General features: G+C 69.0%; 102 protein-coding genes and 1 pseudogene (2 of these 103 cut by a window edge). 49 read left to right on the top strand and 54 right to left on the bottom strand.

Translation table 11 applies throughout. The annotated features are described in order from the left end of the window. On the bottom strand, positions 1-701 hold the start of the coding sequence (locus ACZ7OI_RS23995; protein ID WP_470266404.1) for a thioredoxin domain-containing protein. 1,291 nt of this gene lie to the left of the window's left edge; 701 of the gene's 1,992 nt are visible here — the first part of the coding sequence; its start codon is at positions 699-701; its stop codon lies beyond the left edge, outside the window. Between the two features lie 96 nt (positions 702-797). Between ACZ7OI_RS23995 and ACZ7OI_RS24000 the strand changes: the two genes are divergently transcribed. From ACZ7OI_RS24000 to ACZ7OI_RS24025, 6 genes are all read left to right on the top strand, one after another. Continuing rightward, on the top strand, positions 798-1,718 hold the full coding sequence (locus tag ACZ7OI_RS24000; RefSeq protein ID WP_470266405.1) for a phosphotransferase family protein: 921 nt from the start codon (positions 798-800) through the stop codon (positions 1,716-1,718). Between the two features lie 86 nt (positions 1,719-1,804). Next, positions 1,805-3,352, top strand: coding sequence for a hypothetical protein (locus tag ACZ7OI_RS24005; protein ID WP_470266406.1), 1,548 nt, complete (start codon positions 1,805-1,807; stop codon positions 3,350-3,352). A 230-nt stretch (positions 3,353-3,582) separates the two neighbouring features. Then, positions 3,583-3,984, top strand: a complete 402-nt coding sequence (locus tag ACZ7OI_RS24010) for a PE domain-containing protein (RefSeq protein WP_470266407.1) — start codon at positions 3,583-3,585, stop codon at positions 3,982-3,984. Beyond that, entirely contained in the window at positions 3,981-4,595 is a 615-nt protein-coding gene (locus tag ACZ7OI_RS24015; RefSeq protein ID WP_470266408.1) for a DUF3558 domain-containing protein, read from the top strand. The genes ACZ7OI_RS24010 and ACZ7OI_RS24015 overlap by 4 nt, the downstream gene beginning before the upstream one ends. Continuing rightward, positions 4,595-5,791, top strand: coding sequence for a PPE domain-containing protein (locus ACZ7OI_RS24020; RefSeq protein WP_470266409.1), 1,197 nt, complete (start codon positions 4,595-4,597; stop codon positions 5,789-5,791). Before ACZ7OI_RS24015 ends, ACZ7OI_RS24020 begins: the two co-directional genes overlap by 1 nt. Before the next feature lie 21 nt (positions 5,792-5,812). After that, entirely contained in the window at positions 5,813-6,532 is a 720-nt protein-coding gene (locus ACZ7OI_RS24025) for an ESX secretion-associated protein EspG (RefSeq protein ID WP_470266410.1), read from the top strand. Positions 6,533-6,552: 20 nt separating this feature from the next. Here the strand turns inward: ACZ7OI_RS24025 and ACZ7OI_RS24030 are convergent, their stop codons facing one another. Together ACZ7OI_RS24030 and mca are read right to left on the bottom strand one after the other, a co-directional pair. Further along, positions 6,553-6,882 carry a hypothetical protein gene (locus tag ACZ7OI_RS24030; protein WP_470266411.1) on the bottom strand — a complete coding sequence of 110 codons (330 nt, stop codon included), beginning with the start codon at positions 6,880-6,882 and terminating at the stop codon, positions 6,553-6,555. Further along, positions 6,879-7,793, bottom strand: coding sequence for a mycothiol conjugate amidase Mca (gene mca / locus ACZ7OI_RS24035; protein WP_470266412.1), 915 nt, complete (start codon positions 7,791-7,793; stop codon positions 6,879-6,881). The genes ACZ7OI_RS24030 and mca overlap by 4 nt, the downstream gene beginning before the upstream one ends. Positions 7,794-7,988: 195 nt before the next feature. Between mca and ACZ7OI_RS24040 the strand changes: the two genes are divergently transcribed. The 3 genes from ACZ7OI_RS24040 to ACZ7OI_RS24050 all read left to right on the top strand — a co-directional run bounded on the left by ACZ7OI_RS24040 (position 7,989) and on the right by ACZ7OI_RS24050 (position 10,020). Next, positions 7,989-8,429, top strand: coding sequence for a DUF4307 domain-containing protein (locus tag ACZ7OI_RS24040; RefSeq protein WP_470266413.1), 441 nt, complete (start codon positions 7,989-7,991; stop codon positions 8,427-8,429). A 188-nt stretch (positions 8,430-8,617) separates the two neighbouring features. After that, complete coding sequence (gene greA, locus ACZ7OI_RS24045) at positions 8,618-9,118, top strand: transcription elongation factor GreA (RefSeq protein WP_470266414.1); 501 nt, start codon at positions 8,618-8,620, stop codon at positions 9,116-9,118. A 98-nt stretch (positions 9,119-9,216) separates the two neighbouring features. Then, positions 9,217-10,020 (top strand): MBL fold metallo-hydrolase, encoded by an 804-nt coding sequence (locus ACZ7OI_RS24050; RefSeq protein ID WP_470266415.1) that lies wholly within the window; start codon positions 9,217-9,219, stop codon positions 10,018-10,020. Here ACZ7OI_RS24050 and ACZ7OI_RS24055 read toward each other — a convergent pair. Further along, positions 10,004-10,474 carry an Lrp/AsnC family transcriptional regulator gene (locus ACZ7OI_RS24055; RefSeq protein ID WP_009083170.1) on the bottom strand — a complete coding sequence of 157 codons (471 nt, stop codon included), beginning with the start codon at positions 10,472-10,474 and terminating at the stop codon, positions 10,004-10,006. The genes ACZ7OI_RS24050 and ACZ7OI_RS24055 overlap by 17 nt on opposite strands. A gap of 121 nt (positions 10,475-10,595) precedes the next feature. Here ACZ7OI_RS24055 and hppD point away from each other — a divergent pair, with 121 nt between their 5' ends. The 6 genes from hppD (at position 10,596) to ACZ7OI_RS24085 (ending at position 19,964) form a co-directional block, all read left to right on the top strand. Further along, positions 10,596-11,795 carry a 4-hydroxyphenylpyruvate dioxygenase gene (gene hppD, locus ACZ7OI_RS24060; protein ID WP_037816724.1) on the top strand — a complete coding sequence of 400 codons (1,200 nt, stop codon included), beginning with the start codon at positions 10,596-10,598 and terminating at the stop codon, positions 11,793-11,795. 199 nt (positions 11,796-11,994) lie between these two features. Continuing rightward, positions 11,995-12,549, top strand: a complete 555-nt coding sequence (locus ACZ7OI_RS24065; protein WP_470266416.1) for a YbaB/EbfC family nucleoid-associated protein — start codon at positions 11,995-11,997, stop codon at positions 12,547-12,549. Positions 12,550-12,579: 30 nt separating this feature from the next. After that, positions 12,580-12,885, top strand: a complete 306-nt coding sequence (locus tag ACZ7OI_RS24070) for a type VII secretion target (RefSeq protein ID WP_116206174.1) — start codon at positions 12,580-12,582, stop codon at positions 12,883-12,885. Next, positions 12,885-17,210, top strand: coding sequence for a hypothetical protein (locus tag ACZ7OI_RS24075; protein ID WP_470266417.1), 4,326 nt, complete (start codon positions 12,885-12,887; stop codon positions 17,208-17,210). Before ACZ7OI_RS24070 ends, ACZ7OI_RS24075 begins: the two co-directional genes overlap by 1 nt. Positions 17,211-17,215: 5 nt before the next feature. Further along, positions 17,216-18,067: an immunity 49 family protein gene (locus tag ACZ7OI_RS24080; protein WP_470266418.1), complete on the top strand. Its 852-nt coding sequence runs from the start codon at positions 17,216-17,218 to the stop codon at positions 18,065-18,067. A 49-nt stretch (positions 18,068-18,116) separates the two neighbouring features. Then, positions 18,117-19,964, top strand: a complete 1,848-nt coding sequence (locus tag ACZ7OI_RS24085; RefSeq protein ID WP_470266419.1) for a hypothetical protein — start codon at positions 18,117-18,119, stop codon at positions 19,962-19,964. A gap of 4 nt (positions 19,965-19,968) precedes the next feature. Here the strand turns inward: ACZ7OI_RS24085 and ilvA are convergent, their stop codons facing one another. Further along, positions 19,969-21,174 carry a threonine ammonia-lyase gene (ilvA, locus tag ACZ7OI_RS24090; protein ID WP_470266420.1) on the bottom strand — a complete coding sequence of 402 codons (1,206 nt, stop codon included), beginning with the start codon at positions 21,172-21,174 and terminating at the stop codon, positions 19,969-19,971. 95 nt (positions 21,175-21,269) lie between these two features. On the opposite strand from ilvA, the gene ACZ7OI_RS24095 reads away from it, so the two are divergent. Next, positions 21,270-21,545 (top strand): hypothetical protein, encoded by a 276-nt coding sequence (locus ACZ7OI_RS24095; protein ID WP_470266421.1) that lies wholly within the window; start codon positions 21,270-21,272, stop codon positions 21,543-21,545. Between the two features lie 783 nt (positions 21,546-22,328). Here the strand turns inward: ACZ7OI_RS24095 and ACZ7OI_RS24100 are convergent. The 6 genes from ACZ7OI_RS24100 to ACZ7OI_RS24125 form a co-directional block, all read right to left on the bottom strand. Then, positions 22,329-23,486, bottom strand: coding sequence for a cystathionine gamma-synthase (locus ACZ7OI_RS24100; protein WP_470266422.1), 1,158 nt, complete (start codon positions 23,484-23,486; stop codon positions 22,329-22,331). Positions 23,487-23,588: 102 nt separating this feature from the next. Next, positions 23,589-24,257 (bottom strand): hypothetical protein, encoded by a 669-nt coding sequence (locus tag ACZ7OI_RS24105; RefSeq protein WP_470266423.1) that lies wholly within the window; start codon positions 24,255-24,257, stop codon positions 23,589-23,591. A gap of 85 nt (positions 24,258-24,342) precedes the next feature. Next, on the bottom strand, positions 24,343-24,888 hold the full coding sequence (locus tag ACZ7OI_RS24110; RefSeq protein WP_470266424.1) for a hypothetical protein: 546 nt from the start codon (positions 24,886-24,888) through the stop codon (positions 24,343-24,345). Positions 24,889-25,115: 227 nt separating this feature from the next. Further along, on the bottom strand, positions 25,116-26,438 hold the full coding sequence (locus ACZ7OI_RS24115) for a hypothetical protein (protein ID WP_470266676.1): 1,323 nt from the start codon (positions 26,436-26,438) through the stop codon (positions 25,116-25,118). A 235-nt stretch (positions 26,439-26,673) separates the two neighbouring features. Then, the gene (locus ACZ7OI_RS24120; protein WP_470266425.1) at positions 26,674-28,044 is read right to left on the bottom strand and encodes a cystathionine beta-synthase; all 1,371 of its coding nucleotides are present in this window, start codon (positions 28,042-28,044) and stop codon (positions 26,674-26,676) included. 33 nt (positions 28,045-28,077) lie between these two features. After that, entirely contained in the window at positions 28,078-28,980 is a 903-nt protein-coding gene (locus ACZ7OI_RS24125) for a pentapeptide repeat-containing protein (protein WP_470266426.1), read from the bottom strand. A gap of 120 nt (positions 28,981-29,100) precedes the next feature. On the opposite strand from ACZ7OI_RS24125, the gene ACZ7OI_RS24130 reads away from it, so the two are divergent. Then, a complete protein-coding gene (locus ACZ7OI_RS24130) occupies positions 29,101-30,321 on the top strand; it encodes an acetyl-CoA C-acetyltransferase (protein ID WP_470266427.1) in 1,221 nt (406 codons plus the stop codon). 59 nt (positions 30,322-30,380) lie between these two features. Here the strand turns inward: ACZ7OI_RS24130 and ACZ7OI_RS24135 are convergent, their stop codons facing one another. Further along, on the bottom strand, positions 30,381-30,854 hold the full coding sequence (locus ACZ7OI_RS24135) for a MarR family winged helix-turn-helix transcriptional regulator (protein ID WP_470266428.1): 474 nt from the start codon (positions 30,852-30,854) through the stop codon (positions 30,381-30,383). A gap of 51 nt (positions 30,855-30,905) precedes the next feature. On the opposite strand from ACZ7OI_RS24135, the gene ACZ7OI_RS24140 reads away from it, so the two are divergent. Then, on the top strand, positions 30,906-32,279 hold the full coding sequence (locus ACZ7OI_RS24140) for an MFS transporter (protein ID WP_470266429.1): 1,374 nt from the start codon (positions 30,906-30,908) through the stop codon (positions 32,277-32,279). A 53-nt stretch (positions 32,280-32,332) separates the two neighbouring features. Here ACZ7OI_RS24140 and ACZ7OI_RS24145 read toward each other — a convergent pair whose 3' ends face one another. The 4 genes from ACZ7OI_RS24145 to ACZ7OI_RS24160 form a co-directional block, all read right to left on the bottom strand. Further along, positions 32,333-33,865, bottom strand: a complete 1,533-nt coding sequence (locus tag ACZ7OI_RS24145) for a DHA2 family efflux MFS transporter permease subunit (protein WP_470266430.1) — start codon at positions 33,863-33,865, stop codon at positions 32,333-32,335. Positions 33,866-34,050: 185 nt separating this feature from the next. Further along, entirely contained in the window at positions 34,051-35,328 is a 1,278-nt protein-coding gene (locus ACZ7OI_RS24150) for a YeeE/YedE family protein (protein WP_470266431.1), read from the bottom strand. Between the two features lie 149 nt (positions 35,329-35,477). After that, complete coding sequence (locus ACZ7OI_RS24155) at positions 35,478-36,095, bottom strand: LppU/SCO3897 family protein (RefSeq protein WP_470266432.1); 618 nt, start codon at positions 36,093-36,095, stop codon at positions 35,478-35,480. A gap of 146 nt (positions 36,096-36,241) precedes the next feature. Continuing rightward, a complete protein-coding gene (locus ACZ7OI_RS24160) occupies positions 36,242-37,102 on the bottom strand; it encodes a Bax inhibitor-1/YccA family protein (RefSeq protein ID WP_067575829.1) in 861 nt (286 codons plus the stop codon). Between the two features lie 320 nt (positions 37,103-37,422). On the opposite strand from ACZ7OI_RS24160, the gene ACZ7OI_RS24165 reads away from it, so the two are divergent. From ACZ7OI_RS24165 to ACZ7OI_RS24180, 4 genes are all read left to right on the top strand, one after another. After that, positions 37,423-38,922, top strand: coding sequence for a SpaA isopeptide-forming pilin-related protein (locus ACZ7OI_RS24165; protein ID WP_470266433.1), 1,500 nt, complete (start codon positions 37,423-37,425; stop codon positions 38,920-38,922). Between the two features lie 18 nt (positions 38,923-38,940). Further along, on the top strand, positions 38,941-39,651 hold the full coding sequence (locus ACZ7OI_RS24170) for a class F sortase (RefSeq protein WP_470266434.1): 711 nt from the start codon (positions 38,941-38,943) through the stop codon (positions 39,649-39,651). 239 nt (positions 39,652-39,890) lie between these two features. Beyond that, positions 39,891-41,882 carry an SDR family oxidoreductase gene (locus tag ACZ7OI_RS24175; RefSeq protein ID WP_470266435.1) on the top strand — a complete coding sequence of 664 codons (1,992 nt, stop codon included), beginning with the start codon at positions 39,891-39,893 and terminating at the stop codon, positions 41,880-41,882. Positions 41,883-42,002: 120 nt separating this feature from the next. Further along, complete coding sequence (locus tag ACZ7OI_RS24180; RefSeq protein WP_470266436.1) at positions 42,003-43,172, top strand: cell division protein DivIVA; 1,170 nt, start codon at positions 42,003-42,005, stop codon at positions 43,170-43,172. Positions 43,173-43,456: 284 nt separating this feature from the next. On the opposite strand, the gene ACZ7OI_RS24185 is transcribed toward ACZ7OI_RS24180, so the two are convergent. The 4 genes from ACZ7OI_RS24185 to ACZ7OI_RS24200 form a co-directional block, all read right to left on the bottom strand. Next, positions 43,457-44,779 (bottom strand): amidase, encoded by a 1,323-nt coding sequence (locus ACZ7OI_RS24185; RefSeq protein WP_470266437.1) that lies wholly within the window; start codon positions 44,777-44,779, stop codon positions 43,457-43,459. Positions 44,780-44,789: 10 nt separating this feature from the next. Continuing rightward, positions 44,790-45,425 (bottom strand): response regulator transcription factor, encoded by a 636-nt coding sequence (locus tag ACZ7OI_RS24190; RefSeq protein ID WP_344279883.1) that lies wholly within the window; start codon positions 45,423-45,425, stop codon positions 44,790-44,792. Between the two features lie 102 nt (positions 45,426-45,527). Then, entirely contained in the window at positions 45,528-45,791 is a 264-nt protein-coding gene (locus tag ACZ7OI_RS24195) for a hypothetical protein (protein ID WP_470266438.1), read from the bottom strand. Next, the gene (locus ACZ7OI_RS24200) at positions 45,788-46,081 is read right to left on the bottom strand and encodes a WXG100 family type VII secretion target (RefSeq protein ID WP_470266439.1); all 294 of its coding nucleotides are present in this window, start codon (positions 46,079-46,081) and stop codon (positions 45,788-45,790) included. Before ACZ7OI_RS24200 ends, ACZ7OI_RS24195 begins: the two co-directional genes overlap by 4 nt. A 319-nt stretch (positions 46,082-46,400) precedes the next feature. On the opposite strand from ACZ7OI_RS24200, the gene ACZ7OI_RS24205 reads away from it, so the two are divergent. The 3 genes from ACZ7OI_RS24205 (at position 46,401) to ACZ7OI_RS24215 (ending at position 54,470) form a co-directional block, all read left to right on the top strand. Continuing rightward, positions 46,401-49,640, top strand: coding sequence for a BTAD domain-containing putative transcriptional regulator (locus ACZ7OI_RS24205; RefSeq protein ID WP_470266440.1), 3,240 nt, complete (start codon positions 46,401-46,403; stop codon positions 49,638-49,640). A 63-nt stretch (positions 49,641-49,703) separates the two neighbouring features. Further along, positions 49,704-53,324: a BTAD domain-containing putative transcriptional regulator gene (locus tag ACZ7OI_RS24210; RefSeq protein ID WP_470266441.1), complete on the top strand. Its 3,621-nt coding sequence runs from the start codon at positions 49,704-49,706 to the stop codon at positions 53,322-53,324. Between the two features lie 69 nt (positions 53,325-53,393). Next, positions 53,394-54,470: an alpha/beta hydrolase family protein gene (locus ACZ7OI_RS24215; RefSeq protein WP_470266442.1), complete on the top strand. Its 1,077-nt coding sequence runs from the start codon at positions 53,394-53,396 to the stop codon at positions 54,468-54,470. 1 nt (position 54,471) lies between these two features. Here ACZ7OI_RS24215 and ACZ7OI_RS24220 read toward each other — a convergent pair whose 3' ends face one another. From ACZ7OI_RS24220 to ACZ7OI_RS24235, 4 genes are read right to left on the bottom strand one after another with little or no spacing between them, the layout of a single operon-like run. After that, positions 54,472-55,299: a carbohydrate ABC transporter permease gene (locus ACZ7OI_RS24220; RefSeq protein WP_470266443.1), complete on the bottom strand. Its 828-nt coding sequence runs from the start codon at positions 55,297-55,299 to the stop codon at positions 54,472-54,474. Further along, the gene (locus ACZ7OI_RS24225; RefSeq protein WP_470266444.1) at positions 55,296-56,180 is read right to left on the bottom strand and encodes a carbohydrate ABC transporter permease; all 885 of its coding nucleotides are present in this window, start codon (positions 56,178-56,180) and stop codon (positions 55,296-55,298) included. The genes ACZ7OI_RS24220 and ACZ7OI_RS24225 overlap by 4 nt, the downstream gene beginning before the upstream one ends. 5 nt (positions 56,181-56,185) lie before the next feature. Then, positions 56,186-57,451, bottom strand: coding sequence for an ABC transporter substrate-binding protein (locus ACZ7OI_RS24230; RefSeq protein ID WP_470266445.1), 1,266 nt, complete (start codon positions 57,449-57,451; stop codon positions 56,186-56,188). A 14-nt stretch (positions 57,452-57,465) separates the two neighbouring features. After that, positions 57,466-58,059, bottom strand: coding sequence for a helix-turn-helix transcriptional regulator (locus ACZ7OI_RS24235; protein ID WP_470266446.1), 594 nt, complete (start codon positions 58,057-58,059; stop codon positions 57,466-57,468). 401 nt (positions 58,060-58,460) lie between these two features. On the opposite strand from ACZ7OI_RS24235, the gene ACZ7OI_RS24240 reads away from it, so the two are divergent. Together ACZ7OI_RS24240 and ACZ7OI_RS24245 are read left to right on the top strand one after the other, a co-directional pair. After that, positions 58,461-59,432: a glycoside hydrolase family 3 N-terminal domain-containing protein gene (locus tag ACZ7OI_RS24240; protein ID WP_470266447.1), complete on the top strand. Its 972-nt coding sequence runs from the start codon at positions 58,461-58,463 to the stop codon at positions 59,430-59,432. Positions 59,433-59,462: 30 nt separating this feature from the next. Next, positions 59,463-59,972, top strand: a complete 510-nt coding sequence (locus tag ACZ7OI_RS24245; protein WP_470266448.1) for an HAD domain-containing protein — start codon at positions 59,463-59,465, stop codon at positions 59,970-59,972. 1 nt (position 59,973) lies between these two features. On the opposite strand, the gene ACZ7OI_RS24250 is transcribed toward ACZ7OI_RS24245, so the two are convergent. Further along, positions 59,974-61,392, bottom strand: a complete 1,419-nt coding sequence (locus ACZ7OI_RS24250; protein ID WP_470266449.1) for a tetratricopeptide repeat protein — start codon at positions 61,390-61,392, stop codon at positions 59,974-59,976. Positions 61,393-61,491: 99 nt separating this feature from the next. Between ACZ7OI_RS24250 and ACZ7OI_RS24255 the strand changes: the two genes are divergently transcribed. Next, the gene (locus tag ACZ7OI_RS24255; protein ID WP_470266450.1) at positions 61,492-62,415 is read left to right on the top strand and encodes a CE1 family esterase; all 924 of its coding nucleotides are present in this window, start codon (positions 61,492-61,494) and stop codon (positions 62,413-62,415) included. A 201-nt stretch (positions 62,416-62,616) separates the two neighbouring features. On the opposite strand, the gene ACZ7OI_RS24260 is transcribed toward ACZ7OI_RS24255, so the two are convergent. After that, positions 62,617-63,777, bottom strand: coding sequence for an FAD-dependent oxidoreductase (locus ACZ7OI_RS24260; RefSeq protein ID WP_470266451.1), 1,161 nt, complete (start codon positions 63,775-63,777; stop codon positions 62,617-62,619). A 209-nt stretch (positions 63,778-63,986) separates the two neighbouring features. On the opposite strand from ACZ7OI_RS24260, the gene ACZ7OI_RS24265 reads away from it, so the two are divergent. Continuing rightward, entirely contained in the window at positions 63,987-65,351 is a 1,365-nt protein-coding gene (locus ACZ7OI_RS24265; protein ID WP_470266452.1) for a purine-cytosine permease family protein, read from the top strand. Positions 65,352-65,511: 160 nt separating this feature from the next. Here ACZ7OI_RS24265 and ACZ7OI_RS24270 read toward each other — a convergent pair whose 3' ends face one another. Next, a complete protein-coding gene (locus ACZ7OI_RS24270) occupies positions 65,512-65,922 on the bottom strand; it encodes a hypothetical protein (RefSeq protein WP_470266453.1) in 411 nt (136 codons plus the stop codon). Between the two features lie 187 nt (positions 65,923-66,109). Beyond that, on the bottom strand, positions 66,110-67,138 hold the full coding sequence (locus ACZ7OI_RS24275; RefSeq protein ID WP_470266677.1) for a LacI family DNA-binding transcriptional regulator: 1,029 nt from the start codon (positions 67,136-67,138) through the stop codon (positions 66,110-66,112). A gap of 130 nt (positions 67,139-67,268) precedes the next feature. Between ACZ7OI_RS24275 and ACZ7OI_RS24280 the strand changes: the two genes are divergently transcribed. The 5 genes from ACZ7OI_RS24280 (at position 67,269) to ACZ7OI_RS24300 (ending at position 72,187) form a co-directional block, all read left to right on the top strand. After that, positions 67,269-68,594 carry an ABC transporter substrate-binding protein gene (locus tag ACZ7OI_RS24280; protein ID WP_470266454.1) on the top strand — a complete coding sequence of 442 codons (1,326 nt, stop codon included), beginning with the start codon at positions 67,269-67,271 and terminating at the stop codon, positions 68,592-68,594. A gap of 2 nt (positions 68,595-68,596) precedes the next feature. Further along, positions 68,597-69,577, top strand: a complete 981-nt coding sequence (locus ACZ7OI_RS24285; protein ID WP_470266455.1) for a carbohydrate ABC transporter permease — start codon at positions 68,597-68,599, stop codon at positions 69,575-69,577. Beyond that, positions 69,574-70,428, top strand: a complete 855-nt coding sequence (locus ACZ7OI_RS24290) for a carbohydrate ABC transporter permease (RefSeq protein WP_470266456.1) — start codon at positions 69,574-69,576, stop codon at positions 70,426-70,428. Before ACZ7OI_RS24285 ends, ACZ7OI_RS24290 begins: the two co-directional genes overlap by 4 nt. A gap of 2 nt (positions 70,429-70,430) precedes the next feature. Then, positions 70,431-71,807: a GH1 family beta-glucosidase gene (locus ACZ7OI_RS24295; RefSeq protein WP_470266457.1), complete on the top strand. Its 1,377-nt coding sequence runs from the start codon at positions 70,431-70,433 to the stop codon at positions 71,805-71,807. 146 nt (positions 71,808-71,953) lie between these two features. Then, positions 71,954-72,187, top strand: a complete 234-nt coding sequence (locus ACZ7OI_RS24300) for a hypothetical protein (RefSeq protein WP_470266458.1) — start codon at positions 71,954-71,956, stop codon at positions 72,185-72,187. Between the two features lie 403 nt (positions 72,188-72,590). Here ACZ7OI_RS24300 and ACZ7OI_RS24305 read toward each other — a convergent pair whose 3' ends face one another. Next, positions 72,591-72,818, bottom strand: coding sequence for a hypothetical protein (locus tag ACZ7OI_RS24305; RefSeq protein ID WP_116202123.1), 228 nt, complete (start codon positions 72,816-72,818; stop codon positions 72,591-72,593). 268 nt (positions 72,819-73,086) lie between these two features. Beyond that, on the bottom strand, positions 73,087-73,935 hold the full coding sequence (locus ACZ7OI_RS24310) for an ion transporter (RefSeq protein WP_470266459.1): 849 nt from the start codon (positions 73,933-73,935) through the stop codon (positions 73,087-73,089). A 504-nt stretch (positions 73,936-74,439) separates the two neighbouring features. Between ACZ7OI_RS24310 and ACZ7OI_RS24315 the strand changes: the two genes are divergently transcribed. Beyond that, positions 74,440-75,321, top strand: coding sequence for an IS5 family transposase (locus ACZ7OI_RS24315; protein WP_470266460.1), 882 nt, complete (start codon positions 74,440-74,442; stop codon positions 75,319-75,321). Between the two features lie 184 nt (positions 75,322-75,505). Then, positions 75,506-76,711 (top strand): glycosyl hydrolase family 8, encoded by a 1,206-nt coding sequence (locus ACZ7OI_RS24320; RefSeq protein ID WP_470266461.1) that lies wholly within the window; start codon positions 75,506-75,508, stop codon positions 76,709-76,711. Between the two features lie 20 nt (positions 76,712-76,731). Here the strand turns inward: ACZ7OI_RS24320 and ACZ7OI_RS24325 are convergent, their stop codons facing one another. The 4 genes from ACZ7OI_RS24325 to ACZ7OI_RS24340 form a co-directional block, all read right to left on the bottom strand. After that, on the bottom strand, positions 76,732-77,268 hold the full coding sequence (locus ACZ7OI_RS24325) for a M15 family metallopeptidase (protein WP_470266462.1): 537 nt from the start codon (positions 77,266-77,268) through the stop codon (positions 76,732-76,734). Positions 77,269-77,350: 82 nt separating this feature from the next. Further along, positions 77,351-78,148, bottom strand: coding sequence for a family 1 encapsulin nanocompartment shell protein (locus ACZ7OI_RS24330; protein WP_344279959.1), 798 nt, complete (start codon positions 78,146-78,148; stop codon positions 77,351-77,353). Then, a complete protein-coding gene (locus ACZ7OI_RS24335; protein ID WP_470266463.1) occupies positions 78,145-79,176 on the bottom strand; it encodes a Dyp-type peroxidase in 1,032 nt (343 codons plus the stop codon). The genes ACZ7OI_RS24330 and ACZ7OI_RS24335 overlap by 4 nt, the downstream gene beginning before the upstream one ends. 95 nt (positions 79,177-79,271) lie before the next feature. Then, on the bottom strand, positions 79,272-79,886 hold the full coding sequence (locus ACZ7OI_RS24340) for a TetR/AcrR family transcriptional regulator (RefSeq protein WP_470266464.1): 615 nt from the start codon (positions 79,884-79,886) through the stop codon (positions 79,272-79,274). Positions 79,887-80,009: 123 nt separating this feature from the next. Here ACZ7OI_RS24340 and ACZ7OI_RS24345 point away from each other — a divergent pair, with 123 nt between their 5' ends. The 3 genes from ACZ7OI_RS24345 to ACZ7OI_RS24355 are packed head-to-tail and all read left to right on the top strand — an operon-like array spanning position 80,010 to position 83,533. Next, entirely contained in the window at positions 80,010-80,813 is an 804-nt protein-coding gene (locus tag ACZ7OI_RS24345; protein WP_470266465.1) for an SDR family NAD(P)-dependent oxidoreductase, read from the top strand. Between the two features lie 43 nt (positions 80,814-80,856). Beyond that, positions 80,857-81,978 (top strand): DUF5938 domain-containing protein, encoded by a 1,122-nt coding sequence (locus ACZ7OI_RS24350; RefSeq protein WP_449672896.1) that lies wholly within the window; start codon positions 80,857-80,859, stop codon positions 81,976-81,978. 16 nt (positions 81,979-81,994) lie between these two features. Next, positions 81,995-83,533, top strand: a complete 1,539-nt coding sequence (locus ACZ7OI_RS24355) for an acyl-CoA synthetase (RefSeq protein ID WP_470266466.1) — start codon at positions 81,995-81,997, stop codon at positions 83,531-83,533. Here the strand turns inward: ACZ7OI_RS24355 and ACZ7OI_RS24360 are convergent. The 4 genes from ACZ7OI_RS24360 to ACZ7OI_RS24375 are packed head-to-tail and all read right to left on the bottom strand — an operon-like array spanning position 83,530 to position 85,807. Then, a complete protein-coding gene (locus ACZ7OI_RS24360) occupies positions 83,530-84,267 on the bottom strand; it encodes an SDR family oxidoreductase (protein ID WP_470266467.1) in 738 nt (245 codons plus the stop codon). The two genes, ACZ7OI_RS24355 and ACZ7OI_RS24360, sit on opposite strands and share 4 nt — an antisense overlap. 9 nt (positions 84,268-84,276) lie before the next feature. After that, positions 84,277-84,642 (bottom strand): DUF1707 SHOCT-like domain-containing protein, encoded by a 366-nt coding sequence (locus ACZ7OI_RS24365; RefSeq protein ID WP_470266468.1) that lies wholly within the window; start codon positions 84,640-84,642, stop codon positions 84,277-84,279. Continuing rightward, positions 84,639-85,208, bottom strand: a complete 570-nt coding sequence (locus tag ACZ7OI_RS24370; protein WP_470266469.1) for a phosphatase PAP2 family protein — start codon at positions 85,206-85,208, stop codon at positions 84,639-84,641. Before ACZ7OI_RS24370 ends, ACZ7OI_RS24365 begins: the two co-directional genes overlap by 4 nt. Next, positions 85,205-85,807 (bottom strand): DedA family protein, encoded by a 603-nt coding sequence (locus tag ACZ7OI_RS24375; protein WP_470266470.1) that lies wholly within the window; start codon positions 85,805-85,807, stop codon positions 85,205-85,207. The genes ACZ7OI_RS24370 and ACZ7OI_RS24375 overlap by 4 nt, the downstream gene beginning before the upstream one ends. A gap of 90 nt (positions 85,808-85,897) precedes the next feature. Between ACZ7OI_RS24375 and ACZ7OI_RS24380 the strand changes: the two genes are divergently transcribed. Beyond that, on the top strand, positions 85,898-86,275 hold the full coding sequence (locus ACZ7OI_RS24380; protein WP_470266471.1) for a BlaI/MecI/CopY family transcriptional regulator: 378 nt from the start codon (positions 85,898-85,900) through the stop codon (positions 86,273-86,275). 2 nt (positions 86,276-86,277) lie between these two features. After that, positions 86,278-87,276: a M56 family metallopeptidase gene (locus ACZ7OI_RS24385; RefSeq protein WP_470266472.1), complete on the top strand. Its 999-nt coding sequence runs from the start codon at positions 86,278-86,280 to the stop codon at positions 87,274-87,276. Positions 87,277-87,480: 204 nt separating this feature from the next. Here ACZ7OI_RS24385 and ACZ7OI_RS24390 read toward each other — a convergent pair. Then, positions 87,481-87,795, bottom strand: a pseudogene (locus ACZ7OI_RS24390) (polysaccharide deacetylase family protein); the annotation flags it as partial. Between ACZ7OI_RS24390 and ACZ7OI_RS24395 the strand changes: the two are divergent. Further along, positions 87,728-87,889, top strand: a complete 162-nt coding sequence (locus ACZ7OI_RS24395) for a hypothetical protein (RefSeq protein WP_470266688.1) — start codon at positions 87,728-87,730, stop codon at positions 87,887-87,889. The pseudogene ACZ7OI_RS24390 and the gene ACZ7OI_RS24395 overlap by 68 nt on opposite strands. On the opposite strand, the gene ACZ7OI_RS24400 is transcribed toward ACZ7OI_RS24395, so the two are convergent. Then, a complete protein-coding gene (locus tag ACZ7OI_RS24400) occupies positions 87,873-88,883 on the bottom strand; it encodes a glycosyltransferase (protein WP_470266473.1) in 1,011 nt (336 codons plus the stop codon). The two genes, ACZ7OI_RS24395 and ACZ7OI_RS24400, sit on opposite strands and share 17 nt — an antisense overlap. A 209-nt stretch (positions 88,884-89,092) precedes the next feature. Between ACZ7OI_RS24400 and ACZ7OI_RS24405 the strand changes: the two genes are divergently transcribed. Beyond that, the gene (locus tag ACZ7OI_RS24405; protein ID WP_470266474.1) at positions 89,093-90,568 is read left to right on the top strand and encodes an LCP family protein; all 1,476 of its coding nucleotides are present in this window, start codon (positions 89,093-89,095) and stop codon (positions 90,566-90,568) included. Between the two features lie 707 nt (positions 90,569-91,275). On the opposite strand, the gene ACZ7OI_RS24410 is transcribed toward ACZ7OI_RS24405, so the two are convergent. Further along, positions 91,276-92,409, bottom strand: a complete 1,134-nt coding sequence (locus tag ACZ7OI_RS24410) for a thioester domain-containing protein (RefSeq protein ID WP_470266475.1) — start codon at positions 92,407-92,409, stop codon at positions 91,276-91,278. Positions 92,410-92,703: 294 nt separating this feature from the next. Between ACZ7OI_RS24410 and ACZ7OI_RS24415 the strand changes: the two genes are divergently transcribed. Further along, complete coding sequence (locus tag ACZ7OI_RS24415) at positions 92,704-93,315, top strand: phosphotransferase (protein ID WP_470266476.1); 612 nt, start codon at positions 92,704-92,706, stop codon at positions 93,313-93,315. A 210-nt stretch (positions 93,316-93,525) separates the two neighbouring features. Here the strand turns inward: ACZ7OI_RS24415 and ACZ7OI_RS24420 are convergent, their stop codons facing one another. After that, the gene (locus ACZ7OI_RS24420) at positions 93,526-94,419 is read right to left on the bottom strand and encodes a 2-hydroxyacid dehydrogenase (protein WP_470266477.1); all 894 of its coding nucleotides are present in this window, start codon (positions 94,417-94,419) and stop codon (positions 93,526-93,528) included. Further along, complete coding sequence (locus ACZ7OI_RS24425; RefSeq protein WP_470266478.1) at positions 94,416-95,693, bottom strand: MFS transporter; 1,278 nt, start codon at positions 95,691-95,693, stop codon at positions 94,416-94,418. Before ACZ7OI_RS24425 ends, ACZ7OI_RS24420 begins: the two co-directional genes overlap by 4 nt. 120 nt (positions 95,694-95,813) lie before the next feature. On the opposite strand from ACZ7OI_RS24425, the gene ACZ7OI_RS24430 reads away from it, so the two are divergent. Beyond that, positions 95,814-96,554 carry an IclR family transcriptional regulator gene (locus ACZ7OI_RS24430; protein ID WP_470266479.1) on the top strand — a complete coding sequence of 247 codons (741 nt, stop codon included), beginning with the start codon at positions 95,814-95,816 and terminating at the stop codon, positions 96,552-96,554. A 4-nt stretch (positions 96,555-96,558) separates the two neighbouring features. Here the strand turns inward: ACZ7OI_RS24430 and ACZ7OI_RS24435 are convergent, their stop codons facing one another. Beyond that, positions 96,559-97,428, bottom strand: a complete 870-nt coding sequence (locus tag ACZ7OI_RS24435) for a S1 family peptidase (RefSeq protein ID WP_470266480.1) — start codon at positions 97,426-97,428, stop codon at positions 96,559-96,561. A 793-nt stretch (positions 97,429-98,221) separates the two neighbouring features. Then, complete coding sequence (locus ACZ7OI_RS24440) at positions 98,222-98,845, bottom strand: TetR/AcrR family transcriptional regulator (protein ID WP_470266481.1); 624 nt, start codon at positions 98,843-98,845, stop codon at positions 98,222-98,224. A 96-nt stretch (positions 98,846-98,941) separates the two neighbouring features. Here ACZ7OI_RS24440 and ACZ7OI_RS24445 point away from each other — a divergent pair, with 96 nt between their 5' ends. Continuing rightward, complete coding sequence (locus ACZ7OI_RS24445; RefSeq protein ID WP_470266482.1) at positions 98,942-99,466, top strand: ester cyclase; 525 nt, start codon at positions 98,942-98,944, stop codon at positions 99,464-99,466. A 5-nt stretch (positions 99,467-99,471) separates the two neighbouring features. Here ACZ7OI_RS24445 and ACZ7OI_RS24450 read toward each other — a convergent pair whose 3' ends face one another. From ACZ7OI_RS24450 to ACZ7OI_RS24460, 3 genes are read right to left on the bottom strand one after another with little or no spacing between them, the layout of a single operon-like run. Beyond that, positions 99,472-101,031, bottom strand: coding sequence for an amidase (locus tag ACZ7OI_RS24450; RefSeq protein ID WP_470266483.1), 1,560 nt, complete (start codon positions 101,029-101,031; stop codon positions 99,472-99,474). Positions 101,032-101,044: 13 nt separating this feature from the next. After that, positions 101,045-103,615 (bottom strand): ABC transporter permease, encoded by a 2,571-nt coding sequence (locus tag ACZ7OI_RS24455; protein WP_470266678.1) that lies wholly within the window; start codon positions 103,613-103,615, stop codon positions 101,045-101,047. Between the two features lie 5 nt (positions 103,616-103,620). Continuing rightward, a complete protein-coding gene (locus ACZ7OI_RS24460; protein ID WP_470266484.1) occupies positions 103,621-104,361 on the bottom strand; it encodes an ABC transporter ATP-binding protein in 741 nt (246 codons plus the stop codon). Between the two features lie 149 nt (positions 104,362-104,510). Here ACZ7OI_RS24460 and ACZ7OI_RS24465 point away from each other — a divergent pair, with 149 nt between their 5' ends. From ACZ7OI_RS24465 to ACZ7OI_RS24475, 3 genes are all read left to right on the top strand, one after another. Further along, positions 104,511-105,710, top strand: coding sequence for a sensor histidine kinase (locus ACZ7OI_RS24465; RefSeq protein ID WP_470266485.1), 1,200 nt, complete (start codon positions 104,511-104,513; stop codon positions 105,708-105,710). Beyond that, complete coding sequence (locus tag ACZ7OI_RS24470; protein WP_470266486.1) at positions 105,698-106,339, top strand: response regulator; 642 nt, start codon at positions 105,698-105,700, stop codon at positions 106,337-106,339. The genes ACZ7OI_RS24465 and ACZ7OI_RS24470 overlap by 13 nt, the downstream gene beginning before the upstream one ends. 71 nt (positions 106,340-106,410) lie before the next feature. After that, complete coding sequence (locus tag ACZ7OI_RS24475; RefSeq protein WP_470266487.1) at positions 106,411-106,611, top strand: hypothetical protein; 201 nt, start codon at positions 106,411-106,413, stop codon at positions 106,609-106,611. Position 106,612: 1 nt separating this feature from the next. Here ACZ7OI_RS24475 and ACZ7OI_RS24480 read toward each other — a convergent pair whose 3' ends face one another. The 6 genes from ACZ7OI_RS24480 to ACZ7OI_RS24505 form a co-directional block, all read right to left on the bottom strand. Next, the gene (locus tag ACZ7OI_RS24480; protein WP_470266488.1) at positions 106,613-107,755 is read right to left on the bottom strand and encodes a 4-hydroxybenzoate 3-monooxygenase; all 1,143 of its coding nucleotides are present in this window, start codon (positions 107,753-107,755) and stop codon (positions 106,613-106,615) included. Positions 107,756-107,829: 74 nt separating this feature from the next. After that, positions 107,830-108,603 (bottom strand): AraC family transcriptional regulator, encoded by a 774-nt coding sequence (locus ACZ7OI_RS24485; protein ID WP_470266489.1) that lies wholly within the window; start codon positions 108,601-108,603, stop codon positions 107,830-107,832. Positions 108,604-108,663: 60 nt separating this feature from the next. After that, positions 108,664-111,972, bottom strand: coding sequence for a serine hydrolase (locus tag ACZ7OI_RS24490; protein ID WP_470266490.1), 3,309 nt, complete (start codon positions 111,970-111,972; stop codon positions 108,664-108,666). Next, positions 111,969-112,940: an ABC transporter ATP-binding protein gene (locus ACZ7OI_RS24495; protein WP_470266491.1), complete on the bottom strand. Its 972-nt coding sequence runs from the start codon at positions 112,938-112,940 to the stop codon at positions 111,969-111,971. Before ACZ7OI_RS24495 ends, ACZ7OI_RS24490 begins: the two co-directional genes overlap by 4 nt. 118 nt (positions 112,941-113,058) lie before the next feature. Beyond that, the gene (locus ACZ7OI_RS24500; protein WP_470266492.1) at positions 113,059-114,966 is read right to left on the bottom strand and encodes a dipeptide/oligopeptide/nickel ABC transporter permease/ATP-binding protein; all 1,908 of its coding nucleotides are present in this window, start codon (positions 114,964-114,966) and stop codon (positions 113,059-113,061) included. A 1-nt stretch (position 114,967) separates the two neighbouring features. Continuing rightward, positions 114,968-115,343 carry the end of an ABC transporter permease gene (locus ACZ7OI_RS24505; RefSeq protein WP_470266493.1) on the bottom strand. 605 nt of this gene lie beyond the right edge of the window, so the window shows 376 of its 981 coding nt (coding positions 606-981); the start codon falls outside the window, past its right edge; it ends in the stop codon at positions 114,968-114,970.

Genomic DNA, 115,343 nt, shown 5'->3' on the forward strand with positions numbered 1-115,343 from the left:
TCCGCCGCTGACTCGGCGAGTTCGCGAGCCTGCGCCGAGCCCGTGCGCTCGTGGTGGCGCACCAGGAACTCCAGCACCATCGACGGCGGAAACTTCGGCGCGCCACCGAAACCGCCGTGCGCCGAGTCTGCCTCCTGCGCAAGTTTCGTCACCGCCTGGGCCAAAGCGTCGGCGTCGACAGCCGATTCCTTCAGCGGACCGCTCTGCTCGGCGAGATGCCCGACGATCTGTTTCGCGCCCTCGCGCAGGTCGTCCGGCCGTTCCTCCCACGCCTCGGCGACCGCCACCAGCAGCTGCGTGAACGACGGAATCCCCGGCCGCGGCGCGGGCGGATAGTAAGTGCCGCAATGGAATGGCTCGCCCTCGGGTGTGAGGAAACAGGTCATCGGCCAGCCGCCCTGACCGGTCATGGCCTGTGTGGCGGCCATGTAGACGGCGTCGATGTCCGGCCGCTCCTCGCGGTCGACCTTGATGTTGACGAAATGCGCGTTCATCAGGGTCGCGGTGCCCTCGTGCTCGAAGGACTCGTGCGCCATGACGTGACACCAATGGCAGGCGGCGTACCCGACGGACAGCAGAATCGGCACCCCGCGACGACGCGCCTCGGCCAGCGCTTCCGGGCCCCACTCCCACCACTCGACCGGGTTCCCGGCGTGTTGCAGGAGATACGGGGACGTCGCGTCGGCGAGGCGGTTCGACATGGTGCCGAGTGTGCCTCATCCCGGTCGGGAGCACTCGCGGCGGGCGGGCCTGAATTGACTGGAAGAAAGGTCGCCGTGGTGCCTAAGTTGATCTTCATGCCGACGGAAGACACGACTGCGATCAAGCAGGTCCTGGAGAGGGAGTACCCGAAGAGCCACGTCAGGTCGGTTCGTTTCCTCGACAAGGGCTATACGAGCAAGCAGTGGGTGGCCGACACCGAAGACGGCCAGCTGCTGGTGAAGGTGCCGCAGCGCGATCGGGATCCCGCGCATCTGCGGCGGCTGGTCGCCAGCGCGCGGACGGCGGCCGAGTGCGGGATTCCCGTTGTGCGCTACCGGAATCTGGTTCCGCACGAGCCCGCGTTAGGCGGCCCCGTGCTCATCCAGGAGTACCAAGAGGGCGACGCGGCCAGCGACGTATGGGAGCTCCTGTCCGAGAGGGAGCGCAAGGTCCTGCTCGAAGACCTCGGCGAGGTCACCGGGCGGCTGCACGCCATCGCCGGACCGCATTTCGGCGACGTGCTGGGCGGAAGCCAGGCGGCGTCGCTGCGGGAATCGGTCGAGGCCGAGGTCGAAGCACTGCTTCCCGGCGCAGCGGGCGGACAGGCCGGTCCAGCCGGCGTCCTCCGGTCCGCGTTCGCCGGCGCCGTGGCACAGCTCGACGAGTCCGCGAGCGTGCCCGCGCTCACGCACGGCGACCTCTGGCTCCCGAACATCCTGGTGCGCGACGGGCGGATCACCTGCGTCCTCGACCTCGAACACGCTGCGTACGCGGACCGGTTCCGCGACTTCGGCAAGCTGGACGAGCACATCTTCGCCGGGTTCTCGGAAGGCCGGGCCGCCTTCCTTCAGTCGTATGCCGCCACGTTCCCGCTGCCGGACGACTGGGAGCGACGGGTGGAGCTCGCGCACGCGCTGCACGCACTGAACATGCACGTCTACTTCCGGCGCTGGACCCCGCAGTTCGCGCCGGAGTACGCACGGCAGCTCCGGGACTGGCTCGCGCGCATCGGGTGATCCCGCGCCGATCCGCTGAGCGGACGCTGAGAAATCCGACCTCTGGTCTTGGTTTCCCGACGGGAAGATCGCTACAGTCCGCCTCCATGAGGCGATCCCTTGGCGCTGTCTCCCGGAAGTCCGTTGTCGCGATTGTTTTCATCGGATGTCTTGGTTTGTCGGGTTGCAGCGTCCATGCGGCATCCGCGGCACCGAACTGGATCACCTTCACCAACGGCCGCCTCGCCTACGGCACCGACGCGCAGGGCAACCGGATCCCGGATTTCTCCCGCGTCGGCTACCGCAATGGCGACGCTCCGCCACCCGAACTGCCGGTCGCGGCGACCGTCGGGCCGCAGCCGTCCGGCGACGACACCCCGCGTATTCAGCAGGCCATCAACCAGGTCGCGAACAGCGGCAAGCCCGGCGCGGTCCAACTGGCGGCCGGCGATTACCGGCTCGAAGGCACGCTGCAGATCAGCGCCAGCAACGTCGAACTGCGCGGCGCGGGCAGCGGAGCGAACGGGACCAAGCTGGTGGCAGCAGGAAAACTGCACACGCTGGTCACGATCGCCGGCACCGGTTCGCGCGCCTCGGCCGGTTCAGCAATCCCGGTCACCAGCAGCTACGTCCCGGTCGGCGCGGATCAGCTTGACGTAAGCGATGCCTCGTCCCTGCACGTCGGCGACCACGTCGTCGTGCAGCGTCCACAGGAACAGTCGTGGATTCACGCGATCGGCATGGACAAGATCCCGCCGCGGCCGGACGGAACTCCGAGCAAGCAGTGGACACCGAACGCCGGGCTGCAATTCGACCGGACGATCACCGCCGTCAACGGCAAAACCGTCAAGTTCGACGTCCCGCTGACCAACGCGCTGGAAAGCCAGTACACCCACGCCACAGTCACCCGCTATGCGTATCCCGGCCGCATCAGCGGTTCCGGCCTCGCGCACCTGTCCGCGGACGGAGCCGAGTTCGAGCAGGATCCCGCCTGGCACCACGACGGTTTCTTCAAATCCCAGCTGGTATCCGTGGATACCGCACAGGACAGCTGGGTCGACGACGTGGTCGCGGATCATTTCGGTTCCGCCTTCGGGATCGGGCAGAACGCGATCCGGGTCAGCCTGCTGCGCACGTCGTCTCTCGACGAGTCCGTTCCGCAGGACATCCACGACCAGCCCGCCGCCTACACGATCAGCGGCCAGGAAACCCTGGTGCGGCAATGCGTCGTCACCGGCAGCAACGTACACGCTTGGGTCACGCAGGCCAGGGTGCCCGGCCCCAACGTGGTCAGCCGGTGCACCGCGACCAACACCGGTTCCCGGATCCTCGACGCCGGCCCGCATCAGCGCTGGGCGAGCGGCACTCTCTACGACGACCTCACGATGAGCCCGCCGTCAGGACATCTCCAACTGTCGGACCGGCAGTGGATGGGCAGCGGCCAGGGCTGGGCGGGCGCGAATTCGGTGCTGTGGAACTGCGGCGTCGGCTCGTATCTCGTGGAAAACCCGCCGACCGCGCACAACTGGGCGCTCGGGTGCACCGGAACGCAGAGCAAACCGCAGCCGGGCCACCGGAGCGGCGAGATCGGGTCGCCGGGCAAGCATCTGCCGCCGGAAAGCCTTTACGACGAGCAACTGGCGGAACGGCACTGACGGACCTCCCCTGCTGTCTGCCGCTTAAGACGTTCGAGTGAAGCTTCCTGTTGACGGCGGGACAGTCGCCCTGCTCAAGTCCACAAATCGTGAACTCGGCTGCGAGTTGCAGTTCGCATTTGCAGACAGGCTTAATCGCGGCGACTACAGTAACTATCCGGTGTCACAGGGTAACCACAGGTCTGGGCCCGGCGGACCCGGAACGATCTACGCAAGGGGAGGCGTACATCGTGGCCGACAGTCAGCAGTCCAATCTGCCTCCGGTCCGGAGGTATGGCGGCGAGTCGTTCGAGACGATGGCGGTCGCTCCGTTGCTGGGCGACGGGTACGCGTACGACAAAAAGACGCTTCGAGGGCTCGAGGAAATCTACCAGAATCTCGCCGAGAAATACCGGTTGGACCAGCTCTACGCGCGCGTTGTCGAGCAAACTCAGCCACCGGCGAGAGATTTTTCCAGCACCGACAACGCGGATATTTTCCAAAGATCCGGAAAAGCTCTGCAGGCCTCGCTGCGACAGTGTGAGCAGTACTGCCGGGAGCAGGCGGAGAAATACCACAAAGCGCTCGGCAAATACACGGCCGCCGAGGACGCGCACTCGGCCGAACTCGGAAAATCCGGGGGAAGTCTGTGAGACGCGCCCTCGCACTCGCGACAATCGCCCTGTGCGCCGCCGGCTGCACAAGCACTGCCCCTGGCCAGCCCATCCCGGCTGCGCGCACCAGCAATTCGCCGGCACCGAGCAGCGCCACGGCCGAGGAGGTTCCCGACCCTGGCGTGCCGAAGGTGCCGAACCCTCTCGACATCACCCGGTTCAAGCAGAACCCCTGTGAAACCCTGACCTCAGCACAGATCTCGGACCTCCTCGGCGACCGCGCGCGGGTCCACCCAGACCCGCACGGCCCGGTCGGACCGGCCTGCGGCTGGTTCGCCCAGGCCACCGTGGCGGTCCTGTACCCCAACATCAACAAACTGGGCCTGACGTCGGTCTATCGCGCGAAGGGCCACGCCTACCCGTTCTTTCTTCCCCTCGCGCCGATCGACGGGTATCCCGTCGTCGCCTACGGGGAAGACGATCCGCGGGCGAGCCGCGGCGAATGCGACGTCGCGATGGGGACCAGCGACCGCGAAACCGTAGTCGTGTCGATCACCCAGTCGGCCGCGCACAAAGGAGAAAAGGATCCGTGCGAATCCGCCCGTGACGTAGAGGAAAAAGTACTCGGCAATCTGCGAGGAGGACGCTGATGGCCGGTCGATCGTTGACCCCCGCGGAGATCTACCACCTCATCACCGAAGGACAGGGGCCCGAATCGCTGGGGAGCACCCAGCAAGCCGCCAAAGACCTCAGCGAGCGACTGCTGGATCGCGCCGACGAGATCGCCAGTCTCGCGGAGAAAGTACGTGCTGGCTGGCAGGGCGTTTCCGCGGAGGAAGCCGCGAATTCGGCCGCTCCTTTGCTTGCCGCCTCGGTAGACCACAGCGCGAACCTGGTGTTCGCGCAGAACGCGGCGGACGGGCAAATGTCCGCCTTCCAGGCCATCAAGAACACGGTGAGACCGGTCGGCGACCGGCCGGAAATCACCGCGCAGGACGTCTACGACTCGCTCAACGGGAGGCCTGGCTACTTCGGCAAACTCGGCCAGTGGCAGGCCGACGCCCAGCACAACGTCGACGCCTACACCGGCTATCACTCGACGACCGGGACGAATTCCGATCGGATTCCGGCGCGCTACGCGGAGTTGAGCGACACCGGCGCGTCCGTCGATCTTGCCAGCACCAGCGCGCCGCGGAAGCCGGTCGCGGGTCCCGGCGGACCGAGCGGCAAGCCGCCCGACAGCCACCGTCCTGGCGTCGCCAAGCCGCCTTCTGGTGCTGAAGGACCGATACCGGAGCCGATCGGCTCGGTTCCGAAACCGCGTGAGCCGATGCCCGCGACCGGCCGCGACCACCCAGCGCATCACCCTGGCAGCGGCGAGCCTGGCCCGGCGAAAAGCGGGCCGCAGGCGATCCCTTCCGAAGTGGCCAAGCCGCCGGATTCGACTCACCTCAGTTCGTACCGCCCCGGCTCACCCGCATTGCCGCCCGGTTATCAATTCGGTCCCTCGGGTCAGCCGGTCAACCCTCTCGGCACCAGCGGATTCGATCCCGGACCAGGGATCGGCGGACCCGGCGGCAGCACGAACGGCGGTCTCGGCGCGGGAAACCGAGCCGGCGTCCGCACACCCGGCGAATCGGCGGCGACGCGCGGCGGCGCGGCCGGAAACCCAGGCGCGGCAGGGAAATCCGGCGGCATGCTCGGCAGCGGAATACCCGGCAAAAGCAGAGAAGAAGACAAGGAGAAAACCGCTCCGCCCTATCTCCGCGAAACCGACCCGCACGTATTCGGAACCAGCGACCTCAAACCGACGCCTCCAGTGATCGGGGACCGGCCGGCCCGCTAGGCCGTCGGGGAGGAATCAGCGGTGCGCGCGACCGAGCTGTCCCTCGACGCCCTCCTCGGCGCGCTCCGGGAAGCCGGGTTCGACGAGCCGCATCCGGTGTTCTCGGGCCGTCTCCGGTTCACGCCGGAGGAGCAACGGCTCGACGAGGCCGTCCGCAACGAGCTGGCTTGGCTGGGCTTGCTGGAACACGGCCGGTTCGCCGACGAGTTCGAGGACGTGCTGTACGCGCTGGGCCGCGCCGACACCGAGTACGTCGCCCATGTCGAGAACCAGGACATCCGCTACGGCGTGCTGGTCGCGGTACGGGGCCGTACCGGGGTGAAGGCGTTGTGCTCCGGCGACCGGGTGCGGCTGAAGGTGCTCGACGGAACCCGCACCCCCGCCGGTGCGCTGGTCGCGAGCCTGCCGCGGTACCGGCCGGCCCAGCTGAACGCGTTCTCCCTGCCCCAGGAGGACTTCCAAGCGGACCTCACTGACGACCGCAGCCCGGCCGCCCGGACGGTGGACGCTCTGTTCCAGCAGACCTGGTTCGGCGTCGGCGAGATGACCGTCGCGGTGCGCGAACCGGCCCGTCCAGGGCGTGCGGAAGCCGGGCCGCTGAGCTACCTCGACCTCACCGACGGGCGCGTCGCGTTCGAGGTGTCCGGGCCCGAGGAAAACCGGTACATCACGGTGCTGCCCGGCGAGGACAGCCTGCTCGCGGACAAGATCGCCGCCCTCCGCGACGGGCTGGCCGGCTAGCCCAGGCCCGTCGCGGGAGGTCAGTCGCTCTTCTTGGCCGCCGCCGCGTCCGGCTTCTTCTCGGCCGTCTCCGGCTCCCCTTCGGCCGTCTCAGCCTCAGCCGTCTCGGTCTCCGAAGCGGCCTCTTCCTGGTCGAACGTCTGCGGCACCTTCTTCAGGTGCTTGCTCATCGACCGGACCAGGAAGACGACCGCGATCAGGAACAGGATCAGCACCAGCAGGCCGACCGGCGAGGACTTGCCGAAGTCCTCGCCCTGGCCGCCGTTGTCCCCGCTGTCCGGCTGCTGGGCCAGTACCAGCGCCGACGCGGTGAGCGGGACGACCGCGACGGCCGGCACACCGAAACTCATGGGCTCACCTTCTCCTTGATGCCTGCGAACAGATCGTCCTCCGGCAGCGTGCTGTCCACCAGGGAGCGGTTCAGCTCGTACTCCTCAGTGGGCCACACCTCGCGCTGGATCTCCAGCGGAACGGCGAACCAGCGGCTGGTCGGGTCGATCTGCGTGGCGTGCGCCTTCAGCGCCTCGTCGCGCACCTCGAAGTATTCCCCGCACTCGATCCGGGTCGTCACCCGCTCCATGATGTCGGCGCGGTTCGGGTCCCAGGACTTGAGCCACTCCTCGTAGGGCGACTCCAGCCCGGCCTCCTTGAGCGCGGTGTCGAACGCCACCATCCTGGCCTTGGAGAACCCGTGCATGTAGTACAGCTTGAGCGGCTGCCACGGCTCGCCCGCCTCCGGGAACCGCTCCGGGTCGCCCGCCGCGTCGAAGGCCGCCATCGACACCTCGTGCGTGCGGATGTGGTCCGGGTGCGGGTAGCCGCCGTTCTCGTCGTACGTCGTGACGACGTGCGGGCGGAACTCGCGGATCACGCGCACCAGGGCCTCGGTCGACTCCTCCAGCGGGATCACCGCGAACGAGCCCTCCGGCACCGGCGGCAGCGGGTCTCCCTCGGGCAGCCCGGAGTCGATGAAGCCCAGCCAGCGGTGGCTCACGCCGAGGATCTTCGCCGCGCGCGCCATCTCCTCGCGGCGGATCTCGGTCATGTTCGCCAGCACGTCCGGCCGGTCCATCGCCGGATTGAGAATGCTGCCCGCTTCGCCGCCGGTACAGGTCACGACCATGACCTCGTGCCCGTCGGCGACGTATTTGGCCATGGTGGCGGCGCCCTTGCTCGACTCGTCGTCGGGATGGGCGTGCACCGCCATCAGGCGCAGTCGCTGCTTGCGGTCTTCTGTTGTCAGCTCGTCGGCTCCCACCATGGTCCGAACGGCCCTTTCCTGTCCTGTTATTCCGTGACACCTGGTTGCGCCGCGGTAAACCGCCCCGGCTCCGCGCCGCCGGTACGGGTCGCGGATACTCGACCAGGGTGGTGCCCCGGACCGGCCGCACCGCCTATTGTCCCCAGGGGTACGACAAGTTTGACCGGAGGCCCGGATTTGCAGAGCGGGGAGACCGTGACCGCCGAGGGCGACGCCGTACCGGCGCGGCCCGCGGACCGGTACGGCACCGCGGGCAAGGGCAAGCCGTCGAAGCGCTGGCGGAGGTGGCTTTTCGTGGCCGTCGCGCTGGTCGTGAGCGGCGCGATCGGCTGGATCTACTACCTCAACCTCGGCAAGACCCCGATCGACGCGGAGCGCGTCGGCTTCGAGGAGCGGCCCGGGGACGCGATGCAGGTCACCATCAACGTCACTCGGGACGACGACAGCAAGCCCGGCGTGTGCGTTGTCCGGGTGCGCGACAAGTCCGGCGCGGAAAGCGGCCGCCGGGAGGTGCTGGTTCCCGCCGGGGCTGGCCACAGCAGGGTGAACACAGTGGTGAAGAGCATCGGAGCCCCGGTGACCGCCGACGTGTTCGGCTGCTCGTATTCCATACCACGCTATCTGTCAACCCCGTAGCGGCCAACGGAGTGAAATGCGCGGCGAGCGTCCGCGCGGCGTGAAATGGACCGGCGTCGACCTGTCCTGCCGTGATACGCTCGTACACCAGCACGGCCCCCGACGGGCCGTGTTTTTCCTTTATCTCAGCCGCGTGCGTTACGCGGTGGCCGGCTTGTACACCCAAGCCTGGCAGGCCCTACGAGGAGATGGTGACCGTGAGCGACACCAAGGTGACCTGGCTGACCCAGGATGCCTACGACAGGCTCAAGCACGAGCTCGACGAAATGATCGAGAATCGTCCGGTCATCGCCGCCCGCATCAACGACAGCCGCGAAGAGGGCGACCTCAAGGAGAACGGCGGCTACCACGCGGCCCGCGAAGAGCAGGGCCAGGCCGAAGCCCGGATCCGGCACCTCCAGGAGTTGCTGCGCAACGCGAAGGTCGGCGAGGCTCCGGACGACGACGGCACGGCCGGTCCCGGCAAGGTGCTCACCGTCAAGTACGACGGGGACGACGAGGAGGAGAAGTTCCTGCTCGCCACCCGTGAGGAGGGCGCGGAGGGCGAGCTCGACGTGTACTCCCCCGAATCGCCGCTCGGCAAGGCGCTGCTCGGCGCCAAGGAGGGCGAGTCCCGCGAGTACGAGCTGCCGAACGGCAAGACCATGAAGGTCACCCTGGTCAAGGCGGTGCCCTACAGCGAGTCCTGACTCGTCTTCCGCCGAACGCGCGCCCGCCCGGATTCCCGTGGCCCGGCGCGCGTTCGGCGGTCTAGCGTGTCTTTCAGCAAAACCACTGGAGGACACCGATGAGCACCCGACCGCTCTGCCGGACTTGCGGGACGCAGTACGCCGCCCCGCGCGCGGACTGCCCGATCTGCGAGGACGAGCGCCAATACGTCCCGCCGGGCGGGCAGCAGTGGACTGACCTGGCCGCGCTCCGCGCGGACGACGGCCTCAAACCGCGGGTCGAGGAGCAGGGTCCGGGCCTCATCGGCGTCGGTTCGGATCCGCGGTTCGCGATCGGCCAGCGCGCGCTGCTGGTCCGCGCGGCGAGCGGCAACTTCCTCTGGGACTGCTCCGCATACCTCGACGACGAGCTGATCGGCAAGATCACCGAACTCGGCGGCATCACCGGCATCGCGATCAGCCATCCGCACTACTACACGACGATGGTCGAATGGGCGCACGCCTTCGACGTCCCGGTCTACCTGCACGAGAACGACCAGCAATGGATCGGCCGTCCGGATCCGTCGATCCAGCTGTGGACCGGCACGACGCTCGACGTCTCGCCGGATCTGCAGCTGATCAACCTCGGCGTGCACTTCCCCGGCGGCACCGTCATGCACTGGCCGGACGGCGAGGAAGGCCGCGGCGCGCTGCTGACCGGCGACATCGTGCAGGTCATCCCGGACCGTACGCACGTCGCTTTCATGTACAGCTACCCGAACCTCATCCCGGAGCGGCCGAGCGTCGTACGGCACGCCGCGGAACTGTTGGAGCCGTACGCCTTCGACGCGCTCTACGGCGCGTGGTGGGACGCCATCGTGCGTACAGACGCCCATAACGTCGTACAGCGCTCCGCGAAGCGCTATCTCACGTACGTGTCCTAGCCGTTCGTTCGAGCAACGGCCGCACTCGCGGCGGCACTGGTGTCGACAACGCGATCGAAGTCGACGTACGCAAAACATCCGGCACGCCAACCACTTCGTCGATGACGCGTTGCAGATCGTCGTTGTCGCGCGCGACAAGGCGCACGAAGAGGTCGCCTTGTCCGGTGGTGGCGTGCACTTCGCACACTTCGTCGATCGCAGCCAGTGCCTCCGCGACACCGGCGCGTTTGCCCTGCGCGATTTCCAGCACGGCGAACGCGGTGAGGCTGTATCCCATCGCGGCCAGATCGAGTTCGGGCGGGAAGCCGCCGAGGATGCCGCGTTCGGTCAGGCGGTCCAGCCGGGCCTGCACGGTGCCGCGCGCGACGCCGAGCCGGCGCGCGCATTCGAGCACGCCGAGGCGGGGCGAGTCGGTGAGCAACAGCAGCAGCCGCGCGTCGAGCGAGTCAAGCACCGGTTTTCTCCCTGCGCAGGTTGTCCAAGATGACCGAGCTTCTCCAGGATATGCTGAACACATTGTCCAGCCGAAACGGAAACCGTTGCGCAGCTTGCCAGGCGCAACTCATGCTCAACACATGACCTCCACGATGGATCCGCACGGCGCACTCGACGACGTCAGCTACGACCAGCTCCGCCAGCTCGTCGGACTGGTGGACCACGACGCCTCGACCGACCCGTTCCCGGTCAAGGCTCTCGACGCGGTGGTGTTCATCGCGGGCAACGCGACCCAGACCGCGTGGTTCTACCAAGTGGCGTTCGGCATGCAGCTGGTCGCGTATTCCGGCCCCGAAACGGGACAGCTCGACCACAAGGCCTTCGTGCTCAAGTCCGGTTCCGGACGCTTCGTGATCACCGGCGGCGTGAAGCCGGACTCCCCGCTGCTCGACCACCACCGCCGCCACGGCGACGGCGTGATCGACCTCGCACTGGAGACCACCGACGTCGACAAGTGCATCGAGCACGCCCGCAAGGAGGGCGCGACGATCCTCGAGGAGCCGCACGACGTCTCCGACGAGCACGGCACGATCCGCCGCGCGGCCATCGCGACCTACGGCGAGACCCGGCACACGCTCATCGACCGGTCCCGCTACAACGGCGTCTACCTCCCCGGCTACGAGCCGCGCGAGGGCACCGTCAAGCGGCCCGAGGGCGCGCCGAAGCGGCTGTTCCAGGCGGTCGACCACTGCGTCGGCAACGTCGAACTCGGCAAGATGGACTACTGGGTCGACTGGTACCACCGCGTCATGGGCTTCGTGAACATGGCGGAGTTCGTCGGCGACGACATCGCCACCGACTACTCGGCGCTGATGAGCAAGGTGGTGTCGAACGGCAACCACCGGGTCAAGTTCCCGCTCAACGAGCCGGCGATCGCGAAGAAGAAGTCGCAGATCGACGAGTACCTCGAGTTCTACGAGGGCGCGGGCTGCCAGCACATCGCGTTGGCCACCAACGACATCATCGCCACCATCACCGCGATGCGCGAAGCGGGCGTCGAGTTCCTCGACACCCCGGACTCCTACTACGACGACCCCGAGCTGCGCGCCCGGATCGGCAAGGTGCGCGTGCCGATCGAGACGCTGAAGGAGCACCGGATCCTGGTCGACCGCGACGAGGACGGCTACCTGCTGCAGGTCTTCACCAAGCCGATCGGCGACCGGCCGACCGTGTTCTACGAGCTCATCGAGCGGCACGGTTCGCTCGGCTTCGGCAAGGGCAACTTCAAGGCCCTGTTCGAGGCCATCGAACGGGAGCAGGAGCGCCGCGGCAACCTCTGATCCGCTCCCCCCCTTCCCCCGGCCCGTCCGCGAGTTTCGCGGACGGGCCGGTTTTTATTACGGCGCGCTACCAGAAGTTCGCGTACAGTAGTCATCAATACCTGGGGAACAGCGCCGCGCGGACAATTCGGACCCGCGCGGAACCGACGGGGTCGCGCGTCCGTCATTCTGGAGAAGTCACCGTGGAGAAGGGGGCCCGATGCCCGACAGCATCGACGCCAGCGAGCAGATGGTCGAGGGCTGGACGAAGCAGCTCCAGCAAACCGCTGCCCGCTATCAGGCGATGGCCGAGCGCATGCAGGGCCAAACCGTCACCGAGCGGTCGAAGGACGGTTCGGTCGAAGTCACCGTGGATGCCAAGGGGCTGCTGAAGAACCTGGTGCTCGCGGACTCCGCGGCAGGCAAGAAGATGGCCGACGTGTCCGCCGAGGTGATGCGGCTCGTGCAGCGCGCGCAGGCCCGGATTCCCGAACTGCTGCAGCAGGCCGCGGCCGAAACCGTCGGCGGCGACCAGACCACGGAAACGCTGGTGGCCGACGCGCAGAAGACGTTCCCCGCGCCGCCGGCCGAGGAAGAGGGCCAGCCCGAACCCGACCGGGTGCGCCGGTTCCTGCCCGAAGACGCAGAAGAAACGGGTGCCGCCGCGCCGCCGCAACCGCCGCGCCCGGCAGCCCCGCCACCGCCTCAGCAGCAACGCCGCCGCCGGAGCTCGTCGGACGATGACGACGACTTCGGCGGATCGATCCTGTCCTGACTCCAAGCCGTTCCAGGGGGAAGAAAAACGATGGCACCCAGGGGTTATGAGATCGGCGGCGATCTCGAGGCGCACGCCCGTCAGCTGGACGGGATCGCGGACGGGCTGAAGCAGGCTGTCGACGCCGCGAACCAGGTCAGCATGCCCACCGACGCGTACGGCATTCTCTGCCAGCCGTTCCGGATGATGCTCGACCCGGTCGAGAACTACGGGATCAACGCGCTGGAGAACACCGTCACGGCGATGGACGCGCAGGCGCAGAAGGTGCGCGACGCGGCGAAGGCGTACGACAGCTACGAAGGCGAAGCCGCCGGTTCGATGAAGGCGAGCGACTGATGCCCGACGCCAATCCGCTGGTCGCGCAGTCCAAAAAGGACGGCGACGGGCCGGGGCCCTTCACCGAGGGCAACGGCGACTACGGCTACGCCACCGGCATCAACATCGCCGAATCGGCGACGGACGCGTTCAAGGGAATCGCGGACGGAGACTGGGTTTCCGGCGGCCTCGGCGTCGCGAGCCTCGCCGGCGAGATCGCGGGCGCGGCGATCGACCCGTTCGGCTACCTGATGTCGTCGGTGGCGTCGTTCCTGATGGAACACGTGCAGCCGCTGAAGGACATGCTGGACTCGGTCGCGGGCAACCCGCCGGTGATCCAGTCCTATGCCGACACCTGGGGCAACGTCGCGAAGTCGTTGCAGGAACGGCAGAAAGACCTCGAGAACGCCGTCAAGACCGGCACCGCGGAGTGGAAGGGCGACGGCGCGGACGCCTACCGGAAGTCCGCGGCGGAGGCGGCCGACGCGATCGGCGGCGCGGCGACGGTCGCGAGCGCGATCGGCACCGTCACGATGATCATGGGCCAGGTCGTCGCCTTCGTGCGCGGCCTGGTGCGCCAGCTCATCGCGGACCTGGTGGGCAAGCTGATCTCCTGGGTCATGGAGGAGGTGTTCTCGCTCGGGTTCGGGACGCCGCTGGTGGTCGCGCAGGCCGTCACGGCGATCTCCAAATGGGGCGAGAAGATCAGCGAACTGCTGACGAAGCTGTGCGAGACGATGCGCCGCGTTTCGCCGCTGCTCGGCAAGCTCGCCGAGGTGTTCACGAAGATCATCAAGGTGCTGGGCAAGCTGGCCGGCAAGGTCACCGGCCTCGACGTGATCAGCACGAAGAACATCAAGGCGGGCGGCTTCTTCCACCGCGGCGGCTCCGGCGGGGGCGGTGCGGGCGGCTCCGGCGGCAGTCATCACAGCGGATCCGGCGAAGGCGACGCGGACACCGGCTCGCCTTCCGGGTCGCGCCGCTCCAACGGGTCGGACAGTGCTGACGGCGGCGACGGTCCGAACAGCAGCCACAACAGTTCGGACGGTTCCGACGCGCCCGGCGACCACTCGGGCGATTCCGGCAGCCACAACGGATCCGACAGTCCGAGCAGCGACAGCCCGAACAGCGACAGTCCGTCTTCGCCGGGCGGTTCGCATTCCTCGTCGCCGGACGGCACCGGACCGTCCACAATCGACACTGCGACGTCGTCGTCCCGGCGTGGTTCCGACAGCCCCGGCGGGAGCCACACCGACTCCAGTCCGTCGACGTTCGCCGGTGATTCGAGCCCGACGTCCCGCGGCGGCGGAGAGAGTCCCGCGGACAGTTCCTACTCGCCGCAAAGCTCTTCGCACAGCGATGCGCCGTCCTCGGTCAGCGCTCCGCCGAGTACTCCGCATTCCGGCGGGGCTCCGCACTCCGGCGGGTCGGCGTCGTCGGGCGGCGGCACGCACTCCGGCGGCGGCGAGCCGAGCCCGCATCACTCGAGCAGCAGCGACTCGACGTCGGCGAGCGGGTACGCCCCGCCTCGTGCGGACGCTCCCGCTCCGCAATCCGCTCCCCCGCAACACATCCGGTCGAATGACGGGGGCGGTTCTTCGCCGAACCAGAGTCCGGCGGGCGGCGGAATTCCGCAGCAGGGCGGTGGCGGCAGTCCGACCAGCGCCCCGGCCGGCGGCGGCAGTCCGGCTCCTCGGCCCAGCGGAGGCGGCTGGACCGGGACGCCGGGGACGCGCGCTCCCGAGGTGGCGCCGAACCGGGTTCCGGACAGCGGTCCGTCGGGTCGGCGACCGAGCGGCGGTCCGGGCCCTTCGGACGGTGGCGGGCCGAGCCGTACTCCGGATCGTTCCGGGCCTGGGCCACAGCGTCCTGGTGATGGCGGTTCGACGCCGCAGCGGCCTTCGGAAGGCGGTTCGACGCCGCAGCGGCCCTCCGACGGTGGCTCGTCTCCGCAGCGCACCGGCGACTCCACCCCGCAGCGGCCTTCCGAGGGCGGCGGTGGTTCTTCGCCGCAGCGTCCGTCGGATTCGTCGAGCGGCGGTCCGCAGCGCCCCGGCGACGGCGGTGAGGCCGGGCAGCCCAAACGCACTGGTACCGAGCCGGGTCCCGGTCGTTCGGAGCCCGCACCGACGTCCGGCGGCGGATCGCCCTCATCGGCGAACCGCGGGTCCGGCGACGGCTCCGCACCCCCGGCCGCGGCCGCAGTCGCGACCGGCCCCGGCGGCGGTCAGCGCGGCCCGGAGGCGGGCGGCGGCGCGCGGCGTCCGGACGGCTCCCCCGAGCCCGTCGCGCGCGGCGGTGCGCGTACCGATGCGCCGGCCAAGCCCGGCGAAGCCAACAGTCCACAACGGACTGGAAAAGACTCGCCGGCGCAGAACGGCAAACCGAACGCCGACGAGTCCGGGAAGCCGAAGGACGGCGGCAAGCCCGGCAAGCCCGAGAACACCGAGCCGACCAAGAAACCAGGGCAGCACGAGGACGCGGAAAGCAAGCCGGGCAACGACAAGTCCGAGCCCAAGCCGGAGCACGACGCGGCCGAGCCCAATCCGGACCACGCCGACCCGAAGCGCCCCGACTCGGACGGGTCGAACCACCACGACAACCCCGAGCACCCCGACCACGATGGCACCCCGCCGCATCACGACGAGCCGCTGTCGCCGGACGAGGTCAACCACCGGCACGCCGAGGACACCCCGGCGGGCAGCTCGTACCACCGCGACGACCCCGAGCTCGGCGACCTGCCGCACCGCGTCCGGCCGGACCCGGACGGGCGCTACACGGTGGACGTGCACGTCACGGCGGACGGTCACGCCCGCATCGGCGACCGGTTGTACACGCCGGAAGAGTTCGCCGACATCCTGCGGCGCAACGGAAACTACGACGGCGGGCCGATCCGGCTGATCGGCTGCGACGCGGGGTCGAACGACTTCGCGCACCGGCTGTCGCGCGACCTCGACACCGAGGTGATGGCGCCGAGCAAGCCGGCGTGGACCGATTCGAACGGGCACGTCTTCTCCTCCGACTACGAAATCGGCCCAGACGGACGGATGCGGCCGCGGATCCCGCCGGACGGCGAATGGTCGGTGCATCGTCCCGACGGCACGGCACACCGCGTCGGCGACGACGGTTTCGCTCCGGACGGCAAGCACCACGACCCGCACGGCGTCGACGCCGACAGCTCCCGCCACCGCGGCGAGGACGGGGACGACGACCTCGACTGGCGCGACCGGCCCGGCCCCGACGGCCGCACCCCGAGGGAAAACCTCGCCGACCCGGAGTACATGAAGAAGCACTACTACGAGTGGACCGACCAGACCACGGGGCGCAAGGAGCTGCGGATCAAGCACTCCGAGGCCGATCCGGCGAACCCGCCGCACCCGGTCGACCTCGTCGACGGCAAACCGGTGTTCAAGAACGACCGGCCCGCCGCGGAGTTCCTCGGGTTCGACGAAGCGCGGTCGACCACCCACGCGCCGCACCGCGACTACGACGGGAACGGCGGGCACGACACCGGAAACGGCCAGCACCACGGCAGCGACGACACCGGGGCCGGGCAGCACAACGGTCACGACTCCGGCGACGGCCAGCACCACAACGCGGGCGAGCAGCACGTTCCCGGAACGCATTCGGACACGTCGAACTGGCGGGACAAGGACTACGACGCGATCGACGAGAAGGTCCGCGACCGCGAAACCAAGTACAACGACCTCAAGGACACCCCCACCGACTCTCCCGACTGGACGGACGCGCACAACGCGAAGAACCGGGCGTCCGAGGACCTCGGCGAGGAGGCTTCCGGCCACGCGGTGCGCGACCGCGTGCACCGCGAATTCTCCGAGGCCCATCCGGACCAGAACTTCGACGTCCGCGAACATCCGGACGCGCCGGAGGGCAGTCACCGCTACCAGATCGTCGACGGCGACGGGAACGTCCGCGCGGACATCACCCCGCGCCACGCGACCGACGGCGGCGTACGGGGCAACAGCAAGTTCGACCACATCTGGGAAGTCGACTACCACAACGGCGGCGAACCGCACTACCTCGTGCACGAGGCCAAGGGTCCGGGCGGCAAGCCCAGCAGCCGCTACGTGCACGCGGACAACCGGACGTACCGCCAGGGCCACCCGAAGTACTTCGACGACACGGTGAAGGCGATCGCGCGCACCGACCCCGACCTCGCGGACGCGCTCGAACGTGCGAAGCTCCAGAAGAGGCTCGACTATGTGGAGGTGCGGGCGTTGGTCGACCAGTCCGGGCCGAGGCACACGAACAGCGGCTACGACTACAAGCCGTTCAACGGTTACGACTACGAGTCGCCGATGACTCCGGCATCCGGTGAGGAATGAGATCGATGACCACCGTCCCCAGGCATTCCGTCGACGTCACCGTCGCGTGGAAGCAGATCGAGAAGCTGTCGCCGCAGGTGGCCTTCTACTTCGACTACATCACGCAGGACACCAGCGCGCTGGCGAACGTCCTGCGCCGGGAACTGATGCTCGGGCAGTACCGCAGCGTGGTCGACCCGGACGCCGAGGACCCGGACACGTGGGGCGACCTCGCCCTCGCCGCACAAGCCGCGGCCGCCGCCTTCACCGCGGCGAGCGCGCCGGAAGGCCAGGAGGTCGACGCAGTGATCGGCCGTCCGCGCCGCTTCGCGGCCACCGGCCCCACCGAACGCACGGACCCGGGCGCGTGGCTGACCGCGGCGTGGCTCGCCGTGATCCAGCGGGACGACGTGCTGATCCAGCAGCTGGCCGCGGTGCCGCTCGACGTGCTGCGCGCATCGGGCATCGAGCACGACGCCTACATGTACCCGTGGGTGGAAACGCTGCAGACGTTCCTCGCGCACCGCGAGGTCACCCCGGAGATGTTCCTGCCCGCGATGGACGGCACCGACCCGGACGCCGCGCAGTACACGCCGCCGGCGGCGATGCTGCAGCTCGTGTACCCGCCGATCCGGATGTTCTACTACGTGCTGCGCCGGGACGCGGAGAAGTTCGCCGACGCGTTCGTCGCCGCGCTGGAACGGCACCGCGAGTACTGGACCGCCGAGGACCGCGCCGACGATCCCGACGGGTTCCTCGCGCTGGCCCCGCTCGCGGTGGCGGTGCTCGCCCGCTCGGTGGGGATGACGTTCGACGTGCAGTCCGGTTACACGCCGGCCAACCTGCTCGCGGGCATCATCCCGCCGCGGAACGGCTGATCGGAAATTCGGAAATGAAGCGTTCGCCCGGCGAGGAGCCGCAGAAACCATGACCCGGCCACCGGTGCCGCTCAGTCCTGCCCAGCAGCAGGACCTCGTCCAGCAGATCGGCCAAGCGGCCGCGGCCGCGCTGCCCGCGGACTGGCAGCAGCTGCAGGTCGTCTGCCGCGCCGCGGGACGGCACGTGGAAGTCGACGTCGCCGTGCTCGCCCCGGACAACCGGACCTACCCGGTCCAGCCGCATCCGGAACTGCCGCGGCTGTTCGGCGTGCTGCGCACCGGGATGTACCAGCCGAGCCGGGGCACGTGGCTGAGCGCGACCCTGGTGTTCTCGCCGCAGCGGCCGCCCTTCACGGATTACCAACCGGACGTCGAACCGCGGTGGCGGCAGGTCCCGCCGCCCATCGGCTTCCAGGACGAACTGCGGTTTTTCCCGCGCGAGGACCGATTCGTACCGCCGTGGCTGCGCCAGCGGGCCGGTGCGGTGGCTCCTCCGCCGCCGGTGCCGGGCGCGGGTGCTCCGACGCCTCCGCCTGCTGGTGCGGGTGCTGGTGCTGGGCAGCCGGTTCCGCCGCACGTCCCCGGCTCGGGTCCTGCGGTACCTCCTCCCTTGCCGGATTCGGGGCAGGTCCCGCCGCCGTTGCCGGGCACGGAAAATCCGGTGCCCTCGGCGGGACCCGCGACGCCTCCACCGCTGCCCGGTGCCGAACAGGCGGCAGACACTGCGCAATCTGCTCCCGCGCTCCCCGTGGACGAACCCAACACACCCCTGCCCGGCTCAGAACCGGCCGCAGACACTGCGCAGCCTGTGCCCGCGCTCCCCGTGGACGAACCCGACACATCTCCACCGCTGCCCAACGCGGAACAGGCCGTCCCCCCGTCCTTCGCGGAAACAGCAGCCGCTACCCCGGCGTCGGTTGGCGACGAGGCGCAGTCCGAGCCCAGTGAAGTCGCGGCGGCCGAGATCGCTGCCGAAACTTCCGCGCCGGAAGCAGCACCTGGCGAGGTTTCCGCAGAAGCACCCCCGACTGCGCCGGAATCCGTTGTCTCCCAACAGGAATCAGCGATCCCGGCAGGCGAGCTGCGCACTCCGCGCGTCTACGACGGGTTCGACGAGGCAGGCAACCCGGTCGTCGAGCGGGAAGCGTTGTCGCCGGAGGAGCGCGAGCGCGTCCTCGGCTATCTCGGCAGCGCGCCGGTCATCCTGGCGTCTCGCAGCAACGACACCGATGCCTTCGATCCGTCCCGCACGGATGCTGTCCCGCTGAATTTCCGGACCGACGGCAGCTGGGTGTGGCCCGGCGCGGTCGGCTATTACCTGCGTGAGCACGGGATTTCGCCGGATCCGGAGCTGGTCGAGCACATCCGGGCGGCCAACTACACGGTGCCGGAGGTGGACGAGGCGACGCAGCAACGGATGCTGACTGCGATGACCAGCCCGCCCGCCGAACAGAGCCGTCCGGAACCGCAGAGTGCGCCGCCGGATCCCGACGAGTTGCTGAGCGAGATCTCGACGGCACTTGGCGCGGCTGCTCCGCAGGGGTGGCAGCGGATCGTGTTCGACTTCATGGCGTTGGGCAGGCACGCGAACCTCGCCTGCGGCGCGCGGATGGCCGACGGCAGCACGCAGCAGGTGCCCGTCGCGCGGGAGCTGTCGAAGCCGTTGGCGCAGCTGCGGCGCAGCAAATACGTCCAAGGCCGGGGCACCTGGTACACGCTCTCGCTGGTCATCGACCCGCCGTCGAGCTATCAGGCCACCTTCAACGAGGACGACGAGCCGGCCTTCCACACGCCTCCGCGGCCCGAGGATTACGCACTGGACCAGGAGCTTTACCCGCGCGACGAGGACTACCTCCCGCTGTGGTTCAGTCTCCGGCTGCCGGAGAGTCCACAGTAGACAGTCAGGGGACGATCGTGAACCCGGCGTCGGCGAGGGCGGCTTCGACGTCCTTGCAGTGCTCCGGGCCGCGGGTTTCCAGGGCGAGGGCGACGTCGACCTCGCCCAGCGCGAGGCTGCCGGAGATGCGGGAGTGCTCGACGTCGAGGACGTTCGCGCCCAGTTCCTTCACGCACGACAGCACCGAAACCAGCGAGCCTGGACGGTCCGGTACGCGCAGGTGCAGCTTCAGGTAGCGGCCGCCGGCGGTCATGCCGTGTTGGATGATCTGTTGCAGCAGCACGGGATCCACGTTGCCGCCGGAGAGGATCGCCACCACCGGCGGCTCGAAAGCGCCGGGGTGCTGCATAAGCGCGGCCACTGAAGCGGCACCGGCCGGTTCCACGACCAGCTTTCGTCGCTCGAGGCACAGCAATACCGCGCGTGACAAGGATTCCTCGGTGACCGTCACGACGTCGTCGACCAACGACTGGACGTGCGCGTAACTGATTTTGCCCGGTTCGCCGACCGCGATTCCGTCCGCCATCGTGTGCACCTCGCGCAGCCGGACCGGCGCGCCTGCCTCCAGCGAGGACGGATACGCGGCGGCGTCCTCGGCCTGGACACCGACGACCCGGATCTCCGGGTGCAGCGCCTTCACCGCCGCCCCGACGCCGCCGACCAGCCCGCCGCCGCCTGTCGGGACGAGGATCGTTTTCACTCCGGGCACCTGTTCGAGAATCTCCAGACCGACGGTGCCCTGGCCGGCGATGACGTCGGCGTGGTCGAACGGGTGGATGAAGACCGCGCCGGTGCGCTCCGAGAACGCGATCGCCTCGGCGAGGGTTTCGTCGACGACGGCGCCATGGAGATGGACCTCCGCGCCGTAACCGCGGGTCGCGGCGAGTTTCGGCAGCGGAGCGCGCAGCGGCATGAAGACGGTCGAGGAAATGCCGAGCAGCGACGACGCCAGCGCGACCCCCTGCGCGTGGTTGCCGGCGCTGGCCGCGACAACGCCGCGCGCGCGTTCTTCGGCGGTCAGGCCGTGGATGCGGGTGTAGGCGCCGCGGATCTTGAAGGAGCCGGTGCGCTGCAGGTTCTCGCACTTGAGGTACACCGGGCCGCCGTGCAGCCGGCGCAGGTCGCGGGCGTGCTCCATCGGCGTGACGCGGGTGATGCCCTCGAGAAGCTTCCGAGCTTCCTGGATGCTCTCGACGCTGACCAGTTCCATGGCGCCGATGATGCCACCGACGGACGGCCGGGGTGCGCCGCCCGCCGGACCGGTACCCTGATAACGGCAGCCACACATGATCAGGGAGTGCGACCATGGCACGCGCGCAGCACGGGACCACCGCCCGGGCCAAGTCCCGAGCCCAGTCCCGCACCGGTCTGCTGCCGCTAGCCGCGGGCATCCTCTCCGCGGTTGCCCTCACCGGCGCGGCCTTCGCGACGGTCGAAGCGGCCGCCTGCACCGGCCCCGCCCAGTACATCCGGCACGACAACCACATCGAACTGGTCGGCGGCTGCGTGAACGGCAGCGAGCTGCCGGCGACGACCGGGACCCGGCAGGCCAATGCGATCCCGGAGAACAGCAAGCCCTGAGGCTGGCTGCGGTTCCCGGCTTTTCGGCTGGGGACGCCGGGTGCGTTGGGCGAGATGGGGAAATCGTTCGCTGGGGCGACGGTTTTGCGGGATTCGGCTGCTGGATTGCCGGGAGCGGGCAAGAGCTGAGTGCGGCAAGCGGCATTCGGCGAGGCAGACTTCGGCCAAGCCGTACGCCGGACCATTCGGCCAAGCTCACGCCGGACCGCTTCAGCCAAGCCGCAGGACCGCTTCAGCCACGGGAAGCTCCGCCGAAACCGCACACCGGATTCGCCGGGACGGCGAAGTAGCGAGGCCCCGCGACCAGATCGCCGGGGAACGAGCGAGAGCTCGGTCCAGCAAGCAGCTCCCGGCCAACCAACCTCAGCTGAAGCCACACACCAGATTCGCCGGACGGCGAACCAGCGAAGCCCCGCCACCAGATCACCCGGGAACGAGGATGAGCTCAGTCCCGCAACCAGCTTCCGCCCAACCAACCTCAGCTGAAGCCACACACCGGACTCGCCGGACGGCGAACCAGCGAAGCCCCGCCACCAGACCACCGGGAAACGACAGAGAGCTCGGGCCAGCAAGCAGCTCCCGGCCAACCAATCTCAGCCGAAGCCACACACCAGATTCCGAACGACGCACCGCCTCAACCGCGGCGAATCCCGTCAAACCCCAGCCAAAACTCGCCACAGCAACGAATTCGGCAGCCGTTTGGGACGAACTCAAGCGAACTCACCCCAGCCAGCAACGGGGCACCAGAAACCAGCCCAGCACCCCGTCAGCCAAACACCAGGGTCAGCCCAGCGCCTGCGTAAGGTCAGCCACCAGATCGCGGCCGTCCTCGATACCCACCGAAAGACGGATCAGGTCCTCCGGGACTTCCAGCGTCGAGCCCGCCGTCGAGGCGTGCGTCATCTTTCCCGGGTGCTCGATCAGGCTTTCGATCCCGCCCAGCGACTCCGCCAGCACGAACAGCTTCGTCCTGGACGCGACTTCCAGCGCGGCTTCCTCGCCGCCCGCCACGCGGAAGGACACCATTCCGCCGAAGCGGCGCATTTGCTTCGCCGCTGCCTCGTGGCCGGGGTGTTCCGGGAGGCCGGGGTAGTAGACCTTCGTGACCTTCGGGTGCTTCGCCAGGGTGCGGGCGACCAAATCGGCGTTGTCGCTGTGCCGGTCCATCCGCAGGGCCAGCGTCTTGAGGCCGCGCAGCGTCAGCCACGCGTCGAACGGGCCGGGGACGGCACCGGCGGCGTTGCGCAGGTAGAAGAGCTGTTCGCGCAGTTCGTCCTCGTTGGTGACGACCGCACCGCCGACGACGTCTGAGTGGCCGCCCAGGTACTTGGTGGTCGAGTGCACCACGATGTCCGCGCCGAGGGCCAGCGGGGTTTGCAGGTACGGCGTCGCGAAGGTGTTGTCGACGACCAGCCGGGCGCCTGCGTCGTGGGCGGCGCCGGCGAGCGCGGCGATGTCGGCGATGCCCAGCAGCGGGTTGGTCGGCGACTCGCACCAGATCAGCTTGGTCTCCGGGCGCATCGCGGCCCGTACGTCGTCGATGCGGCTCAGGTCGGCGACCGTGTGCTCGATGCCCCACAGGCTGAGCACCTTGTCGATCAGCCGGAACGTGCCGCCGTACGCGTCGTTGCCCAGGACCAGGTGGTCGCCGGGGCGCAGGACCGTGCGCAGCACCGCGTCCGACGCTGCCATGCCGGACGCGAACGCCAGCGTGTGCCGGGCTCCCTCGAGCGAGGCGAGGGCTTCCTCCAGCGCGGTCCGCGTGGGGTTCGCGGTGCGCGAGTACTCGTAGCCGCCCTCGCGGGTGCCGCCCACGCCGTCCTGCGCGTACGTGGACGTTTGATAAATCGGCACGATGACCGCACCCGTGCGGGGATCGGGCTGCTGCCCGGCGTGGATCGCGCGTGTTTCAAAACCCAGGACGGAGTAGTCGTCGGCCATGGTTCCCAGGGTACGGGGCACCCCCGACAATCCCATCAGCTGGGAGGCAACTCACCATGCGGGAGAGGCTGCCGGTACAAAACCGCACCGGCAGCCCCGCGGTCACCAGCTCTGCGGCGGCGCGTACGCACCCTGCTGAGCGGGCGCGTCCGGACGGTAGTTGACCCAGTCGGCGGTCGGCTTCACGATCGCCAGCACCAGGGTCGCGATCGGCGGGATCAGCCCGATCAGGGCGCCGCCGATGCCCGCGCCCAGGATCTGCGCGCTGCTTCGGCTGGTGTGCAGGCCCGACGTCGCGGCCGAGGCGACGACGACCGACACGATGCCGAGCGCGATCGTCAGCCCGCAGCCGATGATCGTGCACAGCCGCGCGGACGGCTTGTGCAGGAACAGGCCGATGCCGCCGTAGAACAGCAGGCCGACGAGCACCGCGTCGACGACCAGCGTCAGGTAGAACTGCCAGATCATCGTGCTGATGTTCGAGATCACCACCACCGAGGCGACGACCCCGATGATCGCGAAAACGCCGCCGAGGATCGCGAGGATCCCGGCGATGATCGCGGTCGCGCCGTTCGGCTTCGGCTGGTACACGCCAGGCCCGCCGGAGTAGGCCGGGTACGGCTGGCCCGCGCCAGGCGGAGCGAACGGCTGCTGCGGCGCACCCGGGTACGGCTGCGCCGGCGTCGGCTGACTCGCCGGGTACTGCTGCCCGGGAATCGGGCCGCTCTGCGGCTGCTGGGGCTGGCCCTGCGGGTTCTGGGGGTAGGTCACGGGGAGTCCTCGGTATATCTGTTCCCGCCGGGCGGCGGGTGGAATTCCTGTATCGTGCCAGGCTTGCCCCTCTTTCGGGGCGGAATTACCACTGTCGCGAGGGTGACGAAGCAGGCACCACGGGTACGCGATAACGCAGGTAGCCGAAGGTCCGCGGCAACCCCGCCAGCACGAGCACCAACAGCACCGCGGCCGCCAGCGCGACGCGGTCGAGCGCGGCGAAACTTTCGAAGCGCAGCAACGTCCGGAAATATTCGCCGTACGCCGGGGAACCGCCGAGCGCGGGCTCCAGCAGAAGCGCTCCGAGGGCGAGCAACGCGCCCGCGATAAGCAGCACCGCGCCTGCTGTCGCACGGAAAAAGGTCGCGATCGCGCCGATCAGCAAGACCAGCGAAGCACCCAGGTACGCACCGAGATCGGCGAGCGTCAACGGCGAGAGGTCGCCGAGGCTGAACCCGGACGGAATGTCGAGGAACAGCCTCGCCGGAAGATAGCCGGACGTCACGGCGGCGACGAGCCCGAACAGCCCGGCGGCGATCGCGGTGCTCCCGTTCGGCCGGTACGGCACCGGATCCGCCACCGACGATTCCCGTTCTCGCTGCCGTGCCGGAAGTCCGTGCAGGCCGCTCACAGGAGGTCCCCCTCGGGCTGGGAAGGCGATTCGGACGGCGCTCACCCTAGCCCGGAAATACGCGGTTGGGGACCGGCGCGAGCGCATGTGCGCCGCAATTCCCCCGGCTGCCGGAACGGTCGGGAAAAGGCCACCACCTTTCCGGGAATCCCGCGAAAAACGGACCGGAAACGACGAAGGGCGCCGCCGTCGTGAGACGGAGGCGCCCTTCGCGGAAATTCAGCGGCTCACCACTGCTGCGGCGGCTGCTGGCCCGGCTGGCCGTAACCGGGAGGAGGCTGCTGCCCGCCCGGCGGCGGGTACTGGCCCGGCTGGCCGAAACCGCCCGGCTGCTGCGGCGGCTGGCCGTAACCCGGCTGCTGGCCCGGCTGGCCGTAGCCAGGAGGCGGCTGCTGCCCGAAGCCCGGCTGCGGGAAGCCCCCGCTGCCCGGGTTCGGACCGCCCGGCTGCGGGAAGCCCCCGCTGTTCGGGTTCGGACCGCCGGGAGGCGGGAAACCGCCGGGCTGCGGCTGGCCGAAGCCCGGCTGTCCGCCGCCGAAGCCGCCCGGCTGCTGCGGGCCGCCGGGGCCCGCCGGGCCGCCGGGGCCGCCCGAGGACGCACCGAGGCCGACGTACTGCGAGGTCGCCGGGATGATCGCGACCACGCCGACGATCAGGATGATGATGCCGAGGATCAGCGTCAGCATGCCGCCGCCGCTCGTCGCGCTGGAACCGGCGCCGCCGTACTTGTCGGCGAAGGCGCTGCTGACCGAGGTCCCGGACTTCGCCAGGATCGAGAACAGCAGCAACAGCACGCCGCCGACCAGCACGGCGATCGGGGCGAGCTTGCGCATCACGGCCGCCCGCGAGGCCATCGCCAGCGCGACGCCGCCCGCGAGCGCGACCACCGCGCCGACCAGGATCATGATCACGTACAGCCAGAGCGTGCCCGGCGAAGCGAGACCGGCCTCGTCGAACAGCTTCTGGTACCGGCTCGAGCTGTCGTACAGCTTCGAGTAGTCGCTGGTGTCGCTCATGTAGCTGAACGAGACGATCAGCGCGATCAGGGCGAGCACCGCGGTGACGCCGCCGGCGATGTAGCCGTACAGCGCGTTGCCGCCGCCGCTCGCGGGCGCGGCGGACGCGCCGAACGGAGCGGGCTGGCCGAAGCCCGGCTGACCCGGCTGCCCGGGCTGGCCGAACGCGCCCTGCGGCGGAGCGCCGAAGCCGCCCTGGTCGTACCCGCCCGGCTGGCCGAAGCCCTGCGGCGGCTGACCCGGCTGGCCCGGTTGCCCTGGCTGGCCGAAGCCCTGCGGGGCGCCGAAACCGGCGACCGCGGCCGGGTTGTCCGCGGCGCTCGGCGGCGGGGCGTACGGGATGTTCTGCGGCTGCTGGCTCGGCGGGACGAGCTGCGTCGACTCGGCGTTGCCCTCGGCGCTCACGGGGTTGACCACCTGGGTGGCGTTCGCGTCAGCCGGCTGTCCCGGCTGCACGACCTGCGTCGGTTCCGGGGTGTCGCCGAACGCGCCGCCGCCGTGGGAAGGCTGCTGCGGCTGGCCCGGCTGGACCACCTGGGTCGGCTCCGACGCGCCGAAGGGACTGTCCTGCTGCGGTGTAGGACCACTCGACGGGCCCTGCGGCGGCTGCTGTCCGCCGTCCCAGGGCTGGTTCGGTGGCTGCGGAGCACTCATGTGGGTCTTGAACCCCCTTGACGAGGACGCGAAAAAGTTCTATTCGGCCGTAACGCTATCGGATGCCCGGCCAGGACGCGCGCAGACGCCCCGGCCGGCAGCCGTGAGGTTGGACCTACCGGCCCGCGAGGAAGGCGAGCAAATCGTGCCTGGTGACGACGCCCGCCGGCTTGCCGTCGATCAGCACCAGCGCGCCGTCGGCCCCTTCGAGCGCCTTCATCGCGGCGCTCACCTGCTCACCAGCCCCGATCGTGGGCAGCGGCGGCGACATGTGCGTCTCCAGCCGGTCGGCCAACTGGGCCTTGCCGGTGAACAGCGCGTCGAGCAGGTCGCGCTCGTTGACCGCGCCGACCACCTCGGCGGCCATCACCGGCGGTTCGGCGCTGACCACGGGCATCTGGCTCACGCCGAATTCCGCCAGGATGGCCACCGCCTCGGCGACCGTCTCGTTCGGGTGCGAGTGCACGAGGCTGGGCAGCGCACCGGACTTGCGGGTGAGCACGTCGCCGACCGTCGCGCCGGAGGAATCCGGCGGAAGGAAGCCGTAGGACGACATCCAAGCGTCATTGAAGACCTTGGTGAGGTAGCCGCGGCCGCCGTCGGGCAGCAGCACGACCACGACGTCGTCCTCGGTCAGTCCCTCGGCCAGCTTCAGCGCGGCGGCCACCGCCATCCCGCACGAACCGCCGACCAGCAGGCCTTCCTCGGTCGCGAGCCGGCGCGTGATCTCGAACGAATGCGCGTCGCTGATCGGGATGATCTGGTCCGCGACGTTCCGGTCGTAGGTTTCCGGCCAGAAGTCCTCGCCGACGCCCTCGACCAGGTACGGTCGTCCGCTGCCGCCGGAGTACACCGAGCCCTCGGGATCAGCCCCGACGACCTGGACGCGGCCGTCGCTGACCTCCTTCAGGAACTTGCCGGTGCCGGAGATCGTGCCGCCGGTGCCGACGCCCGCGACGAAGTGGGTGATCTTGCCGTCGGTCTGCTTCCAGATCTCCGGGCCGGTGGAGTGGTAGTGGCTGGCCGGGTTCTCCGGGTTGGCGTACTGGTTGGGCTTCCAGGCGCCCTCGATCTCGCGTACGAGCCGGTCGGACACGTTGTAGTACGAGTCAGGGTGCTCGGGCGCGACCGCGGTCGGGCACACGACGACGCGGGCGCCGTACGCGCGCAGCACGTTGCGCTTGTCCTCGCTCACCTTGTCCGGGCACACGAACACGCACTGGTAGCCCTTGCGCTGGGCGACCATGGCGAGCCCGACCCCGGTGTTGCCCGAGGTGGGCTCCACGATCGTGCCGCCGGGGCGCAGTTCTCCGGAGGCCTCGGCGGCCTCGATCATCCGCAGCGCGATCCGGTCCTTCACGCTGCCGCCCGGGTTGACGTACTCGACCTTGGCGAGCACGAGCGGCTTGAGCCCCCGTGTAAGCGAATTCAGCTTGACCAGCGGGGTGTTGCCCACGAGGTCCACGATGTGTTCTGCGTACTCCACGCGACCAGCCTAAACAGGCGAGGCCCGGACGGGCTAGCTCGGGACCAGGCGGAGCCAGCCGTCGTCGCCGGGCTCCTCCGTCCATCCGGCGGGCCAGCCGCGGCGGTAGCCGGGTTTCGCGAGGGCGCCGGCCAGCCGGACTTTCGCGTCTCCGGCGAATTCCGCATGCTGTTCGAACTTCGCGCCGCGGAATGCGTCGCGTTCGCCTCCGATGACGACGCCGCGGAAGTCCGCGCGTTTCTCGAAGGTCGCTTCGGTGAAATCCGCTTTGGTGCGGAATTCGGTGTGACAAAACGTCGATTCTTCGGTGAACGTCGTTTCGCGGCAGACGATGGAACGGATCCGGCAGTAGGTGAGAGTCAGCTCGACGAGCCGCGCGCCGGAGAAGTCGAGGTCGATGTCCGGCCAGTACGACCCGTTCGGCTCCTCGCCGCCGCCCGGGCGAAGGTGCAGCATCAGGATCCGCTGCGCGGCCTTGCGCACCTGCACCTCTTCGGCCGTGCCGTCCAACGGCATCCGCAGGTACGCGCAGACGACGTTGACGATGGTCTGCCGCTGGTCCGCGTGGTCCTGGGCGAGCCGTTCGAGCGCGTACAGTCCGGCCAGCCGGACCGGGGCCTTGTCGCTGCCGAGCTGGTCGGCGGCCTTGCCGTACATGTCGGTGATCCGGCGCTGGGTCGCGTCGTGGTCCTTCTGCTCCAGATCCAGCTCCGCGGACCGCTGCCGCCGCGCGGCGAGCAGGAGCGCGGCCGCGCCGCCGGTGCCGACGACGATGCTCGACGCCGTCCGCAACGCGTCGAGCCGCGAGGAATCCGCCGGGGTGCCGCCGCCGAGCAGCCACAGCAGCAACGCCGCCGCGACCGCCGCGAGCAGCACGATGCCGGTCCCCCACCACGCGATCGTGCGCGTGGACAACACCCGGTTGCGCTCTGTCACGGCGGGAATCCTCCCACGGGCGCAAGGTGGTGCATGTCGCCTTCGGCTTTCGGACGGACGCCGGACGCGGCAAGATGGTGAGCAACCGCTTAGCGCCGCCGACCCGAGGATGTGTCTGTCATGCCCGAAGCCGTCATCGTCTCCACCGCCCGCTCCCCGATCGGCCGCGCCGGAAAGGGCTCGCTGGTCGGGATGCGCCCCGACGACCTGGCCGTGCAGATGGTGCGCGCGGCGCTGGACAAGGTGCCCCAGCTGGACCCGGCCGACATCGACGACCTGATGCTCGGCTGCGGCCTTCCCGGCGGCGAGTCCGGCTTCAACATGGGCCGCGCGGTGGCTGTCGAACTCGGCTACGACCACCTGCCCGGCTGCACGATCACCCGGTACTGCTCCTCCAGCTTGCAGACCACCCGGATGGCGCTGCACGCGATCAAGGCGGGCGAGGGCGACGTCTTCATCTCGGCGGGCGTCGAAGCCGTGTCGCGGTTCGCCAAGGGCAGCTCCGACTCCTGGCCGGACACGCACAACCCGCTGTTCGCCGACGCCGAGGCGCGAACCAAGGCGACCGCCGAGACCGGTGCGGACAGCTGGCAGGACCCGCGCGAGAACGGGCAGCTCCCGGACGTCTACATCGCGATGGGCCAGACCGCGGAGAACCTCGCGCGGCTCAAGGGCGTCACCCGCGAGGAGATGGACGAGTTCGGCGTGCGGTCGCAGAACCTCGCCGAGAAGGCCATCGCGGACGGCTTCTGGGCCAAGGACATCACGCCGGTCACGCTGCCGGACGGCACGGTCGTGTCGAAGGACGACGGGCCGCGCGCGGGCGTCACGCTCGAGGGCGTGTCCGGGCTCAAGCCGGTCTTCCGCCCCGACGGCCGGATCACCGCCGGCAACTGCTGCCCGCTCAACGACGGCGCGGCGGCCGTCGTGATCATGTCCGACACCAAGGCGCGCGAGCTGGGCCTGACGCCGCTGGCGCGCGTCGTGTCGACCGGCGTCACCGGGCTGTCGCCGGAGATCATGGGCTACGGACCGGTCGAGGCGTCGAAGCAGGCGCTGTCCCGCGCCGGCCTGTCCATTTCGGACATCGACCTGGTCGAGATCAACGAGGCGTTCGCCGCGCAGGTCATCCCGTCCTACCGCGACCTGGGCATCGACCTCGACCGGCTGAACGTCAACGGCGGCGCGATCGCGGTCGGCCACCCGTTCGGCATGACCGGCGCGCGGATCACCTCGACGCTGATCAACTCCCTGCAGCACCACGACAAGCAGTTCGGCCTCGAGACGATGTGCGTCGGCGGAGGCCAGGGCATGGCGATGGTTCTGGAGCGGCTTTCCTAAGCCCAGCAACGAAAAAGGGCCGTTCGCGAGGTTTCGCGGGCGGCCCTTTTCCGTGCGCGTCAGCGGTTGAGCTGGTTTTCGAGGCGGAGCAGGTAGCCCGCGAACCGGTGCCGGTCGGCGGGCGACCAGTCGGCGGTCAGCTCGTCGAACGTCTGGCGCTGCCATTGATGGGAACCGGCGAGCAGTTCGCGACCGGTCTCGGTGAGCTGGAGCGAAGCGCGGCGGCGGTCCTGGCCCGAAGTGGCCCGGACGAGGTAACCGGCCGCGGTGGCGTCTCGGACCATGCGGCTCGCTCCGGAGTGGTCTAGGCCGAGGTGGTCCGCGACGGTCGCGACGGTGACCTCGTCCGTGCGCGTCCCGGCGGTGTCGACCGCCTCGACGGCGAGGATGTGCTGCACGTGCCGCATTTCGCCGGTGAGTTCGGTGGAGGTGCGCAGAATCCACCGCCGCGACCAGTACCGGACCAGGCGGAACAGAGCGGGCCCGGCTTCGGTCAGAGGCGCGCTGGCTGGCTTGTCGTTCGAGGCGGTCACGTCCGCACCCTACCTTGACTGCATGCGATACGCACGCATAACGTGTGCGATATGCATATATTCTCGCGGCTGGCTCACCGCCGCACCGCCGCGTTCGCCGCGCTCCTGATGGGCATGCTGATGGCGGCGCTGGACACCAACGTGGTCGTCGCGGCCTTGCCGTCGATCGGGACTGACCTGGGGAATCCGGGTGCGGTGGGCGGGGTGACCGCGGCGTATCTGCTGGCGGTCGCGGTGGCCACGCCGGTGCACGGGAGTCTCGGCGACCGCTGGGGCCGGCGGAGGATGTTCGTCGGCTCGGTCGTGGTCTTCGCGGTCGCCTCGCTCGGGTGCGCGCTGGCACCGAACCTGACCGCTCTGATCGGTTGGCGCACGGTGCAGGGCCTGGGCGGCAGCGGGTTGATCGTGGCCGCGGTCGCCGCGATGGCCGAACTGTTCGACCGGACGGAAATGGTGCGCAGGCAGGGTTGGCTGACGGCGGTGTTCGCGGTGTCTTCGATCGGCGGCGCTCCGCTGGGCGGGCTGCTGGCGGCCAGCGCCGGATGGCCGTCGATCTTCCTGGTCAATCTTCCGGTCAGCGTTGCGGCTCTGGCGTTGGGGATCGGGTCGGTGCCCGGCAAACGCGACCATGCGGAGCGGCGCGGGTTCGACGTGGCCGGCGCGATCCTGGTCGCGATTGTCGGCGGCAGCATCGTCGTTCTGGGCAGCAGCGACACGCTCGCCCGAAATCCAGTGGCAGCGCCGGTGCTGATCGCGGTCGCGCTCGCGGGAACGGTGGCGTTCGTCCGGGTCGAACGGCGCGCGGCTGCTCCGCTCGTTCCGCCTCGGTTGTTCGCCGACCCGGGTGCGGCCCGCGCCATCGTGGTCACCTTGCTGACCGGTGTGGCGTTGTTCGGCAGCTTCACCTACGTGCCGTTGGCCATCAACGGCGGAAACCCCGCGGCCACGGGATTTCTGTTGCTGCCCATAAGTATCGGGCAACTGGTGGTCACCAGCGGGTTCGCGTTATTGGCCCGACGGTGGCCGCGCGTCACTGCTTGGGGCAGGCTCGGCCTCGTCCTCGGCGTCGCGGGATTGCTCTGTACAGCTTTGATTCCGCTGCTGGCTCCGGGCGGATTGCGTGTGCTGGTTGTGGTTGTCGGATTGGCGTGCAGTGGTGCCGCGCTGGGGTTGTCCATGCAGGCGTACACGCTGCTCGCCCAGTCCAGGGTGCCGAAAGACATCATCGGGGCCGGAATGGCGACGCTGACCTTCGCCCGCCAGATCGGCGGATCGCTGGGCATCGCGGTGTTCGGGTGGATCACGCTGGTGATCGACACCAGCGTGGCGTTGCCGATCGTGTTCCTTCTGGCCGCTGCCGCACTGCTGGCCGGGATCGTCCTCGCGCCCCGAGCCGCGCACGACCCGGTCCCGGTGTCCCCATAAGGAAAGGGCCGACCGCGAGCGCAACGCGGACGGCCCTTTCTTCAGGTGAAGCGTCAGTGCATCAGCACCGGCGGAGCGACCTCGCCGGATTCCGTCGCCGTGGGCACGACGCGCTTCTTCGGCAGGAACAACGCGGGCACCAGGCACAGCGCCAGCAGGATCGTGCCCCACAGGAACGTCGTCGCGAACGACTCGCCCGCCAGGCCGGCCGCGGCGTCGTGCGTGGCCGGGTTCATCATCGCCGCGGTGGCGACCAGCTGGCCCTGGCTCGTCGGGACGCCGAACTTCCCGGCGAGCAGCGCAGCCAGGATGATCGACATCACCGCGGACCCGATCGCGCCCGCGGTCTGCTGCAGGATGTTCGTCGCGGTCGAGGCCTTCGCCATGTCCTTGGACTGCAACGTCTGCAGCGCGGCCGAGGTGATCGGCATCATCGTGCAGCCGAGGCCGAGCCCGACGACGAACAGCGCGGCCAGCAGCAGCGGGTACGGCGTGGTCGCGGTGACCTGGGTGAACGCCACCATGCCGACGACGATCAGCACCAGTCCGGGCACCACGATCTTGCGCGGCGCGATCTTGTCCGCCAGCCGTCCGGCGACCGGCATCGACACCACCGCGCCGAGGCTCTGCGGCACCAGCAGCAGACCGGCGTGCAGCGCGGTTTCGCCGCGCACCAGCACGAAATACGTGGGCAGCAACAGCATCGCGCCGAAGAATCCGATGCAGAACACGGCCATCGTGGCCATCGCGACCGAGAACGACCGGTTGCGGAACAGCTTCAGGTCGATCAGCGGATGCTCCACTGTCCGTCCACGAAGGACGAACGCGACCAGCAGCACGAGCCCCGCCAGCGCCGGCAGCCACACCTCGAGCGCGGTGACGGTGCCGGTCGACGGGATCCGCGAGACGCCGAAGATCAGCGCCGCCAGGCCCGGCGACACCATCAGCATGCCGAGGAAGTCGAAGCGGCCGGACGGCTCCGGGTCGTCCTTCGGCAGCAGCTTCAGCGCGAGCAGGAAGGCGATCAGGCCGATCGGGACGTTGATGTAGAAGATCCAGCGCCAGCTCACCGAGTCGACCAGCCAGCCGCCCAGGATCGGGCCGCACATCGGGCCGAGCAGCATCGGCACGCCGAGCACGGACATCACCCGGCCGATCCGCTGCGGGCCCGCGGTGCGGGTCAGGATCGTCATGCCGGCCGGCATCAGCATGCCGCCGCCGAGGCCCTGCACGACGCGGAACGCGATCAGCGATTCGACGTTCCAGGCGAGCCCGGCCAGCATCGAGCCGACCAGGAAGGTGCCGATCGCGAGCAGGTACAGCCGTTTCGTGCCGAACCGGTCGGACGCCCATCCGGTGACCGGGATGACCGTCGCCAGCGCCAGCATGTAGCCGGTCGCGACCCACTGGATGGTGTCGAAGGACGTGGTGAACTGAAGGGTGAGTTTCTGAAGCGCGACGTTGACCACGGTGGTGTCGAGGATCGCCATGATGGCGCCGAGCACCACCACGGAAGCGACCTTCAGCACTCCCCGGTCGAGTTTGTCACCGGCATCCGGCGCGGCCGGAGTCGCTGGTGCGGACATGCGGAACCCCATCTGGTAGTGGTGAAGCGCAAGCCCGCGACGCGACAATACGACGGCGGTTCCCCCTTGCGCGCGCTCCAGACTAGCCGAGCGGCAAGCGGCGACGCAGCCTTTTTCGCTGGCGGAAGAAATACGTGGGGACTTTTCGCGCAGTCACGATGACCTGCGAGAAGCCCCCGTCCGGGTCAGCAGATACTGTCCGTGCGCGAAGGGTTGCCCAAACCGAACAACGGCCGCAGTTTCAGCCCGATCCAAGTACCGAACAGCGCGAACGCGCCCCACAGCCAGCCGTGCAGGCTGCCGACGGAAATTCCGCCGAGATACGCGCCGATGTTGCAGCCGTTCGCCAGCCGCGCGCCGATGCCCATCAGGATTCCGCCGAGAATCGCGGCGACGGCGGTGCGCCACGGGATCGAGCTGTGGATCTTCCACGCGCCCGCGGCCGCCGCGGCGACGAACGCGCCGATCATGATGCCGATGTCGGTGAGGCTCGTCTTGTCCTGCCAGATCGGCTTGGACAGCGACGTCGCGTTCGCCTTCAGCTGCCAGAACTCCCACTGCTCCGGGTGCAGTCCGAACACCTGGAGAATTTTCGCGCCCCACAAGCTGAACGCGCTCGTGACGCCCCAGATGCCGCCGGAAACCAGGTACACCGCACCGGCCAGCACGCCGAGCACTACCGCGCCGACGAGGATCGGCCAGGAGCCGCGGAAGATCCGGGCGAAGCCGCGCGCGCTCGGCACGGTGTCGACCGGCGGCGGCACGCGGCGCTTCTGCACCAGCCGGGTCGCGAAGACGATCGCGAGGAGCACCGCGATCGTGATCGCCCACGAGCCGAACCAGCCGACGTGATCGGAGAGCAGGAATCCGGAAACCTGCGGCCAGCCGGTGAAAAGCGGGTAACCCCAGGTGTAGAGGACCGATCCGGTGATGAAACCGCCGAGGGTCAGCACGATCGTCGACTGCCCGGCTCCGACCGCGAAGAGCGTCCCGGACGCGCACGCGCCGCCGAGTTGCATGCCGATCGCGAAAAGCGTGGCCCCGACGAACAACGCGAGCCCGATCGGCCCGACGTTGGACACCGGCACCGGTTTGCTGCCGAAGAGACCCGCGCCGGTGCCGCAGATGAGGGCGACGAGCGTCGCGGCCGTGCCGAGCAGGAGGGTGTGCGCGCGAAGGCCCTGGCCGTTGCCGACGGCGATCAGCTGCCGCCAGGCGGACGTGAAACCGAAGCGGGAGTGGAAAAGGGCGAGGCCGAGCAGCAGCCCCAGCACGAGCAGGACCCCGAATTTCGCGCCGTGCGCGGCCCAGACGTAGGCGGTCAGCCCGACCGCGAGCACCGCGGCTACGGCCAGCGGGACGATCTTGACCGGCTCCTCCGGCTTCGGCGCCGGAGCCTCGCAGGAGGTCGGGAAATCGAGCAGTTTTCGCTCGTCGACAGGGGAATCGGTGGTCGCCACCACGTCTCCTGGGGGTGTCGGGGATCAACGGGCCCGCCCGGCGGCGGGCGGCGATCCACGTTAGGTCCGCGCGGGCACCGCACGCAGCCTGTCCCACGGAGTGCGACGAACGGCCGAAACCGGGCGTCCGGACGGCCCCTTTGTACCGCCCCTCAGCTCTTGATGCAGATGGCTTCCTCCGGGTCGGAGTACCAGCGGGCGCTGGTCGAACCGCTGCCGTCGCACGCCGAACGGCTCTTCGCGCCGGGCACCAGCTTGACGATCTCCGCGTTCTTCTGCGGATCGGTGCACGGCACCTTCTGGTACGTCGTGGTGGCGGTCTGGAGCCCGGAGAGGCAATCCCCTTGCTGCACATTGGGAACGAGGCAGAGCACGCGGCGGTTCTTGCCGCCGGTGGTGTAGCGGTAGTAGTCCCCGTGCGGGCAGGTTCCGCTCCGGTTGGCGCGGACGACGGCGACCTTGACGTTCGCTCCGGGGTCGGCGCAGTCGACGGTTTTCGTCGTCGTGGTCGAGCCGGACTTCTCGATGTGCATGCAGTCGCTCGCGTGGGTGTTGCTGGTCGAGTTGCCGAACACGAAGAACCCGACGGCGACCCCCGCCCCCACGACCACCACCGCGACGGCGATCAGCACCACGATCCTGGTCGGGAACTTGCGCTCCGGACCTGACTGCGGCGGCATCCCGCCCGGGCCGTAATGCTGCTGGAACGGAGACGGCCCGTTCTGGCCGTAGCCCGGCTGCGGTCCGTGCCCGTGCGGGGGGACGCTCACGTGATACCTCGCAAACCCGAAAGAAAGATTCCGACCGGCACATCCAACACGACGGCCGCGGGGGCTCGCAGAGGTTCGAGGCAGAAAAACAGAAAAGGCGCTCCGCGTAACGCGGAGCGCCCCTTCCCGGAAACCTGTGCGAGAAGCTAGTCGCGCAGGTAAGACAGCAAACGCAGGATCTCGAGGTACAGCCACACCAGCGTGGTCATCAGGCCGAAGGCGGCGTACCAGGCCCACTTCGAGGGCATGCCGGCGCGGATCATCTTGTCGGCCTGGTCGAAGTCGAGCAGGAAGCTGAACGCGGCGATGCCGATGACCACCAGGCTGAAGACGATGGCCAGCGGGCTGCCGTCGCGCAGCGGGTTGAAGCCGAAGAACACCGCGGTGACCAGGTTGACCAGCATCAGGATGGCCACACCGGCGACCGCGCCGACGATCCACTTGGTGAGCTTCGGCGTGACCTTCACCGCGCCGGTCTTGTAGACGACCAGCATCGCGACGAACACGCCGGCGGTGCCGATGAGCGCCTGCAGGGCGATGCCCGGCAGGAACACCTCGAACAGGCCGCTGAGCGCACCGAGGAACAGGCCCTCAGCACCGGAGTAGACGAGCGTGAGCGGACCGCTCGGCTTCTGCTTGAAGATGATCACGAGCGACACGACGAGGCCCACCACGAGCCCGCCGATCAGCGCGCCGAGGAGCGGACCGCTCGGCGAAAGCCTGCCGAGGGAGTCGCGGACGAGCTGGGTCTGCGCCCAGACCGCCGTGAGCACGCCGATGACGAGCGCGACGCCGAGCGACATGCCGGTCTTGATGACGACGTCGTCGACCGTCATCGGACGGTCGGCGGAGGCGGTACCCATCTGCCCAGGGCCGTAACCCGGGACGCCGCCTTGGCCCTGCGGCTGGCCGTAGGGCTGGTCGAAGCCGACGTTCGGCCCGTACTGCCCGGTCGCGGCCGCGCCGCGCGGGAGATTGCGGAACGCCGGGTTGCTGCTGGAACGCACCTGTCCTCCTGGACTTTATGGCACCTTGCATCGGGTTCAACGACCGCGGCGGCTCGCTGGTTCCCGTTCGGGTAAAGCCAATTTTACTCATCACCCGCACGGGTGGGGCCACCCCCGTTACGGCCACCGTAGGCGATGAAGGTCACGACCGTTCACCGCAGGTCACCCGATGGTCTCTAGACAACTCCCCTGGTGACCCGCGAACCTTCACATCGCGTGTCCGGGAAGTGACCGAACGCGCGTCGGGGAGTTGTTCGATCAGGTGAACTGCGAAGACGCCGTTCAGGCGTCAGCGGGCACGTCGAAGGAGCCAACACACCATGGGGTGGATCTCACGCCCGCGCGCTCGCTGGCGCGCGGCCACCGGGCTGGTCGCGACCGCACTGCTCGGCGCACTCTCCGTAACCGCGATGGGGGCGACCCCGGCCGCCGCGGAGAACCCTCCTAAGCCGCCGGAGCACGTCGGGCACACGATCACTCTCAAGAACGAGCACACGGACTGGCTGGGCACCTACCAGGTGAACGGCAAGGACGTGTTCTGCGTCAGCTTCCACCTGAAGGCGCCGGACAGCAAAGAGGTATACAAGCCGGGCGACGAACTGCTGACGAAGTGGGGCACGAAGCTGCCCGCCGACGTCGCGGCCAACATCTCGTACTTGCTGCTGCGCTACGGCAACACCACGAACAACGACGAGGCCGCCGCACTGGCGCACCTCCTCCACTCGTGGACCGCGCCGTCGCGCACTCCCGGCGACACCGACCCGAGCCTGCCTAAGAAGGACGTCGCCTATCCCGAGGCCGACTACCTCAGTTTCCTCACGGCGGTTTCGCAGGCCGCGGCCGACGACGTGACCAAAATGAAGGCCGAAGCCGAAGCCAACCGCGGCCCGTGGACCGCGTCGGTCGCCGCGCCGAAGGGCGACCAGCACCTCGGCCAGCCCGCGACCTGGACGGTCACGGTGAAGAACTCCAAGGGCAAGGGCATCCCGGACGTTCCGGTGAAGCTGACCGCCACCGACGCGACGGTCGGCCAGGCGGACAAGCAAGCAGACGCGAAAAAGACGTCGGACTCCTCGTCCGGCAACTCCGCGCCGCAAGGCGCCCAGAAAGACAGCACGCTGAAGACCGACGCGAACGGCACCGTGACGGTGAAGGTCACGCCGACCGGCGACCAGCCGAAACTCGCCGCGTCCTTGTCCGCGCCCGCGGACAAGCCGACCGTGCAGAACCCGGTCAACCACAACGGCGAAGTGCAGAACGTCGTCGGCACCGGCGGTGAAAAGCAACTGACCGCGCAAGGCGTCGTCGCAGTCGCCAAGCCGGGCAAGGTGCAGGTCACCAAGACCGACGCCAAGACCGGCAAGGGCATCGGCGGTGCGACGCTGCGAATCACCGGCAAGGACCGCAAGAGCGCGGCCACCAGTCAGGACGGCAAGGCGCTCAACGGGCCCGACGGCCAGCCCGCCGTGGTCACCACCAGCGGCGACAACGGGACCGCGACCGTCGAGAACCTGTTGGCCCCGCAGGAGGTTTGCGTGGTCGAGGTGAACGCGCCGCCGGGCTACACCAACGCGTTCGACCCGAACAACCCGCCCGCCGCGTGCGGATCGCTGACGCCGGGCGGCACACTTGCGCTGACAGTGGCCAATACGCCGAACGAAGTGCCGCACGCGATTCCCGCCGGTGATCTGCCGGTGACGATGGCGAAGGGCACTGTCGAAACGAGCTTCTCCACGGGCGGCATCGCGGGTCTCGCGGCGCTGGTGCTCGTCGGTTCGGCGCTGGTCGGGTTCGCCGCTCGGCGGTCGGCCCGGCGGTAATCGAAAGCAGCAAGGGCAATGACCGGAAAAGGACGGCTGATCGGCGGGTTCGTGCTGGGCGCGGCAAGCGTGCTGGCAGTGGAACTCGCGACGGTCGTGATCAGTTCTCCGCCGACGACGGTGGTGGCCGGGAGCGCGTTCCCGGCCACCGCCGCCGTACCGGCTGCTTCCCCGCAACAAGTGGCTCCCGCGCCGCCGCCGTCGAGCAGTGCGGCGCCGCCTAGCAGTTCGGCCGCGGCACCGCCGCCTGCCGCGCCCGCGGAGCATCGGCAAGCTCCGGATCCGGGGCCGCAGGCGCCGGGCACGATCCGGCTGCCCGGCGGCGGGACCGCGGCGATGGTGCGCCAGGATCTCGGGCCGGGCAACACGCTTCCGGTGCCTTCGGACATCGGCCAGGCGGCGTGGTGGGGCGCGGATCTGGAAGCCGTCAGCGGCGCGAGCGTGTTCGCGGGCCACGTGAACTGGCGCGGCGCGACCGGCCCGTTCTCGGAACTGTGGAGCGAGCGCATCGGCGGCGTGGTGACGATCGTGGACCGCGCGGGCAAGACGAGCCGGTACCGGATTTCCCAGCTGGTCACCGTGCACAAGAACGATCTGCCGAGCCGCGCCGACGATCTCTTCGGGCAGGCCGGTCCGCATCGGGTGGTTTTGGTGACCTGCGGCGGACGCTGGATCGGCGGCAGCGACGGGTACGAGGAGAACCGCGTGGTGATCGCGGATCCGGCGTAAAGGTCCGCGCCGCCCGCGCGAGGGGTCCCCTCGTGCCCCCGCGAACCTGCGCGAAGGGTCCCCTCGCGCAGGTTTTTCGCCGTCTCCCTCCGCGCGAAAACCCGGCCCGACCTGCTGACCCCGCTCGTCGAGCTAAGTTACTTGCGAGTAACCTCACCCTGCCGCGTTGTGGTCAGGGCGGCGTCCATGCAGCAGAATGCCCATGGGTCCAGGCGGCGGCACGGCGGAGGGTGATGGAGATGGCGAAGTTCTTGGTGACGGGCGCGACCGGGTTGATCGGACGCCAGGTCACCCGGCAGCTGCTCACCCGGCCGGACGTGGAACGGGTCGCGCTCGTGGTGCGCGCGTCGTCGAGGGAGAAGCTGGCCGCGCTCGTCGACGCCTGGCCGCATCCGGACCGCGTGACGCTCGTGACCGGCGATCTCGGCGAACCGCTGATGGGAGTGTCCGAAACGGACCGGGAGGCGCTGCGCGGCGTCGACCACGTCATCCACCTCGCCGCGCTCTACGACATCACCGCCGACGACGAAACCAGCGTCCGGGCCAATGTGGACGGTACGCAGAACGTCCTCGACCTCGCCGCGGACCTCAACGCCGGCTGCCTGCACCACGTCTCGTCGGTCGCCGTCGCCGGCGACCACGAGGGACTGTTCACCGAGGACATGTTCGACGTCGGCCAGCGGCTGATCACGCCGTACCACCGCACCAAATTCGAGGCCGAGAAGCTCGTCCGGGAACAGCACGACGTGCCGTGGCGGGTGTACCGGCCCGCGGTCGTGGTCGGCGATTCGCAGACCGGCGAGATGGACAAGATCGACGGCCCGTACTACCTCTTCCCCGCGATCAGCAGGCTCGCCGGGCTGCCCGACGTCCCGTCCGCGGGCCCGGATCTGGGCGACACCAACGTGGTTCCGGTCGACTACGTCGCGAAGGCCCTGCTGGAACTGGTCGCCACGCCGGGTCTCGACGGCCGCGCCTTCCACCTCGTGAACCCCGAGCCGCAGCCGGTGGTGTCGGTCTACAACGCGTTCGCCCGTGCGGCCGGAGCGCCGACGATCACCGTGCAGCTCGGCGACAAGGTGTCGAAGGGAATCGTCGGGCTGGTCAAGCTCAGCGAGCACATTCCCGGGTTCACCATCGCCCGCGACGCGGTGCTGGAGCGGCTCGGCATTCCGCCCGTGCTGCTGGAAACGATGGCTTTCCCGTCGGTGTTCGCGTCCGCGGAAACGCGCAAGGCGCTGGCCGGCAGCGGTGTCGAGGTGCCCCGGCTCGACGAGTACGCCGCGACGCTGTGGCGCTACTGGCGCGAACACCTCGACCCGTTCCGCGCGCGCAAGCACGGTCCGCGCGGCGAACTGGACGGCCGCCGGGTGATCATCACCGGCGCGTCGTCGGGCATCGGACGGGCCACCGCGCTGAAGGTCGCCGCGGCGGGCGGGGTGCCGCTGCTGGTCGCGCGACGGCAGCACGAACTGGAAGAAGTGCGCGACGAGATCATCGCGGCGGGCGGCACCGCGTCGGTGTATCCGGCGGACCTCACCGACGAGGATTCGGTGCACAAGGCCGTGGACGCGATGCTCACCGAGCACGGCCGGATCGACATGCTCGTGAACAACGCCGGCCGGTCGATCCGGCGGTCGATCAAGCTGTCGTACGACCGGATGCACGACTACGAACGCGCGATGGCGATCAACTACTTCGGCGCGGTGCGGCTGATCCTGGCGGTCCTCCCGCACATGTCGGAGCGGAAATTCGGGCACATCGTGAACGTTTCCTCGATCGGCGTGCAGGGAATCGCGCCGCGCTTTTCCGCCTATGCCGCGTCGAAGGCCGCGCTGGACTACTTCTCCCGGATCGCGGCGACCGAAACGCACGGCGACGGAATCACCTTCACCACCATCCACATGCCGCTCGTGCGCACGCCGATGATTCGGCCGACCAAGATCTACGACGCCTTCCCCACGAAGTCGCCGGAGCAGGCGGCGGACATGGTGCTGAAAGCGCTGGTGCGGCGGCCGAAGCACATCGGCACCCCGGCGGGCCAGGCGATCGGGCTGACCTACACGCTCGCACCGGGGCTCACCGACGCGATCGCGTACCAGGGTTTCCGGATTTTCCCGGACTCCGCGGCGGCGGGCGGCAGCGGGAAACTGAAGATCGGCCGGGGCGACAAACACCTGTCCCGCGCGGCGATGGCGCTGGCCCGGCTGTCGCGCGGCTTCCACTGGTAGTGACGGCTTCGCGCGGCGGGTGAGGCCGTTCAGGCGAGATCGCCACGAAGAATCGACCCGGGGCGGTGATTCACCACTCCTGGCGGCACGCACGCCAGGTGCGCGGGTACGGTCGTGGGCATGGTTCCCGAGCGAGACAACGGCCTCCTCCCGCTGCGGCGCGAGTACACCGAAGCCTGGCGCGGCTTCGACCGCAACGAGGTGCGGCAGTACCTCGACCACCTCGAAGGTCAGCTGCACCGGCTGATCACCGACCGCGACGCGGCGGCCTCGCAGGTCGCCACGCTGTCGCGCGAACTCGAGGCGGCGCGCGGAGAGGTGTCGAAGCTGCAGTCCCGGGTCGAGGAGCTGCTGAAGCCGCCGGAGCGTCTCGAGGACCTGGACGAGCGGATGCAGCGCACCGTCACGCTCGCGCAAGCGCGGGCAGAGGAGATCACCAAGCGCGCACAGGTGGCGGCCGAGAAGCACTGGGCGTCGTCCACCGAGGCGTCCACGAAGCTGCGCGAGCGGTACCACCGCTTGGTCGAAGAGCTGGACAAGCAGGCTGAAGCGCTGCACTCGGAGCACGAGGCCGCGCTGAAGGAAACCCGCGCCGAAGTGCAGCGGCTGACGGTCGAGGCGGCGCAGCGCCGGGAACTCCTCGACAACGAGGCCGAGCGCAAGCGCCGCAAGATCGAGCGCGACTTCGACGCGAAGATCACCTCCGAGCGCACCGCGCACGAAAAGCTGATCACCGACCAGCGCACGGCCAGCAAAAACCAGGCCGAACGCCGCATCGCGGAAGCCACCGCTGAGGCGACCCGTCGCGTCGAGGAGGCGACGGCGGAGGCCAAGCGCCGGCTCGACGAGGCGACCACGCAGGCGGCCCAGCGCACCACCGCGGCGACGCGGAAGGTCGAGCGGCTCGCGGAGATCCGCGAACAGGCCCGCAAGAACCTGGCGATGGCCGACGAGGTGCTCGGCCGGAGCGAAGGTCTGCTGACGGCGCTGCCGTCGGAATCGGTGCTGCCTGCCGCTTCGAAGCTCGTTGGCGGGGACGACCCGGCGAAGCCGGACCCGTCGCCCGCGCCGGTGGAGTCGAAGGCTGCTCCGTCTCCGACGCCGAAGCCGAAGGCTGAGAACGGTTCTGCCGCGAAGGCCGCGACGGGGAACGGCTCGTCGGCGAATGGCGGCGCGGGCAAGGGCGGATCGACGGAAAACGCGGCTGGAAACGGCGCGAAGTCCGGGAACGGCTCGACCGGAAACGGCGCGAAGTCCCAGCCGCAGACGGCGGGCAAGCCGAGCAGCTGACCCGGGGCTCCCGAACCGCTGAGAACCAAGTCCGTGAAGGGCTCCTTGAGGGAATCAGATTCCCTCAAGGAGCCCTTCACGGACGTTCAGAGGTCTAAGAGGGCTACCTGCTCCGCGTTTGGCGCTAGGACCGAACCTCCCGCCCTCGCTGGGTTCTGCGGCCAAGTCCGTGAGGGCCACCTTCAGGGACTCTGATTCCCTCACGGACTTCAGCCGTCTGTGAGAGGTGCCTTCACGGGCTTGGATTCCCGCAAAAGCCCTTCACGGCGTGCAGGGCGGGAGCCCTAGACCGTCCGCGGCCAAGGGTTCGCCGACTCCAGCTCCGCCGCCAGCCCCAGCAGCAGCGGCTCTCCGCCGGGACGGGCGACCAGCTGCACGCACATCGCCAGGTCGTGGACCGGGTGCCGGGCGACCGGGACCGACAGCGCCGGGTATCCGGCCAGGTTCCAGGGGCCGGTGAACGACGCCACCCTCGACGACGGGACCGCGTTGGCCAGCCAGGATTCCCGGTGCCAGCGGCGGGCTTTCAACGGCAGCGTCGCCAAGGTCGGCGTCACCAGCACGTCGTGCGACTCGAAGAACTGGGCCGCGATCGCTTCCCATTCGTCGCGGGCCCGGTCGGTGACCAGGCGCGACGTCAGGCGGCCGAGGCCGACGTGGACGCGGGTTCGCGGTTGCAGGCGGGACCGGTCGAACGAGTCCGCGACCTGTTCAGCCGGGCCGGCGAACCAGCGGGCGACCAGGCCGCCCAGGGCGCGGAGCGGGTAAGCCGGGGTCGCGGAGACCACCTGGTGGCCGGATGAGCGCAGGAGATCGGCGGCCTGCTCGACGGCGGCGCGCAGGGGGCGCGGCAGCGGGGCGCGGGTGAACGGGACCTGGGTCGAGGTCGCGATTCGGTGCGGGCCCGGGGTCGCCGGGGTGGCCCAGTCCGGGCGGTCGGCCAGCACTGACATCAGGAGAGCGGCGTCGGCGGTCGTGGTCGCCAGCGGGCCGTGGGTCGAGAGGCCGAACCAGCCTGGGGTGTCTTCGCGGACCACGTCCCGGCCGGGTTTCAGGCCGACGATTCCGCACATTCCGGCGGGCAGGCGGATGGAGCCCAAACCGTCGGTGCCGTGGGCGATGGGGACCAAGCCCGCGGCGACCGCGGCAGCGCTGCCGCCCGACGAGCCGCCTGCGGTGAAGGCCGGGTTGTGGGGGTTGCGAGCGATGCCGTCCGGGTCGTCGCTGGTCGGGAAGATGCACAGCTCTGGCACGCGGGTCAGGCCGACGATCACGGCACCGGCTGCGCGCAGGCGGGCGGCGATCAGGCCGTCGGCGTCGGCCAAGGCGCGGGGGCCTGCTTCCGAGCCCCAGCCCATGTACTCGCCGGCGACCTCGGTGACGTCTTTGACCGCGACCGGGACACCGGCCAGCGGCAGCGAAGCCAGGTCCGGGCGGGCCGCGACTTCGGCGGCTTCGGCTCGTGCCTCAGCGAAGCGCACGCGGCGGAAAGCGCCGACGACGCCGTCCGCTGCCGCGATCCGGGCGAGTGCTTCTTCGGTCACCTGGACCGGGTCCAGCTCCCCTGCCCGCACTCCGCGAGCGATCTCTACCGCCGTCTGCGCCATGATCAGAACATTAGATCGCGCCGGCGCGCAGGGCATAGGCCACCGCGTGCGCGCGGTTGTTCAGACCGCATCGGGTCATCAAGCCGTACAGCACGTTCTTGACCGTCCGCTCCGAATAGCAGAGCTTCGTCGCGATCTCCTCGGTGCCGTAGCCCTCGGCGACCAGCCGCAGCACGTCGCATTCGCGCGAGGCCAGGCCGGACAGCGTGAGGCCGTTCGGTTCCAGCACGTCGCGGCGCATCCGCTGCACCTGCGCGAGCAGCGCGCCCTGCAGCCGCGGCGGCAGCGTCGCCGTGCCGTCTCCGGCGGCCAGCACCGCCGCGACCAGTTCGCCGCCGCCGGTTTCGCGGCGCGGCAGGATCGCGACGACGCCGCATTCGACGGCCGTCATCAGGTCGCTCTCGCGGAAATGGTCGACGACGATCACCAGATGCGGCCCGGTCAGCTGCTCGGACTGCCTGCCGAGCTCCCGCACCTGCGACAGCACCCGGTCGGTCACGTGCTCCTCCATCACGAGGACCACGTCCGCCTGGCTCGCCGCGTCCTGGCCGAGCAGGACCAGCTCCGGACGCGAACCCAGCAGGCTCGCGGCTCCGGCCCGGGTGATCGGGTCCGAGGCGAGCACTGCGACCTTGACGAGCTTCACGATTACCCCTCCCACATTGCCTGGACGCAGTGTGTCGGGCGAGACTTCACGTTTTCTGGCGCGCTCGTGAAGGCTGGTGAAGAAAACCGGAGTTACCGCAGTTCAGCGGCCTCTTTTCGGGTCTTCGGCGGAGATCTCGCGGAAGGCTTGTGCCGCCCGGTCGAGGCATTCGGGCATCCGGTCCAGCGCGGTCGACCACTCCCGTTTGGCCTCCCGGTAGGCCGCCCGCGCCGCCGCGGGCCAGCCGGCCACGTCGGGCTCCACTGTGGACTCCAGCTCGGCGAGCACCGCGCCGAGGTCGCCGGTCGTCCGGCGGATCCGGGACAGCACCTCGGCGGCCTGCTCGAAGCCGGGATCGCCGCTCATCGCCGGTCGGCGCACCGCAAGCGCTCATTTGAGCACTCGGCGGCCGGAGACGCGGCGGCACCGCGCGCGACGTCCGCGAGATCTGCCAGACTGCCCAGAATGCGATCGAACTGCTGCTCCCAATCGTTCATCGCCTGGCCGAACCGGACCGACGCCTCGCCGCGCCACGACGCCTGCAGCGCCGCCATTTCGCTGTTCACCGCGGCGAAACAGGCGTTCGCGGCGTCGATCGCCGCCTCGAACCTCGCCGCTTGTTCGGGCAGGCCCGCCGGGGCCGGAACCGGGTCCACGCCTCCTCCTCACCGTTCGCACGTCCCGACCGCGATCGAGCGCGCGGGTTCCTCATCGAGGCTGCCGCAGGGATTCCCGTCCGGAAACCGGGGCGCGGACCGGATGCCCCTTTGTCACGGGAGGTGTGCCTGCCGGACCGCCCGGCCGGTTTGCCCGGCGTTCACCGGCGGGCCGCCCGCGCGACGCTGTCTACCGGACAATTCGCTGGACAAGACCGGCAAAAGCAACCTGGGGCGGTCCCGCCACGTCACCTTTTCGGCGTAAGCTCACCAGAGGCATCCGGCGTGTGACGATCCGTCAGCGCGTGAAGGGAGACCGATGTCGGCATCCGGCGGCGTCCCGGCGCCGGAAATCCAGCTGCTCGGACCGGTGCGAGCCTGGCTCGGCGACCGGCAGCTCGACCTCGGTTCCGCTCATCGGCGCACAGTCTTCGCGGTGCTCGCCTTCTCCCCGAACCGCACGGTCTCCCGCGAAGTGCTCATCGACGCGGTGTGGGGCGACGCGCCCCCGGCCAGCGCGCAGGGGAGCATCTACACCTACATCTCCGGTCTGCGCCGCGTCCTCGAACCGGGCCGCCGCAAAGGAGCCGAATCGCGGCTGATCGCCTCCACCGGGTCCGGCTACTCGCTCTGCATCGAACCGGAGCAGATCGACGTCCACCGCTTCAGCGCGCTGCGCGACCTCGGCAACCGGCTGCTCGCCGAGGGACGCCGGGCCGAAGCGCGGAGCGTGCTCGACGAGGCTCTCGCGGAGTGGGACGGCACGCCGCTGCAATGCCTGTCCGGTCATTACGCCACCGCGCAGCGGGTGCGGCTGGAGGAGCTCCGGCTGGCCACTGTCGAACGCCGCGCCGAGCTGGCGATGGACTCGGGCGAGTCCGCCGGGCTCGTCACGCAGCTCGGCGAACTCGCCGCGGACCATCCGTTCCGCGAGCCGCTGCACGGTCTGCTCATGCGAGCGCTTGACCAGGCGGGCCGGCATCACGAGGCGCTCACCGTTTACACCGAGCTGCGCGAGCGGCTGGTCGAAGCCTCCGGCACCGAGCCGGGGCCGGCGCTGCGAGAGCTTTACGAGAAGCTGCTGGCTGCCGACGAGGCGGTCACGCCCACGCCGGTCACTAAGGTTCCGCGCTTCCCGTTGCCGGTGCTGCCGCCGCGCCCAGCGACGTTTGTCGGGCGCGAGAACGAGCTTCAGCTGCTTAACGAGGCCGTCGCCGGTCTCGGCGGCGGCCTCGGCCGTTCGGTGTGGGTCAAGGGCGAACCGGGGATCGGCCGGACCGCGCTGCTGGCCGAAACCGTCGCGCTGGCCCACGAAACCGGCTACACCGCGCTGTTCGCCGCGGCCGATTCGCTCGACCAGGGCTTTGCCTTGCGTCCGTTGCTGGACGCGCTCGGCGTGCACACGCGTGCCTCGGATCTGCGCCGCGCGGAACTGGCGGTGGCGCTCGCCGAGAACCCGGAGCTGGACCCGGTCGAGGGCATTCTCGGGCTGGTCCGGAAGCTCTGCGCGGACGGTCCGCTCGCGCTCGTGGTCGACGATCTGCAGTGGGCCGACGAAACCACGCTGCAGGTGTGGCAGCACCTCGCCCGCGAGACCCGGCGGCTGCCGCTGCTGCTCGTCGGAGCGAGCCGTCCGCTCCCCCGCTCGGCCGCGCTCGAAGCGCTGGCCGCCGATCTGTCGTCCGGCGCGACGTCGCTGCTGCGGTTGGAACCGTTGCCGGACAACGAGATCCGGAAGATCTCCGCCGACCTCACCGGCGCGCCGCCGAACCGGATGTTCTCGATTCTGCTCGGCCATGCCGCCGGAAATCCGCGCTACGCCACCGAAATCGTCGAAACGCTGCTCGCCAATTCGATGATCCTGCTCGACGGCGCGCACGCGATCGTGGACGGTTCCTCGTGCCGTTCGATCCCGTCGCCGCTCGGGTCGCGGATCACGCTGTACCTGATCTTCCTCTCCAGCTCTGCGCGAGATCTGTTGCGCTGGGCTGCCTTGCTGGGCAAGGAATTCTCGCTCGCCGACATCGCGATCGCCACCGAGCGCGCGCCGACCGCGCTCGTTGCCGCGGTCGAGGAGGCACTCACCGCGGGAGTGCTGGTCGAGTCCGGCGATCTGCTCGCGTTCCGGCATCCGTTGCTGCGCCGCGTGTTGTACGAAAAGACGCCCGCCGCGATGCGCGTCGCACTGCACCGGCAGCTGGCCGAGGCGCTCGATGGTGCGGGGGCGGGCGCGGAACGCGTCGCCGAGCAACTGGCCGCCGCACCCGCGCAGGTGGATCCGTGGGTCGCGAACTGGCTGGTCGAGCACATCGGCACGGTCGCCGCGCAGTCCCCGCGGATCGCGGTGGACCTGCTCAAACAGGTGGTCAAACAGGCCGTGCTGCCCGCCGAAGCGCGCGAGCCGCTCACCGCCACGCTCGCCCGGCTGCTGTTCTGGCTCGGCCGCGAGCCGGAGGCGGAGGCGCGGTCGGTGGTCGCGCGCACCAAGGACAGCAGGCAGGCCGCGGAAATGCGCTGGATCCTCGCCTACATCTATTACCGCCGTGGCGAATTCGCCGAAGCCTCCTCGGAAGTCCGCCGTACGCTGGCCGATCCGAAGGTGCCGGAGATGTGGCGCGGGCGGCACGAAACGTTGCGCGCGACCATCGAGCGGTTCGCCGTCGATCATCAAGCGGCCGAACCGGATCTGTCCGAACTGGGCGTGCTGGACGGCCTCGACAACGATGCCGACCTGAGCACCGCGCGACGGCTGGCCGCGACCCGCGCGGTGCCAGGGGAAATGCACCTGGCCGGCGCGGTGCACTACTACTGGCGCGGTCGCTGGGGCGAGGCTCTCGCCGAACTCGACACGGTCATCCGGGGCGGGGCGGAAACCGCGTCGTATGTGTTGCGCAGCCCGGGATCGGCGTTGCTGGTACACGGTGTCGGCGCGCTGATCGCGAGCCACCGGGACGAGCCGGAAGAGGCACGCGCGCATCTCGACGCGGCAGCCCGGCACCAGTTCCCGCACGGTCTCGAACCGAACGGCGGCGACTACCTGCTCGCCGCCCGCGCCCAGCTCGCCGAGCTGGAAGGCGACCCGGAAGCCGCCCTCGCCGAGCTGCTGCCATTGCTGGAGCAGAGCTATCCGCCCGCGGCGCGCCAGCAGTGGCTGCCCGACCTCGCCCGGCTCGCCATGCAGCTCGGCGACCAGCCGCACGCGTTCCGGGCGTTGCGGCTGATGGGCGACACCAGCGGGTACGACACTCCGCCGTCGCACACCGCGGCCTCCGCGCACTGCCGGGGCCTGGTCACCGCGGATCCGGACGCGATCCTCGGCGCGGCCACGCACTACGAGGCCGCCGGACGGATGCTCAAGCACGCTCGCGCCAGCGAGGACGCCGCGATCCTGCTCGCCGAGTACCGCCGTCTCGACGAGGCGCGCACGGCTTTCCTCGCGGCACTCACCAGCTACACCTCGGTCGGCGCGGCTTGGGACGTGCGGCGGGCCGAGACGCGGATGCAGCCGTACGGCATCCGGCGGGCCAGTCCGGTCCGCGCGCGTGCGGCAGGAGAGTGAACCGGGTGGACTCGCGTCCATGATCGAGGCGGTAAACTCGGCCAACACGGCGAATGGAACGGCATGCCAGGGGATTTGCGGGTGACGGTGCTCGGCCCGTTGCGCGCCTGGCGCGGGACGACCGAAATCTCGCTCGGACCCGCGCGGCAGCGGGCGGTCTTCGCCATGCTGGCGGTCGCCGCCGGACGGCCGGTGCCGCGCGCCGAGCTGATCGCCGGCGTATGGGGCGAGTCGCCGCCGGCCAGTGTCGAAGGCAGCGTGCACACCTACATTTCCGGGCTGCGCCGCGCGCTGGAACCCGAACGCACCCGGTGGTCCGCCTCGACCGTGCTCGGGTCCGGTCCGGCTGGCTACACGCTCGACCTCGCGCCGGAAGCGCTGGACGCGGCGAAGTTCGAGCAGCACCGGGAGGACGGCAAACGCGAGGCCGAGGCCGGGGCGCACAACCGCGCGGTGGCCGATTTCAGCGCCGCGCTCAAGCTGTGGCACGGCGAAGCGCTGTCCGGCGTGCCCGGCAATTTCGCCGAACGGCATCGCGCGTACCTGGCCGAGCTGCGGCTGGACACCCTGGACCGAGCTGCCCGCAGCAGGCTGGAAATGGGCGGCCACCAGGAGATCATCGCCGAGCTGACCGCGCTCACCGCCGAATATCCGCTGCGCGAATCGTTGCGGGCCTCGCTGATGCTCGCGCTTTACCGCAGCGGACGGCATTCCGACGCGCTCGACGTGTTCCGCGACGCGCGCAGCACAATCCGCGCGGAGCTGGGCGTGGAGCCCGGGCCGGGGCTGCGCGAGCTGCACCAGCGCGTGCTCGCTGAGGACCCGGCGCTGGATCTGCCGCGACCGTCGGTGCCCGAGCCGGTGGTGCGTGCGCCGCGGGATCCGTTGCTCGGCCGGGAAGCCGAGGTCGGCAAGCTGCGCCAGCTGCTCGACGGGGTCCGCGCGGGCCGGGGCCGGGCGGTGTGGATCGAGGGCGAGGCCGGGATCGGGAAGTCGGAGCTGCTGGCGCATGCGTTCGGCGACGCAGGCGGCTTGCAGGTCGCCTGGGTCGCCGCGGACGAGCTGAGCATGCGGTTTCCGTTGCAGGTCATGCACGAATGCCTGGCGATCGACCCGCATTCGCCGGATCCGCGCCGCGCGCGCGTCGCGCTGAGCAGCGAGGAACCGGTGCGGCGCGTCGGCGACCCGGTGCTGGATTCGGTCGACCGGCTGCTGGCCCTCGTCGACGAACTGTGCGCCGAATCGCCGCTGCTGCTCGTGGTGGACGACCTGCAATGGGCGGACGAGTCGAGCGTGCTGGTGTGGCATCGGCTGTCCGCGGCTGCCCGGCAGTTGCCGTTGCTGCTGGTCGCCGCGACGCGACCGGCACCGGAGCGGCCGGAGATGACCCAGCTGCGCCGCGGCGTCGAGACGCGCGACGGCATCGTGCTCGACCTCGGCCCGCTCGGCGAGGACGACGTCCTGTGCCTCCTGCAGCGGCAGATCGGCGCGGATCCCGGACCGCGGCTGCGGGACCTGACCGCGCGCGCCGGCGGCAATCCGTTGTACCTCAAGGAAATGCTGGACGCACTGGTGCATTCGGGCGCGGTCGAGCAGCGCGACGGGCTCGCCGACGTCCCGGATCCGCTGCGGTTCGAGCCGCCGGAATCGATCGTCGCGGCGGTCAACCGGCGACTGGAGCTGCTGCCCGAGCAGACCCGGCACGTACTGGGCTGGGGCGCGATTCTCGGCATGGAGTTCGCGGTCGGCGACATCGCGGCGGTACTCGGACAGCGGCCGTCAGACCTGCTCGGCCCGCTTGAAGCGGCCGTGGCGGACAACATCCTGCTCGACACCGGAACTCAGCTCGCGTTCCGGCTTCCCTTGCTGCGCCAGACTTTGTACCACCATCTGCCGCCGGAAACCCGGGCCGCGCAGCATCGCCAGGCGGCCGAAGCGCTGGCCAAGATCGGCGCGCCGGTGAAGCGGGTCGCCGAGCAGCTCGTGGCTGTGCCGTCCACTGTGGACCCGTGGGTGCTGGACTGGCTGGTGGAGCACCAGAGTGCGGTGTCGAACCGGGCTCCGCTGATCGCGGTCGAGCTGCTGGAGCGCGCGCTGGCCGGGATCGAGGACGATGATCCGCGCCGCGAGCCGTTGCTGGTCGCGCTGGTACGGGTGTTGTTCCGGCTCGAGCGAGGCCCGGAAGACCTTGCGCTGCAAGCACTTGAAGTGTCCCGCGATCCGGACAACGCGGCGGAGATGCGGCACGTCGTGTCCGCGATGCGGTTCCGCCGGGGCGACGTGCGACTCGCGGTGGAAACGCTCGGGAATCCGGCGGAGGACCCGGGAGTTCCGGAACTGTGGCGGGTCAAGGGCCGCCATCTGCTCGCCAATTTCCGGCGCGGCGGGCTCGACGACCTCGATGTCGCCGAAAGGAACGCGCATCACGCCCGGGCCGAGGCGAACGGCGACGGCTACCTCACCGCGCACGCGCTGCAGACGTTGTGGCTGGTCGATTCCGTGCGGCGGCATCACGCCAACGCACTGAAACACGTGGACGAAGCGATCGCGGCCGTCGGCGACGAGCACGAACTGGCGGATCTGCATTTGGACCTGCTGGACAACCGCGTCTTCACGCTGCAGAACCTCGACCGGCTGGACGACGCGAACCGCACGCTGCAGGAAGCCGCCGAGGTGACGCGGCGGCACAGCATGCCGAGCGGGTTGCAGGTTTCCGTCGCGGTGCACCGGTATTGGGAAGGCCGGTGGGACGAAGCGCTGGTGGAGCTGGACACGGTGACCGAGGACGGTCCGGCGATCACCTTCTTCGGCCTGCGCGAACCGGGTGCCGCCGCGCTGCTGCTGCACGGGGTCGCGGCGCTCATCGCGGCACGGCGGGGCGAACGCGCGCAAGCGGCCGCGCTGCTGGACGCGGCGGAGGAACACGCGCCCGCGACGAGTGCCGAACGGGAGAGTTTCGACTTTTTGCTTGCCGCGCATGCGCTTGTCGCCTATCAGCGGGGTGATCTGCAGAAGGCGATCACGGTGTTCGAGCCGATCCTGAACCCGACGTACGCGCAGATGATGTTGCGGCATCAGTGGTTGCCGCAGTTCGCGCAGATCGCGTTGGCGGCGGGCGACCGGGCGGCGGCGGAGCGGGCGCTGGCGGTGTGTGTCGAAGAGGCGGAGAAGGAGCTCGAACCGGCGCGGGCGTTCGCGGCTGCGGAATGGTGCCGCGGATTGCTGGACGAGGATCCGGAGCCGGTGCTGCGGACCGTGGAGCATTTCCGGGCAGTGGGGCGGAAACCCGAGCTGGCCAGTGCGTTGGAGGACGCGGCGGTGTTGCTGGCCCGGGTGGGTCGGCTGGACGCCGCGCAGGCCGCGTTCGATGAGGCAGCTTCGCTGTACACGGAGCTTTCGGCGGCGTGGAATCTGGAGCACGCGGAGACGCGGTTGCAGGCGGTCGGCGTGCAGCGTGGCGCTTCGCTGGCGTCGGCGCGGCCCGAGCACGGGTGGGAATCGCTGTCGACGCTGGAGGTCCGTATCGCGCGGCTCGTCGCCGCCGGCCGGTCCAATCCGGAGATCGCGACGGAGCTGCGCCTGCCGCGACGGACGGTCCAGGCGCACGTCGTGCGGTTGCTCGGGAAGCTGGACGCACCGTCGCGCAGCGAACTGGCGACCACCGTGGCGCGACGGACGGGTTGACTAAAGTCGGGGGTCGCTGGAGACGGTCGGCAGGGGCGGGCAACCCGGGCGAAACGGCAGAGTTCCGGCATGCGCTTCCGAACCGTCCTCGCCGCCGCTCTCCTCGTCACCGCCTTGGGTTCCGCGCCCGCGGCGGCCGAATCCGCGGTCACCTTCGAGCTTCCCACGCCGTCCGGGCCGCACGCGATCGGCGAACGCGACGTCCACCTCGTTGACCAGGCTCGGAACCGGGAGCTGATGGTCAGCGTCTGGTATCCCACTCGGCCCGGCTCCGGTCCGAAGGCGCGGTATCTGCCCGCGCAGGCCGCCCCGTACTTCGATCAGGGCGCGGCGCCGGCGTTGGGGCTGCCGACCGGCAAGGTCGACTGGGCGGCCGTCGAGACGCACGCCCGGGCGAACGCGCCGGTGCAGGGACGGTGGCCGGTGGTCGTGTACTCGCCGGGCTGGGCGTCGTTGCGGGCGCTGGGCAGCGCTACCGCCGAGGATCTCGCCAGCCGCGGGTACATCGTGGTGACCATCGACCACACCGGCGAGGCGCCGTTCGTCGTGTTCCCCGACGGGCGCGTGGTGTTCTCTCAGGGGAGCAAAGACCTGGTCGCCGGGATGCGCACGCGGGTCGCGGATGTCCGGTTCGCCCTTGACCAGCTGCCGGGCATTCCCGGGCTCGGCCAGTCGATGGACCTGAGCCGGGTCGGGGCGATCGGGCATTCGTTCGGCGGGGACACCGCCGCAGAGGTGTCTACAGTGGACTCCCGAGTGGACGCCGCGGCCGATCTGGACGGTTGGCTGGCTTATGACGTCGATGGCAAGCAGCTCACTCGCGCCGGCGCGGAGGGGGTGTCGCGGCCGGTGCTGCTGATGGGGTCGTCCGGCAGCACCAGCGACGGGCAGGCGCGCAGCCATCGGACGTCGCCCGCGTGGAAGTCGTTGTGGGAGCACACTTCGGCGCCGAAGCAGGACATCACCCTGGCTGCGGCGATGCACTACAGCTACACGGATGTCCAGTGGTTCCTGCCGAAGCTGGCGCAGCGGGTCGCCGTTGATCCGAAGGTGCAGCAGACGCGGATCGGAACTATTGATCCTCGGGTGAGCATCGCGGTGCAGCGGTCCGCGATTGCCGGGTTCTTCGGGCGTTACGTCTCGTGAGTTAGGCCCGGGTCAAGCCGGTCGAGATGCTGCGCACCAGGTTCCGGCCGAGCAGCAGGAAGAGGATGATCACCGGCAGGACGCCCAGCGTCGCGCCGGTGAGCATCAAGGCGTAGTCGGTGAAGTAGCCGCTGGCCAGCTGGGACAGGACTACCTGCACGGTCGGCGTTTGCGCCGGGTCGAGGACTACCAGCGGCCAGAAGTAGTCGTTCCACGCGCCGAGGAAAGTGACCATGGCCAAGACAGTCGCTTGTGGACGGATCGCCGGGACTGCCACGTGCCAGAACGTGCGCAGGATCGACGCTCCGTCCACAGTGGCCGCGTCGACCAGGTCCTGGTCGATCGAACCCTCGCACGCCTGGCGCATCCAGAACACACCGAACGCGCTCACCAGCGCGGGCACGATCACCGCTTCGAGGCGGCCATACCAGCCGAAATCGCTCACCACCAGGTAAAGCGGGACGACCCCTAGCTGCGCGGGCACCATCGCCGAGCCGACCACGAGGAGGAACAGCGTGTTGCGGCCGCGGAACCGGAGCCGGGCGAAGGAAAAGCCGGCGAAGCTGGACAGGACCACATTGGACACCATCACCGTCGTCGCGACGATCAGCGAATTGCCGATCGCCAGCCAGAAATCGACAGTGGTGAAAACGCGCTGGATGTTGTCGAAAAGGTGGCCGCCGGGCAGCAGCAGCGGCGAGGTCTCCCCGATCGCCGCGTTGTCCCGAGTGGACACCACGAACGACCAGTACAGCGGAAACAGCGACGAGGCGACCAGCCCCACCAGCACCGCGTACACCCAGCCCCCGGCCCGGCCCCGGCGGATCACGGCGCGCCCACGAACCGGCGCACCAGCCGGTAGTTGAAGACCGCGAACACCAGGCAGATCAGGAACATCACCCAGGACAAGGCCGCCGCGTATCCGGCGTCGAATTTGCCGAAGCCTTTTTCGTACAGGTACATCGTGAGCGTTTGGAACTGCCGGTCGTTGCCGCCCGCGCCGCTATTGCCGGTGGCGTCGAACAGTTGCGGCTCAGCGAACAACTGGAGCCCGTTGACCGTTCCCGCGACCGCGGTGAACGCAATCGTCGGGCGGATGCCGGGCACGGTGATCGACCAGAACGACCGCCACCGCGAAGCACCGTCGAGCGCGGCGGCCTCGTACAGATCCTGGGGCACCGCTTGCATCGCGGCCAGGTAGATCAGCGCGTTGTAGCCGGTCCAGCGCCACATCACCATGCTCGCGACCGCGAGATGCGACGACCATTGATGCGACTGCCAGGAGACCGGCGGCACCCCGAACCAGCCGAGCACCTCGTTGACCACGCCGTAGCCCGAGCTGTACAGCTGCGCGAACACCAGCCCGACGGCGACCACGGACACCAGGTTCGGCAGCAACAGCCCGGCCCGCCACCAGGTTGCCGCCCGCAGCGGCCGGTTCAGCAGGGCGGCGATTCCGAGCGCGAGGAAGAACTGCGGGATCGCGGCGAGCAGGAAGATGCTGACGGTGTTGAACAGCGCGTTGTAGAACCGTGGGTCACCGAACAGCTCGACGTAATTCGCGAAGCCGAGACCGCCTTCCGGACCGGAAAGCAAATCCCACCGGTGCAGCGAAACCCACGACGTGTACAGCAGCGGGAAGGCGCCGAACACTCCGAAAAGGACAAAGAACGGCAGGATGAAGACGTAGGGGGTGAGCTTCCGGTCCACGACAGCTACTTGATCGCGTCGCGGCCCATCCGGACCGCGTCGGCCCACGCCTGCTCGACGTTCTCGCTCCCGTCCTCGATCCGGCCGAGCGCGCGGCCGAATTCGGGACGCACGTCAGCGTCGTGCAGGCCGCGGTAGTTCGGCCGCAGCTTGTCCGCCGACGTCGCGTAGATCTGGCCGACCGGCGCGTTCGAGAAATAGGGATCGGTGTGGGCGATGACCTGCGGGTCCTGATACACGCTCGGCTCGCTCGGCAGGATTCCGTCGGAAAGGAAAAGCCGTTTCTGCTGCGCGGGCGCGGTCAGCCACTGCGCGAGATCGTAGGCTTCCTTCGGGTGCGCGCTCTGCTTCGGCACGGCGAGGAAGGAACCGCCCTGGTTGCCGCTGTTGCCCGGCACGGTCGTGACGTCCCATTTGCCGCTGACCGCGTCGCCGCCGGCTTCCTTGATCTGCGTGAGCATCCACGCCGGACACGCGATGGTCGCGAAACTTCCCTGTTTGATCGCGACGTTCCAGGCTTGCGTATAGGTGGTCGCGCCCGCCGTTTCGTGGGCTTGCGCGAGGCCGCCGGACAACTGGAACGCGTTGTGCACGCTGGGATTGCGATCGGCGATGTAGGAATCGTCCTTGGCGGAGAAGTAGTTCTCCGGCGACTGGTTGAGCATCGCGGTGTAGACGGTGCCCGCCGAATCGGCGAACTTCACCTTCGGGAGCTTTTCGGTGAACCGGGCGGCGGTCCGCGCGTAACCGGCCCAGTCTGGCATCAGCTCCGCGACGGCCTTGCGGTCGGTCGGCAATCCGGCCTGCTGGAACAGATCCCGGCGATAGCACATCGCGAGGCTGCCCATGTCGGTGCCGAGCCCGAACACGTAATCGCCCGAGGTGCCCTGCGCCCACTTCCACGACGCCCATTGCTGCTTCAGCTTGTCCGCGCCGAAGTCGGCCAGGTTGACGAATTTGTCCTTGGCCCGGATGTACTTCGGGATGTACTGCTCCTCGACCGCGACGACGTCGGCCGCGCCGCGCCCGGCCGCCAGCTGCGTGGCGAGGCTCTTGAAATGCGTGTCGAAATCGGTGACCCGGCTGCGGATCTCGACGTTCGGATGATCTTTCTGGTACTGCTCGAACAGCGGCGCGTAACCGAACTCGCCGAATGTGGCCACGCTGAGCGTGATCTTCCCCGAGGACGCGGCGGAACCGCACGCGGCCGCCAGTAACAGGAATGCGGCGGCGAGCGCGGCAACGGCCGGGCGCCGGGTCAGCTTTCGCACGTGGTGAGCATCCTTTAAATCACTCCGGCGCGCAGCGCGTAGGCGACGGCGTGCGGACGGTTCCGCAGCTTGAGCCGGTTCGTCATGCCGTAGATCACGTTCTTCACGGTCCGCTCCGAGTAGCAGAGCTTGTTCGCGATTTCCGCGGTGTCCCAGCCCTCGGCCATCAACCGCAGCACGTCGACCTCGCGCGGCGACAGGTTGGTGTGGTCGCCGCCGCGGCGCAGGGTCTCGGCCTGGTGCAGCAGATCCCGCATCGAGGTCTCGCGCCCGGAAGCGGCGGCCACGATGCTGCGCACCAGCTGGTCGCCGCCGATCGCGTCGCGCGGCAGCACCGCGGCGACGTGCCAGGCGGCCAGCTCGGCCAGATCGTCGGCATCCACGTACCCGGCGATGAACACGATGGCCGCGGGCGTCTCCGAAGCCGCCGCCCGCAGCGCCGCCTTCACCTCGCGCGTGACGCGGTTCGCGGCGAACACGAGCACCGCGGCTTCACCGCGCTGCTGGCCCGGCATCACCCGCACCTCGCGGCGCGTGCGCAAATGGTCGATGAGGCCCGCGAGAGTGATCGGGTCCGAAGCCCATGCCGCAACCTTGACCTGATTCATCGCTGCCTCCCCGGTGCAGAGCACTCGCCTGTCGTGTTCCAGCAGTGTGCCCACTGCGGCTTCACGAAATCTCTAGTCGGGACGCGCTCATTCTTCACAGCGTGAAGTTGGGCCCGCCGGTGGGGTTCGGTTACCGTCACGGAGACCGGTCCGGACATGCAGAGGAAATGATGAAGGCGCACGCACGACCCCGCTGGATCACCGCAGGCGCCGTCAGCGGCTTGACGCTCATATGTGCACTTTCCGCTTGTTCCGGGGATCGTTCCGTTTCCGGAACAGCAACGCCTACTCCGCTCACCGCACCCAGCGCGGGGAGTTCGCCGCAAGCCGCTCCACCTGCGTCAACGTCGCCTTCGCAGACTGCGCCGGGACAGCTGGCGTGCGCGGCCGCAGTGTCGTCGATGGATCCGCGGGCGCGCGTGGCGCAGCTGGTGGTCCCGGGCGTCAACGCGGGCGACCCGGCGGGCGTCGCGGACCTCGTGCGGAGGCAGCAGGTCGGCGGGATCTTCGTGGGCGACAAAAAGACCACGCTGTTGCAAAATGGCGCGCTCGACAGCGTCCAGCGAGCCGCGAAGATCCCGGTTTCGGTCGCGGTCGACGAGGAGGGCGGACGCGTGCAGCGCATCGACGACCTCGACGGCTCGCTCCCGAGCGCGCGGCAACTCGCGGCCTCGAAGACACCGGACGAGGTGCGCGCGATCGGCGAGCAGCGCGGCAAGCAACTGCGCGCACGCGGGGTGACTGTCGACTACGCACCGGACGCGGACGTGAGCGACGAACCCGACGACGCGGTGATCGGCGACCGTTCGTACAGCCCGGACCCGGAAAAGGTCCGGCAGTACGCAATGGCCTTCGCCGAGGGCCTGCGCGCGGGCGGCGTGCAGCCGGTGCTCAAGCATTTCCCGGGCCACGGCCACGGATCCGGCGATTCCCACCGGGGAACCGTCGTCACCCCGCCGCTCGGCCAGCTGCGCCGGGTTGATCTGGTGCCCTATCGCGATATTTCGGAGTACGGCCAGGTCGGGGTGATGGTGGGGCACCTGGAGGTCCCGGGGCTTACCGGGGACGAGCCCGCGTCGCTGGCGCCGGAGGCGTATCGGTTGCTGCGCAACGAGTTCCACTTCACCGGGCCGGTGATCACCGACGACCTGGGCGGGATGAAGGCGATCACGGACCGGTTCGCGTTGCCGGATGCGGTGCTGAAGGCCTTGCAGGCGGGGGCCGACCAGGCGTTGTTCTCTTCTGGGCACAACGACGTAGGGGCCGTGGTGGATCGGCTTCAGCGGGCGGTGGAGAGCGGGGAGCTGCCGGCGGCGCAGGTGACGGCTTCGGTGGAGCGGGTGTTGGCGGGTAAGGGGTTTTGCCGTCCTTGACCTGGGTCGGGTGCCGAGTAGCGTCGGAGCGTGAAGCCGATTCTGCTGCTCGACGTGGACGGGCCGCTGAACCCCTTCGCGGCGGATATCCCGCCGCCCGGCTTCGTCGAATACCAGTGGCGTGCTTCGCGATGGCGGCGGAAGGCCGGGCGACGGGCCTGGCTCAATCCGGCGCACGGGACTGCGCTGCTCGCTCTCGCCGAGCGGACCGGCGCCGAGCTGGCGTGGGTGACCTCATGGGAAGACGAGGCCAACGCCACCGTCGGCCCGGCGCTCGGGTTGCCCGCGCTTCCCGTGGTCGGCGTGCGCGCCTACGAGCAGCACCCGGACTGGAAGTACGGCGCGGTCGGCCGCTTCGCGGCGGGGCGGCCCTTGGCGTGGCTCGATGACGACTTCGATCTGTTCCCCAGCGCCCGGCAGCGATTCCTCGAACGCCGAGGACGCCTCGCGACCGCTTTGATCCCGGTCCATCCTGCTGTGGGCATAGGTCCGGACCATCTCGCTACTGCGGAAACCGCCCTGCGGCAAGGCAAATCCTGACTCACTCCTGGAGCTGGGCCAGCGCCGCAGCAGCACTCACCGTCTGTGGATGGTCCTCCCCCAGCACCCTTCGACACCTCGGCAGCAGGTCCTCCAACACTACGAGCGCCGAAGCCCGGTCGCCCAGCCGGAGGTGGATCTGCACCAGATTCCCGGTAGTCCGCAAGGTGCCCAGCGCATCCGGCCCCAGGGCACGGCGGGTTCGGGCCAGGACGTCCTCCGTCTGGTCGCGGGCGCGTTCGTATTCGTTCAGCCCCATGTACGCGACGCACAGATTGCTCGCGACGACCAGCGTCAGCGGATCGTCCTCGCCCAGGGCACGGCTCGCCCGGGGCAGGAGGTCGGACAGCAGGTCGCGCGCCTCGGCGTGCTCGGTGATACCGATCAGGCAACCGGCCAGGCGGTTGGCGGCGGCGAGGGTGTCCGGGTGGTCCTCGCCCAGCGCCGTGGTCCATTCGGCGTGAATGAGCCGTCCCAGGGCGGCACCGGGCTGAGCTTGGCCGGAGACGAAGAGGTAGCGCAGCACTCGGATGAGCAGCGCGCGGTACTCCGGTGGTTCGTGGCTGCGGAAATCGCCAGAGGCGGCCGCCATCCGGATGGCGTTGGCGACGCGGCGGTATTCGGGCCACGATTCCTTCAGGTCGGGATCCCGGTCCAGGTCGAAGGGGACCTCAGGGACCGAGAACGGCGGCAGCACCGGATACGGCGGAGGTTGTGCGCGGTCCCAAAGCGAAGCGGGAGCGCCCTCCAGCAGGGTGGCCGGGCAGCCGCGTTCGTGGAAGAGATCGCAGCCGGAGCTGAGCACCGAATGCGAGCGGCCGGAGAACAGAGCGGGCACTGGGTACGCGTGGAACGGCTCGCCGTGGTTGTCGATGACCGTGGTGCCGTGGCGACCCGCGCAGGTCCAGTCCACTTCCAACTGCCAGGCGACCTCGTGGGTGGTGGTGATCGGTTCGATCTCGAACTGCTCGACGTCGGTCGCGCTGACGGTGAACGGGAAGTCCGGGCCTTGCGCGACCAGTCGCGGCGACGGAGCGTCGAAATCGGTCGTGAACGGGCGCGGTTCCAGGAGTCCGCCGATCCGGACCTGCAGGCAGGCCGGGCGCGGAGGGGTCCGCGAAACGACCACCACCCGCGCGGATTGCAGGACGACGGCGCGGGTCGTTCTGGCTTCCACCGTGATGATGTGGACCGTCCCGCCGGGCACGGCGACCTGCGGCGGATCGGTGTCGAGCACCAGATCGGCCAGGGTTCCGCCGGGTTGCAGCCGGACCGAGGCGATCAGCGGGTCGGCCAGATCCGCCGGACTGTCGCCCGACCGGCCGACATTGATGTCGCCGTGCACCGCCCCGGCCATCACGACCTTGTCGAAGCGGCCGCCGGTGATGCGGTTGGCAGAGGACTCTTCCGCGTCCGTCACCCAGGCGAGCCTAGCCGTTAACTCAATGAACGAAAGGTTCGTCCGGGGCCGATCCGGGGTGACTATGGTCGCGCTCGCCCGTCGATCGAGGAGGATCGGATGTCCGGACGTTTCCGTGCAGGCGTTGCCCTATTAGCGACAGCAATCGGGCTCGGGGTGCTCTCCGCACCGGCTTCGGCGGCCGAGCCGGCTGGGCCGGTGTCGACGACCGGGTGCGGGCAGGCGGTGACCGGCGCGGGCGCCACGACGGTCGAGCATCTGACGTCCGGCGGGATCGATCGCGAGTACCGGATCTACGTGCCCGCGCGGTACAACCCGCACCGGCAGTACCCGGTCGTCCTCTCCTATCACGGGCACGGCCGCACGGCGGAGTACCAGGAAGAACTGTCCGGCTTCTCCGGTTCGGACGTGATCGCGGTGTACCCGCAGGGCGTCACCGGCACCGACGGCAAATCCGCCTGGACCGGCGCGCCCTACTCGGCCCCGGTCGACGACGTCCGGTTCACCGGCGACCTCCTCACCTCGCTGCAGCACCGGATGTGCGTGGACCCGACGCGGATCTACGCGGCGGGCAAATCGAACGGCGGCGGCTTCGTCGGCGTGCTGGCGTGCCGGATGGCCGACCGGATCGCCGCGTTCGCCCCGGTTTCCGGCGCGTTCTACCCCCAGGGCGGCGCGTGCCACCCGAGCCGGAAGGTCGCGCTGCTCGACTTCCACGGCACCGCCGACACCACCATTCCCTACACCGGAAATCCGGCCAAGGGCCTTCCGTCCATTCCGGACTGGCTCGACGGATGGGCCGCGCGGGACCGGTGTTTCCCTTACCCTGTCTCGGTTTCTCCGGTACGCGACGTGGTGACGCAGTGGTGGCCCGGATGTTCGCTGGTGCATTTCCGGATGGAGGGGGCCGGACACGTCTGGCCGAGCACCCGCCCGAACAACGATTCCGACACCCCTGCCGCCATCGACGCCACCCCGGTGATTCTTCAGTTCTTCAAAGCGCACCGTCTCGCCGGAGCCTGAATTTCCGCGCCGGGCGATCCCCGGGCATGACATCGAGACCGGCGTCGGGGATGTCGCCGCGATCGCCGAGCTACCCGACGGGGAGTTGCTGCGCTGCTTCTTGCCCCGCTACGGGATTCGCGCGCATGGTTCCGGGGGGGGACTTGTCCGAGATCGCCTTCCGTTGCCACGGCGCGCTGACCGTGCGCCCCGGCCGGGCTCTCAGCTGACCCGCTCCGCCGGTTCCCGGCTCTTGGCGAGCATCCGGCGGAACCCGTCGGCCACGACCTTCGCGGTGTCCTTGCCGTGGTCGGCGGTGATCCGCTTGACCATCTCCGCGGACTCGGCGGCGACCTCCTCGCTGCGGGCGAACATCCGTTCCTCGTGCAGAGCCAGCGCGGTCTCGACGTCGTCCGGGTGCGCGGCCAGCAGTTCGGCGAGATCGGAACCGTCGAGCATGGCCAGGTTCGCGCCTTCCCCGTTCGGACCCTGCAGGTGTGCCGCGTCGCCGATCAGCGTCACCCCGGGGGTCCTCTCCCACCGGTGCAAGCCCGGCAACCGGTAGTGCCGGCGCAGGATCGGCGCGGTGTCGCCGCCGGAGATCAGCTCGCGGATTTCCGGTGCCCAGCCGTCGAACTCGGCCTCGATCCGGGCGAGCGCGGCCGGGGTGTCGAGGCCTTCGAGCGCGTCGAACCATTCCTGCGGCTTGTTCAGCATCGCGTAGGTGTGCAAGGCGTCGCGTTCGCGGTGCACCATGATGCGCCGCCCCGGTCCGGGCGCGCCCATTCCGCCGCCGCCCACGACCTTCGCGGCCGCCGGGTGCCGGGTGTCCGCGTCGTAGAGGTACGTCTCCACGAACGCGAGGTCCATGAACTCCGGCACCGCGTCGGACAGCAGCGGCCGCACCCGCGACCAGGCGCCGTCCGCTCCGACCAGCAGCTTCGCGACGACCGAACCGCCGTCGGCGAAGGAAACCTCGTGTCCGTCGGCGACGGTGCGGACGCCGCTGACCTTCCGGCCCCAGTGGACGGTGCCGTCCGGAAGCGAGTCGAGCAGCATCTGCCGCAGCTCGCCGCGCAGGAGTTCGGGACGGCCGCCGGTGCCGTCGTCGGGATGGTCCAGCAGGACGGTGCCGTCGGGATCGAGGATCCGCATCTGCTGGCGGCCCTCGAGGATCAGGCCGCGGAACTCGTCCATCAGGCCGGCCGCCTCGACGGCGATCTGGCCGTTGTAATCGTGAATGTCGAGCAGTCCGCCCTGGGACCGCGACATCGGCGACGCCTCGGCCTCGTAGACCGTGGCCGGGATCCCGTGCAGGTACAGGACCCGGGCCAGGGTCAGTCCGCCGAGGCCGGCGCCGATGATGGTGACTGGAGTCTGCATTGTTCTCCCCTGTGAGCTGGTGACCTCTGAAGATTGGCTGGCTTCGCTGGCACCGCCCGCACACTCCGCTGGCAGTCCGCTGCCAGGCGCTGACAGCTGGTCACAGTCTGGGATCCGAGACAGAATCGTCCGGCGACCACTTGGCCGGAAGGGGCGCGCTGACGTTGAGTTCGTCCAGCGCATTCACCGAAGATCCGCAGGAGGGGCACGTGGCGGCCACACTGGAGCGACGCTCGATCGACCCGGTGCCCGAGTCCGAGCGGCACGGGCACCCGCGCAGTCTGTTCACCCTGTGGTTCGCCGCGAACACGCAGATCACCTCGGCGGTCACCGGCGCGCTGACGGTGCTGGTCGGCGTGCACCCGCTGTGGGCGATCGTCGCGGTCGTGCTCGGCAACGCGCTCGGCGGCATTCCGATGGCGCTGCACGCCGCGCAGGGCCCGAAGCTCGGCATCCCGCAGATGATCCAGTCGCGCGCGCAGTTCGGCGTGTACGGCGCGGCGCTCCCGCTGGTGCTCGTCGTGGTGATGTACCTGGGCTATTTCGCGAGCGGTTCGCTGCTCGGCGGCCAGGCGGTCGCCCAGATCACGCATCTGCCGACGGACGCCGCGATCGCGGTCTACGCGCTCGCCTCGGCGCTGATCGCGATCGTCGGATACCGGCTGATCCACCGGTTCGGCTGGCTCGCGTCCGCGCTGTCCGTGGTCGTCTTCCTTTACCTGACGATCCGGCTGGTCAGCGGGCACGACCTCGGCGCCGTGCTCGCCGCGCCGCACCTGGACTTCCCGAAGTTCCTGCTGGCGATCTCGCTGACCGCGTCGTGGCAGCTCACCTTCGGCCCGTACGTCGCCGACACCTCGCGCTACCTGCCGTCGGCGACGTCGGTGCGCGCGACGTTCTGGTGGACGTACGGCGGCACGGTGCTCGGCGCGGTGTGGGCGATGTCCTTCGGTGCGATGGCCTATGCCATTGCCGGGAAAGCGTTCAAGGGCCACGAAGTCGCGTACGTCGTCGGCCTCGGCGGCGAAGCGTTGCTGATCCCGCTGTTGCTGGCCATCGCGCTCGGCAAGTTCACGGTGAACGTGCTGAACATCTACGGCGGCTACATGACCGTCGCGACCGCGCTGACCGGTTTCGGCCGCCGCGCGGCTCTTTCGCAGGCCACGCGAATCGGCTACATCGCGGGCGTCGGAGTGGTCGGCGCGGTGATCGCCATCCTCGGCCGCGGGCAGTTCCTGTCGAACTTCGTGCTGTTCCTCGACTTCCTGCTGTACTTCCTCACTCCGTGGAGCTCGATCAACCTGGTCGACTTCTACCTGCTGCGCAAGGAGAAGTACGACCTCGACGCGCTCTACGACCCGAACGGCCGCTACGGCCGCTGGGCCTGGCCCGCGCTGACCGCCTACGTGCTCGGGATCGCGGTGCAGATCCCGTTCGCCAACGTGGAAGGCATTTTCGTCGGCCCGATCGCACCGCTGCTCGGCGGCGCGGACATCTCGTGGCTGCTCGGGTTGATCGTGCCTGGTGCGTTGTACGTGGCGTTCATGCGCCGGTCGGCCGCACTTCGAGGGTGACTGTCCGGGCTGGGGTCGCGCCTTGGTCCGCGCTCGAACTGTCCTTTGCCGCCAGAACGATTCGCTCCGCAGGACCGCTCCCCAGCAACGACCGTCTCGGTCCACAATGGATCGGGATGGTCAGCGGTGCGGTCAGCCTCCGCGAACCGACGGCTTCGGGTCAGGTCCGCTTGCGACGCGCGATCTCGTCAGCGAGCTGCTGCACCCGGGCGGGGTCCGCGTCCCGGGCAAGGGCGACGTAGTGGTCCAGGACGGCAGGCCGGTAGCGCACGGGCAACGTCTGTCCTGAGGCGAGCCGGGTGAGCTCGGTGATCGTGAGGTCTTCGTCCGCGATACCGCGGAACGAGATGCCGTCAGCGGTCTCCACGTCGAACATCAGGACCACGCGCGGACTGCCGTCGCTGCTGACCTCCCGCCAGTCGACGAGAACGCCGAGCGCGAGCACCCCCGTACGCAGTTCCGCGTTGCGCTTCCAGGCATCACGGCTCAGGAGCGGGTTCGGCGCGACGCCCGGGAAGGCGGGCCCGACGCCGAGCGATTGCCGACTCAGGTCGGGCCTGAGCTGCTCCATCAGATCGTTCAGATTGTTCAGACCGCTGCGTGTCTTCTTCCGACCGAACACCCCGCCCCTTCCCACCCCGCGGGTGCGGGAATCTCGGCCTGGCACCGCGATAGTACGGCGCGACCGTTCCCGGCCTCCGCTGCCTGCGATCGCGGACGGACTCGGTCGGCGCACCTTGCCTATTTGTCAGACACCCCTAGCTGGACTCGCGCACGACCAGCGATACCGGCAGGATCTGCGCGCCCGGCGCGACGTCCTCGCCGTCCAGCAGCCGCATCAGCGTCGAGACCATCGCGTGGACCTGCTCGCGCGGATCCTGGTGCACCGAGGTCAGCGGTGGCGTCATGGCCGGAGCGAGCGCCGCGTTGTCGTCGAAGCTGACCACCGCGACGTCGCCGGGCACGTCGCGTCCGGCGTCCGACAGTGTGCGCAGCGCGCCCACCGCCATCATGTCGCTGCCGACGAACACCGCGTCGAGGTCCGGTACCCGCTCCAGCAGCGCGGCCATCGCTTTCGCGCCGCCGGCCAGGGTGAAGTCGGCCTCCTCGGACAGCCCGGCCGGGTCGATTCCAGCGTCCACAAGGGTCTTGCGCCAGCCGGCGAGCCGGTCGATCGGCGCGCCCTGATCCTGCGGGCCCGCGATGGTCGCGATCCGGCGGCGGCCGGATTCCACCAGATGCGTCACCGCCTGCCGGGCACCGCCCTCGTTGTCGAAATCCACCAAGTGCACACCCCGGCGCAGATCAGCGGCCTGCCCGCCGAACACCGTGGGCAGCTTCAGCAATCGCAACGCCCGGGGCAGAGGATCGGCGCGATGCGGGGCAAAGACGAGGACACCGTCGACGTGCCCGCCTTCGAGAAATCGCACGGTACGGCCGAGATCTTCGCGGGTGTCGCTGAAAAGCAGCACCATCTGGCAGCCGACGTCGGCCAGTTCCCGGTAGCCCGCGCGCATCACCGCGGTCCGGTACGGATCGTCGAGCAGCCGCGCTTCCGGCTCCGACAGCACCACCGCGATCGCGCCGGTCCGCCGGGTGACGAGCGAGCGCGCGGCCTGGTTCGGCGAATACCCGAGGTCCCGAGCCGCGGCCAGCACCTTCTCGCGCGAGCGGGCGCTGACGTACGCGTCGTCGTTCAACGCTCGCGACGCGGTGGACCGCGAAACCCCGGCGAACGCCGCGACGTCCTCCAGCGTCGGCCGCTCGTCCTCGGACCGAGGCACCACTTCGCCCACCCCCTGACTGTCGGTCGGGCCAGCTTAACGGCGTCGGCCCGGGAGCGCTCCCGGAGACTCCGGCCTTGACATCCCTCGTTACCTGCAACACACTCGTGCGGCATCTGGGAGCGCTCCCAGAATGACTTCCAAGGGGTTGACGACGGTGACAACGTTCCGGAAGGGCCTGGTGCTGGCACTGGGCATCACGATGACCGCGGTGAGCGTCGCGGCGTGCGGCGGAGGCAGCAGCAGCGACGTGCCGGCGGCGGCCGGGCCGAACGAGCACGTGGAGCTGACGCTCGCGACGTTCACGGAGTTCGGCTACGAGGCGCTGATCCCGGAGTACGAGCGGCTGCACCCGAACATCAAGATCACCCACCGCAAAACCGGTCAGGGCGGCCCGTACGCCCAGGACATGATGACGAAGCTCGCCGCCGGCTCCGGCCTCGCGGACGTGCAGGCCGTCGAGGAAGGCCATCTGTCGGACATCCTCAGCAAGTCCTCGAAGTTCAACGACCTGAGCAAGATCGGCCCCTCGGGCGTTTCGCCGGACCGGTGGCTTTCGTGGAAATACGAGGCGGGCAAAGACAAAAACGGCAAGCTGATCGGCTACGGCACGGACATCGGCCCGCTCGCCATGTGCTACCGCAAGGACCTGCTCGCCGCGGCCGGGCTGCCCAGCGACCCGGAGGCGGTGAAACCGCTGTTCGCCACGTGGGACAGCTATTTCGCGGCGGGAGCCCAGTACACCGGCAAAACCGGCAAGGCGTGGTTCGATTCCGCGGCGCAGAACTTCAACTCCATGGTCAACCAGCTGCCGGTCGGCTACCTCGACACCAGCGACAAGCTCACCGTGGAAAACAACCAGGGCATCAGGGACGCCTGGACGAAGGTGACCGACGCGGTCGCGAAAGGCGAATCGGCGAAGCTCACCGCGTTCAGCAACGAATGGAACTCCGGATTCAAGCAGAGCGCGTTCGCCACGAAGGCCTGTCCGGCGTGGATGCTCGGCGTGATCAAGGAACAGGCCGGGCCGGACAACGCGGGCAAATGGGCGGTCACCGCGGCATTCCCCGGCGGAGGCGGCAACTGGGGCGGTTCGTACCTGACGGTGCCGACGCAGAGCAAACACCCGCGTGAGGCCGCTGAACTGGCCGCCTGGCTCACCGCGCCGGAGCAGCAGATCAAGGCGTTCGAGGCCAAGGGCAACTTCCCGAGCCAGGCGAAGGCGCTGGAAAGCCCGCAACTGCTGAACGCGACCGACGCGTATTTCGGCGGCGCGAAGATCGGCGAGTTGTTCGCCGAGCAGGCGAAGAAGGTGGCGAAGCCGCAGTACAAGGGTCCGAATGACGGCCAGATCCAGGAAAACGTCGCGAGCCCGGCGCTGCAGTCGGTGGAACAGGGCGCTTCGGCCGCGGACGGCTGGCAGCGGTTGGTCGACGGCGCGAAGAAACTCGCCCGCTGACGATGACTGTCACCGACAAGACCGCTCCGGAAAGCCGGGCCACGACGCGGCAGCACACCGCGACGCGGCCCGGCCTGCGCGACCGGATGGCGCGCTGGGACGTCAAAATCTCGCCGTATCTCTACGTGGCGCCGTTTTTCGTCGTGTTCGCCGTCGTGGGCATGTTCCCGTTGCTCTACACCGCGTACGTTTCGCTGTTTTCCTGGAAAGCCGGGGACGACAACCCGGACTTCATCGGGCTCGACAACTTCAAGGAACTGTTCGCGGACACGCAGTTCTGGCACGCGCTGGAAAACACGGTCAGCATCTTCCTGCTGTCCAGCGTTCCTCAGCTGATCATCGCGGTGCTGCTCGCCGCCGTGCTCACGCTGCGGCTGCGCGGCGCGACCGGCTGGCGCGTCGGCATTCTGCTGCCCTACGCGGCAAGCCTGGTAGCGCTCGGGATCATCTTCGCGAACCTGTTCGGCCCGCGATACGGACTTGTCAACGGCGTGCTCCAGACGCTCGGACTGTCCCCTGTGGACTGGCAGGCCAACCGGTTCGCCAGCCACGTCGCCATCGCGATCATGGTGAACTGGCGGTGGACCGGCTACAACGCGCTGATCGTTCTCGCCGCCATGCAAGCCATTCCGAAGGAATTGCACGAGGCCGCGCTGATCGACGGCGCGGGCACCGTGCGCCGCTTCACCCACGTCACGTTGCCGCTGCTCAAGCCCACGCTGATCTTCGTCACCATCACCTCGACCATCGGCGGGCTGCAGATCTTCACCGAGCCCAAGCTGTTCGACGCGATGCCCGGGTCGAACAACGGCGGTTCCACCCACCAGTTCCAGACCGTGACGCTGTATCTGTACCAGACCGCCTTCGAGAATTTCAATCTCGGCTACGCGTCCGCGATCGCGTGGGTGCTTTTCCTGATCATCGTCGTGATCGCGCTGATCAACTACTTCGTCACCGGGCGGCTCGCGGGGAGGCGCGGATGAGCGTGCAATTAGGTTTGCGGGCTCGGGCGGCCCGGCTCGGCAAGCCGCGCAAGGCGACCTACGGCGTGCTGATCGTGTTCGTGCTCGGCTCGCTTTTCCCGTTCTACTGGTCGTTTCTCGTCGCCAGCCGCGACAACGGAATGCTCACCGAACGGATCCCGCCGCTGCTGCCGGGCGGCAACTTCTTCGCCAACGCGGCGCGGGTTTTCGACACCGTGCCGTTCTGGCGGGCGCTCGGGAACAGCGTCCTCGTGTCCGGCACGGTCACGCTCACTACGGTGCTGTTCTCGTCGCTGGCCGGATTCGCCTTCGCCAAACTGCGCTTCCGCGGCCGCAACGGCTTGTTCGTGTTCATCGTGGTGACGCTCGCGGTGCCGACCCAGCTCGGCATCATCCCGCTGTTCATCGCGATGTCGAAACTCGGCTGGGCGGGCGGACTGCAGTCGGTGATCGTGCCGAACCTGGTCACCGCGTTCGGCGTGTTCTGGATGCGCCAGTACACAGTGGACGCTTTGCCGTACGAGCTGATCGAAGCCGCGCGCGTGGACGGGTGCAGCATGATCCGGGTCTTCTGGAACGTGTGCCTTCCCGCCGTCCGCCCGGCCGCCGCGATCCTCGCCATGTTCACGTTCATGACGTCCTGGAACGACTTCCTGTGGCCGCTGGTGGTGCTCGACGCGGGCAATCCGACCGTCCAGGTGGCACTGGAGAAACTGCAGAGCGGCTATTACGTCGACTATTCGCTGGTGCTCGCGGGCACCACGCTGGCCACGATTCCGATCCTCATCGTCTTCCTCCTGCTCGGCCGCCAGATCGTGGCCGGGATCATGCAAGGCGCCGTGAAAGGGTGACCATGTCCGCACAGCCGATCCCCGACGTGCTCGCGTTCCCGGACGCGTTCGTCTGGGGCGCCGCCACGGCGGCCTTCCAGGTCGAGGGTTCGACCACAGTGGACGGACGCGAGGCGTCCGTCTGGGACACCTTCGCCGCCCGGCCCGGCTCGGTGGCAGGCGGCGACACCGGCGACCCGGCGGCCGACCACTACCTCCGTTACGCCGAGGACGTGGAGCTGATGCGTTCGCTCGGGCTCACCGCGTACCGGTTTTCCCTTTCCTGGCCGCGAATTCGTCCGCACGGCAAGCCGGAGCCGCGCGGATTGGAGTTCTACGACCGGCTCGTGGACCGGCTGCTGGCCGCGGGCATCCAGCCGTGGGCGACGCTGTATCACTGGGATCTTCCGCAGTCGCTGGAGGATCGCGGCGGCTGGACCGCGCGCGACACCGCCTACCGATTCGCCGAGTACGCCGAGACCGTCGCGGCCCGGCTCGGCGACCGCGTGGCGAGCTGGTCGACGCTGAACGAACCGTGGTGTGCGGCGATGCTCGGCTACGGCTCGGGAGTCCACGCGCCCGGCCGGACGTCGCCGGAGGGCGCCGTAGCCGCGGCGCATCACCTGCTGCTGGGGCACGGGCTGGCGATGGACGTGCTCCGGCAGCACACCAGCTCCCCGTCCGGGATCACGCTGAACCTGTACCCGGTCGTCGCGGACACGCCGGACGACACCGACGCTGTCCGCCGGATCGACGGACTGCAGAACAGATTGTTCCTCGACCCGCTGCTGCGCGGCGGCTATCCCGCCGACCTGCGCCACGACCTGGCCCGGTTCGGCTTCGACGCCGTGGTGCGCGACGGCGACGAGGCAGTGGTCGGCAAGCCGATCGATTGGCTGGGCGTCAACTACTACCGCGGCTACCGGGTGGCCGGTTCGGCGCGGGCCGGAAGCACCCCGGCCGGCCGGGAATGGCCGGGAGCCGAGCAGGTGCATTTCGTCCCGGATCTGGCCGCGCCGCGCACGGATTCCGGCTGGGAAGTGCAACCCCCCGGACTGACCGAATCGCTGCTGCAGGTGCATCGGGACTATCCGCCGGTGCCGTTGTACGTCACCGAAAACGGGGCGGCGTACCCGGACGTGCTCCGCGACGGCGAGGTTTCCGACGACGATCGCATCGCCTTTCTCGACGCACATCTCCGAGCCGCGCACGACGCCCTCGCCCACGGAGCGGACCTGCGCGGATATTTCTACTGGTCGTTGCTCGACAATTTCGAATGGGCCGAGGGGTACGCGAAACGCTTCGGCCTGGTGCACGTCGACTACCGCACCCAGCGGCGCACGCCGAAGCGCAGCGCGCGGTGGTATGCGGAGGTGATCGCGCGCAACGCGCTCGCCTGAGCCGCCAGTGACCTACTACCGGGTTTAATCGCGTTGCCAAGAAAGACTTTCTCCTCGAGTTTCGCGTCACGTCGCCCGGGCGCGGCCGTCGGACCAGTGCCGGGGCCGCCCCGAACGGCCCCGCGAGCGGAGACGGGGAGTGTCCGATGACGGTGCGAAGCCGGGTGGCCGACGAGGTCACCACGTGGCTGACCGGGGAATTCGCGGGCAGGGTGCCCGCCGAGGCAGTCGAGTTGGTGGTACGCGCGGCCGGGCGGGATCTCGACGGCAGAGTCGTCCCGGACGACCGCGGCGACCTGCTCTACCGAGTGGCGCGGGCCCGGCTGGTGCGAATGCTCGCCGCGTCGGACGGGCCGCGGATCCCGCGTTCTCGGCGGTAAACGGCGTTTAGTCCCCGGGCGCGTGTGGTCCGGGGGCTTGGCTGCAGGCGGGTCTGCTCCGGTTTGCGGTAGCCGGGCGCGTGTGGTCGGGGGGTAGACCGCGTCCCGGCCTTCTCCGGTGGCCCGAAGCAACCGGACGCGTGTGACCGAGGGACCAGAGCCTTCTCCGGTGGCCCGCGGTAACCGGGCGCGCGTGGTCCGGGAACCAGGCTGCGTCCGGGCCTTCCCCGGTGGCCCGAAGTAACCGGGTGCACGTGGTCCGGGGACCAGGCCGTCCGGACCGTCTCCGGTGGGCGCGGCAATCAGGTGCGCGTGGTCGGGGAACCAGGCCGCGTCCGGACCTTCCCCGGTGGCCCGACGTAACCGAGCGCGCGCCGACCGTGTTCGGCGCGGCCAGGAGCGATTACGAGCCCGGCAGCACCCGGCTGCTCAACGGCGCGTGCGAGCGCTCCGGCGGCCACCAGACCTGCGCGGGCGGCGGGGGAACGTCGTCGTCTGGAAGCTCGAGCGCGTCCGCGCCGCTCTGCCAGCGGTTCCAGTGCACGGAGCACAGCCCGCGCCACAAGGAATCCTCCGCACAGTCCCGCCGACGGCACCTGCGCACCTGCTGCCCGCTATCAATCACGTCCACGACTCCAAACCGCGCTCAACCTCCCCGCCGGCTCCAGTCTGCCCCGGCACCGGCGGGAACGCCTCGTACTCGAGCCAACACAACCCTTGTGCAGCAACGGAACGAGAGAGCTCACCCTACTCCAGGCACCTGTGCGCGCACCGCGCGACCACAGTGCACTCGTTCAGCGGTTGACGGTTCACTCCCCGCCCGTCAAGGAGGAATACTTTGTGCCGCAACGGAGAGTCAGCGCGCGACGGCGCACGGTAGGTATGTCCACAATGGATGATCAACGGCCGGGGTGATTGGCGTCGTACTCGTGTGCGGCGGTGCGCTGGGGGCGGGTGCGAAGGAGTTGCTCGTCGGCGGAGCCGTCCACTTCGGCCAGTCCGAGTGCGACCGCACGGCGGATTTGCTCGCGGTTGTCGCGTACGACGGAGGAGAAGAAGTCGTCAATGCGCGGGTCCAGAAGGACTTCCAGCAGGACCCGGAACGAGGTGTCCACGGTGGCGCGGACGATTTCGTCGTGGAACGGGAGCCTGCGCAGTTTGCCCAGCTGCGGGTCTTCGGAGATCTTTTCGGTAATGATGGCGCGCAGTTCGGTCTTGTTTTCGCTGAGGGATTTGGCGAGGTTCTCCGGGTAGTTTCCGGTTTCCAGAACCTTGACCACCTCGTCCAGGACGGCGATGGTCACTGGTTTTTTGATGGCACGGACGATGGGTTCGGAGAGTTTGTCGACCAGGCGGTAGGTGAACTGCTCGCCGACGGCTCGGTCCGCGGCCCGGCCAAGGCGGATGATCAGGAGGATTACCGCCAGGACGTGGTGGTTCGCGGTGAAGACTGGGTGGGCTACCGGGATCATCGCGAAGATCTCGTACCAGGTCCGGGCCAGGAAGGCGGCTCGCCAGGCCTGTTTGCGCCAGCGGTGGAGGAGTTCCAGGAAGAAGATGGCGCAGATGATGCAGTCGACGAGGAAGAACCAGTGGCTGATGGCCGGTGGGGGCGGGCCGATGAGGAGCCAGCCGAGCATTCCGGTGGAGATGACGGCTAGGGCCAGCATGATCCAGTCGTCTGCCCGGACGTTGCCGGGGAGGATGCCGCTGTTGAGTTCAGCTTGGGCCGAACGGCCGGTGGTCATGCTGGCTCCCTGATCCCTGGTTGTTGCCGGGGTGATGATCCCATGCTTGCGCGGGTGGGGCTGGGATCGCTGGGGGCGTTTTGGACGGCTCGTGCTTCGCACATCGCGTCCGGTTGCTTGCGTGGGGCACCCCGAAGCCCGATTGTGATGACGGTCTGAGGGTGGTTGTCAAGGCGGGAAAGATGCCTTGACAACCACCCTCAGACCGCATTTTGGCTTCGTATCGGGGTGCGGGGGGGTGTGGGCGCCTTGGCGGGTTGGGTGCGTTGGCTGCGGTTTGGTGGGTGGTGCGCGGCGGCTTGGGTGCCTGGTGAGGTTGGGTTCGCGGCGGCAAGTGGCGAGTCGGTCCGTGAAGGGCTCCTTGAGGGAATCTAAGTCCGTGAAGGGGTCCCTCACGGACGTCGGCTGGCTGTGAGGGGAACCCTGAGAGGGTGTTGTGAAACCTGGTGATCGGCTCGGTGTGTCCGCTGTGCTAGCGGCGTGGTGTGGTGATCATCAGGCGGGGTGTGTGTCTGCGTGTGCAAACCGGCCTATGACTCGTCGTTGACCGACGCGCAGTGGGCGGTGATCGAACCGCTGCTGCCCAGGACCCACCCGAGCCTGGGCGGGCGGCCGCGGGTGCATCCGCGCCGGCTGGTGATTGACACGATCAGTTATGTGCTGGCCAGCGGGTGCGCGTGGCGGCTGGCACCGCGGGATCTCGCGCCGTGGACCACGGCGTATCGGGTGTTCGCGGCCTGGACCGCCGACGGCACCTGGCAACGGATCCACGACCTGCTGCGCGGCCGGGTCCGCGACCAGGACGGGCGGGACCCGCGGCCGTCGGCCGCGGTGCTGGACTCGCAGTCGGTGAAAACCGTCGAAGGCGGCGAGGAGATCGGCTATGACGCGGGGAAACGGGTGCGGGGCCGCAAACGGCATGTGCTGGTCGACACGCTCGGGCTGCTGCTGGCCGTGGCCGTGACCTCGGCGTCGGTGCAGGACCGGCCCGGAGCCCGCCGGATCCTGGCCGGGCTCCGGGCACGGTTCCCGCTACTGGAACTGGTGTGGGTCGACGGCGGCTACGTCAATTCCAAGGACGCCACCCTCGTCGACTGGGCCCGTGAGAAGGAGAACATCGAGATCGTGGCGGTGCCCCGGAACGCGGATGTGGCAGGCTTTCAGGTGCTGCCCCGACGGTGGGTGGTGGAACGAACCTTCGGCTGGCTCACGAGGTGCAGACGCTTGACCCGCGACTACGAACGCACAACCGCCCACGCCGAAGCCATGATCCAGTTCGCGATGATCCGGCTGATGGCCGCCCGCCTCGCCGACGAGCACATCGAACCCCGCGGCCCCATCGAAACCGAAGCAGCCCGCCGCCTAGCAGAAGACAACAACGACTAACCACCCCGGGTTTCACAACACCCTCTGAGGGAATCAGAGGCTGTGAGGGGAACCCTCACGGAACGCTTCGGAACCGGTACACCTGCCCCATCCGAGCCGGACATCTTGACACGATCACCCCACTGCAGCAGGCTTTTCTCACGCCGCCTAGTTAGGAAAGTTTACTAACAAGGAGACCTCTCACATGCCCGCTTCCCGGAAGGTGGCGCTGTTCGCCGCCGCTTCCGTTTCGGTTACTGCTGCGTTGGTCGGTGCTGGGCCTGCGGGCGCGGCTTCCGTCGCGCATCCGTTTCCCGCGCACGTCACCTATCAGACCGGGGTCCGGCCGTCGGTTAGTCAGGCCGATCAGGACGCCGCGGTCAAGAAGCAGTACGACTCCTGGAAGAAAACCTACCTCCGCCAGGCTTGCGGCGGTTATCTCGTCTGGGCCACCGACGACGCGCCCAACAAGGGCACCGTTTCCGAGGCTCAGGGTTACGGGATGAACATCGTCCCGCTGATGGCGGGCTACGACGACCAGGCCAAGACGATTTTCGACGGGATGTGGAAGTTCGTCCAGGACCACCGGGACAGCAAGGGACTCTTCCAGTGGGTGATCGACGGCAAGACCTGCAAGTACTCCGACGACGGCACTCCTGACTCGGCCACCGACGGCGACCTCGACGTTGGTTACGGGCTGATTCTCGCGGACAAGCAGTGGGGCGGCTACAGCGCCGCCGCGAAGGACTGGCTGGACAAGGTTTACAAGTACGACGTCGCGTCGGACGGGCATCTCAAGATCGCCGACGACGCGGGCAACGACGACACTCGGCCGTCGGACTTCATGCTCGATCACCTGCGCGCGTTCGCGAAGTACGACAGCGCGCACGACTGGAACAAGGTCGTCACCCGGACTGAGCAGCTGATCACGCAGTTCACCGCCAAGTACTCGCCGAACGCGAATCTGCTGTCCGACTTCGTGGTCGGCGCGAACACCAGCAGTCCCAAGCCCGCGCCGGCGGATCATCTCGAGAATCAGCCGGACAACATCGTCGGGTACAACTCCGTTCGCGTGCCTTGGCACATGGGCACCGATGCGCTGCTGTACGGCGGCAAGGTCGCGACTGACGTCGCCAAGAAGGAATCGGCCAGCTACAAGAGCCACTCCGGCGGCAACCCGGCCAAGATCTATCCGCACACCAAATTGGACGGTACGCCGACCAAGACCAGCGACCAGTCCGAGGTCGCGGCCAACCCGGTGGGCGTCGCGGCGATGGTCGCCGGCGATCAGGCGTGGACCGATTCGCTGTGGAAGTACATGGCGGGCAACCCGTATGACGACACCTACTACGGCGAGACCATCAAGTTGCTGGTCTACCTGGTGATGTCCGGCAACTACTGGGCCCCGTGACCCCGACACCCGTACGGACGCTAACCGGCGGCGTCCGTACGGGTGGGCGGGCACTTCCCGCCGGGGGTGGTCAGCAGTTCGAAGTGCCACATCTCGTTCGAGTACACCTGGCAGAGACCGTATTTCGCGCCGTGTTGGATGAGCCAGTCGTCGGCTCGCGTGGGGGCGACGTCGACGGCCTTGCCGGATACGTGCGTCGATTGTTCCGGTGTGTTCACGTACTTCCGCGCTTTTTCCAGGCTGCCGTACTTTTCGATGCCGCCGTCCAGCAGCTTCTGCTGGTACTCCTTCGTCCGCCAGCCCGACGCGATCTGAATGTCCACATTGCGCTGACGCGCGTCAGTTGCCGCCTCCTGCAACGCTTTGCGCAACGCCGGGTCGAGGTTTCCGACGGCCGGGTAGTTCGTGTCGGACGGCCTCAGCGTGACGCCTTCCGGGGCGCCGCCCTGAGCCGGGTCGTGGTCCGGGTCGCCGTCGAGCGCCGGGAGGCCGGAGCACCCCGCGACGGCTACCACGGGCAGCACGAGCAGCACATTTTTGATCTTGTTCCGCAGCACGCCGCAACTATCGCGAGCGGGTATCCCCGGACGGTTCGCCGAATGTCCGCGCTGCGTAACAAGACCGCATGATCAGGTAACGTCAGGCGGTCAGCCCGATCCCCGCTTCGGCGGTGTTCACGAGGAACGTCAGCGTCTCGTAGAAGTACAGCTCCACAGTGGACGCGTCGTGGCTGGAGTACCCGATGGACAGATCCTGTCCGAAGTGGAGTTCGTAGTCGCCGCCGCGGGTGGACAGCACGCAGGCGCCGCTGATCGCGGGGGTGCGGATGAGGTCGCCGTCCACGATCTGCTTCAGGTGTTCCAGCACCGGATAACCGTGGTTGGCCGCCTCGTACGCGGCGGTGAACTCGTCGTCGCTGAGCAGGACGGTGTACGGCCCGGCCACGCCCGCGTCGCGCAGTTCGGCAATCGCGTCGCCGATGGCCTTCGGATAGCCCGGGGCTTCCGGCGGTAGCGCGATCGGCGACAGCGACGACGCCGGCCGGATCCCGGTGATGCCCGCCTCGGCGAAACCGTCGAGCACGATCCGGTCCTCGGCGTAGGCGATCTGCTGCGCGGCGTCCTTCACCGGCTGCCAGTCGGCGTCTTTCGCGCCCCACTCGACCGAATCGACTTCCTCGCGCGACACCGTGAACGGCACCCGCAGCTCCACAATCCGTTGCGCCGTGCGCAGGCTCGTCGCGACGCCGTCGAACTTGTCGCCGACGCGTTCGCGGCGTCCGGTGCCGATCGCGGCGAGCGCCGGGTCTCCGGTGACGACGACGTCGACCACCCGGCGTGCCGCGGCGAACTCGGCGAAGGTGCGCTTCGCTTCCTCCTCCAGGTCCGCCCATGCGGCGGCGGAGATCGGGGCGAGTTCGCGATGCAGGTTGTTCATGACCGAATGCTCCTTCGCAGGCTTCCGATGCCCAGCGACGTCCCGGCGGGCGTCGCGGCAGCCGGAGGTTCCGGCTCGGGCGGGGCGTCCGGCGGATCTTCCAGGAAGTCCGCTGTCGGCACGTAGAACAGCGCGCCGGTGAGGGGCGTGGAGAAGTCGAGAATCCGGTCGTGGTTGCCCGGCGGCGATCCGACGAACATGTTCTCCAGCATTTTCTCGATCACCGCGGGAGATTTGGTGTAGCCGATGAAATACGTGCCGAACTCGTCGTGCCCGGGACGGCCGAACGGCATGTTGTCGCGCAGGATGTCGAGCTCGTTGCCCTCGTCATCGGTGATCACGTTAAGCGCGATGTGCGAATCAGCGGGCTTTTCCGCCTCCGAAAGCTCCACATCGGACAGTTTGCGCCGTCCGATCACCAGCTCCTGCTGCTCGGTGGTGAGCGCGTTCCACGCCCGCATGTCGTGCAGGTACTTCTGCACGACCACGTAACTGCCCCGGTCGAACGGTTCGTCGTCGTCCACCAATACGGCTTGATTGACGCCGTTGCCGGTCGGATTCTCCGTGCCGTCGACGAAACCGAGCACGTCCCGCGCGTCGAAGTACCGGAAGCCCTGCACCTCGTCGAGCACCGTCACCGAACCGCGCAGCCGGTCCATGATCAGCGTTTCCAGCTCGAAGCACAGGTCGAGCCGTTCGGCGCGGAGGTGGAACAGCAGGTCGGCCTCGGCGGTGACGACGCTCGCGTGCTTCTCACCGGCGAAAACCGGCAGCTCGTGCAGTTCCGCGGGCCGCGGGCCGCCGTAGATCCGGTCCCACGCCGCCGACGAAATCCCGGCGACGCAGGTGAGCCCGGCGCCGGCGTCGCGGAAGCCAACCGCTCGCTGCAGCCCGGCCAGGTCGGCGAGGAGGTCTTTCGCGGTCTGCTCGGCACCGGCGTCGACGCTGACCATCAGGAAGATCGCCGCCCTGGTCAACGGCGCGGAAACGGCCTGCGGCTCAGGCGGTTCAAGGTCCCCCGCTTGCACGCTCGCGCACCCCTTCTCACCCGGTGACCGTCCGAGCGCATCCTAACCACGGACGGGCGCGCGCACCGGGCATCACCACTCGGGCGGGGTAACCGTCAGACGAAGTGCGTGAGCAGAGCCGCGACGTCGGCTTCCAACCGGTCCGCCGCCGAGTCCTGGCCGGCGAGTTGCTGTAGCAGAGCGCGCTGGAACAGGCCATCGAAGGCGGCGTACGCGACCTCCGGCGACACCTGGGCCGGTCGTTCGGTGAACTCGGCATAGCGCCGCACGACGCGCCACACCATGTCCTGGCGCTGTTCGTCGATGTCGAGCACGTCGCCGCGGAATGACTCCTCGAACAGGCTCTGGTTGCGCAGGTCGTACCAGAGGCGGTGCATCGCCGCGTCGGACCGCAGCGTGCCGGCCATCGCCGCGCCGAAGCCGTGTTTCAGCTCCTCGGCCGAGCCCGCCTCCGCCACCACATCGTCGTAGCGGGTCACGCAGACCTCTTCGAACTTGCGCACCGCGTAGGTGAGCAGCTCGACCTTGTCGGCGAAGTAGTAGTGCAGGACGCCGTGCGAGAAGTCGGATTTCTGGGCGATTTCGCGCAGGCTCGTGCGGGCGTAGCCCAGCTCGGCCAGCGCCTGCAGCGCGGACTCGGCCAGCTGCTCCCGGCGCTGGGCGAACTTGTCCACGGCGCGGCGGGAGATGCGCTCCTTCGCCTGTGTCACACCCGGCAGTCTAGCGCGGAAGCGTTTCTTGACGAGTGTCCAAGAAAATCTTGACGACTGTCCAAAATTAGCTACGGTGTGACCTACACCGCACCGGCGGCACGTCTCAAGGAGGAGATGTCGATGGGTTCCTACGACCTGACCGGGCGCACCGCGCTGGTCACAGGCGGCGCGCAGGGCCTCGGCCAGGGCATGGCCGAGGCGCTCGCGAAGGCAGGGGCGGCGGTGGTGATCGCCGACGTCCAGGAGGACCTCGGCCGCCAGACCGCCGACGCGATCAAGCAGAGCGGAGCCAGCAGCGGGTTCGTCCGGCTGGACGTCACCGACGACGACAACTGGGCGCGGGCGGTCGAGTCCGTGGTCGGCGAGTACGGCGGGCTCGACATCGTGGTGAACAACGCCGGCGTGGAGATCACCGGTCTCGTCGCCGACCTCGACCCGGCTGACGTGCGGAAGATGCTCGAGGTCAACGTGCTCGGCACCTCGCTCGGCGTGAAGCACGCGTTCCGCGCCATGCGGCCAGGCGGAGCGGCCGGACGCGGCGGTGCGGTCGTGAACATCTCCTCGGTGGCCGCGACCATCGCGTTTCCCGGCATCGCGGGCTATTCGGCGACCAAATCGGCGGTCGACCGGCTCACCCGCGTCGCGGCGATGGAGGCCGGGAAACTCGGCTACGGGGTGCGGGTGAACTGCGTGTACCCGGGCCTCGTGCCGACGCAGATGGGCAACCAGCTCGCGACGGACGTGGTCGACGTCGGGCTGTTCCCGAGCGTCGAGGACGCGATCGGCGCGGTCGTCGCGCAGACCCCGGCCGGACGGCTCGGCGAGGTCGCGGACATGGCCGACGCCGTGGTGTTCCTCGCCTCGGACGCCGCCCGCTTCATCACCGGCGCCGGCCTTCCGGTCGACGGCGGCATGGGCATGTGAATCCCCTCCAGCGCTCCAGCACCCCAAGAGAGGAAAACCAGTCGTGACCAAGCCCGTCGTCGTTTACGGAGCGTCCGGCTACACCGGCCGCCTGATCTGCGAATACCTCCGCGAGTACAACGTGCCCTTCACCGCCGCGGGTCGCGACAAGGCCCGGGTCCAGGCGGCGCTCGACCACATTCCCGGCCTCGACACCGTGGACCACGAGGTCGTCGAGGTATCCCACGAAACCGGCCCGCTCACTGAGCTTTTCCGCGACGCGTCGGTCGTGTGCAACACCGTCGGCCCGTTCAGCGAATACGGCCACGAGGTCGTCCAGGCCTGCCTCGAAGCCGGAACGCATTACCTCGACACCACCGGCGAGCAGGATTGGCTGATCTCCGCCGAGGAGCGCTACGGCGCGGACATGGCCGCGAAGGGGCTGCTGCTCTCCCCCGGCATCGCGCAGATGTACACCACCGGTGAGATCGCGGCGAACCTCTGTCTGGAGACGCCTGGTCTGGACACTTTGGACATTCTGGTGTTCTGGAAGGGTTACCCCACAGTCGCTTCCACCCAGACGATCCTGGTGAACGCCGCACTGTCGGCCGCGTATTACCTGGAGCAGAACGAATACGCGCCCTGGCCTGCCGACGGCGGGCTGCAGGACGTGGCCGTGCCGGGACATCACGAGATCGGGCTCGCGTTGCCCTGGGGCGGGACGTCGCATCCGGTGTGGTTCAAGAACGATCCGCGCGTGGCCAACGTGAAAGCGGTCGGCGGCGTGTTCGACCGGGCGCTGATGCAGGGCGTGCCGCAGATTGTCGCGGCCGTCTTGGAACAGGTGAAAGACCTGCCGCTGGAAGAAAAACTCAAGGTGCTGCACGAGCAGGCCGCCGCGGTCCGGGACGAAATGCCGCCTCGGGAAAACCAGCGGATCAACACGTCGCTGGACTCGGTGCACGCGTCCGGCCCGCTCGGCCGTGCGCACTGCGTGATCCACGGGACCTGCAACTACAAGCAGACCGGGCTGATGCAGGCGTACGCGGCGTATTCGCTGCTGCAGCAACCGCCGCGGCGGGCCGGGTTCGCGTCGGCGTGCCAGGCGTTCGGGCACCGCGAGCTGCTCGGCGTGCTGCGGTCGTTCGGGCTGGTCTCGAATCCGGTTCTGACGGTGCAGTCCTGAGACGGGGAGACGAGCGGTGCGACTGACCGATTACCTCGACAAGGGCGTCTCGCTGGGCCCGTCCGCTCCGTGTTTGACCACGGACGGCGGATCGCTCAGCTACGGCGAGGTCCAGCAGCTGTCCTGGCGGGTCGCCCGTGCGCTCGCGCGTTCCGGCGTGCGGCCGGGCGACAAGGTGGCGATCCTCTCCGCGAACGATCCGGTGTCGTTCGGGTGCGTCTTCGGCATCAGCCGGGCAGGGGCGGTCTGGTGCCCGGTCAACCCGCGCAACGAGGCGGCGGAGAACCGGGAGCTGCTCGACCTGTTCGACTGCACGTGCCTGCTCGTGCAGAAGTCGTTCGCACCGCTCGTTTCCCGCATCGCCGGTCAGCTGCCGAAGCTGACCACCGTGGTGTGCCTCGACGGCTCGTTCCCCGGCGCGATCGCGCTGGACGAATGGCTCGACGGGCTTCCCGGCACGCCGTGGCAGTCCGATCCGCCGGACGACACGGCCATGCTCGTCGGCACCGGCGGCACCACCGGACGGCCGAAAGGGGTGGTGCTGACCGGGCACAACGTCGAAACCATGTCGGCGCTGACGTTGATGAGCTACCCGTTCCAGCCGCGTCCGCGCTACCTCGCGCTGGCCCCGCTCACGCACGCCGCCGGGGTCTTGTGCTTCCCGGTGCTGGCGCTGGGCGGCGAAATCGTGGTGATGCCGTCACCGGATCTCGGGAGATTCCTCGAACTGATCGAACGGCACCGGATCACCCACACCTTTCTGCCGCCCACTCTGATTTACCTGCTGCTGGACCATCCCGCACTGTCCACAACGGACTTCAGCTCACTGGAATGCCTCTGGTACGGGGCCGCGCCGATGTCCGCCGCCCGGCTGGAGGAGGCGATCACCCGGATCGGGCCAGTGCTCGGACAGCTTTTCGGGCAAAGCGAAGCACCGATGATGATCTCCACGCTCGCTCCGGCCGACCACTTCCGTCCGGACGGTTCCCTCGCGCGCGAACGCTTCACCTCAGCGGGCCGTCCGACGCCGCTTACGCAGGTGGCGATCATGGCCGAAGACGGAACCCTGCTGCCCCGCGGGGAACGCGGAGAGATCGTGGTGCGCGGGCCGCTGGTGATGCCGGGGTACTACCGGAATCCCGAAGCCACCGCGGACGTCAGCAGGCACGGCTGGCACCACACCGGCGACATCGGCTACCTCGACGAGGAGAACTTCCTGTACGTCGTGGACCGGGCGAAGGACATGATCATCACCGGCGGGTTCAACGTCTACTCGGCCGAGGTGGAGCAGGCGCTGATGACGCATCCGGCGGTGCAGGACTGCGCGGTTGTCGGGCTGCCGCACGAAAAGTGGGGCGAGCAGGTGACCGCGGTCGTCCAGCTGCACCAAGGCCGGACCGCTGCCGCGGACGAACTGCGGGCCACGGTGAAGGAACTGCTCGGCAGCGTGAAGACGCCGAAGGAGGTCCTGCTCTGGCCGGATCTGCCGCGGTCGAAGGTCGGGAAGGTGCTGAAGACCGACGTGCGGACGCAGCTGCTGGCCGAACGCGCTTAGAACTGACCGCCACCGGCGTGCACCGTCTGGCCGGTGACCCAGCGGGCCTGGTCCGACGCCAGGAAACCCACGATGTCCGCGATGTCGCCGGGTTCGGCAATGCGGCCGAGCGGGGTCTGGCTCACGTTGCGCTCGATCACGCCCGGCGGCCCGTCGGCGAGGAGCGCGTCGGTGCGGACCGCGCCCGGCAGCACGCTGTTCACCGTCACGCCGCGCGGGCCGAGTTCCTTCGCCAGCACCCGCACGAACTGGTCTCCGGCGGCCTTCGCGGCACCGTAGATCCCGGTGCCGGGCCGGGCAGTCGGGACCACTCCGCTCGACACCACGACGATCCGGCCGCCGTCGCGCACTCGCCGGGCCGCCTCGCGCAAGGAGACGAAGGTCGGCCGGAGATTGGTGGAGAAGATCAAGTCGAAGATCTCGTCGGAGGCCTCCGCGAGCGGCACGAACCGGGCGATCCCGACGTTGGCGACGACCACGTCGAGACCGCCGAATTCCTGTTCCGTGCGGTCGAAAAGACTGCGCAGCTCGGCGTCGTCGGTCACGTCCGCGCGCAGGGCGACGGCCTGCCCGCCGTCCGCGCGGATCTTCGCGACGACTGCGTCGGCCGCCTCCTGATCGGCGCGGTAGTTGACCGCGACGGAAAACCCGTCCGCACCCAGCCGTTCCGCGATCGCTTTGCCGATTCCGCGCGAACTTCCGGTGACCAGCGCGACGCCCGCTTCTCTCTGCACACCGCCAGTCTAGGGGTGCCCGAAGTGATGTCCTTCGTCGGCGAAGCCGTGCGCGGCAAGGAAAAGCATCATCGCCACCGCGATCATCAGCAGCATCCCGACTGCCAGCTTCCGCCGCGCGGGCGCGGTGCCGAACTCCGTGACCAGCTGATGTCCGGCCAGCAGGAGCAATGGCTGCCAGCTTGTCCGGGCCGCCGGCGCCGGCAGATCCGCGACCACCGCGTCCAGTTCGTGCCGGTACTGCGCCGAATAGACGGTGATGACCCGTTCTTCCACCTCGGCCAGGCTCAGCCGCCCCTCGCCCGCCGCGTTGTTCAGGACTTTCGTCGTTTGCTCGCGTTCGGCATCAGAGCAGCGGACAGGTCGATCGGTCATACTTTCCTCCCGGATACAGCCGGAATCAGGCGAGCCGTCACCTTCGCGAGCGGTTCGCGGACCACGAGCCCGAGCAGCCCGACCCCGGCACCGACCACGAACCCCGCGAGCACGTCGTGCGGGTAGTGCGCCCCGACGTACACCCGCGAAATCCCCATCAGTACCGCGAAAACGAGCGCCCAGACTCCCCATTTGCGGTTTACCAGCAGCACCGCCACTGAGAACGCCGCGACGATGACCGTGTGGTTGCTGGGAAACGCGTAGTCGGTCGGCGGGTCGCACGGCAGCAACGTGTGCACGCCGGCGACCACGCGGCACGGCCGGACCTCGGCGAACGCCGACTTCAGCACGGTGTCCACGGCGAGCGCCACCGCGATCGCGATCGGCACCCACGCCGCGGCCGCCAGTGCCGCCGGTCCCCTGGTGCGTGCGCGCCAGAGCATCGCGAGGATCACCGGCACCACCAGGAAAACCCCGTACTCGCTGAACGTCGTCGCGATTCCGGCCAGCCAATGCTGTGACCACGCGAAATCCGTTATGTCGCGGTATAGCCCGGCATCGATCATCGGACCGCGCTCCGGCGTGCGCGGACGATTTCGACCAGCAGCGGGCTCAGCGAAAGCAGCACCACGACGGCGATGATCGGCAGCAGGTACGTGTCGATGTTCGGCACCGACGCGCCCAACGCGTACCCGGCGAGCGTCACCCCGACCGTCCACAGCAGACCGCCGAGCACCTGCCACATCGCGAACTTCGCGGCGGGCATCCCGGCGATGCCGACGAGCGGGTTCAGCACCGTCCGGACCACCGGGATGAACCGGGCCAGCACCACCGCCTTCCCGAGCCCGTACCGGGTGAGCAGCGCCGATCCGCGCGCGACGCCCTCGTGCAGGTGCTTGCTGCGCACGCGGACGAGCAGCGCGCCGCCGCCGCGCCGGCCGAGGACGTATCCGGCCTGCGCGCCGAGCAGCGCTCCGGCCGCCGCCGCGACGATGACCGCCGCGAGCGAGAGGTGCAGCTTCGACGAGGCCGCCAGCACCCCCGCGGTGAACAACAGCGAATCGCCGGGCAGGAAGAAGCCCACGAGCAGGCCGGTCTCGGCGAACATCACCGCGAAGACGCCGAGCGGGCCGAACGCGGCCAGCAGCCACTTCGGGTCGAGCATGCCCACCTCCAACTACTACACAACTGTCGAAATTCTACATGAACGTAGTAGTGAGCCGAGCAGCTTCGACAAACAGGTAGAATTTGGGCCATGCGCAACGGACAGGGCGAGAGCGCCCGGCGGGCTCCCGGCGAGCTGGAGGCCGAGGTGCTCACGGTGCTGTGGGAGTCCGACGAGCCGATGTCGGCCGCGGGCGTGCAGGAGCGGATCGGCGGCGGGCTGGCCTACACCACCGTCGTCACGATCCTGTCCCGGCTGTTCGAGAAGGGCGTGGCGACCCGGGAGAAGCAGGGCCGCTCGTTCACCTACCGCGCCGCCGACGACGAACCCGGGCTCGCCGCCCGCCGGATGAGCAAGGTGCTCGACGCCGAAGCCGACCGGTCCAGCGTGCTGGCGAAATTCGTGTCGAACCTGTCCGAATCGGACGAGCGCGTGCTGCGCGATCTGCTGCGCCAGAACGGCGGCTGATCGTGAACCTCGACCTGCTCGCCCCACTGCTGCTGCCGTTGGCCTCCTGGCCGGTGGCACGCTGGGTCGCGCCCCGGTTGTCGCCTCGGCTGGGCAGCTGGCTGCTCGCCGGTTCCGCGCTGGTGCTCGCTGTCGGCAGCACGGCGACGCTCGCGGTCCTCGCGGCCGCGGGTCTGGCGCAGCTGCCGTTTGTCGGCGAGCTGGGCGATTTCTCCGCGGTCGCATTCCACGGGGCCGACGCGGTGAACCTGCCGCTGGCGATCGTCAGCGGGATCGCGCTGGTGGCCGCCGGGGTCGCGTTGACCCGCGCGGCGATTCAGTACGTGCGCTGGCACCGGAAGGTGCACGCCGAGCTGAACACGCACACGCGCGAGGCTGGCTTCGTGCTGCTGCCGGGCGAGGAACCGGTCGCGTTCGCGGTGGCCGGAGGCGGCGGCCGGATCGCGGTGTCCAGCGGGATGCTCTCGGCGCTGGAACCTCAGGAACGCCGCGCTCTGCTCGCGCACGAACGCGCGCATTTGCGGCTGCGGCACCATGTTTTCGCCGCGATCGTCACGGTCGCGACCACGGTCAATCCGGTGTTGCGTCCGCTCGGTTCGGCCGCCCGGTTCGCGCTGGAACGCTGGGCGGACGAAGCGGCCGCGGATCGCGTCGGAGACCGGAAGCTGGTGGCCACGGCGGTGGCGAAGGCGGCGCTGGCCAGCCGTTCCCAACCGTCGCTCGCGCTTGCCGCGACCGGCGGGCCGGTGCCGCAACGCGTGCGCGCGCTGCTGTCCGCCCCGTCGTCAGGCTCGCGGCGAAAGCCACTGGCGGCGGTCGCGGTGGCGGTCGTTCTCGGCGCTTGCGCCTGGTCGGCGGCTTGCACGCTCGACGCGGCCACCGATCTGCACACCGGCCTCGAGACCGCTCAGCAGGCCGCTTGCGTGCTCTCGCAAGGGACCCACGGCGAGCCCACGCTGTCGGCATTCCGACACCAGCACCGGGATTGCGCCGAGCGCTGACCGCCACGCTCCTGGTGCGGCGGCGATGTCGGAGTCGTGCAACAGAATCGTGCCGCCGCCGGTCAGCCTTCGACGCACAGTGCGCACGACTGAACGCGGAGTGGCGCGATTGGTCCAGTCGAATCCCCAGGCACTCCACAAAACGGGCTGAAGCCCGAGGATTCGCGCCGAAACCAGAGAACTCGCGCTGAACACCCCGTACGGCGCGCGCAGCCACTGCGGTCGGGCGCCGGTGACGAGTTCGATCAGATCGGCGGTGTGCCTGAGCTCGTCGTGCAGGACCTTCGGGGAGCGGCGCAGGAAGCAGCGGTGATCCCAGCCGTGGACTGCGATCTCGTGTCCGGCCGCGGCGATGTCCCGGCCTAGTTCCGGCTCGGCGGACAGTTCCCGGCCCAGCATGAAGAAGGTCGCTCGGACGTCCAGTTTCTCGAGGATTCGGAGGAACTGCGGCGTGGACTCTGGGTTCGGCCCGTCGTCGAAGGTCAGCGCTACGTGGCTTGGGTCGCCGCGTCCGGCCAAGCGCGGCGGGCGCAACTGCGGCACGAACAACGCGGCCGGTGCCGCGTGCGCGACGGCCGCTGCGGCGAGTCCGCGGATCATCCGGCTGCCTTGACCGGCCGCCGCAGCAACCATTCCAGCGCTTCGGTCAGTTCACTTGGCGAGTGGACCCACGGCACGATGCCGTCGTCGTGCAGTACCGCGGCGTTGGCGCGGCCGTGGCCGGGCAGGCAGCGGTAAGTCAGCACCGGCAGACCGGTCGCGAGTGCTTCCGACGTCGTCAGCCCGCCCGCGTTCTGCACCACGACGTCGCACGCGCGCAGCAGCTCCGGCATCTTGTCTACCCAGCCGAACACGTGCCGGTGTCCGGTTTTCCGCAGCTTTTCGGCCAATGCTTCGTTGCGACCGCAGACCACGACCGGCTCGACGAGTCCGGTCGCGAGGAGGTCGTCGGCGGTCTGTCCGATTTGGCCGACGCCCCAGGATCCGGCGACGACCAACGCGAGCGGACCGTCGTGCGGAAGGCCGAAGGCGAGCCGGAGCCGGAGCCGTTCGGTCATCCCGGCGGACGGCCGGAACGCGGGTGCGACCAGCGGACGCGAGACGAGAGTGCGACCGGCTCCGAGCGCCTTGGCTTGGCGGGCGGCGGTTTCGTTGGGAGCGACGGTGAGCGTCGCGTCCTGGCTCACGCACAGCCGGTGCACCGACGGGTCGGTGAGGTAGACGACCAGAGGCGCGGTCAGTTCGTTCGAGCGCCGCAGCCGGGCGACGGCGTGCGTGGCGAGCGGATAAGTCGATACGACGACGTCGGTGTTGTCGCCGAGCAGTTCCCGGAGCCTCGGCGTGGCGAGGCCGGCGAACCGGCGGGCGGCTCCGGCCAGCGCGGGGGTGCCGAGTGCGCCGAGCAGCCAGTCCCAGCTGCGCGGGACCGTGTTGAGCTGCTGGTGGTAGGCGCCGCAGAGCAGTTCGCCGAGTCTTCCCGGGAGCAGGTCCAGGAAATCAGCGCGGACGACGTGTGCGCCGCGGTCGGCGAACCATCGGTCCAGCTCCCTGGCGGCACCGTCGTGACCTGCCCCGATCCGGGCGGACACGATCACCACGCGGGCCATCCGGCACCCCTTTCGACTTCTACATGTCTGTAGTAAAACTACATCTCTGTAGAATGAGAGTCGAGACCGGGCCGACTGCGAAGAAGCACCCTCGGTCCGACATTCCGGGCACGTTTCCCGCAATTGGGGGTAAGCGGTAACCCGTCCAGGTGAGACGCCCGCTACCGTGGGTCTTTCGACCACCGGACGTGGCAGGAAGAGGAACCCCGATGCGTCGTCGCAAGACCGCCAGCGCGATCCGCGTCGCCCAGGTGCTCCTGGCCGTGGTTTCGCTGCTCGTCCTCGGCGGCACCGCCTTCGCATGGTCGAAGCTGAACCAGATCACCGACGGCCTGACCAGGTCCGACGTCATCGGCGCCGGGGCCGGTTCGCCGATGGGCGAGCAGAACATCCTGATGGTCGGCCTCGACACGCGCACCGACGCGGAGGGCAACCCGCTGCCCGACGACGTGCTCGACCAGCTGCACGCGGGCGGTGCGGAGGACGGCGGCGACACGACCGACACGATGATCGTCGTGCACATTCCGGCGGGCGGCGGGAACGCTACGGCGATTTCCATCCCGCGTGACTCTTATGTCCAGCTTGCCGGGAAGTTCGGGAAGCACAAGATCAATTCGGCTTATACTTATGGGCAGATTGCCCGGAAGAATGAGTTGAAAGCTGCTGGCGAGTCCGGGGCGCAGCTGGAGACCGACTCGGCTCAGGCCGGGGCCAAGACTGCGATCGAGACGGTTCAGCAACTGACCGGGCTCACCATCACGCACTACGCGGCGGTGAACCTGGCGGGGTTCTATTACGTCAGCCAGGCTGTTGGCGGGGTTCCGGTTTGCCTCAAGGCTCCGGTTAAGGATAGTTACTCTGGGGCTAATTTTCCTGCTGGGCCGCAGAATGTCGCCGGGGCGCAGGCGTTGCAGTTCGTGCGGCAGCGGCATGGGTTGCCCAACGGGGACCTGGATCGGATCAAGCGGCAGCAGGTTTTTATGGCCAGCATGGCCAAGACCATTCTTTCCGCTGGGACGTTGACGGATCCGGGCAAGTTGGATGCGTTGATCGGGGCGGTCAAGAAGGCTGTTGTCGTTGATACCAACTGGGATTTGCTGGGGTTTGCTCAGCAGTTGCACGGGATGAGTGCGGGGAGTATCAACTTCGTTACCGTGCCGGTGGTCAGTATTACGTTGAAGACGCCTAATGATGGTGATGCCGTGCAGGTGGATCCTAAGCAGGTGCAGCAGTTTGTTCGGGAGCAGACTGGGGAGTCTTCTTCGTCCCCCTCTTCCTCTGCTTCCGCGCCGCCGTCGTCGTCTGGTGGGGATCCTGCGTTGGCGGGGTATGTGGTTGATGTGCGCAACTCGTCCGGGGTGGATGGGCTGGCTAACCGGGTTGCGGACAAGCTCGCTGCTGCTGGGTATGCGCGGGGGTCTGTTTCGAATAGTGCTACTCGGCGGACGTCGACTGTGTATTACGGGCGGGGGCAGCGTAGTCAGGCTGAGGCTATCGGCGAGAAGCTTGGCGGGGTTGCGGTGGCTTCGGATAATTCTCTTGAGAAGGATCATTTCCGGGTTTATTTGGGGCAGAAGTACTCGGATGATTCCGGGGTGCATCCGGCTTCCGCTCCGGCGGTGATGGAGGCTCCGGCTGGGGGTGCGCCGGATATTACTGCTGATGGGGTTACTTGCGTTAACTGACTGCTCGTGCTTCGCACATCGCGGGGCGGGAGTGTGGCGGGGGCACCCCGAAGCATGATTGTGATGACGGTCTGGGGTGGGTTTTTCAGGGGGGAAAGATGTCTTTACAAACCCCCCCAGAACAGAGCTTTGTTTCGTATCGGGGTGCGGGGGGTGTGGGCGCCTTGAGGGGTTGGGTGCGTGGGCTGCGGTTTGGCCGGTGGTACGCGGCGGCCTGGGTGCCTGGTTAGGCTGGATTCGCTGGCTGCGGTTTTGCAGGGGGTGCACGGCGGCCTGGGTGCCTGGTGGAGCTGGGGTCGCGGCGGGGGTTAGTGCCTCGAAAGTGGCGGTGGGTGCGTCGCGGCGGTGGCGGGCGGCGGGCAGTCGTCTGTGAGGGGAACCCTGAAGGAATCAGAGGCTGTGCGGGTTCCCCTCACGGAACACCACCCAACCCACCAACCCTGAAGTCCGTGAAGGTGGCCCTCACGGAATCCGGCCAAGGCTCGGAAGTCCGTGAAAGGGCTCCTTGAGGGAATTAGATTCCCTCAAGGAGCCCTTCACGGACTTCTCGGCGGTGCGGCGGTGCGGAGGTGCGGCGATGCCAGCGAAGGTGAGCGGCGGAGGTGGCCGTGATGCTGCGGCGGTGCCGATTGCCTGCCGCGCATAGCAAAGCGGGCCGGTCCTAAATGGACCGGCCCGCTTGCTTAGCGCGTCTTACTTCGGGTAGATCAGGCGTTGCTCCGACGGCGGCGAACCACCAGCAGCATCGCGCCGCCAGCGACCACCAGGGCTGCGCCGATTCCGATCGGCAGGGCCGCGTTCACGCCGGTGTTCGCCAGCGGGGTCTGGCCCGAGTTGTTGCCGCCGGCTGCGGGGGCGGTCGTCGCGGGCGCGGTGGTGACCGGGCCGGTTTCGGTCCAGGTGCCGGTTGCGGCGGCCTGGACGCTGCTCTTCTGCGACTGTGCCACGATCAGCGACTGCGCCGGCTTGTCCGCGTAGTTCTTGGCCACGAACAGGCGACCGGTGTTGACGTCGCCCGAGGCCTTCACCGCGAGTTCGGCCGTGCCGGCCTTCGCGTCCTTCGGGACGTCCAGGAACAGCTTCGTGCCGTTCTTGATCGCCGAGGACTTGATCTCCTGGCCGTTTTCACCGACGACCTTCACGCCCTCGGGGAGCTTGCTCGTGAAGTCGGTGACGCTGCCGGTCGTCGCGACAGTGAACGGGCCGATCTTCGTGCCCGCTTCGCCGGACGCCTTCGCCGGAGTGATGCTCAGCGCCGGCTTCGTCTCCTCGACGCCGGTGTTCGCGTCGCCGGTCAGGTACTTGTACAGCGCGAGCACGTCGGCCGCTTCGTCCTCGGAGCCGTTGGCCAGCGGGTTTTCGGCGTCGAGGTCCTTGCCGTCGCTGTAGTGCCACACCGCGGCCTGCGTCGCGGTCAGCGCTTCCTTCGTGGACAGACCGTCGTGGAGCTTGGCGCCCTTGCCGGTCAGCGTCTTCTCGAGGGACGCGACGTCCTCGGACGGGTAGCTGTGGTGCAGCACCCAGTTGATGTTCTTGTTGTTCTTGCGGAACGGCGACTTCGCGTCGGGGTAGTCGTTCCACGCGTGCTCGAGCATCGGCTCGCCGTACCGCGCGCCGACCTCGATCTGCACGCAGTACATCTTCGAGAGGGCGCCGTCGGACAGCTTGAAGTTGAACAGCGTCGTCTGGACCTTGCCCTTGTCGGCGATGTTGACGTCGAAGCCCGACGTGCCGCCGTTCACCAGCTCGCCCGAGGCCGCGCCGCTGCGCGCCGTGGGGGCGTTGTCGTCGGCGAGGGCGACCGGCGCGGCGATCATGAGTGCCGCTGCCGCGGAAGCCACCGCGGCCCCTCCCCGGACCAGAATTGACCTGCCGTGCATGCTTTCTCCCATCCAGTCCCGAACCACGAACAACGGACCGCGTGAGACCACATCTCCCCGACCACGGCGGCCACCAATTCGGGTGAAGAATCCACCCAGTCAAGCGATGGCGAAGCATACACAGGGCTCACATGTGCACTGTGGGTGGTCCCCTGACTGCGCTTTCGTACCACCAGTCGGAGTCGTTCCTCCTCTTGTGTTGCTCTGGGTAGATATGCGAGGAGCTGCGGAAACCCGAGAGAAAGGCGCAGAACGTTGAACAAGCAACCACCGGCGGACGTGCTGGCCGCGTTCGGCTGCAGCGAGGTGCCGGTTCGGCTGGAAGGCGGGAAAGGCGAGACCTGGCGCGCCGGGGACATCGTGGTGAAACCGGTGGAGTTCGCTCCGGAAACGCGGTGGCGGGCGGCGGTGCTCGCCGAGGTGGCGGAGTCGGCGGAGTTCCGGATCGCTCGGCCGATTCGGGCTCGCGACGGGGAATGGATAGCGGGGGCATCCGCCGGCCAGAATTCATCCGGTGGTCATCCGTCGCTCGGCTGGGAGGCGAGCCGACTGATGCCTGGCAGCCCGGACACTTCCCGGCCCGACGACGCGATTCGGGCCGGGATCGCGTTCCATCAGGCGGTCGCCCGGCTGCCGCGTCCGGACTTCCTCGATTTCCGGACCGATCCCTGGACCATCGGAGACCGGATCGCCTGGGAGGAATTGCCGCCCGAGGGCTCGGCGCCCGCTCGCGACCTCCTCCGCCCGTTGCTCGAGGCGCGCCGTCCGGTGGAGTCGGCCGCGCAGGCGGTCCACGGCGATCTCCCCGGCAACGTCCTCTTCGCGCCGGGACAGCCGCCCGCGGTGATCGACTGGGCGGTCTACTGACGTCCCCCGTCGTGGGCCGCCGCGGTGGCGGTCGCCGACGCATTGTGCTGGTACCAAGCGACTCCCGGTCTCATCGACCGCTGGGCGCATCTGCCCGAATGGCGGCAGATGCTGATCCGCGCGCTCGTCTACCGGATCGTCACGCACGATCTGGCCGGACGCTGGACGCCCGACCAGATCGCGCCTATCAACCCGCTATCGCGGCCGTGCTCAGTTGACCAGGTTCTCCAGCGGCTCGCCCTTCGCGTAGTGCGCGAGCTGGCGTTCGGCCAGCTGCTTCGCGCGCGGGTAGAACGAGTCCGAACCGCCTGCGATGTGCGGGGTGATGATCGCGCCGTCGAGCGTCCACAGTGGATGATCGGCGGGCAGCGGTTCCGGGTCGACGACGTCGAGCGCCGCGCGCAGACGGCCGGCGGAGACCTCGGCGGTGAGTGCGTCGGTGTCGACGGCGGTGCCGCGGCCGACGTTCACGACCAACGCCGTGTCCGGCAGCAGAGCCAGTTCCGCGGTGCCGAGGAGGCCCCGAGTCTGCGGGGTGTCGGGCAGGATCAGCACCACGATGTCCGCGGTCGGCAGGAGGTCCGGCAGTTCGGCGATGCCGTGCACGCCGTCGCGAGCGGTGCTGGAGACCCGGACCACCTCGGCCTCGCCTGCTTCGAGGTACCGCTCGATGGCTCGGCCGATCGAGCCGTAGCCGACCAGCAGGACCCGGCAGTCGGCGAGCGAGCGGGTGTGCACCCGGTCCCACGAGCCGGTCTGCTGCTGCGCGAACCAGCGCGGGAAATACCGTTGTGCGGCAAGGATCAGCGCGAGAGTGTGCTCGGCGACGCTGAGGTCGTGCAGTCCCCGGCCGTTCGCCAGCTGCACGCCGGACGGGACGAGCGACAGCAGGTTGTCGTAACCGGCGGAGAGCGTCTGCACCGCGCGCAGCGACGGCAGTTGCGGGATGAGCTTCGCCGCCGCCGGGCCTTGGTCGTAGGGCAGGACGTAGAACTCGACGTCGTCGAGGCCGTCCGGCGGGGTGCCGCGGCCGTCCCACACGACCGCGTTCAGTTCGGCCGGAACGGAAATGTCGGACCAGGGCACCAGTACACGCGCGGTCATGCTCGCCTTTCCTTCGTTTTCACCGGAACCGCGACTACCAGCACCGCGGCTGCGGCCATTGTCCCCGCCAGCATCAGGAACGCGGCAGCCGTGCTGCCGGTGGCGGATTCGAGCCAGCCGACCAGGTAGGTCCCGAGGAACCCGCCGAGCGCGCCGGCGGCGTTGATCACGGCTACCGCCACCCCGGCGGTCCGCTGCGGCAGAAGTTCGGAAATCAACGCGAAGAACGGGCCGTACGGCGCGTACAAGGCCACTGCGGCGATTGCCAGCAGCACGAACGCCCACCAGAAATGTTGTTTGCCCAGCAAATACGAACCGTAGAACGCGACCGCGCCAGCGAGCAGCCATGGCCAGACGTATCGGCGACGCATCCCGGATCGGTCCGAACTGCGCGAGTTGATCAGCATCGCCACCACAGCGAACGCGTACGGAATCGCCGACAGCAAACCGGTCGCGCCGATTCCGGCGGACGAGCCTGCCTTGACGATCGACGGCAGCCAGAACACGAAGCCGTAAACCCCGATGCTCCACAACAGATATTGCGCCGACAGCAGCAGAACCGCCTTGGACCGCAACGCTTCCCGCACCGGACGGTCCGCTGGTTCCGGAAGCTGCGCCTGTTCCGCGGCGATAGCGCGCTCGACCGCTTCGCGGCCGGCCGGGTCGAGCCACTGGGTGTCGGCGGGCCGGTCTCGGACCTGCGCGCGGAACACGAACGCCCAGATCAGCGCCGGGATTCCCTCGATGATGAACATGCCGCGCCAGGACGTCGCCTCGATCAAATACCCCGACGCCGCCGACAGCCACATCACCGTGACCGGGTTGCCGAGGATCAGGAAAGCGTTGGCCCGCCCGCGTTCGGCCTTCGTGAACCACCGCGCGAGCAGCACGACGAGCGCGGGCAGCACCGCCGCTTCCACCGCGCCGAGCAGAAACCGCACCACGATCAGCACCGGCACCGAACTGAGCAGGCCCTGCGCGGTCGCGAGGATGCCCCACGCGAGCACCGACCAGAAGATCAGGCTCCGCACGCTGCGGCGGTCGGCGTAGAGGACGCCGGGGACCTGCAGCAGGAAGTAGCCGAGGAAGAACGACGCGGCGATCAGCCCGGACGTCGTGCTCGTGAGATTCAGCTCCTCGGCCATGCCGCCGGCGGTCGCGATCGAGAAGTTCGACCGGTCGAGGTAGGCGAGGCTGTAGGTGACGAAGACGATCGGGATCAGCCGCAGCCAGCGCTGCCTCCCGAGCGTGCCCGCCTGCTCGACGGTGTTCATCCGGTACTCCTGTCGCCGCTGACCCAAGTCCTTGACGCACTTTCCGTAATATGGAAAGCTATTCCGCAATGCGGTGAGAGGCAGTGTGCGTCTCCGCGCCCGGGACGTCAAGGGGGTCCGATGGCGGACATGGTCGGCAAGGCTTTGCGGGTGCTGTCCCTGCTCGGCGGCTACCCCGAAGGCGTGCCGCTGTCCGAGCTGGCGCGTGCCGCCGGATACCCGGTGAGCACCACGCACCGGTTGCTCAGTTCCTTGCAGAGCGAGGGATTCGCGCGCAACGACCCGGTGTCGAAGCGGTATTCGCTGGGGTTGCGGCTGTTCGAACTGGGTCAGTCGGTGTCGCAGGCGCGCGGATTCGCGGGCGTCGCGCTGCCGGTGATGCAGAAGCTGTCCGAGGAGACCGGCGAGCCGACGCTGCTGGCCGTGCTGGACGGGCACAACCAGGTTTACGTGCACTCGGTGCAGGGGTCGCAGCGGCTGCAGATCCGCGGCGAGCCGGGTGCGCGCGGGCCGTTGCACTGCACGTCGATGGGCAAATGCCTGGTCGCGTTCGCGGCGAATCGCGACGAGCTGGTCGCTTCACTGGAACTGCCCGGGCTGGCCCCTCGCACGATCACCTCGCGCGAGGCGTTCGCGACGGAGATCGCGGCGGTGCGCGAACGTGGTTTCGCAATCGCTGACGAGGAGCACGAGGAAGGCATTCGCGCGGTCGGCGTTCCGATCAGGACCCCGGACGGGACCGCGATCGCCGCGTTGTCCACCGCGGCGCCGGCTTATCGGCTGACGGTCGCGCAACTGGAGGAGTTCGTGCCCGCTTTGCGTGCCGCCGCACGGGAATTGGCGGCGTTGCTGCCTCGGTGAGGTCTTATTCGCCGATCTCGCCCTTGATCCACGACACGAGCTGATCCACCCGCGCCGCGGTTTCGGTGCCGGGCTGAGGGCAGTCGGGGCCGAAGTTCTCGACCGCGATCAGCGTGTTCTTTCCCTTGATCGGTACGAAGAACGGCGACCCCGAGTCGTCCGGGCACGGGCTGTTCTCGACGGTGCGCTTCTTCAGCGGATCGAGGGTGATCTCGTTCTTGCGCACTTCGGCGACCTGGAAATCGCCGCGTTTGATGTGGTCGGTCTGCACGATGACCTTGGCGTTCAGCGAACCCCAGCCGACGAACGTCGTGTGCTGGCCCGGATCCGGCGGACCGTCCGGCAGCGCGAGCGGTTCGATGTCGGTGACCGGCTCGGACAGCTTGGCGAGCGCGAGGTCGTTGACCGCGGACTGGCGCGCGTCGACGATCTTCAGCACGTGCCCGCGTGGATCGGAATCGGTGAGCTTCCCGATCGCGGCAGTCATGGTGTAGTCGGGTTTGCCGCTGACCCGGGTGCCGTCGAGGTCGTGGAAGCAGTGTCCGGCGGTGACGATCCATTGCGGAGCGATGAGCGAACCGCTGCAGCCGCCGGTGCGGACGCCGCCGCCCTTCTCCGGAATGTCCTTTGAGGACAGTTTGACGCTGAACGGGGTGGGATGGTCGGGCAGTGCGGGCGTGGAAGGCGGCGAGGACGACGGCGCCTTGCCTCCGGTACCGCCGCTGACAGTGCTGCTGGCATTGCCCGCGCTGCCGCTCGCGCCGCGCGCGACGGCGACGTTCGACACCGGCTTGGCGGTTTCGGCCTCCGCGGTCCGCTGCAGGCCGACGTAGGCCCCGGCGAGCCCGGCCCCGAGGACCGTGGCGACGGCCACAGCACCCAGCCGAAGGCTCGCCCGTTGGGCGGAACGTGACTTTGCGTGCACCACGTGGTCCAAGATAGCGAAGTTGTTAACCCGAATGAGTGAGTGTGCCCGATTAATCCGGTGACCAGGGTAGAAACCGACACGCTCGATACGCGGGGTCGGGGCTTGGTCACGGAATGCTAACGGCGCGGGGGTGTTTTGCCTGAAGGCTGGGCCGTTCGGACGCGGGGGCCGGATTGTGGGGGTTGGTCCCGATCAGCGGGACAGCTGCGCCGGGGAAGGCTCGGTGCGCGTGGCGCAGGTCGGTGCGCGTGGCTTCGCTCGACCCGCCTGGCTTCGTTCGGCCTGCGTGGCTCTGCTCGGCCTGCGCGGCTTCGCTCGGCCTGCGTAGCCCGCTCGACTTGCACGGCTGCGCTCGGCCCGCGTGGCTTCGCTCGACCCCACTCGGCTTGTGCGGCTTCGCCCGGTCTGCGCGACCCCAGTCGGCTTGCGCAGCTTCGCCCGGCCAGCGCGACCCCGCTCGTCCCGCATGGCTTCACCGGTCGGCGCGACTCCGCTCGATCCGAGCAGCTTCGCTCGGCCCCACGTGGCCTGCGCAGCTCCGCCCGGCCAGCGCGACCCCGCTCGTCCCGCATGGCTTCACCCGGTCCGCGCAGCTTCGCTCGGCCCACGTGACTTCGCCCGGCCCGCACGCCTCCACCGTCCGTGAGGGGAACCCTGAGGGCCCCTGATTCCGTCAGGGTTCCCCTCACGGACAGCCGCGAGCGAGCCCCGCACTGGCGAGGTGAAGCGAGGCGAGACCTCAGTCCAGCAGGGCGAGCCGATCCACCAAGACTTCCAAAACCCCGTCCGGCCAAGGGAACATCGGGGCCGCCGGGCGCAACTCGGCTAAGCCGTGCAGGCCGGCCCACAAGGCAGTCGCGTCGGAGAATGCCGCAGTGCTGCGCGACAGGCCGGCGTCCGCGCAGTCCTGCACTGCTTGCGCCAGCAGGGCGAACACGTCCTGCCCGATCTCCTCCGCCGCCGGAGCCATCTCCGGATTCTCGGCTGCCCGCGCGGCATTCCACACTCCGCCGAACAGGATGCGGTAGCGATTCGGGCGTTCGAGGGCGAAGTCCAGGTAGGTCGTGCACACCGAGCGCAGCCGCGCGTCCGGCTTGTCCACCTCGGCCAGTCCGGCTTCGATGCGTTCCTTCAACTCGGCGAACGCTTCCTGCACGACCGCCAGCAGGATCTGGTCGCGGTCGGCGAAGTGCCGGTAGATGGACGGTGCCGCGATGCCGATCCGCCGGGCCACCGCGCGCAGGGTGACCGCGTCCTCGCCACTGCCTTCGTCGAGGATCTCGGCCGCCGCCCGCACGATCTCCTCCCGCAGCCGGGCACCTTCGCCGCGGCGGTTCCGGGAGCGTCCTTCTGCTGCGTTCACGACCGCAAGCTTACAGTCGTTAGCTAGATAGGTTTACAAGTGTTAGGTTACGACTCTATGGTTACTACCGTAAGCCTAACTCGGAGAGGAAACGCCATGAAGAAGATCCGGAACGTCATCGTGGGTGGCATCGCCGCAGTGCTGGTCGCGGGAAGCGTGGGCGGCGCGGTCAGCACCGCTCAGGCAACCCCGAGGATTCCGCACGTCGTCCAAGCCTGGGCCGACGCTTGGAACACCGGAAACGCAGCCAAAATGGCCTCGCTGTTCACCGGCGACGGCATCTACCAGGACAACGCCTTCCAGGTCGCGATGAGCGGACCTCAGGGCGTCGCGAACTGGGTCGAAATCACTGAGAGAAGCATCCGAAACGCGCACGTCGACGTGCAGGACGCGTTCCGCTCCGGCGACCGGATCGCGGTGCGCTGGACGTTCTCCGGCACCGACACCGGGGCGTTCGACAAGACCCGGCCCGCCACCGGCAAGTCGTTCCGCGTGCCGGTCAGCACGCTGATCGACCTGCGCGGCGAGCGGATCCGGCAAGTCACCGACTACTACAACCTCGCCGACGTTCTCCGCCAGGTCGGCCTCCCGGCGGGTCCATGGACGCCGCCGGGAAGCTGAGCGGCCTAAGCGGCGGGCAGGTACCGAGGTGCCTGCCGCGCGTGCGTCGCCTGCTCGTACGCGTAAGCGAAACCGAGCAACTGCGCGTCGTGGTATTTCGTGCCCAGGAAAGAAATACCGACCGGCAGCGGTCCGGCGAATCCGGCTGGCACGGTGATGTTCGGGTAGCCGGCCACAGATGTGTTTCGGGTGCTGCTCAAGAACCTCGGGTCGCCTGGGCGGTCCAGCGGCGAGGCGGGCAAGCCGCTCAGGGTGACGATCGCGTCCAGGCCTTTCGCCGCCAGTACGTCGTCGATCGACCGTTGCGCGATGCCCGTCGCGGCGGCGCGGTGCCGGCGGTAGGTCTGGTCGTTCAGGTTGCTGTCGGCGGCGTTCGCCTCGACGAGGAGGCTTTGGTCGAACAGCGGCATCTCGACGTCCCGGTGCTGGTCGTTGTAGGCGATCAGCTCGGACAGATTCCGCGGGTGTTCGCCGGGAGTCGCGGCCAGGTAGGCGTTCAGGTCGTGTTTGAACTCGGACAACAGGGCCGGGAAGAGATCCGGTTTGACTGACCAGGAGATGTCCTCGACGTCTGCTCCGTCGACGACCGTCGCTCCCAGCGAACGCAGAGTGTGCACTGTGGACTCGAAGATGCGATCGGCTTGCTGGTCGATGCCGGAGTGACCCTTTCGCCAGACACCGATTCGCTTGCCGCGCAGGGCATTGCGATTCAGAGGCATGTCCTTCGGGAGCGCAGCCGCGACTGAGGCGGGGTCGGCCGGGTCGGCGCCGGTGAGCACGGAGAGGGTGAGCGCGGCGTCGGTGACGTTGCGCGCGATCGGGCCGGGGGTGTCGTGCTGGGCGGTGATCGGCACGACGCCGCTGCGGCTCACCGCGCCGAGGCTGGTCTTCACCCCGACGGTCGAGGTCGAGGCTGCCGGGCACACGATCGAACCGTCGGTTTCGGTGCCGATGGCGACCGTCGCGAGACCGGCCGCCGCGGCGACTGCCGAGCCGCTTGACGAACCGCACGGGCTGCGGTCCAGCGCGTAGGGATTGCGCGTCTGGCCCGCGACTCCGCTCCAGCCCGGGATCTGTCCGTTCGAGCGGAAGTTCGACCATTCCGACAGGTTCGCTTTGCCGAGCACGATCGCACCCGCGGCGCGCAGGCGCTGGACCAGGAACGCGTCTTTGGCCGGACGCGAACCGAGCATCGCGGTCGAGCCGGCGGTGGTCGTTTGCCGGTCCGCGGTGTCGATGTTTTCCTTCAGCAGCACCGGAATTCCTTCCAGGGGGCTGCGGGAGGAACGGGTCCGGCGGCGGGCGTCGCTCTCCTTCGCCGCCGGCAGCGCGTCCGGATTGGTTTGCACGACGGCGTGCAGTTTGGGGTTCAGCTCTTCGATCCGGCGCAAGTAGCCGCGCGTCAATTGTTCCGACGTCAGCTGCCGGTGGTCCATGGCGCGCTGCAGATCGGGAATCGTGGTCTGGTCGAGGAAACGGCTCGGTGAGGCGTCCGCCGCGGCGGGCAGGAGCAAGCCCGCCGCGGTGAGGGCTGCCACCGAAAGCTGTGTCAGCAAGGTGCGCATTCGTTTTTCTTTCTTATTCGCGGAGGCCGATGGCATCAATGGGCTTGGCGCGCAAGGTGACCCGAGTGGACAGTCCGAGCGAGACCAGGCTGAGCAGGAACGCTCCGGCGATGATTCCGCCGAACACCGCGGGCGTTCCCGACGGCAGCGGGGTGTCGCGCAGGGAAAGATTGAGCAGTACCAACGGAACTGCTGCCACCACGGTGCCGAGCAATGCCGCGATACCGGCGGTCGCCAAGGCTTCCAGGCGCATCATCCGCACGACCTGGCCACGGGTCGTGCCGATCAGCCGCAGCAGAGCGAATTCCCGCGAGCGCTGCGCCGTGGTCATCACCAGCGTGTTGGCTACCGAGATCACCACGTAGCCGAGGATCACGCCGACCGCGACGAGGTTCAGATAGAACTGCTGCTGTGCCGAAGCATTCTCCGACGCGGAAACCGTGGAGCTGGGCGTTACGGTGAGACCCGGGTAACGAGCGCTGAGGTCGCGCAACGCGGCAGTCACCGCGGCCGGGTCCGCGTTCGGGTCTTCTCGCACCAGAACGGAACTGTCCATCCGGTCGCCGGTGTGCGCACGGGCGAGATCGGCGGGCAGCACGTACTCGCCGAATGCCTGGTTGTGCGTGTAGACCGCGACCAGTTTCACCTTCGCGGGACGGCCGTCGGCGAACCAGAAGTCGACCTCGTCGCCGATTTTCTTTTCGTACCAATCGGCTTCGCTCTTGCTCATCGCGACGGTGTCGCCGCGCAGGTCGGCCAGATTCCCGGACACGACGCCGAGGTCGAGCACGCCGCGCACCTGGTCGCCGTTCAGCCCCTGCGCCGGGTACTTCATGACACGCAGCCGCTGGTCCTCCTTGACCGTGGTGACGACGTCGGTGCGGATCACCGAGGTGGCCGCCGCGACTCCGGGGATCGCCCGCGCCGCCGAGGCGACCTCCGGCGACAACGCGCCGGTCCTGCTCGTCAGGACGTGGTCCGCGGTCGTCGACCGGACCGCCTGCTCCTGGGTGGCGGCAGCGGACGACGTCTGGCTGTAGAACATCGAGATCGCGAACGCGACCGCCAGCATCACCGGGGTCACCGCCGACGCGAGCCGCCGGGCGTTGGCCTGGTTGTTCGCCGCGGCCAGGTATCCGCTGATCCGCGAGACGCCGGAGTACACCGGGCCGATGATCCGGGTCATGAAGGAGACCACCTTCGGCCCGAGCAGCGAGAGCCCGATCACGACCACCAGCGCGGACATCGAGGAGGCCGCGAGCGCCCCCGGACCGGTCACGTACATCGGGACGGTCGAGCCGCCGAAGCCGAGCACCACCAGCAGCCAGCCGACGAGCAGGCGGGTCCGGCCGAGTTCGCGGCGTTCGACAGCCGCCTCGCCGAGCGCTTCGATCGGGCGGATCGACGACGGCCTCCTCGCCGCCGACCACGCGGCCAGCCGTGCCGCGCCCAGGCCGAGCAGGAGCGCGGCGACGAGCGGGAGCGGGCCGATCGCGAGACCGAAGTCCTGCGGGATCACACCGACCGCGGCGAAGGAGTTGCGCAATCCGTAGGCGACGGCCACGCCCAGCCCCGCGCCGAGCACTCCGGCGACACTCGCGACCAGCATGGTTTCGGCACTGATCAGCTTGCGGATCTGCTTGGGCGTAGCGGCGATCGCCCGCAGCAGCGCGAATTCCCGCCGTCGCTGGTTGATCACCAAAGCCAGCGTGCTCGACACGACGAACACCGCGACCAGGATCGCGAACCCGCCGAACGAACCCGCGAGCGCGAACAGCATCACGCGGGTCTGGCTCACGTCGAGGAATTCGACCGTGCTGCGTTCCATCCCGGCAGTCACCGTGACCGGTTCGCCCTTGACTGCCGCGCTGATGCGGTCTTCCAGCTCGCCCGTCGCCACTCCGGGAGCGGCGAGCACGCCGACCGCGTGGACCTGCCCGGGCTTCCCGGAAAGATCAGCGGCGCGCGCCGGGGAGAAGAACAAAGCCGACTGCCGGGTCAGCCCGGTGCCGGATTTGGCCGCGGCGATGCCGGTGACCCGGAATTCCATCGGCGTGGAACGGGTCGAAATCCGCACCGTGCTGCCGACCGAAACGCCGCCGCGCGCAGCCAGCTCCGCGTCGAGAACCACTTCGTTCGCCGCTTCGGGAGCGTGGCCTTCGCGAAGGGAGAACGGGGCCAGCACGGCCGCGTCCCAGTTGTGTCCGCGCGACTGGGTGCCGTTCGGACCGGTGAGCACCTGGCCGCTGGACGTCACGACGTTCGCCGGGAAGTCCTGCTCCGGCACCGCCTGGCGCACCCCGGGCACCTCGGAGATCTTCTTGACCAGCGTCTCCGGCACCGTGGTCTGCTCGCTGACCTGCTCGGACTCGCCGAAATCCGAGCCAGGCGGTTTCGTGGTCTGCAGCCCGCCGACCACCACGGCCGCGTCGGCGTAGCGCTGGGTCGGGACTCCGGCGCGGAGGCCGGATTCCATGAGAATGCCGCAGCCCGCGACGAGCGCGGTGCCGCAGAGGACCGCGATGAACGCGCCGACGAACCCGCTCAGCCGGGCCCTCGTCGTCTGCCAAGCCAACGACCACATAGCGGTCACCACTCCCCGAGGTGGGTCAACCGCTGCGCGACCCGCTCCGGGGTCGGCTGCGGGAGGTGACCGGCCAGCTTGCCGTCGGCGAGGAACAACACTCCGTGCGCGGCGGACGCGGCGACCGGGTCGTGGGTGACCATCAGCACGGTCTGGCCCATCTGGTCGACCACGGTGCGCAACAGGTCGAGCACCTGGCGCGCGGTGCGGGTGTCGAGCGCCCCGGTCGGCTCGTCGGCGAGCACGACCTCCGGCCGGGTGATCAGCGCGCGGGCGATCGCGACGCGCTGCTGCTGCCCGCCGGACAGCTCCGCCGGGCGGTGCTCCAGCCGCTTCGCGATGCCGACGCCGTCGACGATCTCGCGCAGCCAGCGGGAGTCCGGCTTCTTGCCGGCCAGCCGCATCGGCAGGGTGATGTTCTGCAGCACATTCAGCGACGGCAGCAGGTTGTAGGCCTGGAAAATGAACCCGATCCGGGTCCGGCGCAATTCGGTGAGCGCTCGTTCCCGGAGCCCGCCGAGTTCGGTTTCGCCGAGCAGCACCTTTCCCGAACTCGGCCGGTCGAGCCCGGCCGCGCAGTGCAGGAAGGTGCTCTTTCCGGATCCGGACGGCCCCATGACCGCGGTGAAGGAGCCCCGCTGGATCCCGACCGACACCCCGTCCAGCGCGGTGACCGCGCCGTCGCCGGAGCCGTAGATCTTGCGCACCGCTTCCAGCCTCAGGGCGTGTGTACCGCCTGTGTTCATCTTCGTGTCGCTCCTCGGACCAGCAGATTCTCTGTCGATATCGAAGCTATGGCCGAGGGAGGGCGAAAACGATCCCGAGCGCGGGAGTCTTGGGGGTAGCGCAGGCACCACCACTCCCGGTGAGGAAGTCCTAATGGGACACTGTGCGGGTGAAGAACCGGCTGCGCTCGTGGTGGTCCGGACTCCGCTATCTGCTGGTGGGGGCCGCGACCGCGTTCCTCGCCATGCTGCTCTTTTTCGCGATGGCCATCGTGCTGGTGACGTGCTTGATCGGCGTCGGCATCCCGGCACTCCCGGTCGCGCTGAAACTGATCCGCTACCCGCTGCGGTTCGAACGCCGCCGCGCCGGCCGCAGGCTCGGCGAGCCGATCGCCGAGCCCTACGCCAACGTTTCGCCGATTCGCGACCCGGCGAGCCTGCGGGATCTCGCGTGGCTGGCGGTGCACGCCGTGGTCGGCTTCATCGTCGGGGTGCTCGCGTTCGGCCTGCCGCTCGGCGGACTGCGCCAGATCCTCACCGGCGTGTTCTGGTGGCTGGTGCCCGGCGGAATCCAGAGCTCGCTGGAATTCATGGTGAACTCTTGGCCGTCGGCCGCGCTCTGCGTATTCAGCGGGATCGTCATGATCGCGCTCACGTTCTGGGCCTCGCCGCTGGCGCGCTGGCAAGCCCTTGCGACGCGGGCGCTTCTCGGCCCTCGGCCAGGTGCCGGGCTCACCGATCGGGTCGTCGAGCTGACCGCGACCCGCGCCGCCGCGCTGGAGGCGCACGGCGCCGAACTGCGCCGGCTCGAACGCGATCTGCACGACGGGACGCAGGCGCGGCTGTCGGCGGTCGTGCTGCAGCTCGGGATCGCGGATCAGCTTTTCGAGGGAAATCCAGCCAAGGCACGGGAATTGCTCGGCAAGGCGCAGGACGCGGCGACCGAAGCACTCGCCGAATTGCGCACGGTCGTGCGGAGCATCCACCCGCCGTTGCTGACCGACCGCGGCCTCGACGGCGCGATCACCGCCCTCGCCGACCGGTGCGCGGTTCCGTGCACTGTGGACGTTCGCAGTTCCGCGCGCCGGCCGGCCGCGGTCGAGGCGGCGGTGTACTTCATCGTGGCCGAAACGCTGGCGAACGTGACCAAGCATTCCGGCGCGGAACACGCGTCGATTACGCTCGACGGCACCGTCGACACCGTGCGGATCGAAATCCGCGACGACGGCGGCGGCGGCGCGGACGAATCCCAGGGCAGCGGGCTGGCCGGGATCCGGAAACGCGCCGAGGCTTTCGACGGGACGGTCACGCTCACGAGTCCGCCCGGTGGACCGACTGTTCTGGAAGTGGAGTTGCCATGCGGGTCGTGATCGTCGAGGACGACGCCCTGCTGCGAGAAGGACTGGTGTTGCTGCTGGACACCTCGGGCATCGAGGTCGCCGCGGCTTTCGACCACACCGACGACTTCCTCGCGTTCGTCCGCGAGGACCGCCCGGACGCGGTGATCACCGACGTCCGCCTCCCTCCGACGCACACCGACGAGGGCCTGCGCGCGGCCGTCCAGGCGCGGCAGCTGCACCCCGGTCTGCCGGTGCTGGTGCTCTCCGCGCACGTGGAGACCGGCTACGCGGCGGAGCTGCTCGCGGACGGCAAGGGCGCGGTCGGCTACCTGCTCAAGGAACGCGTCGGCAAGGTCGCCAAGTTCCTCGACTCGCTGCACCGCGTCGTCGAGGGCGGCACGGCGATGGACCCCGAGGTGGTGACCCAGCTGCTGGCGCACCGCCGCGACCCGCTCGACGCCTTGACCGCGCGCGAACGCGAGGTGCTCGGGTTGATGGCGGAGGGCTACAACAACGCCACGATCGCGGAACTGCTGGTGGTCAGCGACGGGACGGTGCTCAAGCACATCCGCAATATCTTCGCGAAACTCGGCTTGCCGGAGGACAATGGACACCGGCGGGTGCTGGCGGTGCTGGCCTATCTCAACGGGAAGAGGTAGCGCAGGCGCTACCACGAAGTTGGGGGTCTGCGGCGTGGTTGACGCCCTCGTCTGTCCATAGTGTTCTCGGCATGGAGACTTCCCGTAGCCGCACCGCCGGCGGCCCTGTTGTGACTATCTTGCTGTGGCTCGTTTTTCTCGCCGGTGCCGCCGCCAATTCGATCGGCCAGTTCGCCGGGCTGGAAGCCACTTACCGGTACATCGGCGGCGGAATAGCGGTGGCGTGCCTGGTCTTGCTGCTGGTGCGGTTCATGGCCCGCCGCAAGGACTGACTCAGGCGAGCCCGGCGATGAACTCGCTCAGCGACCGGTTCGCCGGGCCGGGCTCGAACAGTCCCTTCAGTTCGGCCCGAGCGGTCTGCCGCCGGAATTCGCCTTCGTAGGAAGCGTCACCGGCGTTGTGCACCAATTCGGTCCACCACTTCGCGAAAGCCTGGTATTTCCAGACGTGCCGCAGGGCCGTCGCCGAGTAGCTGTCGAGCAGGCTTGAATCCTGTTCTTTCCGGTAGCGGACAACGGCGTCCGCGAACAGCTCGGCGTCATGCAAGGCCAGGTTCATTCCTTTCGCGCTCATGGGCGGGACGATGTGAGCGGCGTCGCCCAGGAGGTACAGGCGGCCGTGATTCATCGTGCTGTGCACCACGCTTCGCAGCGGCACCAATTGCGTACTGGCGATCGTGCCGTGGGTCATGGGTTCCTCGAAACGGGCTTCGATTTCGGCCCAGATTCGGTCGTCGGTCCATTCCTCGAGGGAACTGTCCAACGGGCATTGCAGATAGAACCGGCTCGCCTGCGGACCGCGGGCGAATTGACCGGCGAAGCCACGGGTGTGGAGCGCCATCATGGATTGGTGCTTGGCGGGTACTTCCGCCAATACTGTCAGCCACGCGTAACCGTATTCGTGGGTGTAGCGCGTGAGATCGGGGATCGCGGCTCGGCTGACGCCTCGGTCTCCGTCGCATCCGGCGATGAATTCGCAGGCGATCGCTTGGTTGTCTGAACAGCGGACCAGCGGGCGGTCGAGATTTTCGATCGAAACCTCGGTGTCGAAGCGGAGATCCCCGCCGTCGTCGAGGAAAACCTTGATCAGGTTCCGGACCAGCACCTGCTGGGGGCAGAACCGTCCGTCGCCCTGGTCACCCGCGTCCAGGGCGAGCGGGCGCGTTTCGCCGTCGATGTGGAAGTTCAGCACCGGCTGGGTCGGGACGCCGCCGACGACCCGGTCTTCGAGGCCGTGCGCGCGGAACATCCGGGCCGCCCGGGTGTCGATGACCCCGGCTCGCTGGCGCTGCTCGACGTATTCCCGGCTGCGCTTCTCGACAATGACGCAATCGATTCCGTTGTGCAGCAGGAAAATTCCGAGAGTGAGTCCGGCTACTCCGGCGCCCACGATCACTACAGTGGTGTTTTCTGGCATGTCTCCAGGTTCGCCGGAACCCCGCCGCCAGCGGTACCAACAGCCCGACTAGGTCTTCCGGAAACCCGCCAACCTCACCGATCGCCGCGGCGCAACTCCTGCTGATAGCGGCCAGGCGTCTGGCCGACCACGGCGGTGAACGCCTCGATGAAACTCGTCGGATTGGCCCACCCCAGCCGTGCCGCGGTGTCGATGACGGCGTCGCCCTCGGCCAGCCGGATGAGCGCGTGCTGAACCCGCAGCAGGCTCCGCCATTGATGAAAGCTCATCCCGAGTTCGGCCTGGAAAAGGCGGCTCAAGGTCCGCTCCCCCGCGCCGACAGTCCGGCCGAACTCGGCCAGCGTCAGCGACGCCGCAGGGTTGGCGTGCAGGAGATCGGTGACCGCGCGCAGGCGGTCGTCGGACGCGGCGGGTAGGTACATCGCCTCGTCGGGGCCGACGACCAGCTCGTCCACGACCACTCCGCGAAGCCGCTCCCGGGCCTCCGGGCGAAGCGTCCGGCCGCTGGTGAGGACCAGCAATGCCTCCCGCAGCAACGGCGTCACCTCGAACACCGTCGGCTGATCCGGCAGCGACGCGGAGAGTTCTCCGGAGAACTCCAGCACCCGGACCTCGGTCTGGCCGTACGCACGGTGATAGTGCTCGAAACCCGGCGGCGTCCACGCGACCCGGTTGGCCGGAGCGACCCAGGTGCCGCGCTCGGTCGTGGTGGCGAGGACGCCCGCCGACGGATACAGCAACTGCCCCTGGACATGCCGGTGCGGCGCGATGCCGTCCCCGTGCGCGAGGTGGCCGCGCTTCTCCACGATCTGCGAGACCACAGCGGGTCTCGGGCGGATTTCCGGCACGGCCCGAGCTTACTCGGAGTGACGAGCTGGAGGGGCTGAGCGAACCCAGCCCCTCCAGAGTCAGGACACCTTGGGCGTCGCCCGCGCACCGAAGTGCAGATACGGCTCCCCCGTGGGCAGCGTGTAGAACAGCACCGGCGTCCAGAATTGCCCGCCCGGCATGCGGAGCAGGAACAGCGTGTCCGAGACCGCCACCAGGTCGAACTCCTGCACCTTGTCCGGCATCAGCTCCGCGAGCGGTCCGGTGGTGGTGTGCACGACGCGCAAACCACCCTCGCGCTCCACCACCTCGACGTGCGCGCCAGCCCGTTCGTACACGCCCACGTGCCGGCTCACGTCCGCGGTGACCGGCGTGGCCGGGGGTTCGAGCGGACGCGGCATGGCGACGTCGGCGAGCTCGGCGAAGATCTCCCGGTACAGCTCGGTGTACAGGTCCCGCGTGTGGCCGCCGTTGGTCAGCAGCGTGACCGCGAGGCCCGCGTCCGGCAGCAGGCGCAGGAACGCCGACTGGCCGATCGTGTTGCCGTCGTGGCCGATGATGCGGCGGCCGCCCCACTCGTCGCGGATCCAGCCGAGGCCCCACGAATCGCCGAGGGTGTGCTTGTCCGGGACGTCGGCCTGCTTGTCCGCCATCGCCGCGGCCGATTCCGCCGACAGGATTCGCGTGCCGTCCGCGGTCAGGCCGCCGGTGAGGTGCAGGCGGGCGAAGGCGAGGACGTCCGCGGTGCGCGCGGTGATCAGGCCGGCCGGTCCGGCCGAGCGCGGCAGCTGCCAGGCCGGAGCCGGAGCCGGGTCCTCGCCGTCCGGCGCGACATGGCCGACGGCGGCGCGGAACAGCAGCGCCTCCTCCGGCAGCGTGACCGTGTGCGTGAGGCCGAGCGGGGTGTACAGCTTGTCCCGCATCGCGGCGTCCCACGTTTTCCCGGTGAGCTTCTCGATCACTCGGCCCATGAGGACGAAACCTGAGTTGCAGTAGGAGAAAGTCGCGCCGAGAGGATGGTTTTGCGCGGCGTCCTCCAGCAGGTCGACGAACTTTTCGACACAGTCGTCCCCGCGGCCGGTATCGGTGAAGATGTCGCCGTCGATGCCGCTGGTGTGGGTCAGCAGGTGCCGCATGGTGACTCTCTTGGCCACCTCCGGATCCGACAGCCGCAGTTCGGGCAGCACGTCGAGGATCGGCGCGTCGAGGTCGAGCAGGCCCTCGTCGACGAGCTGCATCACCACGGTCGACGTCCACACCTTGGAGATCGAGCCGATCTGGAACAGCGAATCCTCGGTGACCTCGACCTTGGTCGCCGTGCTCAGCACACCGTGGGTCGCGAACACCTCCTCGCCGGTGTCGACGCGCAGGAGTCCCAGCGACGCACCGGGAACGTCGTGCTTGCGTGCCAGCTCCGCCAGGCGACGGCTCCAGTGCGCGGCGTCGATCGGCACCCGCGAACCCGCGTACTGCTCGACCCAGTCGACCACGCGCCGGTTGTAGTCGACGCGGTGCGACGGCGGACCGTCCAAAATGAACAGATGCGCGCCGCCCGGGTACAACACCAGCCGGGACGGCACATCGCGCTCGCGCAGCGCGGTGAACCACTGCTCGGCCTGACCGACCGGGCACCGGACGTCTTCGCCGCCCTGGAGAATCAGCGTCGGCGTGCGGACCTTCTCGACCTGCGCGTGCGGGGAGGATTTCTCGTACTTGTCCGAGGAGAGTCCGGCGAATTCGTTGACTGCCATGTAGTGGCCGCCGTCGGAAGTCCCGGCCAGGCTCGTCAAATCGCTGACGACGCCACCGGCCACCGCAGCGGCGAAGCGGTCGTCGCGGCTGGTGAGGTAGCAGGTCATGTAGCCGCCGTAGCTGTACCCGGTGACGGCGAGGCGGTCCGGGTCGGCGAGACCTTCGGCGACGAGCTGGTCGATCGGTTCGAGGAAGTCCGGTGCGTCCGCGCTGCCCCACGCGCCGATGGCGGCGGTGAAGAACGCTTCGCCGTAACCGTCGCTGGCTCGCGGGTTGATCAGCAGCACTGCCCAGCCGCGCGCGGCAAGGGTCTGGTGGTACAGGTGAATCGAGTCCGCCGCGCCGTTCCAGGCGTTGTGCGGACCGCCGTGGATGTCGATCAGCAACGGCTGCGGGCCGGTGCGTTCGGTGTCGCGGATCAGCCAGCCCTGGACGACGGTGCCGTCGCTGATAGTGAATTCGCGCGACTCGCGGCCGAACAATTCCACTTCGGACACTGTGTCGCCGTGCTTCGTGCGCACATCGACCGAACCCGTGGCACGGTCGAGTACGGCGACTTCACCGAAGGATTCGCTGGTAGCCAACACAATCGCGGCCCGGTCGCCGACCAAGTCCACTCCGGACACGACGTTGCCGTCGCCGACCAGCACCGGACGCGGGTCGCCACCGGCAAGGTCCACTTCGTACAGATGCGTGCAGCCGCGGTCGCGAATCGCGAACAGCACGACGTCGCCCGCCTCGTTCAGCTGCGGCAGCGCGCCCGGGTAGCCGGGGCCGCCGGACATCACGTTGCGGTCGAGGCTGGCGGCCAGGTCGACCGTCTCGCCGCCGTCCAGCGGAACGCGCAGCAGGCCGAGGTGTCCGGTGATGGTGTCGGTGCGGCCGACCACCAGAAGCGCCTTGCCGTCGGTGGTCCAGCCGACCGTCCCCGCCATGCCCTGGTCGGTGCCGACCAGCCGCGGTTCGGCGTTCCGCTCGGTGACGTCGAGGACGTAGGCGGCGGACCGGAAGGTGAGGTCAGCGTCGTCGTCCAGGGACGCGGTGAACGCGACGTGCTTGCCGTCGGGCGACCAGGCGGGCTGGCCGGCGTGCCAGTCGCCGAAGGTGCGCTGCTGGACTTCGCCGGTGGCGACGTCGAGCACGTGCACGTGGCTGCGGAGGGTCTTCAGCAGGCCGGGGCCGTCGGACTTGTAGTCCAGCCGCTCGGCGACGATCGGCGTGTTCGCCGGCGGCGCTTCGACGATCGCGGCGAGGTCGATCGCCGCGGAGAACGCGATCTTGCTGCCGTCCGGGCTCCACACCGGCGCGCCCGCGCCGAGCGGGAGCTTGGTGAGCTGCTCGGCCTCGCCGCCGTCCGCCGGGAGGACCCACACCTGCGGCGGGCCGTCCTGGGCGCGCAGGAACGCGAGCCGGGAGCCGTCCGGGGCCCATTTCGGCGCCGCGTCCGCGTTTCCGCGGGTGAGCTGGCGGGCCTCGCCGGAGGAAGTGCCGACCGTCCAGAGCGCGTCGACGTTCCGGTCCTCCTCCCGGTCCGCGGTCCGCAGCACGTAGACGATGCGGCTGCCGTCCGGCGAAAGCGCGGGCTGGCTGGGCGCGGCGAGGTCGTACAGGTCATCGATGCCGAGACGGCGGGTCATACGCTGGCTCCTTGAGAGATCGCGGGCTCGTGGCCCTCGGATGCGCTGAAGTGACAAGCCGAGGCGTGCAGCCGAGGCGCGGCGTCCTCCGCCGGATCGGCCCGGAGGCACAGCTCGCGGTCGCTCCGCACGAGCGGGCCGACCGGGCAGCGCGGGTGGTACCGGCAGCCGGCGGGCGGATGGTGCGGATCCGGCGGTTCCGCGTCCGCGGTCGGACCGGGTTCGAGGTCGAACAGCGACTTGTGCGCCGACGGGGCGGCGTCGAGCAGGTCGCGGGTGTAGGGATGCTGCGGATCGGCGAGCACCTGCGCGGCCGGTCCGGCTTCGACGATCCGGCCGAGGTACATCACCGCGACGAAATCGCTGAGATACCGGATCACCGCGAGGTTGTGCGAGATGAACAGCATCGACAAATCGAGGTGCCGCTGTACCGACCGCACGAGGTTGAGCACCGCGCCCTGCACCGAAACGTCGAGCGCGGAGGTGATTTCGTCGGCGATCAGCGCTTGCGGCTGACCCGCCAGCGCCCGGGCGAGTGCCACGCGTTGCCGCTGGCCGCCGGACAGCTGGCCGGGCAGGTGCCCGGCGCGCTCGGGATCGAGATTGACCAGTTCCAGCAGGCGGGCGACCTCGGCCTTGCGGTTCGTCCCGCGCGGCATGGCTTCGGCGATCGACTCGCCGATCGTCATCCGCGGGTTGAGCGACGAATACGGATCCTGGAACACCATCTGCAGCGGACGTCGGCGCGGGAGTTTCCGCACGTCCACGCCGCCGAGCAGCACCTGGCCCGCGCTCACCGGCGACAAGCCGACGGCAGTCCGGGCGAGCGTCGACTTGCCCGAGCCCGATTCGCCGACGAGACCGACGACCTTGCCCGCCGGGACGGTCAGCGAAACGCCGTCCACCGCGGTGAGCCCCCGGTGCCCGCCGTATCGGACGCTGACCGAATCGAAGACCAGCTCGCTCATTCCGCCCCTCCCTCTTCTGACCTTTGCCCCGCTCCGCGGTCCGTGAGGGGAACCCTGAGGGACTCTGATTCCCTCGGGGTTCCCCTCACGGACCTTGGACGGAGGAGGCGAGGCGCGCTCATTCCGCCCCTCCCGCCACGACGAGTCCCGCTGCTTCCGACAGTGCGGCATGCGGATGCCAGCACGCCACCCGATGTTCCGGCGCGAGCACGGTCAGTTCCGGATCCTCCTCGCGACACCGGTCGGTCGCGACGGGGCACCGGCTCGCGAACGCGCAGCCGGCCGGCATCTGGTCCGGTTCCGGCGGACGGCCGGGAATCACCGCGAGCGGCGCGTCCGGGTCGGTCTCCAGGTCGATCGTCGTGGCCAGCAGCGCCCGCGTGTACGGATGCCGCGGCGTGATGTCCGCACCGGCGGCGGGCAGATCCTCCACGATCCGCCCGGCGTACATCACCAGAATCCGTTCGCACGTCTGGGAAACGACCGCGATGTCGTGACTGATCAGAATGATCGCGGTGTCCCGTTCGGCGCGGGTCTGGGCCAGCAGCCGGAGCAATTGCCGTTGCACGGTCACGTCCAGCGCGGTCGTCGGTTCGTCGGCGATGATCAGCCTCGGGTCGCCCATCAGGCCCATCCCGATCATCGCGCGCTGCCGCATGCCGCCAGAGAACTCGTGCGGGTACTGCTTCGCCCGCCGTTCCGCCGCCGGAATCCGTACCGCGCGCAGTCGGTCGACTGCTCGCTCGAACGCTTTGGCTCGCGAAATCCCTTGGTGCTGCTCGGAAACTTCGGCGAGCTGACGGCCGATCCGCCGGGTCGGGTTGAACGACGTCATCGGGTCCTGGAAGACCATCGCCAGCGACGTCCCGAGCAGCGTCCGCAATTCGCGTTCCGGCGTGGTGAGCACGGGGGTTCCGGCGAAGTCCAGCCGGTCCGCGGTCACCGAACCGGGCGCTTCGATCAGCCGCGACACCGCGAGCCCGGTCAAGCTCTTGCCCGAACCGGATTCGCCGACGACCCCGATCGCCTCGCCCGCTCGCACGGTGAAGCTCACGCCGCGCACCGGCACCGTCCAGCCCGTCGGCCGGGGGAACGCGACTTCCAGATTCTCGACCACCAGCACGGCGTCGTCCGCGGCAACTGGGTCCACTTTGGACTTTCGCAGTACCCGAGGAGTCAACCGTGGCAACCGAGTCCGCACGCCGATCACTCCGGCGACGGTCTCCCCGAAGAGGTTGAACGCGAGTCCCGCGAGGACCACCGCCACACCGGGCGCGAGTGCCGCCGCCGGGTTGACGTAGATGCCGTTGAGGCCTTCGTTGAGCAGCCGTCCCCAGTCGTAATCCGGGGCCTGCACACCGATCCCGAGGAACGACAGCCCGGAGAACGCCAGCAGCGAACCACCGGCGCCGATGGTGGCGTTGACCGCCAGCGGCTCGCCGATGTTCGGCAGAATGTGCCTGAACAGCAACCGGATCCGCCCCACTCCGGCGACCCGCGCGGCGGACACGAAGTCCCGTCCGGCCACGGAAGCCGACAACGTCTGGGTCAGCCGGGCGAACTGCGGAGCCAGCGCGAACCCGATCGCCATCACCGCGCCTTGCGTGCCCACCCCGAAGATAACCGCGAAGAACAACACCAGCAGCAGTCCGGGGAACGCGACCGCGATGTTGATCGCCGCCGTCAGCAGTCTGCCCAGCGGACGCGGCAGCACCGCGGGCAGCATGCCGAGCACCAGGCCGGTCGCGACGCCGAGCGCCGCGGCGATCAGCGCCAGCAGCACCGAAAGCCGGGTCGCCACCAGCACGCGGAAGAAAATGTCGCGGCCCAGTTCGTCGGTGCCGACGAGGTGGTCGCTCGACGGGCCCTGGCCGATCGCGTTCGTGTCGATCGCCGAAGCCGCGTCCTGCCACAGGATCGGGCCCAGCACCGCCACCGCGATCACCAGCACGAGCAGGACGGCGGCGAACGCGCCGAGCGGGGTGCGCACCGCGGCCAGCCACTGTTGTCCGCGCCGTTTCGCCATCTCAGTTCTCCCGGATCGTCGAACGCGGATCGAGGACCGCCAGCAGCAGGTCCACGATGAGGTTCACCAGCAGCACGCCGATGCCGTACACGAGCACGATTCCCTGCACCAGCGGGTAATCCTTCTGCAGAATGGATTGCGAGATCGTCGAACCGAGACCCGGCCAGGCGAACACGTTCTCCACCAGCACGGTGCCCGCGACGAGGCTGGTGAGCATCAGCCCGCCGAGCGTCAGGGTCGCGGTCAGCGCGTTCGGGAGCGCGTGCCGCAGGTAGACGATCCGCGCGGGAAGCCGCTTCGCCCGTGCGGTGCGGACGAAATCGTTGCCCAGCACCGAAAGCGTCTCCACCCGGACGATCCGGGACAGCGTCGAGGCC

This window comes from Amycolatopsis sp. NPDC114503 (genome assembly GCF_055633655.1).

Excerpts from the sequence above, each read along its gene's own strand:
- ACZ7OI_RS24145 (WP_470266430.1), bottom strand. The coding sequence starts at position 33,865 with ATGTCCGCACCAGCGACTCCGGCCGCGCCGGATGCCGGTGACAAACTC.
- ACZ7OI_RS24400 (WP_470266473.1), bottom strand. The coding sequence starts at position 88,883 with ATGGCCCGCGTGGTGATCGTGTCCGCCCGGATCGGGGCAGGTCACGAC.
- ACZ7OI_RS24470 (WP_470266486.1), top strand. The coding sequence starts at position 105,698 with ATGCGGGTCGTGATCGTCGAGGACGACGCCCTGCTGCGAGAAGGACTG.
- ACZ7OI_RS24205 (WP_470266440.1), top strand. The coding sequence starts at position 46,401 with ATGTCGGCATCCGGCGGCGTCCCGGCGCCGGAAATCCAGCTGCTCGGA.
- ACZ7OI_RS24095 (WP_470266421.1), top strand. The coding sequence starts at position 21,270 with ATGGCACGCGCGCAGCACGGGACCACCGCCCGGGCCAAGTCCCGAGCC.
- ACZ7OI_RS24430 (WP_470266479.1), top strand. The coding sequence starts at position 95,814 with ATGGCGGACATGGTCGGCAAGGCTTTGCGGGTGCTGTCCCTGCTCGGC.
- greA (WP_470266414.1), top strand. The coding sequence starts at position 8,618 with ATGGTGACCGTGAGCGACACCAAGGTGACCTGGCTGACCCAGGATGCC.
- ACZ7OI_RS24140 (WP_470266429.1), top strand. The coding sequence starts at position 30,906 with ATGCATATATTCTCGCGGCTGGCTCACCGCCGCACCGCCGCGTTCGCC.
- ACZ7OI_RS24420 (WP_470266477.1), bottom strand. The coding sequence starts at position 94,419 with ATGACCGCGCGTGTACTGGTGCCCTGGTCCGACATTTCCGTTCCGGCC.
- ACZ7OI_RS24490 (WP_470266490.1), bottom strand. The coding sequence starts at position 111,972 with ATGACCCGCCGTCTCGGCATCGATGACCTGTACGACCTCGCCGCGCCC.
- ACZ7OI_RS24100 (WP_470266422.1), bottom strand. The coding sequence starts at position 23,486 with ATGGCCGACGACTACTCCGTCCTGGGTTTTGAAACACGCGCGATCCAC.
- ACZ7OI_RS24210 (WP_470266441.1), top strand. The coding sequence starts at position 49,704 with ATGCCAGGGGATTTGCGGGTGACGGTGCTCGGCCCGTTGCGCGCCTGG.
- ACZ7OI_RS24280 (WP_470266454.1), top strand. The coding sequence starts at position 67,269 with ATGACTTCCAAGGGGTTGACGACGGTGACAACGTTCCGGAAGGGCCTG.
- hppD (WP_037816724.1), top strand. The coding sequence starts at position 10,596 with ATGACCTCCACGATGGATCCGCACGGCGCACTCGACGACGTCAGCTAC.
- ACZ7OI_RS24065 (WP_470266416.1), top strand. The coding sequence starts at position 11,995 with ATGCCCGACAGCATCGACGCCAGCGAGCAGATGGTCGAGGGCTGGACG.
- ACZ7OI_RS24450 (WP_470266483.1), bottom strand. The coding sequence starts at position 101,031 with ATGCGCACCTTGCTGACACAGCTTTCGGTGGCAGCCCTCACCGCGGCG.
- ACZ7OI_RS24270 (WP_470266453.1), bottom strand. The coding sequence starts at position 65,922 with ATGGAGCAGCTCAGGCCCGACCTGAGTCGGCAATCGCTCGGCGTCGGG.
- mca (WP_470266412.1), bottom strand. The coding sequence starts at position 7,793 with ATGGTGGGAGCCGACGAGCTGACAACAGAAGACCGCAAGCAGCGACTG.
- ACZ7OI_RS24330 (WP_344279959.1), bottom strand. The coding sequence starts at position 78,148 with ATGAACAACCTGCATCGCGAACTCGCCCCGATCTCCGCCGCCGCATGG.
- ACZ7OI_RS24185 (WP_470266437.1), bottom strand. The coding sequence starts at position 44,779 with ATGGCGCAGACGGCGGTAGAGATCGCTCGCGGAGTGCGGGCAGGGGAG.
- ACZ7OI_RS24165 (WP_470266433.1), top strand. The coding sequence starts at position 37,423 with ATGGGGTGGATCTCACGCCCGCGCGCTCGCTGGCGCGCGGCCACCGGG.
- ACZ7OI_RS24375 (WP_470266470.1), bottom strand. The coding sequence starts at position 85,807 with ATGCTCGACCCGAAGTGGCTGCTGGCCGCGTTCGGCCCGCTCGGCGTC.
- ACZ7OI_RS24260 (WP_470266451.1), bottom strand. The coding sequence starts at position 63,777 with ATGCAGACTCCAGTCACCATCATCGGCGCCGGCCTCGGCGGACTGACC.
- ACZ7OI_RS24425 (WP_470266478.1), bottom strand. The coding sequence starts at position 95,693 with ATGAACACCGTCGAGCAGGCGGGCACGCTCGGGAGGCAGCGCTGGCTG.
- ACZ7OI_RS24300 (WP_470266458.1), top strand. The coding sequence starts at position 71,954 with ATGACGGTGCGAAGCCGGGTGGCCGACGAGGTCACCACGTGGCTGACC.
- ACZ7OI_RS24050 (WP_470266415.1), top strand. The coding sequence starts at position 9,217 with ATGAGCACCCGACCGCTCTGCCGGACTTGCGGGACGCAGTACGCCGCC.
- ACZ7OI_RS24500 (WP_470266492.1), bottom strand. The coding sequence starts at position 114,966 with ATGGCGAAACGGCGCGGACAACAGTGGCTGGCCGCGGTGCGCACCCCG.
- ACZ7OI_RS24235 (WP_470266446.1), bottom strand. The coding sequence starts at position 58,059 with ATGAATCAGGTCAAGGTTGCGGCATGGGCTTCGGACCCGATCACTCTC.
- ACZ7OI_RS24215 (WP_470266442.1), top strand. The coding sequence starts at position 53,394 with ATGCGCTTCCGAACCGTCCTCGCCGCCGCTCTCCTCGTCACCGCCTTG.
- ACZ7OI_RS24380 (WP_470266471.1), top strand. The coding sequence starts at position 85,898 with ATGCGCAACGGACAGGGCGAGAGCGCCCGGCGGGCTCCCGGCGAGCTG.
- ACZ7OI_RS24195 (WP_470266438.1), bottom strand. The coding sequence starts at position 45,791 with ATGAGCGGCGATCCCGGCTTCGAGCAGGCCGCCGAGGTGCTGTCCCGG.
- ACZ7OI_RS24000 (WP_470266405.1), top strand. The coding sequence starts at position 798 with ATGCCGACGGAAGACACGACTGCGATCAAGCAGGTCCTGGAGAGGGAG.
- ACZ7OI_RS24290 (WP_470266456.1), top strand. The coding sequence starts at position 69,574 with ATGAGCGTGCAATTAGGTTTGCGGGCTCGGGCGGCCCGGCTCGGCAAG.
- ACZ7OI_RS24495 (WP_470266491.1), bottom strand. The coding sequence starts at position 112,940 with ATGAGCGAGCTGGTCTTCGATTCGGTCAGCGTCCGATACGGCGGGCAC.
- ACZ7OI_RS24175 (WP_470266435.1), top strand. The coding sequence starts at position 39,891 with ATGGCGAAGTTCTTGGTGACGGGCGCGACCGGGTTGATCGGACGCCAG.
- ACZ7OI_RS24405 (WP_470266474.1), top strand. The coding sequence starts at position 89,093 with ATGCGTCGTCGCAAGACCGCCAGCGCGATCCGCGTCGCCCAGGTGCTC.
- ACZ7OI_RS24170 (WP_470266434.1), top strand. The coding sequence starts at position 38,941 with ATGACCGGAAAAGGACGGCTGATCGGCGGGTTCGTGCTGGGCGCGGCA.
- ACZ7OI_RS24480 (WP_470266488.1), bottom strand. The coding sequence starts at position 107,755 with ATGCCAGAAAACACCACTGTAGTGATCGTGGGCGCCGGAGTAGCCGGA.
- ACZ7OI_RS24080 (WP_470266418.1), top strand. The coding sequence starts at position 17,216 with ATGACCACCGTCCCCAGGCATTCCGTCGACGTCACCGTCGCGTGGAAG.
- ACZ7OI_RS24255 (WP_470266450.1), top strand. The coding sequence starts at position 61,492 with ATGTCCGGACGTTTCCGTGCAGGCGTTGCCCTATTAGCGACAGCAATC.
- ACZ7OI_RS24370 (WP_470266469.1), bottom strand. The coding sequence starts at position 85,208 with ATGATCGATGCCGGGCTATACCGCGACATAACGGATTTCGCGTGGTCA.
- ACZ7OI_RS24070 (WP_116206174.1), top strand. The coding sequence starts at position 12,580 with ATGGCACCCAGGGGTTATGAGATCGGCGGCGATCTCGAGGCGCACGCC.
- ACZ7OI_RS24320 (WP_470266461.1), top strand. The coding sequence starts at position 75,506 with ATGCCCGCTTCCCGGAAGGTGGCGCTGTTCGCCGCCGCTTCCGTTTCG.
- ACZ7OI_RS24030 (WP_470266411.1), bottom strand. The coding sequence starts at position 6,882 with ATGAGTTTCGGTGTGCCGGCCGTCGCGGTCGTCCCGCTCACCGCGTCG.
- ilvA (WP_470266420.1), bottom strand. The coding sequence starts at position 21,174 with ATGGAACTGGTCAGCGTCGAGAGCATCCAGGAAGCTCGGAAGCTTCTC.
- ACZ7OI_RS24295 (WP_470266457.1), top strand. The coding sequence starts at position 70,431 with ATGTCCGCACAGCCGATCCCCGACGTGCTCGCGTTCCCGGACGCGTTC.
- ACZ7OI_RS24365 (WP_470266468.1), bottom strand. The coding sequence starts at position 84,642 with ATGACCGATCGACCTGTCCGCTGCTCTGATGCCGAACGCGAGCAAACG.
- ACZ7OI_RS24240 (WP_470266447.1), top strand. The coding sequence starts at position 58,461 with ATGGATCCGCGGGCGCGCGTGGCGCAGCTGGTGGTCCCGGGCGTCAAC.
- ACZ7OI_RS24085 (WP_470266419.1), top strand. The coding sequence starts at position 18,117 with ATGACCCGGCCACCGGTGCCGCTCAGTCCTGCCCAGCAGCAGGACCTC.
- ACZ7OI_RS24180 (WP_470266436.1), top strand. The coding sequence starts at position 42,003 with ATGGTTCCCGAGCGAGACAACGGCCTCCTCCCGCTGCGGCGCGAGTAC.
- ACZ7OI_RS24345 (WP_470266465.1), top strand. The coding sequence starts at position 80,010 with ATGGGTTCCTACGACCTGACCGGGCGCACCGCGCTGGTCACAGGCGGC.
- ACZ7OI_RS24130 (WP_470266427.1), top strand. The coding sequence starts at position 29,101 with ATGCCCGAAGCCGTCATCGTCTCCACCGCCCGCTCCCCGATCGGCCGC.
- ACZ7OI_RS24020 (WP_470266409.1), top strand. The coding sequence starts at position 4,595 with ATGGCCGGTCGATCGTTGACCCCCGCGGAGATCTACCACCTCATCACC.
- ACZ7OI_RS24310 (WP_470266459.1), bottom strand. The coding sequence starts at position 73,935 with ATGACCACCGGCCGTTCGGCCCAAGCTGAACTCAACAGCGGCATCCTC.
- ACZ7OI_RS24005 (WP_470266406.1), top strand. The coding sequence starts at position 1,805 with ATGAGGCGATCCCTTGGCGCTGTCTCCCGGAAGTCCGTTGTCGCGATT.
- ACZ7OI_RS24475 (WP_470266487.1), top strand. The coding sequence starts at position 106,411 with ATGGAGACTTCCCGTAGCCGCACCGCCGGCGGCCCTGTTGTGACTATC.
- ACZ7OI_RS24455 (WP_470266678.1), bottom strand. The coding sequence starts at position 103,615 with ATGTGGTCGTTGGCTTGGCAGACGACGAGGGCCCGGCTGAGCGGGTTC.
- ACZ7OI_RS24445 (WP_470266482.1), top strand. The coding sequence starts at position 98,942 with ATGAAGAAGATCCGGAACGTCATCGTGGGTGGCATCGCCGCAGTGCTG.
- ACZ7OI_RS24075 (WP_470266417.1), top strand. The coding sequence starts at position 12,885 with ATGCCCGACGCCAATCCGCTGGTCGCGCAGTCCAAAAAGGACGGCGAC.
- ACZ7OI_RS24460 (WP_470266484.1), bottom strand. The coding sequence starts at position 104,361 with ATGAACACAGGCGGTACACACGCCCTGAGGCTGGAAGCGGTGCGCAAG.
- ACZ7OI_RS24285 (WP_470266455.1), top strand. The coding sequence starts at position 68,597 with ATGACTGTCACCGACAAGACCGCTCCGGAAAGCCGGGCCACGACGCGG.